Below are 111,600 nucleotides of genomic sequence, written 5' to 3' on the forward strand. Positions count from 1 at the left end.
CTCCACTAGGGCCTCGGGCGTGGCCTTGCCGTACTTCTGGAGCAGACGCCGGTCCAGCGAACCGGCGTTGACGCCGATACGGATCGGCGTGCCGTGGTCCCGGGCCGCCTTGGCGATCTCCTTGACCCGGTCGTCAAACTGTTTGATGTTGCCGGGATTGACGCGGACGGCGGCGCAGCCGGCTTCGATCGCGGCGAACACGTACTTCGGCTGGAAGTGGATGTCCGCGATCACCGGGATCCGCGACTTGCGGGCGATGGTGGCGAGCGCGTCCGCGTCGTCCTGCGTCGGGCAGGCGACCCGGACGATCTGGCAGCCGGAGGCGGTCAGTTCGGCGATCTGCTGGAGGGTGGCGCCGATGTCGGACGTGCGGGTCGTCGTCATCGACTGCACCGACACCGGGGCGCCGCCCCCGACCTCCACCGGCCCGACCTGAAGGCGCCGCGACGCGCGCCGCTCGGCGAGCGGCCGGGCCGGCACTTCGGGGACGCCCAGGGAAACGGTGGTCATGGCGCTACCCCTTGCTTCCGGCGACGGTCTCGCGCATGGCCCGCAGGGACTCCTTCAGGGAACCCATGGTGGCGAGGACGGCGGTGGGCTCGTAGCCGCAGTGCGCCATGCAGTTGGCGCAGCGCGGGTCCTTGCCGCGGCCGTACTTGTCCCAGTCGGTCCCCTCGATCAGCTCCCGGTACGTCGGGACGTATCCGTCGCTCATCAGGTAGCAGGGCCGCTGCCAGCCGAAGAGCGAGTAGTTGGGGATCGCCCACGCGGTGCAGGGGAAGTCGACCTTGCCCTCCAGGAAGTCCAGGAACAGCGGGGAGTGGTTGAGCCGCCAGCGGCGCCGGTTGCCGCCCGCGAACGCCTTCCTGAACAGCTCGCGGGTCTGCTCCACGCCCAGGAAGTGCTCCTGGTCCGGGGCCTTCTCGTAGGCGTAGGCGGGCGAGATCATCATCTCGTCGACCTGGAGGTCGTCGTTGAGGTAGTTGAGCACCTCGATGACGGTCTGAGGGGTGTCCGTGTTGAAGAAGGTCGAGTTGGTGGTGACCCGGAAACCGCGCCGCTTGGCCTCCTTGATGGCCTCCACCGCCTCGTCGAACACTCCCTCCTTCGCCACCGACTCGTCGTGCCGCTCGCGCAGCCCGTCGATGTGCACGGCGAAGGCGAAGTAGGGGGAGGGCCTGAACCGGTCCATCTTCTTGCGCAACAGCATGGCATTGGTGCACAGGAAGACGTACTTCTTCTTCGCCACCAACTGACGGACGATCTCGTCGATCTGCGGATGCATCAGAGGCTCGCCGCCGGCGATGGACACCATCGGCGCACCGGACTCCAGCACCGCCCCCACGGCCTGGGCCACCGGCATGCGCTGCTTGAGCACGCCCGCCGGGTGCTGGATCTTGCCGCACCCCTCGCACTTGAGGTTGCAGGCGAAGAGCGGTTCCAGCTCGACGATGAGCGGAAACTTGTCCCGCCTGCGGAGCTTCTGTTCAGCCAAGTACGTAGCGACCTTGATGGACTGGCGCAGCGGCATGGCCATCTGGCTCACCTCCTGGGGAGCAGCGAGGAACGGTGCCATTCGAAGAAAGCGGGCAAAACCGATCGAAGAACACGGAAAGCTGATATTCCACCGCGTACCGTGCCGATCCGGACGAGTTCGTGTTCTGGAGCGTCCACGACCACCCGGACGGCCGCAACCGGACGCTCGCCCACGCGCACGGCGCTCAGCAGCGTGGCGGCGGACTCCATGTCGGCCGCGATCGCGCCGGTCAGGAACAGATCGGACCGCTCGCTGCCGCGCACCACATGGTCGGAGCCGGTGAGCGGCCCGGTGTGGACGGTGCGCCCGGGCACGGTGCGCGCCAGCTCCCGGACGAGCAGGTCGGTTCCCACGCACGGCACGGTGCCGCGCGGGTCCCGGGTCTCCTCGGCGACGACGAGGTCGCCAGGGTGCATGCCGGGGGCGAGTCCCGCGCAGAAGCCCGTGGCCAGCACGGCCGCGGCGGTGAACGCCGGGTCGGCCAGCACCCGGGTGACGGAGCGCTCGGCCGCCGCCGGCCCCATGCCCGTGCGCAGCACGGTGACCGGCCCGCCGGCGCCGCCGCGGTCACCCGCCCGCAGGGCGAGCTGCTCGATGCCGAGCGCGCAGGCGACCAGCAGCGGAGCCGTGGCGGGCTGTGTGCTCATCAGCCCCCCTTGGCCTCGGCACCGGGCTGCCGGGCGGGCCGCTGCTGCGCGAAGGGCTCTCCGTGCACGTACCGGCCGAGGGCGGTGAGCGGAAAGACCTGGCGGTAGAGGTGGTAGTTGATGGAGAAGTCCCAGGGGAAGCCGGTGCCGGTGAAGTACGGCTCGTCCCAGGAGCCGTCCTCCCGCTGGGTGGCGGCGAGCCATTCGACGCCCCGCTCGACGGCTTTGGAGTCCCGCTCCCCCGCCGCCAGCAGCGCGAGCAGCGCCCACGCCGTCTGCGAGGCGGTGGAGGCGCCCCGGCCGCTCCACTCCTTGGCGTACTTGTAGGAGCGCAGGTCCTCGCCCCAGCCGCCGTCGTCGTTCTGCACGGACTCCAGCCAGGTCACGGCCCTCCGGATCGCCGGGTGGGCGCCGGGGAGCCCCGCCGCGACCAGCGCGGGGACGACGGAGCCGGTGCCGTAGACGTAGTTGACGCCCCAGCGCCCGAACCACGAGCCGTCCGGCTCCTGTTCGGCCAGCAACCACTCGATGCCGCGCCGGGTGCGCGGGTCGTGGGCCAGTCCCTCCACCGCGAGCATCTCCACGACGTGCGCGGTGACGTCGGCGGACGGCGGGTCGATGACCTCGCCGAAGTCGCAGAACGGCAGCCGGTTGGGGAGGGGACTGGTGTTGTCCACGTCGAAGGCGCCCCAGGCGCCGTTCCTGGACTGCATGCCGAGGTTCCAGCGCACCCCGCGCGCGATCGCGTTCTCCACCCGGTCCGGGTCGTGGTGCTTGACGCGGCGCAGCGCGAGGACCACCTCGGCGGTGTCGTCGATGTCCGGGTAGTTGTCGTTGTGGAACTCGAACGCCCAGCCGCCGGGCAGCAGGTGCGGCCGACGCACCGACCAGTCGCCGGGCCGCACGACCTGCTCGCCGAGCATCCAGTCGGCGGCCTTGACCAGTTGGGGGTGGTCGGCCGGGAGCCCGGCGTCGGCCAGCGCGATGGTGGTCAGGCAGGTGTCCCACACCGGCGACTGGCAGGCCTCGATCATCCGGGCCCCGTCCTCGCGCCACACGGCGAACCGGTCGAGGGACTCCAACCCGGCGCGCATCACGGGGTGTTCGAGGTCGTAGCCGAGCAGGTGCAGCGCGATGATCGAGTACACGGCCGGCGGCTGGATGCCGCCCCAGCAGCCGTCGTTCTCCTGGCGCTCGATGATCCAGCGGGCGGCGGTGTTCATGGCGGCCCGGCGCAGCCGGCGCGGCGCGAGCTTCCGGTAGGCGTGCAGCGCCTTGTCCAGCCGCTGGAAGGCGCCGTCCCAGCTGGCCGCCGGGGCCGGCTGCCTCGGCGGGTGGGGGTGGTCGGGGTCGGTGTGCAGCTCGTCGAGCGGGAAGGGCGCGGGCCTGACCGGCCGCTTCGCGGAGACGATCGTCAGCGGGACGATGGTCTGCCGGGCCCAGCACCCGAAGTCGTAGATGTTGAGCGGCACCCACTTCGGGAAGTAGATGAGCTCGGGCGGGAGTTCGGGCAGGTCCTCCCACTTCCACCAGCCGAACAGGGCCAGCCAGATCCGGGTGAAGACCCGGGCGGCGGCGATGCCGCCCTGCTCGCGGACCCAGGCGGAGGCCTTCGCCATGTGCGGTGCGTCGGGCGCGTCACCGGCCAGGCGCAGGGCGACGTACGCCTCGATGGTGGTGGAGAGTTCGCCGGGTCCGCCGTAGAAGGTGGCCCAGGTGCCGTCCTCGCGCTGTTCGCCACGGATGAAGAGTGCGGCGGCCTCGGTGGTCTGCTCGTCGCGGATGCCCAGGAACTGACGGAGCAGCAGATCCTCGGCGTCCATCGTGACGTTCGTCTCGAGGTCGCCCTTCCACCAGCCCTGGGGGTCCTGCTTGGCGAGCAGGAAGTCGGTGGCGCGCCGGACCGCGCGCGCGGCGGCTTCGTGGACCCCGGCCGCCACGGGGGTGTCGGTGTGGGTTTCGCTGGCCGCGGCAGCGCGGGACGGCAGAGTCGCCCCGGTGCTTCCGTCGGTCGTCGCTGTCATGGCTTCCCCTTCGTGCAGTGCTGCATGGAGTGCGTCTGCTGTGGGTCCGCCGTCGGCCGGTGTGCGCTGACGCGCCCCACCGGCCGGCGACTACGCGAGGGCTATTCGACCGATAGTGATCATCTCTTTTCGACCGGTGGTAATCATCTCTTTCGTACGACGACGAAGTCGGCGAGGGCCGTGAAGCGGTCCCGCACCTGGTCGGGCATGTCCACGGAGCCGAGCGCCTCGATGGCGACGCTGTGCTGACGGCGGGCCTCTTCGGCGGTCCACTCCCGGCCGCCCGCCTGCTCGATGAGGGCGGCGCGGGCCGCGAACTCCTCCTCCGAGAAATTCTCGGAGTCGCTGGCCTTGGCGTCGGCGGCGAGGATCTCACCGAGCTGCTCGGAGGCGGAACCCCCGGCCGCGAGCGCGGCGACGACCGGCAGCGACTTCTTGCGCTGGCGCAGGTCGCTCCAGGTCTGCTTGCCGGTGGCCTCCGGGTCGCCCCAGATGCCGAGGAGGTCGTCGACGGCCTGGAAGGCCAGGCCGAGGTGGTACCCGTACTTCTCCAGGGTGTCGGCGGTGCGGTCGTCCGCGCCGCCGAGGACCGCGCCGATGGAGCTGGCGCAGGCGAGCAGGGCGCCGGTCTTGTTGCCCTCCATCTCCAGGCACTCCTCGACGCTGACCCGGTCGCGGTGCTCGTAGGAGATGTCCTGCGCCTGACCGTCGATCAGGGCGCGGGTGGCGGTGGTCAGACGGCGGGTGGCGCGGCCGGCCTCGACGGTGCCGAGCTCCAGCAGCACCTCGTTGGCGAGGGCGAACAGGGCGTCGCCGACCAGGATGGCCTGGGCGGGCCCGTGCACCTTCCATACGGTGTCGCGGTGGCGGCGCTGTTCGTCGCCGTCCATCAGGTCGTCGTGCAGGAGAGAGAAGTTGTGGACGAGTTCGACGGCGACCGCGCCGGGGACACCGGTCTCGGGCGCGGCGCCGGTGACCTCGGCGGACAGCACCGCGAGGGCGGGGCGTACGGCCTTGCCGCCGTCGCCCGCCGCGGGCTTGCCCTGGGCGTCGATCCAGCCGAAGTGATAGGCGGCGACGGTGTCCATGGGAGGCGCCAGGCGGTCGACGGCCGCCCGCAGTACCGGTGTGGCCAGGGTCCTACCGCGCTCCAGGAGCGCGATCACGTCGACCGCGGTCTCTCGAGCGGCCTTCGAGGCCGGGGGCACAGTGGGCACAGTCTCTCCTCTTGTTGCGGTACCGGGGGTGCGGGGGCCGTCTGCCGCGCCTGTCTGATCCGGCATCACGCCGCCTCCTCGAACTCGAAGAGGTGACGTGGGCGGGGCCGGCCCAGCGCGCTCAGCGCGGCGTCCGCCGCGCTCACACCGCTGCGGACCGCACTCTCCATGGTCGCGGGCCACCCTGTGGCGGTCCACGCTCCGGCCAGGTACAGGCCGGGGGCCTTGGTGCGGGCGCCGGGCCGCAGACGCCCGACGCCGGGAGCGGGAGCGAAGGTCGCGGTGCGCTCCCTGGTCACGAAGAAGTCCTTCACCTCGGCGCCGCGTGTGAGGGGCAGCAGCCGCTCCAGCTCCCGCAGGTACCGCGCGCGCAGCACGGCCACCGGCTCGTCGATGCCGTCCCACGCGGCCGACTGGGACAGGGCGAGGTACTGGCCGCTCTTCAGCCCGGAGGCGCCGGTGCGGTCGAACACCCACTGCACCGGCGTGCCGAGCGCCGCGAAGAACGGCCTGCTCAGCACCTTCCGGTCGTAGACGACATGGACGTTGAGGATCGGCGCGGTGCCGATCTCCAGCAGCCGCCCGGGCGCGTCGAGCGCGCCGGCGGGCAGCAGGCCGTACGTCTCGCGCTGCGGTACGGCGAGCACGACCGCGTCGGCGTCGAGCGTTTCGCCGGGAACCTCGACCCTCCACCGTCCGTTCGTGTGGCGGGAGACGGAGGTGACGCGTGTACGGACCTCGGTACGGACGCCGGCGAAGTCGAGCGCCTTGCGGGCCAGCCGGTCGTGGAGTTCGCCCAGCGGGACGCGCGCCCAGCCGATGTCGGCCGCGCCCGGGTCGGAGAGCAGACCGGTCTTGAACACCATCGCCGCGAGCCCCAGCGAGGCGTCGCCCGCGACCGCGTTGAGGGTGGCGACTCCGACCAGGTCCCACAGGGCCTCGACGGCCCGCTTGGACTGGCCGTGCGCGGCCAGCCAGCCGCCGAAGTCCTGGCTGTCGAGGGCGGGATCAGCAGGGTCCAGCCCCTTGAGCGCGAGCGCGGCACGGCCCACCCTGGCGCGGTCGGCGAGCGACAGGTGCGGATAGGTGGCGAGACTGCGCCCCAGGTGCAGGGGCACGGGCAGCGCGTCACGCCGCAGCCGGCCCAGCCGCCGCCCCTCGGGCCGCGCGACGTCCAGGACTGGCACGTCGAGACGGTTCTGCAACGGCGCCAGCGCCGCCGCGTCGATGCGGTCCAGAAACCAGCGGTAGGCGGTGCAGCAGCGCAGGTACACATGCTGTCCGTTGTCGACGGTCAGGCCCCCGCGCTGGAAGGAGAAGGCGAGCCCGCCCAGGCGCGGCCGGCCTTCGAGCAGGGTGACGCGCACTCCGGCGTCGGCGAGCGCCAGCGCGGCGGTGATGCCGGCGAGCCCGCCGCCGGCCACGACGGCGTGCCGCCCGCCGTCGAGCGGTTCGTGGGACCGTGTGCCGTGGGTCATCGCGCACCCTCCCCTGCCCGGCCGCCGTGCCGCTCGAACGGTGCACGACCGGCCGTCTGAGCCAGGGACGCCGCCGCGCGCCGGAGGGTTGCCCACCGCTTCCGGCCGGTGGCAGCTCCTCGGAGCGCTGTGACCGGTGACTCCATCAGGCGCGCCTCCTGACGGTCCGCCGGGACACGTGCCGGGCGTCCAGTCCGGACAGCCCGCGCACGGCGACGTACGCCTTCTCGCGCCCGGGCAGCGAGACCCGGCCGCGCAGCACGGCCTCCGGGTCGCGCTCGATACGGTCCAGGAGGCGGCGGTAGATGCCGGCCATGGCGGCGACACAGGCGCCGCTGCGCCGGTCGAGCATGGGGAGCAGCCGGTAGCCCTCGGCGAAAAGGGCGCGGGCCCGACGCACTTCGAAGTGGACGAGGCCCGCGAAGTCGGAGCCTTCCGGCGGTGTCGGTCCGCTGAACCCCGCCGAGCAGCCGAACTTGGCGAGGTCGTCGGCGGGCAGGTAGGTACGCCCGCCCACGGCGTCCTCGCGGACGTCCCTGAGGATGTTGGTGAGCTGCAGCGCGAGACCGAGCGTGTCGGCGTACTCCGGCGCGCGCTCGGCGCCGCGCGCCTCCGGTTCCGTACCGAACACGCCGAGCGAGAGCCGGCCGATGGCGCCGGCCACACAGCGGCAGTAGACCTTCAGGTCGTCCCAGGTCTCGTAGGTCTCGCCGCGCACGTCCATCAGGACGCCGTCGATGAGCTCGTCCAGCCCGCCCAGCGGGATCGGGAAGTGCTGGACGGCATGAGCGAGGGCGACCCCGACCGGGTCGGTGTCGTCCTCCTCGACGTCGCCCGCGCGGATCCTGCCGAGCAGTGCGCGGGTGTCCTCGAGCCTGGCGACCTTGACGTCGTCGGCCAGTGTGCCGTCGCCGATGTCGTCGACCCGCCGCGCGAACGCGTACAGCGCCGACATCGCGCGGCGCTTGGACGCCGGCAGCAGCCTGATGCCGTAGGCGAAGTTACGGGCCTGCTGTCCGGTGACGGCCTCGCAGTAACGGTAGGCGGCGAGTACCGGTGCGGACGCGTGTGGTTCCGACTCCACGGTCCGGATCACCCCTCTCCTCGCAGAGTCACGCCCACCTCACGCAGCAACTGGATCCTGCCGGGCTTGGGCGGGCCGGGAAGTACGTCGTAGTCGGCGGCGGCGATCGCGCGGACGGCCGCCCTTCCCCCCGCCACGAACCCCGCGAGCAGCAGCTTGAGCCTGCCGTGGACGCTCCCCACGAGGGGAGCGCCTGCACTGAGGAGATCGCGGGCCCGGCGCGCCTCGTACGCGATCAGCGCACGAACCGGCGCGCCGGCGGTCCTCGCGGCGAGATCCGCCTCCTGGACGTGGAAGCGTCTCATGTCCGCGGCGGGCAGATAGACGCGGTCGCGGCCCAGGTCCTCGGCCACGTCCTGGAGGTGCTCGACGATCTGGAGGGCCGTGCAGACGGCGTCCGAGCGGCGGACCCGCTCCGGCGTGGAGCTGCCCGTGACGGCGAGGACGAGACGGCCGACGGGGTTGGCGGACAGCTCGCAGTAGGCGAGCAGGTCGTCGTAGCTCTCGTACCGCCTGACGAGCTGGTCCTGGCGGTTGGCGGCGATCAGGGCGAGGAAGGGCTCGGGGGTCAGCGAGCGGGCGCGGACGGTGCGCTGGAGGCGGCGCAGCAGCGGATGGCGTGGTCCGGCGCCCACCGGGTCGAAGACCCGGCGCAGGTCGGCCTCGAAGGCGTCCAGCAGCACCAGGCGGTCCTCGGCGTCCCGTGGGCCGACGCCGAGCAGACGGGCGTCGGCGCCGCCGGGGGCCAGGTCGCCGTCGCCGATGTCGTCCACGAGGCGGGCGAAGCCGTAGACGGCCATGAGATCGTCGCGCCAGGCCCGCGGCAGGAAGAAGGGGGCCACGGGGAAGTTCTCACCCGCGGCCTTGTCGAGCGTGCCGCGCTCCGGACCGACCACGCGCGCCGTGCCGGGTCCCGTCACCGCGGACTGCCCGGCGCGGGGACGGCACATGCTGCGTGGAGCCGGGGAGTTTCCGTAGCCATTGCCGTCACATCTCCCGTTCTACACTGCCGACCCAATACAGACTATTTCGGACACGCCGCTCGGCCGTCCGTGCAGCAGCCCTCAGGGAGGGTGTCGCGCATTATGGCCCTACTTGCCGCGTTTCGGGACCCGTACAGCTTACGTTGTACAAGCGGCGAGCCGCGCCTGGGTTTCCCCCGCATCACAACAACACACGGATCGGTCCCAAGATTCCTACGGATGACCGGAGTTGACGTTTTCTTTGCGGACGCGAGCCCCGCCGGGACAGTTCCGGCGGGGCCCTGGGCGAACCGGGTTACTTGCCCGTGAACTTCTCGTACTCCTTGAGTACCTCGTCGGTCGGTCCGTCCATACGCAGTTCACCGCGCTCCAGCCACAGGACGCGGTTGCAGGTGTCACGGATCGACTTGTTGTTGTGGCTGACCAGAAACACGGTGCCGGCCTCCTTGCGCAGCTCCCGGATGCGGTCCTCGGAGCGCTTCTGGAACTTGCGGTCACCCGTGGCCAGCGCCTCGTCGATCATCAGGACGTCGTGGTCCTTGGCCGCCGCGATGGAGAAACGCAGGCGCGCCGCCATGCCGGAGGAGTAGGTGCGCATCGGCAGCGTGATGAAGTCGCCCTTCTCGTTGATGCCGGAGAAGTCGACGATCTCCTGGTAGCGCTCCTTGATCTGCTCGCGGCTCATGCCCATGGCGAGTCCGCCCAATATGACGTTGCGCTCGCCGGTCAGGTCGTTCATCAGGGCCGCGTTGACGCCGAGCAGCGAGGGCTGGCCGTCGGTGTAGACCCTGCCCTTCTCGGCGGGCAGCAGGCCGGCGATGGCGCGCAGCAGGGTGGACTTGCCGGAGCCGTTGGAGCCGATCAGCCCGATGGCCTCGCCGCGGTAGGCGACGAAGGACACGCCGCGCACGGCGTGCACCTTGCGCACACCGCGCGCCGCGTCGTCGGAGCCTCGCTTGAGGATGCGGCTGAGGGCGGCCGTCGCGCTGCCCTTGCCGGTCTTCGCGCCGTTGACGCGGTAGACGATGTGCAGGTCGTCCGCGATGACGGTGGGGACCCGGTCCCGCTGCTGGTCAGCCACGGCCGTACCTCTCCTCCGCTGTCCAGAAGTACACGAAGCCGCCGATCATGACGAGCGCGGCCCAGCCGCCGGCGACCGCCCACACGTGCGGCGGGAGGTTCTCAGAACCGTACCCGTCGATCAGGGCGAACCGCATCAAATCCATGTAGATCGCGGCGGGGTTCCACTGGAGGGTGTCGGCGATCCAGGCGGGGTGTTCGGCGAGCATCACCGGGATGGAGAACATGACGCCCGAGGCGTACATCCACGTCCGCGTCACGAACGGCATCAGCTGGGCGAGGTCGGGGGTCTTGGCGCCGGCCCGGGCCATGATCAGCGCGAGGCCGGTGTTGAACAGGAACTGCAGCACCAGCACCGGCACGATCAGCAGCCAGGACAGATCGGGGTAGCTGCCGAACGCGACCGCCACGACGAACAGCACGATCATCGAGAACATCAGCTGCTGGAGCTGCTGGAGCGCGAAGGAGATGGGCAGCGAGGCGCGCGGGAAGTGCAGCGCGCGCACCAGGCCCAGGTTGCCCGAGATCGAGCGGACGCCCGCCATCACCGAGCTCTGGGTGAAGGTGAAGACGAAGACGCCCGTGACCAGGAACGGGATGTACACGTCCTTCGGCATTCCCCGGCCGGCGTCCAGGATCAGCCCGAAGATCAAGTAGTACACCAGCGCGTTGAGCAGCGGTGTCGCCACCTGCCACAGCTGGCCGAGCTTCGCCTGGCTGTACTGGGCGGTCAGCTTCGCCTGGGAGAAGGCGAGGATGAAGTGGCGCCGTCCCCACAGCTGCCGGACGTACTCGGACAGGGACGGCCGGGCACCGCTCACAGACAGCCCGTACTTGGCGGCGAGCTGTGCCGCCGTGAGGCCCTCGTCGGGCGACGCGGGCGCGCTCACCGCGACCGTGCCGTCGTGCGTTGTCTCACTCACCAGTTGGAAACTTTCGTCTTCGAGATGCGCAGCCAGTGCGGGTCCGGCGTGAGGCCGCCGGGCCGGGGACCGGTCCGGTTGCTCCCGGACACGAGCTTGTCAGATGACGGGAGGCCGGCCCAGTCGGGTCAGCCGCCACACCGTACGCCACTTCATGGGACGGCGGGGGCCGCACGGAGTGGTCCAGCCTTCCCGGAATCCGCCGAACCATGCCCTCAGCGCCGGGCGCGAGGGACGGCGGACGAGGGTGAGCAGCAGCCAGGCACCGAGGTAGACCGGGACGAGCGGCGCCGGGAGGTTGCGGCGGGCCAGCCAGACGCGGTTGCGGGCGACCATGCGGTGGTAGACCGCGTGCCGCGAGGGCGCGGTCGTCGGGTGGTACAGCACCATGTCGGACCGGTAGTCGATCATCCAGCCCGCGTCGAGGGCCCGCCACGCCAGGTCGGTTTCCTCGTGGGCGTAGAAGAATGCGTCCGGCAGGCCGCCGACGTCGGCGAAGACCTGGGTGCGGACGGCGTTGGCGCCGCCGAGGAAGGTGGTGACCCGGGAGGAGCGCATCGGGTCGGACGCCCGCAGCCGGGGCACGTGACGGCGCTGGGTGAGGCCGGTGTCCGGGTCGGCGATGCGGAAGCTGATGATGCCGAGCTTCGGGTCGGCCTCGAACGCCTTGCGGCACAGCTCGGCGGTGTCGTGGCTCGCCAGCAGGCCGTCGTCGTCCAGGAAGAGCAGGATGTCCACGTCGCGGCCGCCGGGGCCGAAGGCCTCTATGCCGACGTTGCGGCCGCCGGGGATGCCGAGGTTCTCGGGCAGCTCGATGGTACGGACGCCTTCGGGGACGTCCGGGACCGGCGACCCGTTGCCCACCACGACGACCTCGACCGGGTCGCCGTCCTGCTTGGCGATCGAGTCGAGCAGGGCGCGCAGCTCCTCCGGCCTGTTGCCCATGGTGATGATCACCGCGCCGACCTTCATGGCGCTCACCGCAGCCTGCTGGAGGCGAGGATGGACACCAGGTGCAGCAGGGTCTGCAGCAGGGCGATCGCGGCGAGTACGGCGGTGCCCAGCCGGGTGAAGAACAGGTCGCCCCGGCTCGCGTCCAGGATCGCGAGGACCAGGATGAGCAGGGACGCCTCGATGCCGAGGACGAGCCGGTGGAACTTGAGCGCGGCGGCGGCCTTGCGGGCCAGCGCCATGCCGGAGGAGCGCGGCTCGGAGGCGGACTCCTGCACCGGGGGCTTCCCGGCCTGGTGGCGGGCGACGCCGACGAGGTCGGTCTCGGCCTTGATCAGGATCGCGCCGAGCGCGGCGAGGGTGCCGAGGAAGGCCCAGAGCCAGTCGATGCGTCCGGTGCCCCACAGGTCGGCGGCGCGCAGGCCGAGTCCGACCAGGACGGCGGCGTCGGTCAGGTAGGCGCCGACCCGGTCCAGGTAGACGCCGCCGAGCGAGAACTGCTGCTTCCAGCGGGCGATCTCGCCGTCGACGCAGTCCAGCAGCAGGTACAGCTGGACCATGACCACGCCGAGGACGGCGCCCGGGATCCCCGGCACGAGGAGTGCCGGGGCCGCGAGCACACCGAAGACGGTCATCAGGTAGGTGAGCTGGTTGGGGGTGACCCTGGTGTTGACCAGGTAGCGGTCGACCCGCAGGGACACCTCGCGCATGTAGAGGCGTCCCGCCCAGTGCTCACCGCTGCGCCGGTCCTTCACCCCTGCGGGGTGAACGACGGGGCGGAGTTCAGCTACCGATGGCCTTGACATAGTCGGCGTAGGTGTCCTTGATCTTTTCGGTCGTCAGGTCGAGGTGTTCGAGGATGGTGTAGCGGCCGGGCCGGGTCTCCGGGGCGAACTCGACGACCTTGACGAACTCCTCGGTCGTGAAGCCGATCTCGTCCGGCAGCACCGGCAGGCCGTGCCGGCGCAGCACCTCGGCCATGTACGCCGACTCCTCGTGCGCCCCGCGCAGCCACATCGCGAAGGCCGCGCCCAGTCCGCACTGCTCGCCGTGGGCCGCGGCCCGCTTGGGGAACAGCAGGTCGAAGGCGTGGTTGATCTCGTGGCACGCCCCGGAGGACGGCCGCGAGTCGCCCGACACCGACATGGCGATCCCGCTGAGGACGAGCGCCTCGGCCAGCACCTGGAGGAAGTCGTTGTCCCCGATGCCGCCCGGGTGCCGCAGCACCGCCTCGCCGGCCTGCCGGGCCATCGCGGCGGCCAGGCCGTCGATCCGCTCGCCCTTGACGCGGTTGGCCAGTTCCCAGTCCGCGATCGCGGAGATGTTGGAGACGGCGTCGCCGATGCCGGCGCGTACGAAGCGGACCGGGGCTTCGCGGATGACGTCCAGGTCGATGACGACGGCGATCGGGTTCGGCACGCCGTACGAGCCGCGGCCCGCGTCGTTGTCGAGGGTGGCGACCGGGGAGCACAGGCCGTCGTGCGCGAGGTTCGTCGGCACGGCGACCAGGGGCAGGCCGACCCGTGCCGCGGCGAACTTGGCACAGTCGATGATCTTGCCGCCGCCGAGGCCGACGACCGCGTCGTAGTGGCCGGCCTTTATGTCGCTCGCCAGCCGGACCGCGTCGTCGAGGGTGCCGCCGCCGACCTCGTACCAGGTGGCGCCGGGCATGCCGGGCGCGATGCGCTCGCGCAGCTTGGCGCCGGAGCCGCCGCTGACGGCGACGGCGAGGCGGCCGGAGTGCGAGATGCGCTCGTCGGCGAGGACGCACGCCAGGTCGTCGAGGGCACCCGGGCGGATGTCCACGACAAGCGGCGAGGGGATGAGCCGGGTCAGTACTGGCACGCGATCTCCCGTCCGCGGGCGAGATCGTCGTGGTTGTCGATCTCCACCCACTTGACGTCGCCGATGGGCGCCACGTCGATGCGGAAGCCGCGGTTGACGAGCTCCTGGTAGCCGTGCTCGTAGAACTGCTGCGGGTCGGTCTCCCACACGGTCTTCAGCGCGTCGGCCAGCTCGGGGGCGGCGTCGCCCTCGATGAGGGTGACGCCGATGTACTCGCCGGTCGCCTCGGCGGGGTCCATCAGCTTGGTGATCCTCGTCATGCCCTTCTCGGGGTCGACGACGACCTTCATCTCCTCGTCGGCGAGGGACTTGACCGTGTCGAGGGCGAGGATGATCTTCTTGCCGTCGCCGCGCGCGGCGAGCAGGGTCTTCTCGACCGAGACCGGGTGCACGGTGTCGCCGTTGGCGAGGATCACGCCGTCTTTGAGGGCGTCACGGCCGCACCACAGGGAGTAGGCGTTGTTCCACTCCTCGGCCTTGTCGTTGTCGATGAGGGTGAGCTTGAGGCCGTACTTCCGCTCCAGGGCCTCCTTGCGCTCGTACACGGCCTCCTTGCGGTAGCCGACGATGACCGCCACCTCGGTCAGGCCGATCTCGGCGAAGTTGCCGAGGGTCAGGTCGAGAACCGTGGGTTCGCCCTCTATGCCCGCGGGCCCCACCGGCACCAGCGCCTTGGGAAGGCTGTCGGTGTAGGGGCGAAGACGCCGTCCGGCGCCGGCCGCCAGCACGAGGCCGATCATGCGGGTTCTCCTTCATCGTGTACGGCAGGTGCCCCGACCCGGTGGGCGGACACCCAGAAGCGGATGCTCTCGGCGAGCACCACCAGGGCCACGGCCACGGCGAGGGCCGTGAGCGCGACCGGGAACTGCGAGGCGGTGAGCACCGCGGCGAGGACGGTGACGAGCAGCGTCCGCCCTTCGTGCCCCCCGATGACACGCACCAGCCAGGCCGGGGGCGCCCCGGCGTCGCCGCGGATGCGGTACACCGTGTCGTAGTGATGGTAGGCGACCGCGGCCACCAGCCCGTAGGCCGCGGGAAGGGCTCCGTTCACGTCCGCCTTGGCCGCCAGGATCAGCACGGTGCCGTATTCGGCGGCCCGGAACAGCGGGGGGACGAGCCAGTCGAGGGCGCCCTTGAGGGGCAGGGCCACGGCTGCCGCCGAGGTGAGGGCGTACAGGGCGGCCGCCGCGATCGCGAGCGGGCTGCCGAACGGTTCGAGTGCCGCCGCGAGGACCAGCAGGGCCGCGCCGGGCAGGGCGACGAGGAAGCGGGCGCCGACCGGCGGCTTGGCGGGCAGCCTGCGCAGCGCCCGCGCGAGCGCCTCGGCCACCGGCCCGCTGTCCGCGAGGTCCGCCAGCGCCCGCGCCGCCCGGTCGGTGCGCCGGGCCTTGCGGGTCAGGGACCGCAGCACGCGGCCCGCCGTGGTGTACGTCGCCGCGAAGGCGCAGCCGACGAGCAGCGCGTAGAAGGTGATGCGCGGGGTGGTGACGGCGGTGAGGACCGCGATCATCGCCCAGCGTTCACCGATGGGCAGGACGATCATGCGGCGCACCCAGACCGTCCAGCCGACGCTGTCGAGCTTGTCGGAGAGTGCGGCGGTGGGGCTGGTGTTGGCGGTGGCGTCGTGGTTGGCCTCGTTGAAGGAGAAGTCCACGACGTGCCGGCAGGTCTGGAGGACCATCGCGCCGAGGGCGAGGGCCCATACGTCGTCGCCGCCGCGGGCCGCGCCGAGAGCGAGACCGGCGTAGTAGGCGTACTCCTTGGCCCGGTCGAAGGTGGCGTCCAGCCAGGCGCCGAGAGTGGAGTACTGCAGGGAGTAGCGGGCGAGCTGGCCGTCGGTGCAGTCCAGCACGAAGGACGCGATCAGCAGGACGCCGGCCGCGACGAACCCGACGCGGGTGCCGGTGGCCGCGCAGGCCGCCGCTATGAGGGCGGTGAGCAGGGAGGCGGTGGTGACCTGGTTGGGGGTCAGGCCGCGGCGGGCGCACCAACGGGCGATGTAGCGCGAGTACGGGCTGATGAGGAACGTGGTGAAGAAGCCGTCCCGGGCCTTCACCGCCGACTTCAGGCGCACGGCCTCGTCGTCGACGGCGGCGACGGCCTGCCGTGCCTCGTTGCGGGCCTGCGGGTCGGCGGGGACGGTGGCGACGAGGCTGCCGAGCTCGGGGCGGTGCACGGCGGCGCCGTCGGCGTCGAGCGCCGTGACGATGCGGTCGGCGAGGCTGTCGACCAGGGTGGTGGTGCCGCCGTCGGCGGAGTTCTCCCGGGCCATCGCGCGGGTCAGGGCCTGGCGGCCGGCCGGCTGGGCCGTGACGGCCCCGGGGATCCCGGCGAGCGGGAAGCGGGGGTCGGTCAGACCGAGGCGCAGGGCGTGCGGGTGGCCCACGAAGCGGGCGTCGACCACGGCGACCCGCTCCCCGGCCGGCACCGCGGCGAGCAGGGCTTCGGCCTCGGCGGCGTCGGACGCTACCCGGACCTCGAAGCCGAGGGACCGCAGATCGCCCTCGATCGACGAACCGGGGACCGGCTGACCGGTGAGGATGGCGGTCGACAACCGAACTCACTCCCTGCGTCCCGACGCGGTGGCGACGGTCGTGTACATGGTGGGGGCACCCGTGCCGGTGGCTCCCGGGCGGCATGTCGGCAGAGGCTATCGGATGCCGGGAAACCCGCGTTCACCGCCCGTTCGACGGCCCGATCGACGTGGTTCGCCCGGGCCCGTGCCGCGATCATCATCGGGGATCGGGGGGCCGGCCCACAAACCGCGCGTGACAGACCGGGCGCGACCGGACATGGGTGACATTGCGTACGGAGTCATGGTGGCGGCATAGGGTGGGCGACCATGACATGGCTGATCACAGGCGGGGCCGGCTACATCGGGGCACATGTGGCGCGGGCCATGACCGGGGCCGGGGAGCGTGTCGTCGCGTTGGACGACCTCTCGGCCGGGGTGCCCGCGCGACTGCCGGTGGACGTCCCGCTGGTCGAGGGCTCGTCGCACGACGCGGAGCTGCTCAAGCGGGTGTTCGCCGAGCACCGGGTCGCGGGTGTGGTGCACCTGGCCGCGCGGAAGCAGGTGGCTGAGTCCGTCGCGCAGCCGACGCGGTACTACCGGGAGAACGTCGGCGGCCTGGCCACGCTGCTGGACGCGGTCGCCGAGGCCGGTATCAGGCGCTTCCTGTTCTCCTCGTCGGCGGCGGTCTACGGCGACCCCGGCGTGGACCTCATCACGGAGGACACGCCCTGCGCGCCGGTGAACCCGTACGGCGAGACCAAGCTCGCCGGGGAGTGGCTGGTGCGGGCGGCGGGCCGGGCGCACGGCATCGCCACGGCGTGCCTGCGCTACTTCAACGTGGCCGGCGCCGCCGCGCCGGAGCTGGCCGACACGGGTGTCTTCAACGTCGTCCCCATGGTCTTCGACCGGCTGACCCGCGACGAGGCCCCGCGGATCTTCGGCGACGACTATCCGACGCCGGACGGCACGTGCGTACGGGACTACATCCATGTCGCCGACCTGGCCGAGGCACACCTGGCGGCGGCCCGGCGGCTGGCCCGCGAGGACGTCACGGGAGATCTGACGGTCAACATCGGGCGCGGTGAGGGCGTCTCGGTGCGCGAACTGATCACGGTCATCGGCGAGGTCACCGGCGACCGGCGGCCCCCGCTCGTCGAGGCCCGCCGTCCGGGCGACGCCCCGCGCGCGGTGGCCTCCGCCGCCCGGGCCGCCGAGGAGCTCGGCTGGACGGCGCGGCGCGGGGTGCGGGAGATGGTCGAGTCCGCGTGGCAGGGGTGGCTGCTGCACCGCGGCCGCTGAGCGTGATGGCTGCCGGCTCCGGAGTGCCCGGTGCCGGCAGCGTCCTGACCTGGACATCGTTTCCGCAGGTCAAGCGACATGACAACGGTGTTCAGTGCCGCGTTGCTCATACCCCCCTCCCGTAGTTCACTGTGTGTGCCACGTACATGATCCGGACCAACACGGGAGGGCGGCTTTTCATGGGGGCTGGGCACGATCACGGGCACGCGCACGGCGGCGCGGGCGGCGGTACGGCGACCTCGGCGTACCGCGGCCGGCTGCGCGTGGCGCTGGCGATCACGCTCGCCGTCATGGTCGTGGAAGTCGTCGGCGGTGTGCTCGCCGACTCGCTGGCGCTGGTCGCGGACGCGGCCCACATGGCGACCGACGCCCTGGGTCTGGGCATGGCGCTGCTGGCGATCCACTTCGCGAACCGCCCGCCGAGCGAGCGGCGCACCTTCGGGTACGCCCGCGCGGAGATACTCGCCGCCCTGGCCAACTGTCTGCTGCTGCTGGGGGTCGGCGGATACGTCCTGTACGAGGCGGTCCAGCGGTTCGTCACCCCGGCCGGCACGCAGGGCGGTCTGACCGTCGTCTTCGGCGCGGTCGGCCTGGTCGCGAACATGGTGTCGCTGACGCTGCTGATGCGCGGCCAGAAGGAGAGCCTGAACGTGCGCGGCGCGTTCCTGGAGGTGGCGGCGGACGCGCTCGGCTCGTTCGCGGTGATCGTCTCGGCGGTGGTGATCCTGACCACCGGCTGGCAGGCGGCCGACCCGATCGCCTCGCTGGTCATCGCGCTGATGATCGCGCCCCGGACGTGGAAGCTGCTGCGCGAGACCCTCGACGTGCTGCTGGAGGCGGCCCCGAAGGACGTCGACATGGCGGAGGTACGGGCGCACATCCTGGCGCTGGACGGGGTGGAGGACGTCCACGACCTGCACGCCTGGACGATCACCTCCGGCATGCCGGTGCTCTCCGCGCACGTGGTGGTCAGCTCCGACGTCCTGAACGCGATGGGCCACGAGAAGATGCTGCACGAGCTCCAGGGCTGCCTGGGCGACCACTTCGACGTGGAGCACTGCACCTTCCAGCTGGAGCCGGGCGGACACGCCGCCCACGAGGCACGGCTCTGCCACTGAGAGGCGGCGCAAGGGGCGTCCCAGGGCGCGACCGAAGCGCGGCACGGCCACCGCGTTCCGGCGCACGGGAGGCACCGAGGGGCGCGCTCGCGCGTCGACGCGCGGGGAACGCGAGCCTCCGCCGGGCGCCCCGGAGTCCACGGTCCGGGCCACCACCGGGACACGTAGGTGCCGATCCGCCACTCGTTCCGCGCCTGACCCACGCGCCCCCGACCCGACGATTCCCCGCCCGCGACACCGGGCACGATCATCTACCGGGCCCTCCATCCGGTATCCGGGGGTCGGCCGCGGACCGCGCTGCCGCGCGGGACATGCGGGCGCTCGCGAATGCCGGGTGTGCCGTTCCCGTGCGGCACACTGGGGGCGCGAAGACCGATGTGAAGGATGGGTATGCCGATCACACCTGCCACCGCGACGCACAGTCCGTCGAACGGCACCGCTGACGCGATTCTGCTGGAACTGGTCGACGAGAACGGCGTGACGATCGGCACCGCGGAGAAGCTCGCGGCCCACCAGCCACCGGGACAACTGCATCGCGCCTTCTCCGTGTTCCTCTTCGACGAGCGCGGGCGGCTGCTGCTCCAGCAGCGGGCGCTGGGCAAGTACCACTCCCCCGGCGTGTGGTCCAACACCTGCTGCGGCCACCCCTACCCGGGCGAGGCGCCGTTCGCGGCGGCGGCGCGGCGGACGTACGAGGAGCTGGGGGTCTCCCCCTCGCTGCTGGCCGAGGCGGGCACGGTCCGCTACAACCACCCCGACCCGGCCTCGGGCCTGGTGGAGCAGGAGTACAACCACCTCTTCGTCGGTCTCGTGCAGTCAACTCCGCGGCCGGATCCGGAGGAGGTGGCGTCGACGGCGTTCGTGACGCCCGGCGAACTCGCGGAGCGGCACGCGAAGGACACCTTCTCGTCCTGGTTCATGACCGTCCTGGACGCGGCCCGCCCGGCGATCAGGGAGCTGACAGGACCGTCCGCCGACTGGTGAGGACGCGACGACACGACGGCATGGCGGCGTGACGACGTGACGGAACGGCGTGCCAGCGGGACGGCGCGTCGGCGTGACGGCTAGAGCAGCTGTACGGGCTTGAGCGGCAGGGCGGCCCAGATCACCTTGCCGCCGCTCGCCGTGTGCTGGACGTCGCACGCCCCGCCCGCCTCCAGCGTGATCTCACGCACCAGGAGCAGGCCCCGCCCGCCGGTCTCGCTGTGGGCGGCCTCCAGCGCGGTGGGACGGTAGGGGTGATCGTCCTCCACGGACACCCGGATCCACTCGGCGCCGACGGCGACCTCGACGGCGAGCATCGGCGAGAGCACGGCCGCGTGTTTGACGGCGTTCGTGACCAGTTCGGAGACGATCAACAGCAGGCCGTGCACCAGGTCCTCCGAGACCGGCACGCCCTGGCGCAGCAGCAGGTCCCTCACGGCGTGCCGGGCCTGTGGGACGGAGGCGTCGACGGCGGGTGCGGTGAACCGCCACACCCCCTCGTACGGCAGCGGGCCCGCAGGCCCGGGCTCGTAGGGTCCTTCTCGGCCCTCGGGGCGTGGGCCGGGCCCGCGCCCGTGATTGTCCATCGTCCGGTCGCCACCCTCGCGCTCGATTGTCACCACACGTCGAGTGTTGGTAACGAACCGCCCCCTACCCCGGACCTGAACAGAAGTCAGCGACTATCGAGCGCTTCTGACTGTTGGCGTATGACACGGTCAGGTGTGGGACTGATCCTGCCCCTGTTGTGCCGTGTCGGCGAACTCTTCGGGTTGTACGGGTGCCCGCTAGTGGGCCAGCCGGTCGGAGACCATCCCTACGATCTTGCGTCCGCCGAAGCCGGTCGCGATCAGGCCGAGGCCGTCGAAGAGCAGGGCGAGCGAGAAGAACGTGCCGATGACGTACTGGCTGTCGCTCGGCCAGGAGACCAGGACGAGGATGCCGAGGAGCAGCCCGAAGGCACCCTGGACGAGCGTCCAGCCGAACTGCGGTCCGCGCACCACCAGGCTGCCGACCAGACGGAAGACCCCGCCGGTCAGGAAGAGCAGCGCGGCGAACATGGTCAACGCCTCGGCCGCCGCCTGCGGCCTGAGGATGACCACGACACCGGCGGCGATGTTGAGGGCCGCGACCACCACTCCGAGCCAGAAGAAGTTGCTGCCGCGCGCCTGGACGGCGTGCAGGAGCCCGACCCCGCCGCCGATCAGCAGCAGCCAGCCGAACAGGAGCATGGAGGTCAGGGTGGCGACGCCGGTGTAGACGAGACCGACGAGCCCCGCGAGGACCAGGACGACGCCGAGTGCGGCGACCCAGCTGAAGTCGCGGCGCAGCTGCGCCGCCTCGCCCCGGACCTTGGCGGAACGGGCCATGGCCACCTCCTCGTCGCTTCCCCACGAGTCCCCGCGTGCCGCGTGATGTAACGCCGCTCCCGGCTCCCCCTGACCGGCCGGGTGGCCTGGGCGGATAGCATCCGCCGCATGGAGCCGCAGTTGCTGCACGGCGTCACCGGCTCGGTGGCCACCGTCGTCATCAGCCATCCCGCCAAGCGCAACGCCATGACGGCGGCGATGTGGCGGGCCCTGCCGCCGCTGCTGGAGGGGCTGGCGGACGATCCGGCGGTACGGGCGCTGGTGCTCACCGGCGAGGGCGGGACCTTCTGTGCCGGTGCCGACATATCGACACTGCGGGGCTCGCCGGAGGAGGCGCAGGACCTCGCCGTGCGCGCCGAGGAGGCCCTGGCGGCGTTCCCGAAGCCGACGCTTGCGGCGGTCCGCGGGCACTGCGTGGGCGGCGGGGCGCAGCTGGCGGCGGCGTGCGACCTGCGGTTCGCCGAGGAGGGGGCACTGTTCGGGGTGACGCCGGCCAAGCTGGGGATCGTGTATCCGGCGTCCGCCACCCGTCGGCTGGTCTCGCTGGTGGGACCGGCGACCGCCAAGTACCTGCTGTTCTCGGGGGAGTTGATCGACACGGAGCGGGCGCTGCGCACCGGCCTCGTCGACGAGGTGCTGCGGGCGGGCGAACTGGGCAAGCGCGTCGCGGAGTTCGCGGCGATCCTGGTGTCCCGGTCGCAGCTGACGCAGGCCGCGGCGAAGGAGTTCGCGAACGGCCGCACGGACCGGGACGGACACTGGGCCGGGCAGGCGCGCGGCAGCGGCGACACCGCGGAGGGCGTCGCCGCGTTCCTGGAGCGCAGGCCGCCGCGCTTCACCTGGAGCGTGTCTACGTCAGGATGAAGCGGCTGCGGGCCCGGAGCCGGTCGACGATGTGGGTGGGCGCCTTCCCGGGCGAGCCGGCGTCGTAAGGCGGCTGCGGGTCGTACTCCGTGGCGAGCTGCACCGTCCGGGCGTAGTCGTCTCCGGCGATGCGGCCGAGCAGAGTCAGGCCCATGTCGATGCCGGAGGAGACGCCGGCGGCGGTGACGTACTTGCCGTCGAAGACGACCCGCTCCCCCGTCGGCTGCGCACCGAAGCGCTCGAGCTGGTCCAGGGCCAGCCAGTGGGAGGTCGCGCGGCGGCCCGTGAGCAGGCCGGCGGCGGCGAGCAGCAGGGAGCCGGTGCACACGGACGTCGTCCAGGTGCTGGTGGCGTCGGCGGTGCGCAGCCAGTCCAGCAGCGGGGCGTTGTCCATCTGCGTGCTCTGTCCGGGGCCGCCGGGGACGATCACGATGGCCGGGTCCGGGACCTCGGCCAGGGTCCGGTCGGCGGTGAGCGCGAGGGTCCCGGTGTCAGTGCGGAAGGGGCCGGTCCGTTCGGCGACGAAGACGGTCTCTGCGTCCGGCAGGCGCCCGAGCGTCTCGTACGGGCCGACGGCGTCCAGGGCGGTGAAGCGGTCGTAGAGGACGATCGCGATCTGCATGGGGTTCCCTTCAGTGGGTGGTCGCGGGACGGAACCTGCGGCGGTACTCGGCCGGGGCCGTCCCGAGCGCGGTGACGAAGGCGCGGCGCATCGCCTCCGGGGTGCCGTAGCCGCTGGCGCGGGAGATCTCCTCGATGCCGTCGGCGGTGTCCTCCAGCAGACGGCGGGCGTGTTCGAGGCGGACCCGGTCGACGTAGCGGCCCGGCGTCATGCCCGTCTCGGCGCGGAAGGCGCGGGCGAAATGGCGCGGCGAGAGGCGGGCGCGGGCGGCGAGGGACTGCACGGTCAGGTCGCCGTCGGGGTGTTCGGTGATCCACCGCTGGACCTCCCGCAGCGGCTCACGGCGCGCGGTCTGGGCGGCGAGCTGGGCACTGAACTGGGCCTGGTTCCCGGGGCGGCGCAGGAAGACCACCAGGTGGCGGGCGATGGTCAGGGCGACGTCGCGGCCCAGGTCCTCCTCGACCAGGGCGAGGGCGAGGTCGATGCCGGCGGTCACACCGGCCGAGGTGGCGACGGGTCCGTCGCGTACGTAGACGGGATCGGGGTCGACCTCGACGGCCGGATGGTTGCGGGCGAGTGTGTCGCAGTAGGCCCAGTGGGTGGTGGCCCGGCGGCCGTCCAGCAGACCGGCCCGCGCCAGCACGATCGCGCCGGTGCACACGGAGACCAGGCGTACGGCGCGCGGACCGCGCTCGCGCACCCAGTCGACCAGGCGTGGGTCGGGCCGGCGGGTGCCCTGTCCGCCCGGGACGAGGAGGGTGTGCGGGTGGGGTGCCTCGGCGAGGGGCCGGTCGGGGACGAGGGTCAGCCCGCTGGTCGTCCGGACGGGAGCGCCGTCCAGGGAGGCGGTGTGGATCCGGTACGTCCCCGGGGTGTGCTTCTCCGCTCCGGCGAACACCTCCACCGGCCCGCTGACATCGAGGCTCTGCACGCCGTCGAAGAGGACGACGAGAACGGTTCGCTGCGCCATGCCCACGATTGTTCGCTGGTACGAAGGCTGGCCGCAATGACGAGTTCCCCACCTTTTCTGCCATGCGTGACGCCCCCCTGGAGGACATACCAAGCGGTTGGTAATGTGCCGGGCATGACAACTGCCGCTCTTGAGCAGCGCGCCGGACGGCGCTGCCACAACGCCCTCAACTCACTGCACTCGGCGCACTACTTCTCGCCCGACCTGGGCCGGGAACTGGGTGCCGTCGGGGTCACGGACCCGCGCGCCGTCAACTTCGCCGTGCGGTCGGCGGCGCTCGGGCCGGCGGGGCCGGGGACGGTCGCCGCGGCGTTCTACAACTACAAGTACGAGCTCGTGGCCCGGCATGTGCCGGCGGTGTGGGCCGTGGCCTCGCCCGAGCAGGTCCTCGCCGCACGCGCGCGTGCCGTCGACGCGACGCTGCGCCGGTTGCTGGGCGACCAGGTGGTGGCCTCGGCGGAGATGGCCAAGGCCGCACGGCTCGCGCTGCGCGCCACCGAGGCGTGTTCACGCGGCGCCCGGCCGCTCTACGCCGCCCATGCCGACCTCCCCGTCCCCGACGAGCCGCACATGGCCTTCTGGCACGCGGCGACGCTGCTGCGCGAGCACCGCGGCGACGGGCACCTCGCCGTGCTGGTGTCCGCGGGGCTCGACGGCCTCGAGGCGCTGGTGACCCACACCGCGACCGGCAAGGGGATGACCCCCAAGTGGGTGTTCGGCACGCGCGGCTGGAGCCGTGAGGAGTGGGACGCGGCGGTGGAGCGGCTGAGGGAGCGCGGGCTGCTGGACGGCACGGGCGAGCTGACCGAGCGGGGCGTCGCACTACGCGAGGAGATCGAACACGAGACCGACCGGCTGGACCGGGCCCCCTACGAACACCTGGGCCCGGACGGCGTCGCACGGCTGACGGACCTCGGCACGACGTTCGCCCGCACGGCACTGGCGGCGGGCGCGTTCCCGGCGGACCTCCTCGGCAAGCGCTGAGGGCCCGGGCGACGGAGGAACTCGACACGACGTCCGGCCGTACGACGCCGGCACACCGTACGGCGTCGGCGGCGGTGTGTTCCCGGCGGATCGACCTGGACTCAGGGCCGGTGAGGAAGGGACGAGGCCGGCCCGGGCGGGCGGCTCACGGCGGGATGATCGGTCGTGCGCATGGCAGGCTGTCCTTGCGGTACTCGGGAGCTCCCGGTCTGAGCGGCCGGGAGAGGAAAGGGGATATCCGTGTTCCGAGCCATCGCAGATGTGCTGCGCCAGATCGGTGGCGCCATCGCCACCGTCGTGACGCTGCCGTTCCGGGCCCTGGCCCGGCTCTTCGGCGGGGCGTCGTCCACCGCGCGGAGCCGCAGGGTCTGACGTTCCGCCCGCCACGCGCCGCCGGTCGCCGCCCTGATCCACGGTTGTCGGTGTCACCTGCCACAATTGCCGCGCAACCCGATGTGGAGAAGGCGGTACCGGATCGTGACGACACCCGCGTCCCTCGAGGCAGGGTCCATCGAAGGCAGGATCGCCGAGGAGCTCGGCGTAACGGAGCGGCAGGTCAAGGCCGCCGTGGAGCTGCTCGACGGCGGTTCGACGGTGCCCTTCGTCGCCCGCTACCGCAAGGAAGTGACCGGGATGCTCGACGACGCGCAGCTGCGCGTGATCGAGGAGCGGTTGCGCTATCTGCGGGAGCTGGAGGAGCGGCGGACGGCGATCCTGGAGTCGGTGCGCGAGCAGGGCAAGCTCACCGAGGAGCTGGAGGCGCAGATCCGGGGCGCGCAGACCAAGGCGCGCCTGGAGGACATCTATCTGCCCTATAAGCCCAAGCGGCGCACCAAGGCACAGATCGCGCGTGAGGCGGGACTGGAGCCGCTGGCCGAGGGGCTGCTCGGCGACCCGACCATCGAGCCCCTCGCCGCGGCCGCCGCGTTCGTCGACGCCGACAAGGGCGTGGCCGACCCGCAGGCCGCCCTCGACGGTGCCCGGGCGATCCTGACCGAGCGGTTCTCGGAGGACGCCGACCTGATCGGCGAACTGCGCGAGCGCATGTGGGTGCGCGGGCGGCTGGCCGCGAAGGTCCGGGAGGGCAAGGAGGAGGCGGGCGCCAAGTTCGCCGACTACTTCGACTTCGCCGAGCCGTTCACCGAACTGCCCTCGCATCGGATCCTGGCGATGCTGCGCGGCGAGAAGGAGGAGGTCCTCGACCTCGTCCTGGAGCCCGAGGAGCCGACGGACGGGCCGTCGTCGTACGAGGGGATGATCGCCCACCGGTTCGGGATCGCCGACCGGGGCCGGCCCGCCGACAAGTGGCTGGTGGACACGGTCCGCTGGGCCTGGCGCACGCGCGTCCTGGTGCACCTGGGCATCGACATCCGGATGCGGCTGCGCACCGCCGCCGAGGACGAGGCCGTGAAGGTGTTCGCGGCCAATCTGCGCGATCTGCTGCTCGCCGCCCCGGCCGGCACCCGAGCGACGCTCGGCCTGGACCCCGGGTTCCGTACGGGTGTGAAGGTCGCCGTCGTCGACGCCACCGGCAAGGTCGTCGCCACGGATGTCGTCTACCCGCACGTCCCGGCCAACAAGTGGGACGAGGCGATCGCCAAGCTCGCCCGGCTGGCGAAGGAGCACGAGGTCGAGCTGATCGCGATCGGCAACGGCACGGCGTCCCGGGAGACCGACAAGCTCGCCGGGGAACTCATCGCCAAGCACCCGGAGTTGAAGCTCACGAAGGTGATGGTGTCCGAGGCGGGCGCCTCGGTCTACTCGGCCTCCGCCTTCGCCTCGCAGGAGCTGCCGAGCCTGGACGTGTCGCTGCGCGGCGCGGTGTCGATCGCGCGCCGGCTCCAGGACCCGCTGGCCGAGCTGGTGAAGATCGACCCGAAGTCGATCGGTGTCGGCCAGTACCAGCACGACCTGTCCGAGGTGAAGCTGTCGCGTTCGCTGGACGCGGTGGTCGAGGACTGTGTGAACGGCGTGGGCGTGGACGTCAACACGGCCTCCGCGCCGCTGCTGGCACGGGTCTCCGGCATCACCTCCGGGCTCGCCGAGAACATCGTGGCGCACCGGGACGCCAACGGCCCCTTCACGTCCCGCTCCGAGCTGAAAAAGGTCCCGCGGCTGGGCCCGAAGGCGTACGAGCAGTGCGCGGGCTTCCTGCGGATCCGCGGCGGCGACGACCCGCTGGACGCCTCCAGCGTGCACCCGGAGGCGTACCCGGTCGTGCGGCGGATGGTGCAGACCACCGGGCAGGAGGTCGCCGCGCTCATCGGCAACACGGCGGTGCTGCGGTCGCTGAAGCCGCAGCAGTTCGTCGACGAGACGTTCGGTCTGCCGACCGTCACGGACATTCTGAAGGAGCTGGAGAAGCCGGGCCGTGACCCGCGGCCGGCCTTCAAGACGGCCGCGTTCAAGGAGGGCGTCGAGAAGATCTCCGACCTGTCGGCGGGGATGATCCTGGAGGGCGTCGTGACGAACGTGGCGGCCTTCGGGGCGTTCGTCGACGTCGGTGTCCACCAGGACGGCCTGGTGCACGTCTCCGCGATGTCGAAGACCTTCGTCAAGGACCCGCGGGACGTCGTCAAGCCCGGGGACATCGTCAAGGTGAAGGTCCTCGACGTGGACACTCCGCGCAAGCGGATCTCGCTGACGCTGCGGCTGGACGACGAGGCGGCCGGGCAGGGGCAGGGCTCCGGTCCCGGTGAACGCCGTCAGCGCGGCGGGCGTCCGCCGCAGCAGCGCCAGGGCGGCCGGGGCGGCGGTGGCGGCTCCCGTCAGGCGCCCCCGCCGGCCAACAGCGCGATGGCCGACGCCCTGCGCCGCGCGGGCCTGCTCGACCCGAAGAACGGCAGGCGCTGACCCGTACGCACGCCACCCCCTGAGGCATCCGGGCCCGGGCCCGGGCCCCCGCACCGCAGCGGGGCCCGGGCCCGGTTCTGCTCGTAGGGTGGCGGTATGACCACTTCGCGGGTACTCACCTGGGACGTCACGGCGAGCCGGGGCTACGAGACCGCCTGGGTGGACTTCGACGGCGGCACGCTGCGGGCGCGTGGCCGGGCGGTGGGGACCACCCCCGAGCCGTACTGGATCTCGTACGAGCTGGACACGGCCGAGGGCCTGGTGACGCGCCGGCTGCTGGTGACGGCAGAGACGGCGGCCCGTACCCGCACGCTCGATCTGCGGCACGACGGCCGGGGCGGGTGGACGGCCGACGGGGAGCGGCTGCCGGGCATGGACGGCGCCCTCGACTGCGATCTGGGGCTGTGCCCGCTCACCAACACCATGCCGGTGCTGCGCCACGGGCTGCACCGGGCCCCCGGCGAGCAGGAGTTCCTGATGGCCTGGGTGTCGGTGCCGGGGCTGACGGTACGGCGGTCGCGGCAGACCTACACCCACCTCGCGCGGACCGGCGGCGGGGGCCGGGTCCGCTTCGCCTCGGGCACCTTCCGCAGCGACCTGGAGTTCGACGCGGACGGCCTCGTGGTCGAGTACCCCGGCCTGGCACGGCGGCTGACGCCCCGTTAGGCCCCTGCGGCCCACGGCCGCCGGGGCCTAGCGTTCGGTGACCTTGCCGTCCGCCACCTCCAGGCGGCGCGTGACGCGTACCGCGTCCAGCATCCGCCGGTCGTGGGTGACCAGCAGGAGGGTGCCCTCGTAGGCGTCGAGGGCCGACTCCAGTTGCTCGATGGCGGGCAGGTCGAGGTGGTTGGTCGGCTCGTCGAGGACGAGGAGGTTGACGCCCCGGCCCTGGAGCAGCGCGAGGGCGGCGCGGGTGCGTTCGCCCGGGGAGAGGCTCGCCGCCGGGCGCAGGACGTGGTCCGACTTGAGGCCGAACTTGGCCAGGAGGGTGCGGACTTCGGCCGGTTCCGCGTCGGGGACGGCCGCGTGGAAGGCGTCGAGCAGGCTCTCCGGGCCGTGGAAGAGGTGGCGGGCCTGGTCGACCTCGCCGAGCAGGACGCCCGAGCCCAGGGCGGCGTGGCCGGCGTCGAGCGGGACACGGCCCAGCAGGGCGCCCAGCAGGGTGGACTTGCCCGCGCCGTTCGCGCCCGTCACCGCCACCCGGTCCGCCCAGTCGATCTGCAGGGTGACCGGGCCGAGCACGAAGTCGCCGCGCCGCACCTCGGCGTCCCGGAGCGTGGCGACGACGGCGCCCGAGCGCGGGGCCGCCGCGATCTCCATGCGCAGCTCCCACTCCTTGCGCGGCTCCTCGACGACCTCCAGCCGTTCGATCATGCGCTGGGTCTGCCGGGCCTTGGCGGCCTGCTTCTCGCTGGCCTCGCTGCGGAACTTGCGGCCGATCTTGTCGTTGTCGTTGCCGGCCTTGCGGCGCGCGTTCTTCACGCCCTTGTCCATCCAGGAACGCTGCATCTGGGCGCGCTCCTGGAGAGTCGCCCTCTTGTCGGCGTACTCCTCGTACTCGTCGCGGGCGTGCCGGCGGGCCACCTCGCGTTCCTCCAGGTAGGCCTCGTAGCCGCCGCCGTAGAGGTTGATCCGCTGCTGCGTGAGGTCGAGTTCGAGCACCTTGGTGACGGTGCGGGCGAGGAACTCGCGGTCGTGGCTGACGACCACCGTTCCGGCGCGCAGGCCGCTCACGAAGCGTTCCAGCCGCTCCAGCCCGTCCAGGTCGAGGTCGTTGGTGGGCTCGTCGAGCAGGAAGACGTCGTAGCGGGACAGGAGCAGGGAGGCCAGGCCGGCGCGTGCCGCCTGGCCTCCGGACAGGGACGTCATCGGCTGGTCCAGGTCCACGGCCAGGCCGAGTGTGCCGGCGACCTCCTCGGCGCGCTCGTCGAGGTCGGCGCCGCCCAGCCCCAGCCAGCGCTCCAGGCTCGTCGCGTACGCGTCATCGGCGCCGGGGGCGCCGTCGACCAGGGCCTGGGTGGCCTCGTCCATCGCCCGCTGGGCGTCGGCGACGCCGGTGCGCCGGGCCAGGAACTCCCGTACGGTCTCGCCCGGGCGGCGCTCCGGCTCCTGCGGCAGGTGTCCGACGGTCGCGGTCGGCGGGGACAGCCGCCGCTCGCCCTGCTCGGGCGCGGTCAGCCCGGCGAGCATCCGGAGCAGCGTGGACTTGCCCGCGCCGTTGGCTCCGACCAGCCCGATGACGTCACCGGGGGCGACGACGAGGTCCAGTCCGGAGAAGAGCGAGCGGTCGCCGTGGCCGGCGGTGAGATTCTTCGCGACGAGGGTGGCAGTCATCAGACCGCAGATCCTAGTGGCCGGGCCCTGACCCGCGTCCCGGTGCTCAGCGCGCCACGGGCGCCGCCAGCACGCTCCCCGATGTCCGTGCCACGACGAACGCCTGCCCCTTCACCGCCTTCGCGTCCAGGGTGAGGCGATGGCGGCCCGCCTCCAGGACGCCGTCGAAGACCTCGTGGGTGTGGGAGCGGTACAGGCGGTCGAGGCGGTACGCGGTGAGCCGGACCCGGCAGGGAGAGGTGACCTCGACCTGCGCCGCGTCACCGTCGGCGGACAGGCCGGTGAGGCGGCGCTGCGCGAGCGGGCTGCGGTCCAGGGCGTGTTCGATCTGGGCGACCAGGAGGGGCACGATGGGGGCGAGACCGTCGACGTAGGCCACGTCCACTCCGGCACGGGCGAACGTGCGGCGGACAGCGGCACGTTCCTCCTCGCCGACGGCACGGCCGAAGGCGACGGCACCGTAGCCGCGCAGCTCGTCGGCGGGGACGTCCTGGGCGTCCTGGGTGATGTCGGCGCCGATGCCGATGGTGCGCAGGGCGGCCGCGAGCTTGGCCAGGACGGCGACGCGGGCGCCGATGAGCAGGACGCGGCGCCGTTCGCCCGTGGCCGTGCCGTCGAGCAGGGAGCCCAGTGCCGCACGGTACTCCGCGCCGCGGAAGCGGAACGGGCCGATGCCGTGGTAGCCGTTGAGCTCCAGGTCGGCGTTGTCGTCGGTCTGCCAGGCGAAGTCGCGCCAGACGAAGTCGTCGCCGTCGCGTTCGATGGCCGCGGTCACGGCGCCGCAGGCCAGGTCCTCGCACTCGGGGCAGCCGTAGATGACGTACCGGCCACCGGGCAGCGGGGCGTCCGACTCCAGTAACAGGCTGCGGACCTGCGCGGTGAAGATGGCGGGCGGGACGTCGGAGGCCAGCGGTGAGACGGCGTCCAGGTCGGAGAGCTGGAACAGCAGCGGACGCCCGTCGACGACGAAGTCCACGAAGTCCCGGTGGACCTGGTAGTCGCCGCCTGCGAGGACTCCACCGGCCCGCATCGCCGGGGCCAGGCCGAAGGTCGCGTACTCGGCACACATGCGGTGAGTATTCCCACACATCGGGTGATGTGAGCGCGGCATGACATATTCCGCTACCGTCCCGGCATGGCGGGCGAACGGAGTGACGAGATCCTCGTGGTCGGCGGCGGGGTCGTCGGGCTGACGACGGCCGTGGTCCTGGCCGAGCGGGGCGAGCGGGTACGGCTGTGGACGAGGGAACCTGCCGAGGAGACCACCTCGGCGGTTGCCGGGGCGTTGTGGTGGCCGTACCACATCGAGCCACTGGCGCTGGCGCGCGCGTGGGCGCTGCGCTCGCTGGACGTGTACGAGGAGTCGGCGGCGCGGCCCGAGGTGACCGGCGTACGGATGGTCGAAGGGGTGCTGGGCGAGGCCGACCTGGACGGGGCGGACTCGTGGCTGGCCGGCCGGGTGCCGGAGTTGCGGGCGGCGACGGCGGAGGAGTACGGCGGAGTGGGCATCCTGGCGTGCCTGCCGCTCATCGACATGCCCGCCCATCTGGCGTGGCTGCGGGAGCGGTTCGTGGCGGCGGGCGGCGTCGTCGAGACGCGTACGGTGTCGCGCGGGTTCCCGGAGGCCGACGCGCCGGTCGTCGTCAACTGCACGGGGCTCGGGGCGCGCGAGCTCGTGCCGGACCCGTCCGTACGGCCGGTGCGCGGGCAGCTGGTCGTCGTGGAGAACCCGGGGATCAGCACCTGGCTCGTGTCCGGCACGGCGGGCGGGGAGATGGCGTACTTCTTCCCGCAGCCCGGCCGGCTGGTGCTGGGCGGCACGGCGGAGGACGACGTGTGGTCTACCGAGCCGGATCCGGCGGTGGCCGAGGCGATCGTCGCACGGTGCGCGGCCCTGCGGCCGGAGATCGCCGGGGCACGCGTCCTGGCCCACCGGGTGGGCCTGCGGCCCGCGCGGGACAGGGTCCGGCTGGAGGCGGAACGACTGCCGGACGGCCGTCTGCTGGTCCACAACTACGGCCACGGCGGCGCAGGGGTGACGGTGGCCTGGGGGTGCGCGGAGGAGGCGGCGGGGCTGGTGCCGGGGTGAGGTCGCGGGCTGGAGGTGGGTGCGGCAGGCGCGGAGTGATGTCCTGCTGAGCATCCGGGTCCGCCTCGGTCCGGCAGCCGCCGAAGAAGCGGCGGACTGGCGTCGCACCGAGCCTCCGGCCCGGCCGCCTCGGCGTCGAGAGGAGGCAGCGCGGACTGACGTCGCACGAGCCCTCCGGCCCGGGCTCCTCAGCATCGGCTTCCGTCGGCTGGTCTGCTGCCGGTATCGGCCGACTCGGCACTCGGCGCAGCACCGGCGACCGGCGCACCCCACGGCGATCACCCCCAACGCGGCCGAGTGCGGACACCCGCCGAGCCACCGCCCACCACTGCTGCCCACCGACGGAGCGGCCCGCGCACGACTGGGCCAAGCCGCACCGGCAACCACTCGGCGACCGCCCGAAGGCACTCCCAACCCGACCGCTCAAGGCACTCCCAACCCGACCGCCGACCGCAGAAGGCACTCCCACCCCCCGGCCGCCGGCCACCGAAGGCGCTCCCGCCTCGGCCGGCGGCCGACGAAGGCGCTGCCACCTCCGGCGGCCGGCCGTCGGGCGGTCAGTGTTTGCCGATCGGGTCGCCCTCCACGTCCGGGCCGCGGCCCGGGCCCACGCGGAGTTCGAACTCGCCGTCGTACTTCTTGTGACCCTCGATCACGGCCAGTTCGACGGCCTCCGAGCCCATCTGCTCGCGGACGATGACCGGGTCCCGGCGCAGATCGCGCATCAGGGCGACACACATGAAGATCATCACGAGGACGAACGGTGCCGCCGCGAGGATCGTGAGGTTCTGCAGGCCCGTCAGCGCGTCGCCCTGGCCGCTGCCGACCAGGAGCATGACCGCGGCCACCGCGCCGGTGACCACGCCCCAGAACACCACCACCGGACGGCCCGGTTCGAGGGCGCCCCGCTGCGAGAGGGTGCCCATCACGATCGACGCCGCGTCCGCGCCCGAGACGAAGAAGATGCCGACGAGGATCATGACCAGCAGACTGGTGACCGTGGCGATGGGGAACTCCCGCAGCACGGCGAAGAGCTGGCCCTCGGGCGTCGACTCGTCACCGAGCCGCCCCTGTTCCCGCATCTTCATCGCCGAGCCGCCGAAGACCGCGAACCACACCAGGCTCACCGTGCTCGGCACCAGGATCACGCCACCGACGAACTGCCGGATCGTCCGGCCCCGGCTGATACGGGCGATGAACATGCCGACGAACGGCGTCCAGGAGATCCACCACGCCCAGTAGAAGACGGTCCAGCTGCCCAGCCAGTCCGCCACCCCTTCGCCGCCGCTGGCCTCCGTGCGGCCGGCGAGCTGCGGCAGGTCGCCGAGGTAGGAGAAGACGGAGGTGGGCAGCAGGTCGAGGACGATGATCGTCGGGCCTGCCACGAACACGAACAACGCCAGCACCAGCGCGAGCACCATGTTGGTGTTGGACAGCCACTGGATGCCCCGCTCGACGCCCGACACCGCGGACGCGACGAACGCCAGGGTCAGCACCGCGATGATCGTGACCAACAGCCCGGTGCTCACCTTGTCCATCCAGTCGAGTTCCTCCACGCCGGAGCCGATCTGGAGCGCGCCCAGCCCGAGCGAGGCCGCGGAGCCGAAGACGGTCGCGACGATGGCGAGGATGTCGATGACGCGTCCGCCGGCGCCATTGGCGTGCTTCTCGCCGAGCAGGGGCGTGAAGACGGCGCTGATGGTCTGGCGGCGGCGCTTGCGGAAGGTGCTGTACGCGATCGCGAGACCGACCACGGCGTAGATCCCCCACGGGTGCAGTGTCCAGTGGAAGAGCGTGGTGGCCATGGCCGTTTCCATACGGTCGCCGGAGTCGGCCGGGCTGGTGCCCGGCGGCGCCGTCGTGTAGTGCGCGAGCGGCTCGCTCACGCCGTAGAACATCAGGCCGATGCCCATGCCGGCGCTGAACATCATCGCCACCCACGACACCGTGCGGAACTCGGGCTCCTCGCCCTCGGCGCCGAGGTGGATCCGGCCGTAACGGCTGGCCGCGAGCCACAGCGCGAAGACGACGAAGCCCGAGGCCGCCAGCATGAACGCCCAGCCGCCGTTGTGTATCAGCCCGCTGAGCATGCTGCTGGAGACGTCCTCCAGCGAGTCGGTCGCGGCGGCACCCCATATCACGAACGCGAGGGTGAGCACGGCGGTGACGCCGAACACGACCCGGTCGGTCCGGGGCCGTACCTGACCGGGGAGGCCCGCTTCCGAGCCTGGAAGCGCGCCTCCCGCATGGCGTTCCTTGTCGGTCTGTCCGTCCTGTGTCACAGGCGCCACCTTTCCTTGGGACCACGGAGGTGGATGGTCCTCCTCCGGTACGCCCCTACCACGTGTGGCGCAAACTCATCCCTCAGCAGTCGGTGTCGGGTTCTCCCGCGGTCAGGTGGTACGCGGCGCGCTCGTCGAGCAGCAGCGGCACCAGGGCCCGCAGGGACTGGCGCAGCGGCACGAGCACGCCGTCGCCGTCCCGGTGCGCGCGCACGCCGTGCAGGGCCAGTTCGTCCTTCACCTCCGTGTACTGGCCGTCGGTCAGCCGATAGCCGCAGGGTGGGTTCTGGATGACCTCTGTGTCCTCGGGCGGGTCGTTGTCGGCACCGCCGACGTGGACCGGGCCCGTGTCGGCGTACCCCTGGTGCCGGGCGACGCCCGTCGCCGCCTCGATCCGTGCCCGGCGGTCGTCCGTGAACGCGAACAGGCCGTCCAGCGCGGCGAGTTGGGAGTGCACACGACGCCGGTTGTTGAGGGCCTCGTCCTGCCGTTCGGCGTCGGTGAGCGGGTCGACGCGGCTCTCGATGAGCAGCCCGACCGCGTGCTTGACGCCGGACATGTTCCGCAGGATGCGCTCCTGCCCGTCCCCGGCGACCTGCCGGATCGGTTCGCCGGTGGCGGGGTCGGTCCAGATGCCGTACGTGCCGGTGGAGTACCCGGCGGCTCGCGCGGTGGGGCGTACGTACCCCTGGGACAGGGTCCGGGCCTCGTCGTGGACGGCCGCGTCGGTGTTGAGGTTGCGGGGCCACAGGTCGAACAGGTCCCTGTCGTAGTACGGGGGTGTGGCGCCGTACTCGTGCAGGTCGTAGACCACGTCGGGCCGCTGGTCGCGAATGACTGCGGCCAGGGCCCGTGCCTCGGCGGTCTTCAGGGCGAGGTGGTCGCGGTTGATGTCGGTGCCGTCGCTGTTGCCGCGCGTGTCGGCGGCCCGGCCGTCGGGATTGGCGGTGGGCACGACGAGCACCGTGGTGCGGTCCAGGAAGCGGCGGGTGTCCGGGTCCCGGGCGTACGCCAGGTCGCGGACCGTGCTCAGGCAGGCCTCGCGGCCGGCGGGCTCGTCGCCGTGCTGACCGCACACGAGCAGCACCTTGTTCGGCGCCGGGTGGCTGCCGATGCGGACGAGCTGGAGCGGACGTCCCTGTCGCGTCGTACCGATGCGGGACAGGGAGACCCGGCCGCTCGCCCGGTCGACGGCCGCCAGAAGCTCCTGCTCCTCCGGCTGCGTGGTCCAGCGAGCGCCGTGGGACTCCTCGAAGCCCGTGCGGGGCGGTGAGTCGGCCGCGTGGGCGGGCGCCACGACGAGGGAGGCGGCGAGGGCCGCCGCGGTCAGGGTGAGCGCGCGGATCACCGGCCTCCCTCCGGGACGCGCTGGGTGGTGCGCGGTGCGCGTACGCCGTCCAGCTCGGTGGCCGGCGTGGTGCTCCACGCGCCGGCGGTGGCGCGGGCGAACGCGGCGGTGCCGCCGACGAACGGGACGCGGGCCGAGGTGCGGGCGAGGTCGAGGGTGAGGGTCGGTGTGTCGGCGGGAGGGTCGATCAGGCCCTTGTCGGTGCCCGCGACGATCAGCGCCAGGCGGTGGCCCCGGGGGACGACGTGGTCGGTGGCCGCCAGGTCGAGGGTGATCGTGTACTTCTTGCCCGGGGTGAGCGGGGCGCCCTTCAGGTCGGAGGCGTGGTTGCCGAGGTCGGCCCAGCCGCGGCTGACGATCGTGTAGTCGACGTCGGCGGTCTTGGCCTTGGTCTCCTTGAAGCAGGCGCTGTCGCCGGTGGTGCTCGCGCCCCAGCAGCTGCCCTCGGTGAGGGTGGTGATGCCCTCGGCGGCGTCGGCGTAGTCGCGGATGGTGTCGGGGCCGAGGTCGACCAGCACGGCGGACAGGTGGGCCGTCGGGGCGGAGGGGGTCGCGGTGACGGTGACCTGGGAGGAGCCGGACAGGCGCAGGTCACGGGTGAGCGGCCGGGTGGTGAAGCCGGCCTTGCCGGGTGTCGGCGTGTCGATGCGGGCGGCCCAGTCGGTCTCGCTCAGCTCAGGGTCGTCGGTGAAGGTCGCGGTGCCGGTGCCGCGGGTGAGACCGAGGGTGCCGACGCCGTTCTGCGTGCCCTCGCCGGGCCTGAGGACGGTCGTCGCGGTGCCTCGGGGCGGCCACACGGACGAGGTCACCCACTGGTCGGGCCGGCGCTCGATGTCGGCCATCGGTTCGCGGTCGATGCCGTTGTCGTAGCCGAGGAGTTCGTGGTCGAACCAGCGGTGCAGGGTGTCGACCCACTCGGCGCGGCGGAAGTCGAAGGGGTCGACGTGGCCGACCTGGGAGAGCCATATCTTGCGGTCGACGCCGTGCTCGGCGAGGGCGTCCCACCACTGACCGAAGTGCTTGGCGCGGACGTTGAGGTCCTGCATGCCGTGGATCACGAAGACGCTGGCCTTCACCTCGGCGGCGTCCTTGACGTAGTCCCGCTCGCCCCACAGCGGGGTCCAGTCGCCGGTGCGCGGCGCGCCGTCGACGAGCTTGCGCTGGACGGGGCCGCACTTGGCGCGGGCCTCGGGGCTCTCGACGTAGTTCGACAGCCAGTCGGGGCCGGAGTCGTACAGCGGGGCGCCCTTGGCGAAGTAGTAGTCGTACCAGGAGGAGATGGCACCGATCGGCACGATGGTCTCCAGACCCTCGACGCCCGTGGCGGCGACGCCGTTGGCGACCGTGCCGTCGTAGCTCTTGCCGATCATGCCGGTGCGGCCGTTGGTCCAGTCGGCCTCGGCGCGGACGCCGCCGGTGCGGGTCGTGTACGCCTTGCCCCGGCCGTTCAGCCAGTCGACGACGGCCTTCGCGGACTGGACGTCGGAGCGGCCGCCGACGTCGACGCAGCCGTCCGAGCGATTGGTTCCGGCCAGGTCGACGCCGACGAAGGCGTAGCCGCGCGGCACGAAGTAGTTGTCGTAGAACAGCGGCATCTGGACGACGTCGCCGTCGGCGTCGTACGTCTTCCTCTGGCTCTCGTTGCCGCGCCCGCAGCAGGAGTAGTACGGGCTGGCGTCCATGATGACGGGGACCTTCCGGCCCCGCTGGGCGGGTTCGCTGGGGCGGACGATGTCGACGGCGACGCGATCGGTCCTTCCGTCGCCGTCCTCGTCGAGTCCGGTGTCCACCCAGACGGCTTCGCGGATGGCGTTGTCGTAGGAGTAGACGGGCCGGCTCTCCCGCGGCGCGGCGTCGGCCGCGGCCGGGGTGAGCAGCGTGGCCGTCAGGGCGGCCGTGGCCACGGTCGCGAGCGGTCTCCAGGTCGTGAAGCGCGTGCGTTTCGGCATGCGGCGGACGGTACATCGGTCAACTCCCGTACAGAAGGGGGCATCTGATGGTGCAAAGAGTCCTCACGTGGCCGAGAAGCGCCCCTGGCGACGGGTGTGCCCCTGACGGACGAACGGCGGTCGTGTGACACCGGTGGCCATGGACACGCCCGGGGAACGGCAGTGACCGGGCGCTACCCGCCGTGGCGAGACGGGTGTTGCGCGCCCTCCCCAGCCCTGCGGAGTCCGGCTAGCCTTACGTCGTGGACTGGGGGACTCTGGCTGGCACCGCCCTAGGTGCGTTCGTCGGTGTGGCAACCACTTTGCTGGCAGAACGGGCGCGATGGCGTCGAGAACACTCTTCACGCGAGCAGGCCGTCAAGCGAGAGCTGTACGCCCAGTATCTGGGTGCTCTGTCACTCACCACTCACCAACTGCGCGACCTGCGCCGAGACCCCAGCCTCACCCAGGAATCCCGGGTGCGCCAAGCCGGCGAAGTACTGGGCGGCAGCACGGCGTACCACCTCCGCTACCAGGTGCTCATCACCGCCCCGGATGCCCTCGGTGAACTGGCTGACCGTGCCTTCGGCTGCATACGCACGCTGAGAGACCATCTTGACCACCCGGACGCCCACAGCAACCAGGAGTGGGACGTCGCTTTGGCCGACCTCACCGAGACTCTCCGCTCACTCCGCACTGCCATGCGGAACGATCTGATCACTTCCTGACTCAAGGCGGCTCATCTCACCTACAGCGCCGGCAAGCACGGGACAGCCACCCGTGACCTGCTCGTGACGCCCGGGACCGCCGTCGCCGAGCGGCGCCCGTCGTCGCGCCGCGCCTTCGGCGGCAGCAGCAGAGATACCAGCTGGTACGGACGGCCCGTGCCGACGGGCCCCGTCCCGTGCCGGGAGTTACGGTGTGCCCATGCGCGCCGGACGCGTGGGCCGGTCGGCGTCGTCGGGCTGGTGAGGGGGTCGGGTGTGCGGGACGTGGCGATCATCGAGGCTCCGTCCGTGCTGGGGCTGCGGCCGAGCGGCGTGCAGGGTCTGCCTGACGCGTTGCTCGGCGCCGGTCTGGCCACGGGGCTCGGGGCGGTGCGGGCGGGGCGTGTCGAGCCGCCCGTGTACGTGCCCGAGCGGGACCCGGGCACCGGGGTGCTCAATCCGGTCGGCATCGCCGCGTACGCGGGAGAGCTGGCCGACGCGGTGGGCGAGGTGCTGGACAGCGGGCGGTTCCCGGTGGTGCTGGGCGGCGACTGCAGCATCCTGCTCGGCAACCTGCTGGCGCTGCGCCGCCGGGGGCGGCCGGGGCTGCTCTTCCTCGACGGCCACACCGACTTCTACCAGCCGTCGGCGGAACCGGCCGGCGAGGTGGCCTCCATGGAGCTGGCCCTGGCCACCGGTCACGGGCCTCGCGTGCTGGCCGACCTGGAGGGGCGCGGCCCGCTGGTGCGGGAGGAGGACGTCGTCGCGCTCGGGTTCCGGGACGCGGAGGAGTCCGCGGAGGCCGGGATGCAGCCGTTGCCGCCCGGGCTGCACGCGATGGACCTGGGGACGGTGCGGGCCCTCGGGGCGGCGGAGGCCGCGCGCCGCGCGGTCGGCCTGCTGACCGGCGTCGGCCCGGGCGGCGGGTACTGGGTCCACCTGGATGCCGACGTCCTGGACGACGCGGTGATGCCCGCGGTCGACTACCGGCTGCCCGGCGGGCTGACCTGGCAGGAGCTGGAAACCGTGCTGCGCACGGCGCTGTCGGGCACGGGTGCCGTCGGCCTCGACGTGGCGATCTTCAATCCACGGCTGGATCCCGGCGGCAGGGCTGCGGCACGGCTCACCGAGTGTCTGCTGCGAGCGTTCGCGACGGAGCACTGATCGGCTCACTACTCACCCGACTCGCCAACTTCCCAAGGGGCAGCGGCAGCTCGACCACCGTCCCAGCACCGCTCACCGAGTATCCCGCCGCCGGAGTGCACGACCGGGGACCGATCGGCTCACCCGTCACCCGACTCGCCAACTCCCCTACCGGCAGGGGCAGTTCGACCACCGTCCCAGCACCGCTCACCGAGTATCCCGCCGCCGGAGTGCACGACCGAGGACCGATCGGCTCACCCGTCACCCGACTCGCCAGCTCCCCTACCGGCAGGGGCAGTTCGACCACCGTCCCAGCACCGCTCACCGAGTATCCCGCCGCCGGAGTGCACGACCGAGGACCGATCGGCTCACCCACCACCCGACTCGCCAGCTCCCCTACCGGCAGGGGCAGCTCGACCACCGTCCCAGCACCGCTCACCGAGTGTCCCCCGCCGGAGTGCGCGACGGAGGACCGATCGGCTCGCCCACCACCCGACTCGCCAGCTCCGCGGCCAGCTCCGCCACGTGCAGGCGCAGTTCCGTCTCCGCCGCCGCCCGTTCGGCCTTGATGCGGGCGTCGGCCTCGGCGAGCAGTCCGTCGCGCTCGCGGACGCCGTCGGCGCGGGCTGCGGCGATCAGGCCCGCGCCCTGTTCCTGGGCCCGTTGACGGATGCCGGCCGCCTCATGGCGGGCCTCCGCGAGCAGGGCGTGCGCCTCCTCGCGCGCGGCCTCCGCCTGCGCGCGGAGGTCGTCGGCCTGTCTGCCGACCCCGGCGGTGGCCCGCTCGCGGGCCTGCAGGACGCGGTTGATCCGCCGGAGCAGCCGGGTCATGACGAGGTGGCTGACGGCGAACAGGGCCACCGCGACCGCCAGGTCTGCGGGGCGGGGGTTCATGGGGCCGAGGTTCAGGGCGATGAGCTCCATGCCGTTGCCTTACCCGCTCGTCTGTGCGCGGTAGCGCACATCCGCGCCAATCCTGGCCAGGACGCACCGTTCCCGGGTGGGGAACACCGGGGCCGCGCCGGGTGGTCAGTCCCCGTGGTCGTACACCGTCACCGGTATCCCCCGCCGTGTCAGCCGGTCGGTGATCAGCGGCTCCACGCGGGACCACTTCCCACCGGCCAGGCCGCACCCTATGCGGGGCATGTGGACCGAGGCGCCAGCTCGGCCGCTCTGTCGGCGACGCGGCCGAGGGCCGTGTCGATGGCCTCGTAGCGGACCGGTACGCCCTTGCTGCCGGTCCTGATGCCGCGCTGGCCGATCATGTTGGCCACCCAGACGTACGGCTGGACCTGCACGAACTGGACCGCGCCCAGCCCGAAGTCGTTGGAGGCGCGGTCCCGGTGCCAGGCGCGGTAGGCCGCCTCGGGCTCCGGCCAGCGCCGCGACAGGGCCACGACGAAGCCCTTGCCCCAGCCGCCGATGTCGTTGCAGACATGGGCGACGATCTTGACGCCCTTGACCGACGGAACGGTGGCGTCACCCCGGACATATGCGATCCCCGACATGACGCCACCCTAGGCGACCCCACAGACAGTGGCCGTGGCCTGCTACTTCGTGAGCTCCGACAGTTCCTTGTCGGCGGTCCGCGCCACGCGGCGGCGGATGCCGAACCAGCCCGCCACCAGCATGGCCGCGATCAGCGGGATCAGCAGCAGCGTCTTGCGGCCGACCTCCGGGTCGTTCCACATCATGCCGAGGCAGGCCAGCAGGAAGGCGATCGTGGCGATCTCCGTGACGGGGCTGCCGGGCAGGCGGAAGTGCGGCCGGGCGACCAGGCCCGCCTTCGCACGGCGCACGAAGATCAGGTGGCAGACCATGATGATCACCCAGGTGCTGATGATGCCGAGGGAGGCGACGTTCAGCACGATCTCGAAGGCCTGGGCCGGCACCAGGAAGTTCAGGCCGACGCCGAGCACGCACACCGCGCAGGTCAGGAGGATGCCGCCGTAGGGCACCTGGCTGCCGTTCATGCGGGCGGTGAACTTCGGCGCCGAACCGGCCATCGCCATGGAGCGCAGGATGCGGCCCGTGGAGTACAGGCCGGAGTTCAGCGAGGACATGGCGGCCGTCAGGACCACGAGGTTCATCACGTCACCGGCCGCCGGTACGCCGATCTTCGACAGGACCGTGACGAAGGGGCTCTGGTCGGCCGAGTAGACCGAGCCGGGCAGCAGCAGGGCGAGCAGGACGACCGAGCCGACGTAGAACAGGCCCACCCGCCACATGATCGAGTTCACCGCGCGCGGGACGACCTTCTCCGGCTCGGCGGTCTCGCCCGCGGCGACGCCGACCAGCTCCAGCGCGGCGTAGGCGAAGATCACGCCCTGCATGACGAGGACGACGGGCATCAGCCCGTGCGGGAAGACACCGCCGTTGTCGGTGATGACGCTCATGCCGGGCGTCTGGCCGCCCACCTCGTGCTGGGTGGCGAGCAGGAAGATGCCGACGAACATGAAGGCGACCAGCGTGGCGACCTTGATGATCGCGAACCAGAACTCCATCTCACCGAAGATCTTCACCGAGATCAGGTTCACGGCGAGCACGACCGCGAGCGCGACCAGGGCGAGCACCCACTGCGGGATGTCGGTGAACAGGCTCCAGTAATGGGTGTACAGCGCGATCGCGGTGATGTCGGCGATCCCGGTCGTCGACCAGTTCAGGAAGTACATCCAGCCGGCGACGTACGCGCCCTTCTCGCCGAGGAACTCGCGCGCGTACGACACGAAGGAGCCCGACGACGGCCGGTACAGGACCAGCTCGCCGAGGGCACGGACGACGAAGAAGGCGAAGATGCCGCAGACCAGGTAGGCCAGCGCGAGCGCCGGGCCCGCGTTGTGGAGGCGGCCGCCGGCGCCCAGGAAGAGTCCGGTGCCGATGGCGCCGCCGATGGCGATCATGTTGACGTGGCGGGCCTTGAGGTCCTTGCTGTAGCCGGCGTCGCCCGCGTCCGCGGGCACGCGGCCCGCGTCGGTGCGCTGCTGTACGGCCGTTGCCGTGTTCACGGCGTCCTTGCTCACGGGTGGTTCCACTCTCTGGTGCGCCCGGCGGGTCTCGCACGGGTGTCCGGATGTGCCTGGTCGGCGCTCTCGGTGATGGGCACAGACCAAGGCGCCACCTTCCCCCATGAACGGCCGTGTACGCGGTGGCGCACGTCACAGAGCGTTACTTCTCACATGATCCACCACGGGTGTCCACGGCGGTCACCGGTCGTTCACGTCCTGGTCATGGCCGGGTGCCCGAGAGGTTTCACAGCACTGGTGAGACAGCGATACTGCTGCACATGACGACCGACACCGAGGAGCCGACCCTCACGATCGACGAACTGGCCGCCCGGGCCGGCATCACGGTGCGCACGGTCCGCTTCTACGGCACCAGGGGTCTGCTGCCGCCGCCGGTGATCGGCCCGCGGCGCGTCGGGCACTACGGGCGCGAGCACCTGGCCCGGCTGGCGCTCATCGAGGAGTTGCAGCACCAGGGCATGACGCTGGCGGCCATCGAGCGCTATCTGCGGCAGCTGCCGCCGGACCTGAGCGCCCGCGACCTCGCGATCCACCGGGCGGTGGTGGCGTCCTGGGCGCCGGACACGGTGGAGACCCTGACGCGGGAGGAACTCCAGCGGCGGGCCGGGCGGCCGCTGGACGACGACGAGGTGGAACGGCTGGCCGCCATGGACGTGGTCCGTCCCGGCACCGACAGCGGTACCAGCACCGGCACCGGCACGTACGACGTCGACCTCGGGCTGCTCCGCCTCGGCGTGCGGCTCCTGGACGTCCCGCTCTCCCAGGAGTCGATCCTCGCGGCGCGCACAGTCCTCATCGAACACTCGCGCGCCGCGGCCCACGAGCTCTCCCAGCTCCTGCGCGACGAGGTCGCGCAGCGCGACGCGCGGGACGTGAAGTCCCTGTCGGCGCACATGCACCCCTTGGTGGTGCAGGCTCTGCTGACGACGTTCCAGCGGTCGCTGAAGGAGGAGCTGGGCGAGTGGCTCACGGAGTCAGGAGCGGACTGAGTCGCTGAAGACCTCCCCCTTCTCCGCCTTCTCCACCAGCAGCGCGGGCGGCGTGAACCGCTCGCCGTAGCGCTCGGCGAGTTCCCGTGCGCGGGCCACGAATCCGGGCAGGCCGGCCCCTCCGCCGGCGCCGCCGTCGTAGCCGTTGATGTACTGCAGGACGCCACCGGTCCAGCCCGGGAATCCGATGCCCAGGATGGAGCCGATGTTGGCGTCGGCGACGGAGGTCAGCACGCCCTCCTCCAGGAGCCGGACGGTGTCCAGCGCCTCGGAGAACAGCATGCGCTCCTGCATGTCCCGGAAGGGGATCCGGTGGCCGGGCTTGGTGAAGTGCTCGCGCAGTCCCGGCCACAGACGGGTGCGCCTGCCGTCCTCGCCGTAGTCGTAGAAGCCCGCACCGCCGCTGCGGCCGGTGCGGCCGAACTCGTCGACCATGCGGTCGATGACGGCCTCGGCCGGATGCGGGGTCCAGGTGCCGCCCGCCTCCTCCACCGCCCGCTTCGTCTCGCTGCGGATCCTGCGCGGCAGCGTGAGCGTCAGTTCGTCCATCAGGGACAGCACCTTGGCCGGGTAGCCCGCCTGGGCCGCGGCCTGCTCGACGGAGGCGGGTTCGATGCCCTCGCCCACCATGGCCACGCCCTCGTTGATGAAGTGCCCGATGACGCGGGAGGTGAAGAAGCCGCGCGAGTCGTTGACGACGATCGGCGTCTTGTTGATCTGCCGGACCAGGTCGAAGGCGCGGGCCAGGGCCTCGTCACCCGTCCGCCGTCCCTTGATGATCTCGACGAGGGGCATCTTGTCGACGGGCGAGAAGAAGTGCAGGCCGATGAAGTCGGCCTGCCGCTCGACGCCTTCGGCGAGGGCGGTGATGGGCAGCGTGGAGGTGTTGGAGCACAGCAGCGCGTCGGGCGCGACGACCTCCTGCACCTCCTGGAACACCTTGTGCTTGAGGGCCGTGTCCTCGAAGACGGCCTCGATGACCGCGTCGCAGCCCGCCAGGTCCCGGACCTCGGCGGTCGGCGTGATCCGCGCGAGCAGGGCGTCGGCCTTCTCCTGGGTCGTACGGCCCTTGGCGACGGCCTTCGCGCACAGCTTCTCGGAGTAGCCCTTGCCCTTGACGGCGGCCTCCGGGGAGACGTCCTTCAGGACGACGTCGATGCCGGCGCGGGCGCAGGAGTAGGCGATGCCCGCTCCCATCATCCCGGCGCCGAGGACGGCGACCTTGCGGACGGGGCGCGGTTCGATGCCCTGGGGGCGGTTGGCGCCGGAGTTGACGGCCTGGAGGTCGAAGAAGAAGGCCTGGATCATGTTCTTGGACGTCTGCCCCGCGGCCAGTTCCACGAAGTAGCGGGCCTCGATGACCTGGGCGGTCTCGAAGTCGACCTGGGAGCCCTCCACGGCGGCGGCGAGGATGTTGCGCGGGGCCGGGTAGGGGGCGCCGTTGGTCTGCTTGCGCAGGGTGGCCGGGAAGGCGGGCAGGTTGGCGGCGAACTTCGGGTTCGACGGCGTACCGCCGGGGATCCGGTAGCCCGGCCGGTCCCAGGGCTGCCGCGACTCGGGGGTGGCGTCGATGAAGGCGCGGGCCTTGGCGATCAGTTCCTCGTGGGTGTCGGCGATGTCGTGGATCAGGCCGTTCTCCAGGGCGCGCCGCGGGCTGTACTGGGTGCCCTGGAGGAGCACCTTCAGCAGCGCGTCGGCGATGCCGAGCAGGCGGACCGTACGGACGACACCGCCGCCTCCCGGGAGCAGGCCGAGGGCGACCTCGGGGCAGCCGATCTTCGAGCCCGGCGTGTCGAGGGCGATGCGGTGGTGGCAGGCGAGGGCGATCTCGTATCCGCCGCCGAGGGCCGCGCCGTTGAGGGCGGCGACGACGGGCTTGCCCAGGGTCTCGATGCGGCGCAGGTCGCGCTTGATCGCCATGCCGCCGTCGAACAGCTCCTGCGCGGTCTCCGGGGTGACCCGGATGAGGTCGCGCAGGTCGCCGCCGGCGAAGAAGGTCTTCTTGGCGGAGGTGACGATGATGCCCCGGATGCCGTCCTGCTCGGCCTCCAGGCGGTCGGTGACCGCGGTGAGCGAGGCGCGGAACGCCTGGTTCATGGTGTTGGCGGACTGGTCGGGGTCGTCGAGGACGAGGGTGACGACACCGGTGTCGTCCTGTTCCCAGCGGATGGTCGTGCTCTCGGTCATGGGGTCTCCGTAGTGAGGAAGTCTCTTGGTCCGCCGGGGTATTCAGACGCGCTCGACGATGGTCGCGATGCCCATGCCGCCGCCCACGCACAGGGTGGCGAGGCCGTAGCGCTTGTCCTGGCGCTCCAGTTCGTCGACGAGCGTGCCGAGGATCATCGCGCCGGTCGCGCCGAGCGGGTGGCCGAGGGCGATGGCGCCGCCGTTGACGTTGACCTTCTCCAGCGGCAGGCCCATGTCCTTGACGAAGCGGAGCACGACGGCCGCGAACGCCTCGTTGATCTCGACGAGGTCGATGTCGTCGATGGTCAGCCCGGCCCGGGCGAGCGCCTTGCGGGTCGCGGGGGCGGGGCCGGTGAGCATGATGGTGGGCTCGGATCCGGACACGGCGGCGGAGACGATCCGCGCGCGCGGGGTGAGCCCGTAGCGCTCGCCGACCTCCTGGGAGCCGATGGCGACAAGCGCGGCGCCGTCGACGATGCCGGAGGAGTTGCCCGCGTGGTGGACGTGGTCGATCTTCTCGACCCAGTGGTACCGCTGCAGCGCCACCGCGTCGAAGCCGCCGAGCTCGCCGATGTCCGCGAAGGACGGCTTGAGCCTGGCCAGGGAGTCGGCGGTGGTGCCGGGCCGCATGTGCTCGTCGTGGTCGAGGACGACGAGGCCGTTGCGGTCCTTGACCGGTACGACGGACTTGTCGAACCGGCCCTCCTTCCAGGCGGTGGCGGCCCGCTCCTGCGACAGGGCGGCGTACTCGTCGACGTCCCGCCGGGTGAAGCCCTCGATGGTGGCGATCAGGTCGGCGCCGATGCCCTGCGGCACGAAGTTGACGGCGAGGTTGGTCATCGGGTCGTTGAACCAGGCACCGCCGTCCGAGGCCATCGGCACCCGGGACATCGACTCGACACCGCCCGCGAGAACCAGGTCCTCCCAGCCCGACCGCACCTTGGCGGCCGCCATGTTGACGGCCTCCAGGCCCGAGGCACAGAAGCGGTTCTCCTGCACGCCCGCCACCGTCTCGGGCAGTCCGGCGGCGATGGCGGCGATCCGGGCGATGTCGGAGCCCTGGTCGCCGACCGGTCCGACGACGCCGAGCACGATGTCGTCGACGGCGGCCGGGTCCAGTCCGGGGAAGCGGGCGCGGATCTCGTGGAGGAGTCCGACGACCAGGTCGATGGGCTTCGTGCCGTGCAGGGCGCCGCCTGCCTTGCCGCGCCCGCGCGGGGTGCGGATCGCGTCGTACACGTACGCTTCGGTGCTCACGTGGAGGCCTTTCACTGAGGGTTTCCGGGGCGAGGTCGCCGAGGGCTGCGGGACGAGGTCACTGAGAGTCTGCGGGCGGCAGCAGTCCGGGCACGTCCCAGTCGCGCGCCACGTCCCGCGTGTCGGCGCCCGGGAGCGCGGGGCCGGTACGGACCGCGGTGGGGGTCGCGGAGAAACGGGGGGCCGGGGCGGGCTGGGTGATGCCGCCGTGGTCGGTGAAGGTGCCGCGGGCGGCGAGGTGCGGGTGCCGTGGGGCCTCGCCCAGCGTCAGGACGGGCGCCACGCACGCGTCGGAGCCCTCGAAGACGGCCGTCCACTCGTCCCTCGTGCGGGTCCTGAAGCGTTCCGCGACCCGTGCGCGCAGTTCGCCCCACCGGGCGATGTCCTGACGGGCCGGCGCGTGGTCCGGGAGGCCGAGGAGACCGAGGAACTCGTCGTAGAACCGCTGCTCCAGGGCGCCCACCGCCATGTACCTGCCGTCGGCCGTCTCGTACGTCCCGTAGTAGGGGCAACCGCCGTCGAGGAGGTTGGCGGCGCGCCGGTCCTGCCAGCCGCCGGCGGCGAGCATGCCGTGGATCATCGCGGCCAGGTGGGAGGCGCCGTCGACGATGGCGGCGTCCACGACCTGGCCGGTGCCGGTCACGCGCGCGTGGTGGAGCGCGGCGAGGACGCCGACGACCAGGTAGAGGGAGCCGCCCGCGTAGTCGCCGACCAGGTTGGCCGGGGGCGGCGGCGGCTCGTCCGGTCGGCCGATCATGCCGAGAGTGCCGGTGAGGGCGATGTAGGCGATGTCGTGCCCGGCGCGATGGGCCAGCGGTCCCTCCTGGCCCCAGCCGGTCATCCGGCCGTAGACCAGTCGCGGGTTGCGGGCGTGGCAGGCCTCGGGGCCGACGCCGAGGCGCTCGGCGACGCCCGGGCGGTAGCCCTCGACGAGGACGTCGGCGCGTTCGGCGAGGTCGAGGACGCGCTCGGGCCCGTCGGGGGCCTTGAGGTCGACGAGCACCGAGCGTTTGTTGCGGTTGGTGACGTCGTACGCCGGGTCGATCGCGAGACCCTGCCCGCCGGGCCGGTCGACGCGGACGACGTCGGCACCGAGGTCGGCGAGGAGCATGGCGGCGAACGGACCGGGCCCGATGCCGGCCAGCTCGACCACGCGCACCCCGGAGAGCGGACCGTGCCCGGGCGTCCTCGCCTCTGCCATCGAGCCCCCAGCCTTGTGACACTCCTGATGTAACACCAGCGATGCTAAGAACGTGTTCCACCCGGCACAAGACCTTGGGCGAGCAAGCGCTTAGCCAAGGGTCGTCCGTCACGCGGCCGGGTCAGCGTCCGTCCAGCTCGGCGGTCAGCCGTTTCGGCGCGATCGTGCGGTAGGACTCCTCCACCCAGTCGCACAGCAGCTCCGCGGCCGGGGCTCCCCTGACCTCCAGCGGGACGCTCACCCAGCCGGACCTGCCCAGCCCGTATCCGGCGGGTTCCGCTCCCGGGCAGGCCAGGGCGTGGGCGTGGGCCGTCTGGTCCGTCAGCTTGACGGTCACGCCCAGCGGGTAGCTGCCGTCGTCGGTGCCGAGGAAGACGAACACCTTCTTGTTGACCTTCGCGACCGACTCGCCCCAGGGGAACTCCTCCACGGCGCCCGGCAGCCCGAGGGCGAACTCGCGTACTTTCTCCCACTTCTTCAGGGCGTTCCTGGGCACGGCCATGCGCCACCTCCGGGCTCGTCGTCGGGCTCCGTACCGCTCACGCTAGCCTCGGCCACCGACAGCGGCGCGGGCTGCACGACCGAGGGGTGTCATGAGCAGGCTGAACAGGACGGACCGTCCGTACGACATCGTGCTCTTCGGAGCCACCGGTTTCGTCGGACGGCTCACCGCGGAGTACCTCGCGGCTCACGCGCCCGATGGGCTGCGCTGGGCTGTCGCGGGCCGGAGTGTGGAGAAGTTGGAGCGGCTGCGCGAGCGGCTGCCCGGCGGCGCGGACATCGGCCTGCTCCGGGCCGACGTGTCCGACCTGCCGTCATTGCGGGAACTCGCCGGGCACGCGCGCGTGGTGGCCACGACGGTGGGCCCCTATGTGACGTACGGCGAGGAACTCGTCGCCGCCTGCGCGGACGCGGGCACGGACTGTCTCGACCTGACCGGTGAGCCGGAGTTCGTGGACCTGGTGTACGTCAGGCACGACGCACGCGCGCGGGAGACAGGTGCGCGGCTGGTGCACGCCTGCGGTTTCGACTCTGTCCCGCACGATCTGGGCGTGTACTTCACCGTGCGGCAGCTGCCGGAGGGCGTGCCGCTGACCGTGGACGGTTTCGTGAGCGTGGACGCCTCCTTCTCGGGCGGCACCTTCGCCTCCGCGCTCACCCAGGTCGCCCGGCAGCGCCGGATGCGGGCCGCCGCCCGGGACCGCAGGCGCCACGAGCCGCGGCTGGTGGGCCGCCGGGTCTCGGTGCCGACGGGCACTCCGCGGTTCGCGAAGGAGGTCGGTGCCTGGGCGCTGCCGATGCCGACCATCGATCCGCAGCTGGTACGGCGGTCGGCGCGGGCCCTGGAGCGGTACGGCCCCGATTTCCGGTACCGGCAGTACGCGGCGGTACGGCACCTGCCGGTCGCGGTGGGAGGGGTCGCCGCCGTCGGGGCGCTGGTGGCGGCGGCCCAACTGCCGCCCGCGCGGCGCTGGCTGTCCGGCCGGCTCAAGCCCGGGGAGGGGCCGAGCGCGGAGAAGCGCGCCAGGAGCTGGTTCTCCGTGCGCTTCGTGGGCGAGGGCGGCGGGCGGCGGGTGTGCACGGAGGTCGCCGGCGGCGATCCGGGGTACGACGAGACGGCGAAGATGTTCGCCGAGTCGGCCCTGTGCCTTGCCCTGGACGAGCTGCCGCCGACGGCCGGGCAGGTCACCACGGCGGTGGCCATGGGCGACGCGCTGATCGACCGGCTGCGCGCGGCGGGGATCCGCTTCCGCGTGGCCGCGACCCGGTGAGCGGCCGCCCCGCGGTGCGTCGGCGCTACAGCGGCCACTCGGCGAGGGTGTAGATCATCCCGGCGATCCAGGCGAGCCCCGCCAGCACGGCGAGGACCAGTCCGATGGTCACGGCCCGCTCGACGGGCCGGCTGGGGTCGGCGGCGGGCTTCGGGGCGCGGTGCGTCGTCATGCGGCCCAGCCTGCCGACGACGGCGGGGCCCGGCATCCGTACAGGTACTCAGAACGCGTACTCACCCGGAGGACAGGCCGGTCCCGTCAGGCCGGTCCTGTCAGGCCCGAGCTGTCAGGTCGCCTCCCGCAGGGCGGCCCGGCACAGCGCGTCCGCTCTGCGGGTGGTCTCCGGGAGACGGTACGCGGGGGTCAGGGCGAGGGTGTGGGCGCAGGCGTTGGCGAGGCTCACGCGGTGGCCGACGGAGACGAAGACCGGCTTGACGCCGTCGCGGGTGCGCAGGGCCCGGCCGACCTCCTCGGTGCCGGCGAGCAGCGGGGACGTACTGCCGCGTGGCGTCTCCGGGTCGTCGTAGGTGAAGGTGAACGGGTTCTTGGCGACGCCGATGGTGGGCAGGCCGGTGAGGACGCCGAGGTGACTGGCGAGGCCGAAGCGGCGGGGGTGGGCGAGGCCGTAGCCGTCGCAGACGATCAGGCCGGGCGGGCACGGCAGCGCGTCGAGGGCGGCGAGGACGGCGGGGATCTCGCGGAAGGCGAGCAGGCCGGGGACGTACGGGAAGGAGACCGGGCCCACCGCCGTGGCCTCGGCGACGACGTCGAGGGTCGCCGCGTCCAGGACGACGGCCGCCGCCGCGACGACGTCCCGTTCGTCGTCGTAGGCCACGTCGACTCCCGTCACACGGCCCGCCCCCGGCTGCGGTCCCGGCTCGTCCAGCACGACACGGGCCCGGAGTTCGTCCTGGAGGGCGCGGGCCTGCTGTTCGGTCGCGGGCCAGCCCGGGGGAACGCGTACGGTCGTCATGGCGGCCCCGAGCCTACGGGTCCGGGGACGGCCGTGTCGGCACCGGGGTAGCCTCGCGATCATGTCCGTCCTGGAGCTGACCTACACCGCCCCGCTCGACGCCGTCGACGCCGTGCTGGAGGAGCACGTGGCGTGGCTCGACGAGCAGTACGCGCAGGGCGTGTTCCTGGCCTCCGGGCGGAAGAACCCCCGCGACGGCGGGGTGATCATCGCCGTCGCGGAGGACCGCGCGCGGATCGAGGAGATCTCCGCCCGGGACCCGTTCGTCACCGCGGGCGTGTGCGCGTACCGCGTCGTGGAGTTCACGGCCACGAAGACGGCGCCCGAGCTGGAGCGGTACCGGGAGCGCCTCGGCTGAGACGGGCGCCGGCACCGTGGCCGTCGGGGCGGAAGCCTCACTTGCCGCCCAGCGCCCGCTGCAACTCGCTCTTGTTCATGTGCGAACGGCCCTGGACGCCACGCCGCTTGGCCTCCTCGTACAGCTGGTCGTAGGTGGGCCCCTGAGAGCCCTGCCCGGACCGCCGGCCGCCGCGCTCGCCGGAGGACATGTCCTGCTTGGAGGTGCGGCTCGCGGTCTTCGACTCGCCGGAGCGGGCGCGTTCCTTGTTCACCGTTCGCGCGGCGATCTCCTTGGCGCGCCCGGTGCTCTCGCCCCGGTCCTGCGCGCTCTTCTTGATGTGCTCGTACTGGCGCTCCCTCTTGGAGCTCGAACCGCGTGGCATCTCCGCTCACTTCCTTTCGGTCGCAGTGAACGGGTACCCACATTGCCAACATTCAGGGCGTACCGCGCGTTCAGTGCTCCAGGCGTGCCACCCTGCCTTGTTCGCCCGACGCCCAGCAGGCGAGGTCGGGGGTGCAGTCCACGGTGTCGAAGGAGCCGGTGTCGACCGTCCGCCAGGTGCGGCCGGCGTCGGTGGTGAGGTCCGTGCCGGTGGGGCCGACCGCGAGGGCGGCGGAGCGGCTGTGCGGGAGCCAGGTCACGCCGGAGCGGTAGCCGGGCGGGGGCGTGGCGGCGGGCCGCCAGGTGCGGCCGCCGTCGGGGGTGTGCGCGGCGGCCCGCGGGACGGTCTGGTCGGGGCGGTAGTCGCCGCCGACCGCGAGGCCGTGCGTGCGGTCGCGGAAGGCGAGCGCGAAGACGCCGCGGGCCGGATCGCCCGCCGGGAGCGGGGTGTCGGCGGCCGTCCAGGTCAGTCCGCGGTCGGCGGAGTGCAGCACGCGCGCGCGTGCGCCGCCGCCGGTGGCCAGCCACACGTCCTTCGCTCCGGAGGCCACCAGGCACTGGCCACTGGCCGCGAAACCCGCCTCGCCCTCCAGCGCGGCCGGCATCCCCTCGCTGGGGAGCACCCGCCAGGAGCGGCCGCCGTCACGGGTCGACAGGACGCGGAACCTCCCGTCCACCGGGTCGCTCATGGCCAGGCCGTGGCGGCGGTCGAAGAAGGTGAGGCAGTCGTAGAAGGCCCGCGGGTCGGTGTTGCGGAAGGACTCCGTCCAGGTCGCCCCGCCGTCGTCGGTGCGGTACAGGCGGGACGACTCGCCCTCGCCGATGGCCAGGACGACGGCCCGGCGCGCGTCGAACGCCTCGACGTCCCGGAACTGCAGGGCGGTGGCGCCCGGCGGTGAGACGTCCCGCCAGGTGCTCCCGGCGTCCGTCGTGCGCAGGACCGTGCCCTGGCTTCCGGCGACCCAGGCGGTGCTCCGGCTGACGGCCGCGAGGCCGCGGAAGCGTACGCCCGGGGTGCCGGTGTCCTTCAGCCGCCAGTGCGGCGCCCGGTGCCTCAGCTCGTGCGCTGCCTTCCGCGCCTGCTCTTGCGTCGCCTGCCCGTGGGCGTGCCTGTCCGGCTGCTCGTCAGCCTGCCCGTGCGCCGACTCCCGCGCCGGCCCCTGTGCCTGCCCGTGAGCCTGGACCGGTGCGGTCGTCAGCGTCGCCAGCGCCGCCGCGCAGACCGCCGCCGCGATCCCCCTGCGCCGGGTCCGCCCCGCCCCCTGTTGTGTCGCGGCCCCTCGCGTGCTCGTGCGTCGCGTGCTCCCCAAGCGCCTCATGGCGGGCGAAGCTAGCCCACCGCCCCGGTGCCGTCCAGAGGCCCTCGCGCGGCCGACCGGTGGGCCGCCGGGCGCCACAAGTGCCCTGCGCGTCACGGGAGGAGAGCCACGCCACTCGTGTGCATGAACGCGGTGATGGAGGTCACTCGCCTTTCGTGTGCACGGATTGGCTGATTCCGTCGTCTCTTCCAGTGCCCCGGCCCGATCCGCCCGGAAGTCCGTCCAGCCGTCACGAGGGAGCAAGGTGTTGTCCACCGTCATCGAGCAGCCCGTTGAGGCCCGCCTCGTCGCCGCCGCACCGCGTATGCCGAGCATTCCCGCCACGCTGCACTACGACCGGCGCGATCCGTTCGCCGTCCGCATGACCTTCCCCGCGCCGGCCACCCTGGAGGGCGTGGAGGTCTGCTGGACCTTCGCCCGTGAGCTGCTCGCCGCGGGACTGCGCGGAGCCGAGGGCCACGGCGACGTGCGCGTGCGGCCCTACGGATACGACCGCACCGTCCTGGAGTTCCACGCCCCCGAGGGCACCGCCGTCGTGCATGTCCGTTCCGGCGAGGTGCGCCGGTTCCTGGAGGCCACGAGCGAGCTGGTGCCGGTCGGCCTGGAGCACCTGCAGCTCGACCTGGACCACGACTTGGCGGAGCTGATGCGGGACGCCTGCTAACGGGTCCGGTCGAACAGGGTGTTGAGGGCCCCGTAGTCGAGCCCGCCCTCCAGCGACTCGTACGTCCCCGCGCCCAGCAGCTCCCGCGCGGCGCGGCGGACCAGGGCGTGCGCGGCCTGGGCGATGACGGATCCGACGCTCACCCGGGCGACCCCCAGCGAGGCCAGCTCGGCGACCGGCGGCGCGCCGGGCCCCGCCATCACGTTCAGCGGCCCGTCGACGCCGTCGGCGAGCTCCTTCACGGTCCCCGGGTCGACGGCCCCGGGGACGAAGATCCCGTCGGCGCCCGCGGCGCGGAAGGCGGCGGCCCGCTCCAGGGTGGGGTCCACTCCCCCGGCCCCGCGCAGGAACGTGTCGATCCGGGCGTTCACGAACAGCGGCACGCCCGCCGCGTCGGCCGCCTCCCGGGCGGCTGCGATGCGTTCGGCCTGCTCGGTGACGGGCCGCAGCGGCCCGTTCGCGCCGTCGTGCGCGGCGTCCTCGATGTTCACCCCGACGGCGCCCGCGGCGAGTACCGCGCGCACGGTGTCGGCGAGCCCCGCCGGGTCCTCGGCGTAGCCGCTCTCGATGTCCGCGCTGACGGGCACCCGGACCGCGTCCGCGATGCGGGCGACGGCGGCCAGGGCCCGGTCGCGGTCCAGCCGGTCGCCGTCCGCCGCGCCCAGCGCCCAGGCGAGCCCGGCGCTGGTGGTGGCCACGGCCGTGGCGCCCGCGTCCTCGACCAGACGGGCGCTGGCGGTGTCCCAGGCGTTCGGCAGGACGAGCGGGTTGCCCGGCACGTGCAGGGCGCGGAAGACCAGGGCGTGGTCGCGGAGGGTGGTGGGGTTCGTCATGCGGGCCACTCAACCAGCCGGGCGGGGGCGGTGGCTGGCAGGAATCCGACATGAACGCCCCTCAGCCGCCGGCCGTCGGGGAGGCCGCAAGGACTGCCGCGGCCAGGGCCGCGCGCACCTCGGGCACGGCCGTCCGCAGCGTGGCCGTCGCCGTCCCGCTCCGTTCGGCCAGCCGCTCCAGACGCTCGTGGTAGGGGGCGCGCTCCTTGGCGGGCAGCAGCGTGTGCAGCTCCGCGGCGGCGGCCAGCACGACGACGGCCGCGTCCCCGCGGGACACGCCAGTCACCGGTTCGGGCCCCTGGAGGACCTGCCGTGCCTCGGTGCGCAGCGCCTCCACGGCACCGACGCGTTCCAGGACGTGCTCCACGGACGGGAACACCCCGAGGACCCGCTTCTTCTCCGCCCGCAGATACCCCTCGGCCACCAGCTGCTCCCGGACGGCGTCGAGCGTGACCTGCGCCCGCAGGGTCACCCAGGTGTGCCAGCGGTGCGGCAGGGACTCGTGGACGAGTTCCAGCAGCCCGTCCAGGACCGCGTCCCCGGTGCGGGAGTCCAGGTCGAGCGGCGTGACGATGCCGTCGTCGTCGGTGAGCAGCCCGCGCTGGGCCAGTTCGATGAGCGCCCCGGCCCTGACCAGGGCGGGGAGCTGGGCGGCCCGGGTGACCTCCAGCCTCGCGGTGTCCCAGGCCAGCAGGTACAGACGGGCCGGCAGCGAGAGCGAGCCGTTGGGCACAGGGGCCTCCTCGGGGCGGTGAGGAAAGGGACGACGGTAATGCGTTGACAGCCTTCCGCCCTCCTCGTACGGTGTACGACGGTTCTGTTGCCGTCGATTGGAGAAGGACGTTGCTCGTCTGAGGTCCTGAGACACCGCGTCACACCGGTGAGGTGTGTGCGTCGCGTGCGACCTCGGCGTTCGAGCCGTCCTTGCGGAGCAGGGCCTTTCTCGTGCCCGGCATGCCCAGGGCTACTCCTTCCGGTCGTCGGTCGCCGTCCCGCGGTGTCTCGATACGCGTGTGCCCCTGACCGCATCAAGCAACCGCGAGGCCCGCATGTCTCCTTCCATCAGCTGTACCTCCCTCTCCTTCGCCTGGCCCGACGGCACCCCCGTCTTCGACGGTCTCGACGTCTCCTTCGGCCCCGGCCGGACCGGGCTCGTCGGGGTCAACGGGTCGGGGAAATCCACCCTGTTGAAGCTCATCGCCGGAGAGCTCGCCCCGGCCGACGGCACCGTCCGCGTCACCGGCGAGGTCGGCTGCCTCCCGCAGAACGTCACCCTCGACACCGCCCTCCGGGTCGACGAGGCCCTCGGCATCGCCGCACAGCGCGCCGCGCTGCACGCCATCGAGGCGGGCGATGCGGCCGAGGAGCACTTCGAGACCCTCGGCGACGACTGGGACGTCGAGGAGCGCGCCCTGGCGACCCTAGGGGAACTGGGCCTGGGACACGTCGCGCTGGACCGCACCGTCGGCGAAATCTCGGGCGGCGAGTCGGTGCTGCTCCGGCTGGCCGCGCTGCTGCTGCGCCGCCCGGACGTCCTGCTGCTCGACGAGCCCACCAACAACCTCGACCTGTACGCCCGCGGGCGGCTGTACGCGGCCGTCGAGTCCTGGCCGGGCGTGATGGTCGTGGTCAGCCACGACCGCGAACTGCTCGAACGGGTCGACCAGATCGCCGATCTGCGTTCCGGGGAGATCGCCTGGTACGGCGGCAACTACTCGGCCTACGAGGAGGCGCTCGCCGTCGAGCAGGAGGCGGCCGAGCGCATGGTGCGGGTCGCCGAGGCGGACTTGCGCAAGCAGAAGCGCGAACTGGCCGACGCCCAGGTCAAGCTGGCCCGCCGCAAGCGGTACGGGCAAAAGATGTGGGACCAGAAGCGCGAACCGAAGATCGTCATGGGGGCGCGCAAGCGCGCGGCGCAGGAGTCTGCGGGCAAGCACCGGATCATGCACGAGGAGAAGCTCGCCGAGGCCAGGGAGCGTCTCGACGAGGCGGTGGAGGCCGTCCGGGACGAGGACGAGATCCGGGTCGACCTGCCGTACACGGCGGTACCGGCGGGCCGCGCCGTGCTCACCCTGCGGGACCTCCACCTGGCGTACGGCGCACGCGTCGAGGGCGGCTTCGACGTGCACGGCCCGGAGCGCATCGCGCTGATCGGGCGCAACGGCGCGGGCAAGACGACGCTGCTGCGCACGATCGCCGGGGAGCTCCGGGCGGTGTCGGGCGAGGCGACGGCGCACGTGCCGATGCGGTTCCTGCCGCAGCGGCTCGACGTCCTCGACGGCGAGCTGAGCGTCGCCGAGAACGTGGCCCGGTTCGCGCCGGACGCCACCAACAACCGGATCAGGGCCCGGCTCGCCCGCTTCCTGTTCCGGGGCGCCCGCGCCGACCAGAAGGCGGCGACGCTGTCCGGCGGCGAACGCTTCCGGGCCGCGCTGGCCGCGTTGATGCTGGCGGAGCCGGCACCGCAGCTGCTCATGCTGGACGAGCCGACCAACAACCTCGACATGGCCAGCGTCCGTCAGCTCACCACGGCCCTGGACTCCTACGAGGGCGCGCTGCTCGTGGCCAGCCACGACCTGCCGTTCCTGGAGTCGGTCGGCATCACCCGCTGGCTGCTGCTGGAGGACGGAGAACTGAAGGAAATCACGCCAGAGGCTGTCGGGTTTCCCGCCTAGCGTCGGCGGCATGACCGCGTACACGACCGAGCACGCCCACGACATCGCGCGCACGCACGATGTCATCACCCTGACCGGAGCCAGGGAGAACAACCTCAGGGACGTCACCCTCCGCATCCCGAAAGGCCGGCTGACCGTGTTCACCGGCCTTTCGGGATCGGGGAAGTCATCGATCGTCCTCGACACGATCGCGGTGGAGTCGCAGCGCCAGCTCAACGAGACGTTCACCTGGTTCGTCCGCAACCGGCTGCCCAAGTACGAACGGCCGCACGCGGACGCCATCGAGGACCTCTCCCCCGCGATCGTCGTCGACCAGCGGCCGATCGGCGGCCACTCGCGGTCGACGGTCGGCACGATGACCGACGTCTACTCGGTGATCAGGGTGCTGTTCTCCCGGCACGGCACCCCGAGCGCCGGGCCGGCGACCGCGTACTCGTTCAACGACCCGTCGGGCATGTGCCCCGAGTGCGACGGGCTCGGGCGGACGGTGCGGCCCGACTGGGACCGCATCCTGGACCCGGAGCGTTCCCTGGCCGACGGGGCGGTCCGGTTCCCGCCGTTCGCCGCGGGGACCTGGCAGGGGCAGGCGTACACCAACAACGACGAACTGGACCCGCACAAGCCGGTGGGGCGGTTCACCGCGGCCGAGCGGGAGTTCCTGATGCGTGGCAGGCCCGGCAGCCAGGTCACCGTCAACGGCAGCGGCGGCACCTGGACCACCGAGTACGAGGGCCTCGCCGACCGCTTCGAGCGGCTGTACCTGAAGCGGGACCTGTCGGCGATGAGCCAGAAGACCCGCGACCTCGTACGGCAGTTCCTGGCCGAGGGCACCTGCCCGGCCTGCCACGGGGCGCGGCTCAACGCGGCGGCCCTCGCCACCCGCGTCAACGGCCTGTCGATCGCCGACTGCGTCCGCATGCAGGTCACCGACCTGATCACCGTGCTCAAGGAGATCGACGACCCGGTCGCCCGCCCGATCGCCTCGGCCGCCATCGCCGCACTCGAACGCATCGAGGCGATCGGCCTCGGCTACCTCAGCCTCGACCGGGAGACCTCCACCCTGTCCGGCGGCGAGGGGCAGCGGCTGAAGACGGTGCGGCATCTCGGCTCCAGCCTGACCGGGATGACGTACATCTTCGACGAGCCCAGCGTCGGGCTGCACCCGCGCGATGTGGGCCGCCTCGGCGACCTGCTGCTGCGGCTGCGCGACAAGGGCAACACCGTGCTGGTCGTCGAGCACGACCCGGACGTGATCGCGCTGGCCGACCACGTCGTCGACATGGGGCCGGGCGCCGGCGCCGAGGGCGGGCGGGTGGTGTTCGAGGGGACGCCTGCGGAGCTGGCGGCGTCGGGCACCGCGACCGGGCGGTGCCTGGGCCGCCGTACCGCCGTAAAGGAGGAGGTGCGCGAGGCGGCAGGCGAGCTGTGGGTGAGGGACGCCGGCCGGCACAACCTGCGGGACGTGACCGTGCGGTTCCCGACCGGGGTGCTCACCGCGGTCACCGGGGTCGCCGGGTCGGGGAAGAGCTCCCTGGTCCGGGAGTTCACCGCGGCGCACCCCGAGGCCGTGGTCGTCGACCAGTCGTCGATCGGGATCTCCGCCAGGTCCACCCCGGCGACGTACCTCGGGATCATGGACACGGTACGGAGGATCTTCGCCCGGCGGACGGGAAGGGAGCCGGGCCTGTTCAGCTTCAACTCCGGCGGTGCCTGCGCCACCTGTGAGGGGCGCGGCATCATATACACCGACCTCGCCTTCATGGACCCGGTGACCACGACCTGCCACGACTGCGAGGGGCGGCGCTTCAGGGACGAGGTGCTGCGCCTGACCGTGCGCGGCCGGTCCATCGCCGAAATTCTGAAGATGACGGCCGAGCAGGCCCTGGACTTCTTCGACGACCCGGGCGTACGCCGCCGACTGCGCGCCCTGCGGGACGTGGGCCTGACGTATCTCACGCTGGGTCAGCCGTTGTCGACGCTCTCCGGCGGTGAGCGCCAGCGCATCAAGCTGGCGACCCGGCTGCACCGTACCGGCGCGGTGTACGTCCTGGACGAACCGACGACCGGGCTGCACATGGCGGACGTGGACGGACTCGTCGCGCTGCTGGACCGGCTGGTGGACGCGGGCAACACCGTCATCGTCGTCGAACACCACCTGGAGGTCGTCGCCCGGGCCGACTGGGTGATCGACCTCGGCCCGGACGGCGGCAAGGACGGCGGGCGGGTCGTCTTCGAGGGCACACCCCGCGCCCTCCTGGCAGCCGACGGCTCCATCACGGGCGAGCACCTGCGCCGGGCGGTGACCGGGGCCGGGCCCGCGCCGCGCCGGTGAGCCGCTGCCCGACGCGCTCCGCGCCGGGCTCGGCTCCAAGCCCCGGCCGCGAACCTCCCACGTTTGCGCCCTGAGGGGCACGAAGGGCTCCCCCTGGGGTGACTTCGCCCGGAATGGCCTTGCATGATGGTCGGCCGACGCCCGGCGGGTTCCGGACGATCCCGGAAGCCCCGTCGGCACGGTCCCGACACGTCCCATCCGATACGGAGTCACGCTCGTGCCCAGCAAGAAGGCCCTCGTCCGCCGTCCCAGCCCCCGCCTGGCCGAAGGCCTGGTGACGCACATCGAGCGGGAGAAGGTCGACGTCGACCTCGCGGTCGAGCAGTGGGAGGCCTATGTGAAGGCCCTGCGCACGCACGGCTGGGAGACGGTCGAGGTGGAACCGGCCGACGACTGCCCCGACTCGGTGTTCGTCGAGGACACGGTGGTGCTCTACAAGAACGTGGCGTTGATCACGCGCCCGGGCGCCGAGTCCCGGCGGGACGAGACCGCCGGGGTCGAGGAGGCGGTGGCCGGCCTGGGCTGCTCGGTCAACTGGATATGGGAGCCGGGCACCCTGGAGGGCGGCGACGTTCTGAAGATCGGCGACACGGTGTACGTCGGCCGGGGCGGGCGCACCAACGCGGCCGGGGTGCAGCAGCTGCGGGCCGCCTTCGAGCCGCTCGGCGCGCGGGTGGTCGCCGTGCCGGTGAGCAAGGTGCTGCACCTGAAGTCGGCGGTGACGGCGCTGCCGGACGGGACGGTCATCGGGCGCATCCCGAAGATGGACGTGCCGTCGTTGTTCGCCCGCTTCCTGCCGGTGCCCGAGGAGTCCGGCTCGCACGTGGTGCTGCTGGGCGGTGACAAGCTGCTGCTCGCGGCGAGCGCCCCGAAGACCGCCGAGCTGTTCGCGGACCTCGGGTACGAACCGGTCGTCGTGGACATCAGTGAGTTCGAGAAGCTCGAAGGCTGTGTGACATGTCTCTCGGTGCGGCTGCGGGAGCTGTACGCCTGAGGGGGTGGTCCGATCCCCGTTCGACCCTGGGACCTGCGACTCCCGGGCGGTTCGGCGCGCCCAGGACCGGCTGGGGGAACACCGGCTGATCAGCAATCTTTACAGCACCCTTAACCTACGGCTTCGTAACCTACGGATTCGTAGCCTACGATTCCGTAGGCTGCCGGCCCCGCTCGCCGGCCCGTGCCCGTTTGTCTGCAGTCCCCTGGAGTTCCCGTGACGATTACTTCCCCGCACCCCGGCAGCCCCTCCGTCTGGACCGATGCCCGGCTGCTGTACGCCTTGGAGGAAGTGGTCGAGAAGGAACTCAACCGGCATCTGCAGGTGGCCAAGGACTGGATGCCGCACGAGTACGTGCCGTGGAGCGACGGCCGTAACTTCCCCGGCCTCTTCGAGGACGGCGAGGCCTGGGAGAAGGAGCAGTCGAAGGTCACCGAGATCGGCCGGATCGCGCTGGTGGTGAACCTGCTCACCGAGGACAACCTGCCCAGCTACCACCACGAGATCGCCTCCCTGTTCGGCCGGGACGGCGCCTGGGGCACCTGGGTGCACCGCTGGACGGCGGAGGAGGGTCGGCACGGCATCGTGATGCGGGACTACCTGCTCACCTCGCGCGCCGTGGACCCTGACAAGCTGGAGCAGTTCCGCATGGCGCACATGAGCGAGGGATTCGAGCACGACCACCGGCACTCGATGCTGCACTCGGTCGCCTACGTCGCCTTCCAGGAGCTGGCCACCCGCATCTCGCACCGCAACACCGGCCACCAGTCCGGCGACCCGGTCTGCGACCGCATGCTGGCCCGCATCGCGACCGACGAGAACCTCCACATGGTCTTCTACCGCAACCTGCTCAAGGCGGCCTTCGAACTGGCGCCGGACCTGACCATGCAGGCCGTGCGGGACGTCGTGGTGAACTTCCGGATGCCCGGCCACGGCATCCCCGGCTTCGAGCGGGCCGCCGCGCAGATGGCGATCGGCGAGGTCTACAACCTGCGCATCCACCACGACGACGTGCTCCAGCCGGTGCTGCGCTTCCTGAAGGTCATGGAGATCGACGGCCTGGGCCCGGACGGCCGTAAGGCGCAGGAGGAGCTCGGCCTGTTCATGGGCGGACTGGACGCCGAGGCGAGCAAGTTCGACGAGAAGCTGGCCGCCCGCAAGGCCCGGATGGCGGCCCGCGCGGGGGCCTGACCACCTCGCGAACGGGGCGGGGCAGGGCGGCCCCGGGCGCACCCGGCGGGGCGGCCGTACCGGCCTACGAGCCGTGCGACCAGCGAGACGTGCGGCGCAGTTCCAGCCGTTCCTTCTCCGACAGGCCGCCCCAGACGCCGAAGCGCTCGTCGTTGTCGAGCGCGTACTCCAGGCAGGCCGAGCGGATGGGGCACATGCCGCAGATCCGCTTGGCCTCCCGCACTGAGCTGCCCGGCTCGGGGAAGAAGAAGTCCGCGCCGGTCTGCGCGCACAGCGCCTCGCCCTGCCAGGCGAGATCGGGCGACGTGATCGTTTCGATGTGCATGGCCAGCAGCGTGCCGTGCTGCGAAAAACGTTCACTCAACGCGGGATCAACGCCTCGGCGGTGCGAGCGCCCAGGCAGCGCCTCACCGGGGCGTGGCAGGACCGTACGATCATGTGCCCGCCGGTCGGGGGAACGCACGGCGGCGCGCCGGGCATCGTCCACCGACGGCACGCGGCGGCCTTCCGGCGCCGCCGCCCGCCGTCGGCGGCGCGCCCGCACGGGCCTGTGCCCGCCAAGGCCCTTGTCCGCACCGGCCGGGGCCGTCGGCCGAGCGTCAGTCCTGCTCCTGATCGCACATGAGTACCGCGAAGCGCGCGCCGTACGGGTCCTGGAGCTTGGCGACGCGGCCCACTCCGGGCACGGACGTGGCGGGCATGCGCACCGTGCCGCCGAGTTCCCCGGCCCGGGCGACCACGGCGTCCGTGTCCTCGACCGCGAAGTAGGGCAGCCAGTACGGCCTCGACTCGGCTTCCGTGGGGTCGTCGGCGAGGGGCACCAGGCCGCCGAACACGGCGTCCTCGTCCGTGCCCGCGGGGTTCACGCAGGTGTAGACGCCGCCGGGGAACGGGACGCCGAAGGTCTCCCAGCCGAGCACGGAGTGGTAGAAGGCGGCGGCGCGGGCGACGTCCAGGGTGTACAGCTCCACCCAGCACAGCGAGCCCGGCTCGCCGGCCATCTCGACGCCGGGGAGCCGAGCCGGCTGCCAGATCCCGAAGGGCACGCCCGTCTGGTCGGCGAGGATCGCCATCCGGCCCTGGCCCAGCACGTCCATGGGCGCCAGGGGCACGGCGCCCCGGGCCTGTGCGGCCGCCTCGACCGTGGCGTCCGCGTCGCGGCTGTGGAAGTACACGGTCCACGAGGGCGGACCCTGCTCCGGCGTGGTCTGCATGCCACCCGCGACGGTCCTGCCGCCGAGCTGGAAGAAGCCGTAGCCGCCGGCGTCGGGGCCCGCGGACCGGAACCGCCAGCCGAACAGGTCTCCGTAGAAGGACGAGGCACCCTCGATGTCGGCCGTGCCGACATCGACCCAGTTCGGAGCGCCGTTGACGAATCGGGTGGTGAGCATGGTGCCCTCCTGCGCGAGGTCCCGTGTGCCTGCTCTGCCGAGTCTCGCACCGCCCACCGACAGGCGCCGTCGGAGCGGGTGCCGTGCCACGCCGCGCTGTTCCGATCGCCTCCGCGCGCTCCCTGACGGCTGAGAGGCGCGCCGGGCGTGCCGGCCGGGGGCGTCAGGCCGTGGCCCGCCGCACGAGTGTCGTCGGCAGGACCACACTGGACGGGGTGCCTCCCACTCCCTCCTCCTGCGTGGCGTGCCGGTCCAGGCCGCGCAGCAGCAGGCGGGCCATCAGGCGGCCCATCGTCTCGATGTCCTGCCGGACCGTCGTCAGCGGCGGATCGGTCTGTTCGGCGACGGGCAGCATGTCGTCGAAGCCGACCACCGCGACGTCGTCCGGCACCCGCCGCCCGTGCTGGCGCAGCACCCGCAGCGCGCCCGCGGCCATCAGGTCGTTCGCGGCGAACACCGCGTCCAGGTCGGGACAGCGGTCGAGGAGCTCCCGCATCGCGCGTTCGCCGCCGCCCGGGGTGAAGTCGCCCTCCGCCACGAGCCGCGGGTCGGCGTCGACCATGACGTCCCGGTAGCCGTCGAGCCGGTCCGCCGCCGAGGTCTGGTCGAGGGCGCCGGTGATGTGCGCGATCCGGGTACGGCCGAGACCGGCCAGGTGCCGTACGGCCTCACGGGCGCCGCCACGGTTGTCGCTGTCCACGTACACCGGGGTGGGAGTCGCGCCTGCTCGCCCGGGGCCGCAGCCGTGCGGGAGCAGGCCGTCGCTCCAGCCCGGCCGGCCGCCGAACACGGTCGGCACCCCGGCGCGGTGGATCAGCTCGGGGAGCGGGTCGTCCAGATGCAGCGAGAACACCAGCGCGCCGTCGACATGGCCGCCCGCGAGATAGCGGCCCACGCGCGCGTGGTCGTCGCGGCCCTCGGTGAGCAGCAGCACGAGCTGGTTGTCGTGGGCCGTCAGCTCCTTGCTGATCCCCCGGAGCTGCTGGGCGAAGAAGGGGTCGGAGAAGACACGGGTCTCGGGTTCGGCGATGACGACGGCGACGGCGTCGTGCCGCTTCGTCACCAGGCTGCGGGCGGCCTGGTTGGGGACGTAGCCGAGTTCCTCCACCGCCTGCCGCACCCGCTCGACGAGGGGTTCGCGCACGCCGTCCGCGCCGTTGACGACACGGGACACGGTGGCCCGCGACACGCCGGCCCGCGCGGCCACGGCCTCCAGCGTGGGGCGGGGCGCTGTCTCGGTCACTTCGGGCTCCTCCAGGCGGTTGTGGATCAGGATAGCCCTGGCCGGCCCGGCGGGTGAGAGCGCTCTCCTCAAGGGAAACGCCTTGCGAGACCCGCCGAGGTCTGGGGCGACGATCCCGCCTGAGACGAGAAGGGCTCGTGCCGAGCAAGCCCCCGCGGACATCGCCCGGCAAGCCCCTGCGGACACCGCACCCCACGCCCAACTGCCCTTCGGACCCCGGGACCGGCCCATCGCCCACAGCACGGTCGGCGCGTACGGCCGTGCGCACTGGGTGCTCACGGAGGGGGGCCGGACTCAGGCCGGACGGAGTCGTACGACGCGCCGGCGGTCACCGTCGGACACGGCCGCGTCGACGAGACGCACCTCGGCGCGGTGCGGGGGCGATTTCCCCGGGCGGAGGCCCTGCCGGACGGGGGTTTCGTGATCGCGGACGGCGGCTTCACGATCGCTGGCGTCGGCTACCGCAGGCACGGACAGCAGCGGGACGAGCACCAAGTTCACGTCTTCGACGCTCTGGGCCGGTGCACAAGGGCGTTCCGCGTCGGGGAGACCGTCGACCACCTCGTGGCCGACGAGGCGGGCGCTCTGTGGGGCGGCCACCGCACCGGGGCCGCCCTCGACGGCGGGGGCGGCCCCGGCGACGCCCCCGTGGAGCCGACCGGGCCTGCGCCGTTGGAGCAGCACCGGGGAACCGCTGTGGGCGTACGGCCCGGTGCCGGGCGGACCGGCTCACCGCCTGCTCACGTCCGCTCCTGAGCGAGCCCGCCCCTCAGCCGGCAGGTCGGTCCGCTGCCCCCTGCCGCAGCGCCCCGTCCCGCTACGCCCACCAGTACCGCCGCACATCGATGTGCTCGGGGCACTCCGCGCGCCACGGCAGCACGTCACACCCAGCAGGTCACAACTAGGACGTCACACCCAGCAGGTCACGCCCAGCAGGTCACACCCAGCACGTCACAGCAACACGTCACCGAGCGCGGTGGCCACGGCCCCGGCAGGCCGACCGTCCAAGGAGCCACTGTCCACGCGGGTCGGCCAGGGGCACCCGCCTACGCCCGTCAGTGGTCGTGGCCGGGACCGTGCGGGTCGTGGCCGGGGATCGTCCCGTCCTGCTTCTTCACCAGGAACAGTCCGACCATGCCCATGTCGGAGTGGCTCTGGACATGGCAGTGGTACATCCAGGCCCCCGCGCCGACCCCCTCCCCCGCGATGACCTGGAAGCCGAAGGAGTCCGCCGGACCCACGATCTTGTTGTCGACGACCTGGCTGGGGTCGTCGGGGCCGGTCAGCATGCCGGTGCGGTTGTCGGCCCAGCGGTGCCCGTGCATGTGGAACGTGTGGTAGTACTCGCCGTGCGTGATCACCACGAACTCGACGCGGTCGCCCACGGTGGCCTCGAAGTCCGGGCCGCTGTGCGCCGGCTTGTTGTTGATCAGCATGTCGTTGAAGACGATCGTGTGCGTCCGGTCCGGCAGCACGTCGCCCTTGCGGCGGACGATCACCGGACCGTACAGGCCCTTGCGGATGCCGCCCGTGCCGTGTTCCGTTCCGACGACGTGGTCGTGGTAGTGCCAGTAACCCGCGCTGCCCGCCCGCCAGGTGCCGTCCTTGCGGCGTCCCGGGGCGTGGGTGCGCCACGTGTAGGTGCGGGTGCCGCCGGGTTCGACGTCGCTCTTGTTGAGCCTGGTGCCGTCGCTGGAGATCTCGTAATCCAGGCCGTGGACGTGCAGACTCACGGGGATGTCCATCGTGTTCTCGAACTCGATGTGCAGCGTGTCGCCCTCGTTGAGCTCGATCAGCGGACCGGGCACGGTCGCCCGGCCCTTCTCCAGGCCGTAGCCCATCTGCCCGCCGGGGAGCTTCTCGGCGTACAGCTTGATGCGTCTGACCTCGCCGCCGGCCGGTGCCGTCCTGGCCGGCCCGCCCTCACCGGCGGCCTCGGGGGCCAGCGACAACGATGTCGCGACGGCCGCACCGCCGAGCAGTACGCGCCGGTTGAAGCTGCGTCTGTCCATGCGAACTCCCCACCCTGGTACGGACCTTGCGGGCTGCGCGAGACGTGGCTGTCATGAACCTGTGAGACAGTACCGGCCAGTTGGCGGTTTATCCACAGTCAGGACAAAGTTCGTTCCATTGCGGTCATACCTATTGGCGAGTGACGCAAAGAGGTCTAGCTTCCTTGGCGCCGTTGCTGTGACCGAGGAGGTGCCCATGCACTTACGAGGGTTGAGCACAACACGACGGGCCTGGGCGGCCACCGTGACCGCCACCGTCGTCGCCGGACTGCTGACGGCTCCGGCCGCGAGCGCACGCCCGGCCCCCGACCCACCCCTGACAACGATGTCGATCAAGTCGCCGCCGGGCGGCGCGAACGTACGTGTCCTCGTGTTCCACGGCTCGGCCGCGGCCGGGGAGGAGTCGCCGGTCGTCAACGCCGGGATCGAGGCGATCGAGCGGATCGGGCTCTCCGGACCGGCGAACCAGCGGTTCAAGGTCGAAGCCACCGACGACGCCTCGGTGTTCACCGACGACAGGAAGCTCGGCCGCTACAACGCCGTCGTCTTCCTGACGGGCGGCGGCGACGTGCTGGACCCCGAGCAGGAGGCGGGTCTCGAGGCCTACATGGAGGCCGGCGGCGGTTTCGTCGGCATCCATGACGCGGCACGCGCGGAGCCCTACTCGGAGTGGTTCACCGGGCTCGTCGGTGCCCGGCCGGCCGCCTCCGGCCCGGCTGACGTGCAGCGCGCCACCGTCGAGGTCGGCGACCGTCAGCATCCGGCCACCAAGGAGCTGCCGCTCCAGTGGAAGCGTGCCGACCGGTGGCTGAACTGGGTGAAGAACCCCTCGGGTCAGGTGCACACGGTCGCCCGGGTCCGGGAGTCGACCTACCGGCCGGGGGCGAGCGCCAACGGCTGGGACCATCCGGTCAGCTGGTGCCGTGACTACGACGGCGGCCGCTCCTTCTACACCGGCATGGGCGGCACGGTGTCGTCGTACGACGAGACGGACTTCCGCGCCCATCTGCGCGGCGCCCTGCTGTGGACGACGCGCCTGGTGCGGGCCGACTGCAAGGCGACCATCACCGGCCACTACAAGGCGGAGCGGCTCACCCCGCCCAACCAGCCGGGGCACAACGACCAGATCGGTGAGCCGCACGGCCTGGTCACCGCGCCGGACGGCCGGGTGTTCTACATCGGCCGGGGCGGGGCCGACTCCTCCCAGCCGGTGGTCACCGACTGGAACAACCCCGACATCGGCAAGGGCAGGGGTCAGATCCACGTCTACGACCCGAAGACGAAGAAGGTGACACTCGCCGGGGAGTTGACGGTCTTCGGCAACAAGGGCGGCGGCGACGAGTTGGTCAAGGTCGAGGAGGGCCTGCTCGGCATCGAGCTGGACCCGCGGTTCCAGGAGAACGGCTGGGTGTACCTGCACTACACCCCCCACTCCCGGATCGACCGCGACACGCGCATGGCCGAGCGCCGCGTCTCCCGCTTCACGCTCGACCTCGCCACCAACAAACTCGATCTGGGCAGCGAGAAGGTGCTGCTGAAGTGGCCGGTCCAGATCCACAGTTGCTGCCACGCGGGCGGCGGGCTGGCCTGGGACTCGCGGGGCAACCTGTACATCGCCACCGGCGACAACAACTCCAGTGGTTTCAGCGGAGGTTACTCCGGCAACAACCCCGAGCCGAACTACAAGGGCGTCTCCTTCGCGGACGCGCGCCGCACCGCCGGCAACACCAACAACCTCAACGGCAAGATCCTGCGCATCCACCCGGAGCCGGACGGCACGTACACCCTCCCCGAGGGCAACCTGTTCACCGGCGAGGAGACCGACGAGGGCGGCGGCAAGACGCGCGGCGAGATCTACGTGATGGGCGTACGGAACCCGGCGCGCATCTTCGTCGACCGGACCACCGACGTGCTGTACGCGGGCTGGGTCGGCCCGGACGCCTCGGCGCCGTCCCCCGTCTGGGGTCCGGCGAAGTACGACACGTTCGCCGTCGTCACCGAGGCGGGCAACCGGGGCTGGCCGTACTGCATGGGCAACAAGCAGCCCTACCGGGACCGCAACCTGCCCGATCCGTCCCGGCCGCTGGGCTGGTACGACTGCGACCACCCGAAGAACGAGTCGCCGAACAACGACGGCCTGGTCAACCTGCCGCCGGTCACCGGCAACAACATCTGGTACTCCCCGCAGGGCGGTGCCCCGGACTACCCGCGCGACGCGAACGGCGTCCCCTCCTACAAGCCGGAGGAGGCCGCCTATCGGCTGCCCTGGCTCAAGGGCGGCGGGCAGGCCGCGATGAACGGGCCGGTCTACCGCCACGACCAGGTCGCGGCCACCAGTGACGTCAAGTGGCCGGCGTACTGGGACGGCAAGTGGTTCGTCGGCGACTTCTACGACGGCGACCAGCCGCGCAACGCGGTGCTGATGGATCCGAGGACCCAGGGCGACGGCGGACTGCCCGTCCACGCGGAGTCGCTGAAGAAGATCGTGCCGGTCGGCAACGACGGCATCAGGAACCTCATGGACTGGAGGTTCGGTCCGGACGGCGCCCTGTACGTGCTCGACTACGGCCGTGGCTTCTTCACCTCCGACTCCCGGTCGGCGCTGTGGCGGGTGACCTACACGGGCGGCGGGCCGACCCCGGCCGCCGATCATCTGGCGAGGGAGACACAGCAGTGACGCCGCAGCGAAGAGTGTGGACGGCCCTGGTGGCCGTGGTGCTGGTGATGTTCGGCCTGCCGCCGACCGTGGCCGCCGGACAGGACCGGCAACCGGCCGCCGCGGCCGCCCAGGTCCTCACCTGGACCGCCGGCGACGACATCACCAAGTACACGTCGGCACCGGCGACGGCGGTCGCCGGTCCGGCCACGATCGTGTTCGAGAACAGCGTGGCGACCGGCAACACCACGGGCATGCCGCACACGCTGACGTTCGTCACGAGCGACCCCGAGTTCAACGACGACGTCTCGCTCAACATCCTGGCCAACCCCAGTGACGACCAGGGCGGCCGGCACACCGCCGAGGTCACGCTCACCCCCGGCCGGTACTTCTACCACTGCACCATCCCCGGCCACGGGCAGATGCAGGGCATCCTCGTGGTGTCCGAGGGCGGCGGCCAGGACACGACGCCGCCCGCGGCCTCCGCGCACGTGAGCGGCACACAGAACACCCAGGGGCAGTACGTCGGTTCGGCGAGCGTGACGATCCACGCCACCGACGAGGGCGGCTCCGGTCTCGACCGCGTCGAGTACGCGATCGGCGACACGGGGGCCTGGCAGCCGTACACCACCGCGGTCGTCGTCGACCGGGTCGGCGGTCACAAGGTCCGCTACCGCGCCTTCGACAAGGCGGGCAACGTCTCCGCCGAGAAGAGCGTGGAGTTCACCGTCGTCGCCCCGCCGTCGGACGACACCACCGCGCCGGAGACCTCGGCGACGGTCAGCGGTGAACGCGACGCCGACGGGGCGTACATCGACATGGCGACGGTCACCGTCTCCGCCTCCGACACCGGGTCCGGTGTCAACACGATCGAGTACGCGGTCGGCTCCGGTGCCTGGCAGCCGTACACCGCGCCCGTGATGGTGCACGAGGCCGGCACACACACCGTGCGCTACCGCGCCACCGACAAGGCGGGGAACGTCTCGGCCGAGAAGGACGTGCGGTTCACGGTCGTCGCGGCGCCCCCGCAGGACACCACGCCCCCGGTGACGGGGGTGACCGTCGAGGGCACCAGGAACTCCGACGGGGCGTACGTCGGGAACGCCAAGGTCACCGTCAGCGCGACCGACGAGGGCGGCTCGGGCGTGGCGGGCATCGAGTACTCGCTCGACGGCGGGCCCTACCTGTCGTACACCTCGCCCGTGGTGGTCGACCGCGCTGGGACGCACACCCTGGCGTACCGGGCGAGCGACAAGGCGGGCAACACCTCCGCGGCCCGCACGGTGACCTTCACGGTGGTCGCGGGCCAGGTCCCGGCGCCGAACTGCCCCGAGTACGACGAGCGGCTGACGGTGATCGTCGGCACGGTCGACTCGGGCGTGCCCAACCGGCTGACCGACGACCGGTGCCGGATCAACGAACTGATCGAGGACGAGAAGGAGTGGACGTCCCACGCGCTGTTCCTCAAGCACGTGAAGACCGTCCTCGACAGGCTGCTGAAGGAAGGGGTCGTCGACCAGCGCGAGTACAACGCGATCCAGAAGGCCGCCCGTCAGTCCGGGATCGGCAAGCCCGGCCGGACCGAGGGCTACCGCAAGATCTTCGACGGCAGCGCGGAGTCCTTCGCGCAGTGGCAGCAGGTGGGCGGGGGTTCGTTCGCCCTGAACGCCGACGGGTCGGTCACCTCCGGCACCACGAAGCCCGGCCTGGGCATGCTGTGGTTCCCGCAGCGCAAGTACGGCGACTTCTCGCTGCGCCTGCAGTGGCGTGACGACGCGCCGGGCACGGGCAACGCCAACTCCGGTGTGTTCGTCCGCTTCCCGTGGGTCCACGACCACCCGGAGGAGCCGCGGCCGGAGTGGGTCGCCATCAAGTACGGGCACGAGGTGCAGGTGCTCGACCGGCCCGACGGCGACATGTACAAGACGGGCTCGGTCTACGGCTTCGACCGCGTGGGCCTGGCCGGCGCGGGGGTGACGCCGAAGGGCACCTGGAACGACTACGAGATCCGTGTGGTCGACCAGCACTACTCGGTATACCGCAACGGCGTGTTGATCAACGAGTTCGACAACATCGGCGGTCTGGACTTCTCCCCGCCCCGCTCGGACGACCCGGGCACGGACGGGCGCAGGTTCGCCTCCGGTTACATTGGGCTCCAGGTGCACGGCACGACGGATGTGATCTCGTACCGGGACATCCGGATCAGGGAGCTGTAGGAGGCCGCTCCTTGCGGGCCCGGCTCGGCTGCACCCGCTTGGGTTCCCCCGGCATCTTCGGATACTCGGGCGGGTACGGCAGATCGCCGAGCCCGTGGTCGTGTTCGTCGCGGCGCGCGAGGTCGAGCAGGGCCTCGAGCGAGTAGCGCCGGTCGTCCATGTCCGCGTGCACGTCGCCGAGTTCGGCGAAGCGCGCGGGCATGGTCGCCAGGTCGAAGTCCCGGGGATGCGCGACGCCGACCTCCTCCCAGCGCAGGGGAGCGGAGACGGGGGCGTGCGAGCGGGGCCGTACGGAGTACGCGGAGGCGATGGTGCGGTCCCGGGCCGTCTGGTTGTAGTCGACGAAAATGCGCTTGCCGCGTTCCTCCTTCCACCACTTGATGGTCACGTGCTCCGGCATCCGTCGCTCCATCTCGCGTCCGACGGCGATGGCGGCGCGCCGCACCTGGGTGAAGGTCCAGCGCGGCTCGATCGGCACGAAGACGTGCAGGCCCCGGCCGCCGGAGGTCTTGGGCCAGCCGCGCAGGCCGCCGAACTCGTCGAGGACGGCGCGCAGTTCGTGGGCGGCGCGGACGGCGTCCTCGTAGTCCGTGCCGGGCTGCGGGTCGAGGTCGATGCGCAGTTCGTCGGGGCGGTCGACGTCGTGGCGGCGCACCGGCCACGGGTGGAAGGTGAGGGTGCCGAACTGGGCGGCCCACACCACCGCGCCGACCTCGGTGGGGCACATCTCGTCGGCGCTGCGGCCGCTGGGGAAGGTGATGTGCGCGGTCGGGATCCAGTCGGGCATGTTCTTGGGCGCCCGCTTCTGGAAGAACCACTCGCCGGTCACGCCCTCGGGGTAGCGCTCCAGGGTGGTGGGCCGGTCGCGCAGCGCGCGCAGGATGCCGGGGCCGACGGCGATGTAGTACCGGGCGAGGTCCAGCTTGGTGAAACCGCGCTCCGGGAAGAAGACCTTGTCCGGACTGGACAGCCGTACGGTCCGGCCGCCCACGTCGAGTTCCACCGCGTCACCCATGCGAGCCACGGTAGGCGTACCGCACAAAGGTCGCACATCGGGCGGTACGCCCAGGGGGGCGGGTGGCCTAGGACTCCTCTCCGGCCGCCGCGCCCGTGGGTTGCATGACGGCCTGAAGGGTCGCCATACAGGGGAAGCAGTGCTTGTCCGTCGGTTCCCGCCGGCGGGAGTCCTCCTGCTTCCCCACCCCGCACAGCGTGCCGGTCCTGTCAGCGGTCAGCAGATGCCAGACGGGCTGTCCCGAGGCATCCGGACCGCACCACATCTCATGCATGGTCGGCTCCTTCCTTCCAGGAACGGAGGACGTTGCCATTCGAGCACGGCGCGGGCCGGACGGCCCGTCGCGGCGGCCGTGTGGGTGACCGTCACCGGACGGCGGGCGTCGCGGGAGGTCCCGCGTGCGTGCGGTGGGCGCAGACCGCACTCTGGTGCCATGGCCCACGCGCAGCCCATCGTGATCTATCCGCCCGCCGAGGACGGCGGCCGGCGCGTCCGGGTCGACGGCCGGTTCGTGGGGATGGCGTACGGGCTGCTGGACATCGTCGAGTTCCTGCGGCTCGCGGGCCTGGACGACGTGGACGACGACTGGGTGCGGCAGTCGGAGCTGATCGAGTGGCGGGGTGGCGGCCCGGACGTGTGGGAGCACTGATCCGCGCGGGCCGGGGGCCCGAACGGCGGATGCCGGAGCTGTGCGGCACCGCGTGGGTCGGGGGCCGGGCTCGCGACAGGCGGACACCGGGGACCGCTCGTAGAGTCGGAGCATGGATCTGCCGGTGATGCCGCCCGTGAAGCCGATGCTCGCCAAGTCGGTGGCGACGATCCCGCCGGACATGCACTACGAGGCGAAGTGGGACGGCTTCCGCGCGATCGTGTTCCGCGACGGTTGGGAGGTCGAGCTCGGCAGCCGTACGGGCAAGCCGCTGACCCGGTACTTCCCGGAGCTGGTGACGGCCGTGCGGGAGCGGTTGCCGGAGCGCTGCGTGATGGACGGGGAGATCGTGATCGCGCGGGAGGGGCGGCTGGACTTCGACGCCCTCACCGAGCGGATCCATCCGGCGGACTCGCGGGTGCGGATGCTGGCGCAGAAGACCCCGGCCTCGTTCGTGGCCTTCGATCTGCTGGCACTGGCGGACGAGTCGCTGATGGACGTCCCGCTGGCCGAGCGGCGCCACCTCCTCACCCTGGCGCTGTCCGGCGTGACGGCGCCCGTGCACCTGGCGCCGTCGACGACGGACATCGAGGTGGCGCGGCAGTGGTTCGAGCGGTACGAGGGGGCCGGCCTGGACGGTGTCGTCGCCAAGCCGCTGAACCTGCGTTATCTGCCGGACGAGCGCGTGATGTACAAGGTCAAGCACGAGCGGACGGCGGACGTCGTCGTCGCCGGCTACCGCTTCCACAAGAGCGGCCCCGTGGTGGGGTCCTTGCTGCTCGGCCTGTACGACGACCGGGGCGCCCTCCAGCACGTGGGCGTGTGCGCCGCGTTCTCCATGCGGCGGCGGGCGGACCTCGTGGAGGAGTTGGAGCCGCTGCGCATGGACGACGTCCATGGACATCCCTGGGCGGCCTGGTCGGACGAGGCCGCGCACGAGACGGCTCGGCTGCCCGGTGCGCCCAGCCGCTGGTCGGGGCGGAAGGACCTGTCCTGGGTGCCGCTCAGACCGGAGCGGGTGGCCGAGGTGGCCTACGACCACATGGAGAACGGGCAGCGTTTCCGCCACACGGCCCAGTTCCGCCGCTGGCGCCCCGACCGGACCCCCGAGAGCTGCACGTACGAGCAGCTGGAGGAGCCGGTCCGCTACGACCTCGCGGAGATCTTCGCTCCGCCGGCGTGACCTACGCGCTGTCACCGGGGCCTGTGGCGCACGTCCGTGGCCTACGGCTGCATCAGCACCTTGACCGCGCCGTCCTGCTTGCGCTGGAACATCGCGTACGCGTGCGGCGCCTCGGTCAGCGGCACCCGGTGGGTCGCGAAGTCCTCGACGCCCAGCGGGTCCTCGTCGGTCAGGTACGGCAGGATGTCGTCGGTCCAGCGGCGCACGTTGGCCTGGCCCATCCGGATCTGGATCTGCTTGTCGAACAGGGTGAGCATCGGCAGCGGGTCGGCCATCCCGCCGTACACCCCGGACAGGGATATCGTGCCGCCGCGCCGGACCAGGTCGATGGCGGTGTACAGGGCGGCGAGCCGGTCGACGCTGAAGCGTTCGGCGAGCGGGCCGCTCAGCTTGCGGGGCAGCATCGCGGATGCCTGCTGGGCGAGCTTGGCCGCCGCGCTGCCGTGGGCCTCGGTGCCCACCGCGTCGATCACGGCGTCCGGGCCGCGTCCGTCGGTCTCGTCGCGGATCGCGGAGACGAGCTCCTTTTCGTTGTCGAAGGACCTGAGGTCGTACGTCTCCACGCCCCGCTCGCCGGCCCGCCGCAGCCGCTCCGGCACCAGATCGACGCCGAACACGCGCCCGGCGCCCCGCACCTGGGCGATCCGGCAGGCCATGTCGCCGATGGGTCCGAGGCCGAGCACGGCGATGCTGCCGCCCTGGGGGACGCCGGCGTAGGAGACCGCCTGCCAGGCGGTGGGCAGGACGTCGGAGAGGTAGACGAAGCGGTCGTCGGGCGGGCCCTCGGGAACCTTGATCGGGCCGTACTGCGCCTGCGGGACACGCAGGTACTCGGCCTGGGCGCCCGGCACCGATCCGTACAGGCGGGTGTAGCCGAACAGGGCGGCGCCCATGCCCTCGCCGTGGACCTGCGTCGTCTCGCACTGGGTCTGCAGCCCGGTCAGGCACATCCAGCAGTTGCCGCAGGCGATCTGGAACGGCACCACGACCCGGTCGCCGACCTGGAGGTCCGGCACCCCGGCGCCGACCTCCTCGACGATGCCCATGGGCTCGTGACCGAGGATGTCCCCCGGCGTCATGAACGGGGTGAGCACCTCGTACAGGTGCAGGTCGGAGCCGCACAGTCCGCTCGAGGTCACGCGGATGACCGCGTCCGTCGGCTCCTGGATCTGCGGATCGGGCACGTTCTCCACCCGCACGTCCCGCTTGCCCTGCCAGGTCACAGCCCTCATCGCCTCGCGCTCCCTCCGTGACACGTGCGCCTCGGTCGTACGGCGGTGTCCGGGTACCCCGGGCGCCATCGCGGTGAACCGCGCCGCAGGAGCCGACCCCAGGCCGACCCCAGGGGCGATCGTCACGGGCGGCAGAATCCGATCGGCTATGGCCATCAATAACCCCATAAGTGCACAATCAAGACACACCATGATCTGAGACGCGGTGGCGACGATGGGCATGGGACGACGGGCGCGCACGCGGCGCGCCGCAAGGACGGCGGCGCTGCTGGCCGCGACGGTGACGGCCTCCCTGGTGGCGGGCTGTACGGGCGCGGGCGACGACGGCCGGGGGCCGACGAAGGAGCCACGGCACTCCCCCCAGGGATCGCCGCGCGAACCGGTGCCGAGCGAGAGAGGCGAGCACCCCGCGGTGCTCGCCGTAAAGCTCGACAACGCGCGCGCCGCCCGCCCCCACACGGGCCTGGACGCCGCGGACGTGGTGTACGTGGAGCAGGTCGAGGGCGGGCTGAGCCGGCTGATGGCGGTGTACGCGACCAGGCTGCCGCAGACCGTCGGGCCGGTCCGCAGCGCGCGCGAGTCCGACCTGGAGCTGCTGCGCCAGTTCGACCGGCCGGTCCTCGCCTTCTCCGGGGCTCAGAGCAGGCTCCTGCCGCTGATCGACAAGGCGCCGCTGGAGGCCAAGTCCCCCGCCGACGCCTCCGGCGCCTACTTCCGCGGCACCGACAAGCCCTCCCCGCACAACCTCTACCTGCGGCCCGACCGGCTGCTGCCCTCCGCACCGGGCGCCAAGGCGCTGACCACCGGCTTCCGCTACGGCGCCGCCCCTGCCGGCGGAACGGCCGAGACCTCCCGCACGGTGCGCTACCCGGCGGCCCGTTTCACGTTCACCTGGTCGGACGCCCGCGACCGCTGGCTGGTCACCATGGACGGCAGGCCCGCGGTGACGGACGGGAATCGGCTGGCACCCGCGACGGTCGTCGTGCAGTACGTGACCGTGCGCGCGTCCGAGTTCCGGGACTTCCTGGGCAACAACACGCCGTACACCGAGACCGTGGGCTCGGGGAGGGCGACGGTGCTGCGCGACGGGCGGGCCCACGACGTGACCTGGGAGCGGGAGAGGGCGCAGGACGGCACCGCGTTCACCACCGACGACGGCACACCGGTGAACTTCGCCCGGGGGCAGGTGTGGGTGGTGTACGCGAAGGCGCCCTGATCAGCGCGGGGCCGCCAGGGACTCGGCCGGGTTGCGCAGCCCCTCGGCCGCGTCCGCGACGCGGCGGATGAGGTCGAAGAAGACGGTCTGCTCCTCGGCGGTCAGCGGGGCGAGGAAGATCTGGTTCATCCGCGCGGTGCGCACGGTCAGCTTGCGGTGGGTGCGCACTCCCTCCTCGGTGAGGCGCAGCAGGAACCGGCGGCCGTCCTGGGGGTCGCGGACCTTGTCGAGCAGCCCGCGGCGGCTGAGCCGGCTGATCACCTCGGCGATGGTCGACCGGTCCAGCCCCACGCGTTCCCCGACGGTGCGCTGGTCCAGGCGGTCCGGCTCGTCGACGAGCGTGTTGAGGACCGCGAACTGCGGCGAGGTGATCTCCTCGGAGACCATCGTGTTCCACAGCAGGTAGTGCGCCTGCTGGAGCCGCCGGGCCAGGTGCCCGGGATGGGTGGTGAGGTCCACCGCGGCCATGTGCGCTCCCACGGTCGTTTTTCGTCGGTGCACTGAACGATACCCGTCCGCAGCCACCCTGTCTGCGGCCTGCCCGCCCCATACCCAGGCGCGTCACGCGAGGTCTTGACGCTCCTGCCTTCCGGTGGCAGCGTGAGGGCCAATCTCGCGGAAATGCTCAGTGCCCTGATTACCTCTGGTCGGGACGCTTGGAAGAGAGGGGGCTTCTCGGATGGACAAGGTGGTCGCCTCGGCCCTTGAGGCGGTGGCCGACGTGCCGGACGGCGCATCGCTGGCGGTCGGCGGTTTCGGATTGTCCGGTGTGCCGAACGTGCTGATCCGGGCGCTGTACGAGCGCGGGGTGGGCGGCCTGTCGGTGGTCTCCAACAACTGCGGGGCGATGGAGTCCGGGCTGGCGGTGCTGCTGGCGTCCGGGCGGATCGCGCGGGTGACCGGCTCGTACATCGGGGCGAACAAGGAGTTCGCGCGGCAGTACCTGGCCGGTGAGCTGGAGGTCGAGCTGATCCCGCAGGGCACGCTGGCCGAGCGGCTGCGCGCGGGCGGGGCCGGTATCCCCGCCTTCTACACCCCCGCCGGGATGGGCACCCAGGTCGCCGAGGGGGGACTGCCGTGGCGCTACGACGGGCAGGGCGGGGTCGCGCTGGCCTCGCCTCCCAAGGAGGTCCGCGAGTTCGACGGGGTGGAGTACGTGCTGGAGCGTGGCATCCGCACCGACTTCGCGCTGGTCCGGGCAGCCAGGGGCGACCGGCACGGGAACCTGGTGTTCAACAAGTCCGCCCGCAACTTCAACCCTCTCGCGGCGATGGCCGGCCGGGTGACGGTCGCCGAGGTGGAGGAGCTCGTCGAGCCCGGCGGGATCGACCCGGACGCGGTGCACCTGCCCGGCATCTTCGTGCAGCGGGTCGTCGCCCTCACCCCGGAGCAGGCGGCGGACAAGAGGATCGAGCAGCGGACGGTGAGCAGCTGATGGCCTGGACACGCGAGGAGATGGCCGCACGGGCGGCGCGGGAGCTGCGGGACGGCCAGTACGTCAACCTCGGCATCGGTCTGCCGACGCTCATCCCCAACTACCTCCCACCGGGAGTGGAGGTCGTCCTGGAGTCGGAGAACGGCATCCTGGGCACCGGCCCCTACCCCACCGAAGACCGGGTCGACCCCGACCTGATCAACGCGGGCAAGGAGACCGTCACCGTCCTGCCGGGGGCGTCCTTCTTCGACTCGGCGCTGTCGTTCTCGATGATCCGGGGCGGGCACATCGACGTCGCGGTGCTCGGGGCCATGCAGGTTTCCGAGCGGGGCGACCTGGCCAACTGGGCGGTCCCCGGGAAGCTGGTCACCGGCATCGGCGGCGCGATGGACCTGGTGCACGGCGCCCGTACGGTCATCGTGGTGATGACGCACACCGCCAAGGACGGCTCCCCCAAGATCCTCCGGCAGTGCGCGCTGCCGCTGACGGGCCGGGCGTGCGTGAACCGGATCATCACCGACCTCGGCGTCCTCGACGTCACGGACGACGGGCTGGTGCTGGTGGAGTGCGCGCCCGGGGTGAGCGCCGACGAGATCGCCGCCCGCACCGATGCGGAACTGACCGTCCCGGAGGCCGTGCGATGAAGGGCGGCGGCATCGGCGTCGCCACCCTGTGCATCGGCGTCGGCCAGGGCCTCGCCCTCGTCCTCGAACGCTAGGGCCCGCAGACAGGCCCTGGGAAAAGCCCCGTCCGCCGGAGAACGCTAGGACCCCCATGACGCTCACCCAGCACGACATCGACCAGGAGATCGCGGCCGAGCGCGCCGCGTACGACAAGCGCGTCGCCGACGGCGCGCCCGTCGAGCACCACCCGCGCCGCGACTACGCCCCGTACCGCTCCTCGGTGCTGCGTCACCCGAAGCAGCCGCCGATCACCATCGACGTCACCCAGGACCCGGAGCTGGTGGAGCTGTCGTCCCCCGCCTTCGGGGAACGGGACGTCACCGAGACCGACAACGACCTCACACGGCAGCACCACGGCGAGCCGATCGGTGAGCGGATCACGGTCTCCGGCCGGCTGCTGGACCGCGACGGCCGTCCGGTGCGCGGCCAGCTCGTGGAGATCTGGCAGGCCAACTCGGCCGGCCGCTACGCCCACCAGCGCGAGCAGCATGACGCCCCGCTCGACCCGAACTTCACCGGCGTCGGCCGCACGCTCACGGACGACGACGGCTTCTACCGGTTCACCACGATCCAGCCGGGCCCCTACCCGTGGCGCAACCACGTCAACGCCTGGCGCCCGGCGCACATCCACTTCTCGGTCTTCGGCACGGCGTTCACCCAGCGGCTGGTGACGCAGATGTACTTCCCGAACGACCCGCTGTTCCCGTACGACCCGATCCTGCAGTCCGTCACGGACGACGCCGCCCGGCAGCGGCTGGTCGCGACGTACGACCACAGCCTGTCGGTGCCCGAGTTCTCGCTCGGCTACCACTGGGACATCGTGCTCGACGGCCCGAACGCCACCTGGACGGAAGAAGGACGCTGACCCGCCATGACGAAGATCGACACGAGCAGGCCGGAGAGCGTGCCACCCACCCCCTCGCACACCGTCGGCCCGTTCTACGGGTACGCGCTGCCGTTCCGCGGCGGCGAGGACATCGCCCCGCTCGGGCATCCGGACACGGTCACCGTGCACGGGTACGTGTACGACGGCGCGGGCAGGCCGCTGCCGGACGCCCTGGTCGAGCTGTGGGGCCCGGACCCGCAGGGAAACGTGCCCACGGCCGACGGCTCGATGCGGCGGGACCCGGCTTCCGGCGGTTTCCTCGGGCGCAACGGCGTGGAGTTCACCGGCTTCGGACGGATCCAGACCGACGCGAACGGCCACTGGTACGCGCGGACGCTGCGGCCCGGCCCGCGCGGGCGCAGCGCCCCGTACATCAGTGTGTGCGTCTTCGCGCGCGGCCTGCTGGTGCACCTGTTCACCCGGATCTACCTGCCGGGGGACCGGGCCGCGCTGGCCGCCGACCCCCTGCTGTCCCGGGTTCCCGGGGAGCGCCGCGCCACGCTGATCGCCCAGGACGAGGGCGACGCCACGTACCGTTTCGACATCCGCCTTCAGGGCGAAGGCGAGACGGTCTTCCTGGAGTACCAGTGACATCAGCCGACGCCGAGAGCCTGCTCGCCCCGGGCTGGGCGGGCTCCCCCGCCGCGTCCACGACCGGTGACGGCGCCTGGCTGCGGGCGCTGCTCGACGCGGAGGCCGCGCTGACCCGCGCCCAGGCCGCGCTGGGGCTCGCCCCCGCCGAGGCGGCGACCGCGGTCACCGAGGCGGCCTCGGACCCGGGCCGTTTCGACGTGCGCTCCCTCGCGGAGCGCGCCCGGGGCGGCGGAAACCCGGTCATCCCGTTGATCGCGGACCTCACCGAGGCCGTCGGCGCGGAGTACGGCCCGTACGTCCACCGGGGCGCGACGAGCCAGGACATCATGGACACGGCGACGATGCTGGTCGCCGTCCGCACCGTGGACCCGGTCCTCGCCGACCTCGCGCGGACGGAGCGGGCGCTGGCCCGGCTGGCCGCCGAGCACCGCGACACCGCGATGCCGGGCCGCACCCTCACCCAGCACGCCGTCCCGACGACGTTCGGGCTGAAGGCGGCCGGCTGGCGGTCGCTGGTCCTCGACGCGCGGGACCGGATGACGGCCGTACGGGACTCCCTGCCCGCCCAACTCGGGGGCGCAGCCGGGACGTTGGCCGCCTTCACGGCGTACGGCGCGCGGGAGGCGACCGCGCTGCCCGCGGCCTACGCCCGGGAACTCGGCCTTCAGGCCCCGCCGCTGCCCTGGCACACCCTGCGTACGCCGATCGCCGATCTCGCCGGGTGCCTGGCCTTCACGGCGGGGGCGCTGGGCAAGCTCGCGGCGGACGTGCTGGTGCTGTCCCGCACCGAGATCGCCGAGGTGGCGGAGGGCAGCGGCGGCGGTTCCTCGGCCATGCCGCACAAGGCGAACCCGGTGCGCGCGACGCTGATCGCCGCGGCGGCGCGGCGGGCACCGCAGCTCGCGGCCACGCTGTACGGCGCGCTGGCGGCGGAGGACGAGCGGCCCGCCGGGGCCTGGCACGCCGAGTGGGAACCGCTGCGGGACCTGCTGCGGCTCACCGGCGGAGCCGCCCGGGACGCCGCCGAACTCGCCGAGCGGCTCCGGGTGCGGCCGGACGCCATGCGCGAGCATCTCCACGCCACGCGCGGGCTGATCGTGTCGGAACGGTTGTCGGCCGAGCTGACGCCCGTGCTCGGGCGGGCCCGCGCCAAGGCCCTGCTCACGGACCTGGCCCGGCGGACGTGCGCCGAGGGCCGCCCACTGGGTGAACTGCTCTCCGAAGAGCCCGAGTTGAAGGACGTCGGCCTCGACACCGATCCGGCCCGCTACACCGGCTCCGCCGGAGCCCTCACCGACCGTGCTCTGGAGCGACCTTGACCCGTGAGCTGCTCGACCACCGCGCCGAAGGGCCCGCTTCCGCTCCCCCGCTGCTGCTCGGCCCGTCGCTGGGCACTTCCCACGCCCTGTGGGACGAGGTGGCGCCCGAGCTGTCGATCACGCACCGGGTGGTCCGCTGGAATCTGCCGGGGCACGGCGGTTCCGCGCCCGGTCTGCTCCGTGCGGGCGCGACCGTCGGCGACCTCGCCGCTCTCGTGCTGGAGCTCGCCGACGCCCTCGGCATCGAGCGGTTCGGGTACGCGGGGGTGTCGCTGGGCGGGGCGGCGGGGCTGCATCTGGCCGTGCACCACCCGCAGCGGGTGTCGTCCCTCGCCGTGCTCTGTTCGTCCGCGCACTTCAACGGGGCGGGGCCGTGGCGGGAGCGCGCCGCGCTGGTGCGGCGCGAGGGCCTGGCCTCGCTCGCCGAGAGCGCGGACGCCCGCTGGTTCACGCCCGGGTTCACCGTGCCGCGGCTCGTCCGGGACCACCGGGACGCCGACCCGGAGGCGTACGCCGCCTGCTGTGACGCGCTGGCCGCCTTCGACCTGCGGGACCGGCTCGCGGACATCGCCGTGCCGACTCTGCTGGTCGCCGGCCGCGAGGACCCGGCGACGCCGCCCGCGCACCTGCGGGAGATCGCCGACGCGGTGCCCGGCGCCGCCCTCGTGGAGATCCCGGGCGCCTCGCATCTGGCGCCCGCCCAGTGCCCCGGGGCCGTGCTGAGCGCGCTGCGGGCCCACTTCGGCGCATCGGCCGGTCCCGCCGGGCGCGGCATGGCCGTGCGGCGCGAGGTGCTGGGCGACGCGCACGTGGACCGGGCCCAGGCCCGCCAGACCCCCTTCACCGCACGCTTCCAGGACTTCATCTCGCGCTACGCCTGGGGCGAGATCTGGACCGACCCGACGCTCAGCCGCCGCGAACGCAGCATGATCACGCTGACGGCGCTGGTCGCGCACGGCCATCTCGACGAGCTGGCCCTGCACGTACGGGCCGCCCGGCGCAACGGGCTCACGCCCGAGGAGATCGGCGCGGTGCTGCTCCAGACGGCCGTGTACTGCGGGGTGCCGGCGGCGAACTCGGCGTTCGCGACGGCACAGCGGGTGCTCGCCGAGGAGGACGGCCGGGGAGGGTGATCCTGCCGGCCGTAGCCTCAGCGGCACCTCGCGCGGGCCCGCGCCGCGTGCCTACCGTGGTGACATGTCCACCTTCCTGATCACCGGCGCCACCTCGGGCCTCGGCCGGTACGTCGCCTTCGAGCTGGTCCGTTCCGGACACGTGGTCCTCGCCCACGGCCGCGACGCGGACCGCACGCGGCGGCTCGTGGAGGAGTTGCGCGCCGAGGGCGACGCCGAGGGGTTCGTCGCCGACCTGGCCTCGTCGGTGCAGGTGCGCGAGTTGGGCGCGCACGTCGCCGACGCGCACCCCGACCTCGACGTCCTGATCAACAACGCGGGGGTGGGCGCCGGTCCGTCCGGTGCGCGGCGCGAGCTGGGCGCGGACGGCCACGAGCTGCGGCTGGCGGTCAACTACCTGGCGCCCGTCGTGCTGACCCGCGCCCTGCTGCCGGTGCTGCGGGCGAACGCGCCCGCGCGCGTCGTCAACGTCGGCTCGGCCGGACAGGAGCCCCTCGACTTCGACGACCCCGAACTCGCCCGCGGCTACAGCGGCGTGTCGGCGTACTGCCGCAGCAAGTTCGCGCTCGCCGCCCACACCTTCGCCCTCGCCGGGGAACTGGCGGGCACCGGTGTCTCGGTGAACGTGCTCCACCCCGCGACCTACATGGACACCGCGATGGTCCGCGAGGCGGGCATCACGCCCTTGAACACGGTCGCCGACGGCGCGGCGGCCGTCCTGGCGCTGGCCACGCGGGACATGGGCACGGGCCGGTACTTCGACGGCACGCGCCCGGCCCGGGCCCACGAGGCGGCGTACCACCCGGAGGTGCAACGGCGGCTGGCCGCGGTGACCGAGCAGCTGCTGTCGGTGTGACCACGCGGCCGCGTGACCGGGAGTCGTGTGACCAGGGCCCGCATGACCGGGGCCCCCATGACCGGGGCCCCATGACCAGAGCCCGGGTGAGCAGGCCCCGGGTGAGCAGGCCCCGCGTGAGCGGGTGGGCTACCGAAGGCCCACTCCCGTCGCCAGTTCCGCCCGGGCCCTGGCCACCAGTCCGTCCGCGCCGCACGAACGGGCCAGGTCCAGGCCCCGGTTGAGCTCGGACACCGAGCGGGAGACGATGCCGTACTCGACGCGCGCGGCGGCGTGTTCGTACTGGCAGGGCGAGGACTCCAGGTAGGCGACCGCCTGGGCGGCGAGCCGGACCGCGCGCTGGCCGTTCTCCAGGGCGGCGGCGCAGCGCAGGGCCTCGCCGATGGCGCTGTCCGTGCCGAACCGCTCGGCCTGCCGGCGGACGTCGAGGGCGAGCCGGGCGGCGCGGGCCGGGTCCTCGGCGGCGAGGGCGCGGGCGAGGTCGGCCGCCCAGGGCACGAGGACGGGGTTGTGGTGGCCGCGGACGGCCGCGGCCTTCTCGGCGGCCTCCAGTTCGTTGACGCCGTCCTTGACGCGGCCGACGGCCAGCAGGAGACGACCGCGTACGGAGCGTGGGTCCGGCAGCACTATCGTCGACGGGTAGGGCGGGGCGAAGCCGTACCGCTCGGCGACCTCCCAGGCCTCCGCCACATGGCCGCGGGCGAGGAGCGTGTCCACGAGGTTGCAGGTCACCGTCCAGTGCAGGGGCAGTCCGCGGCCCACGCGCTCGGCCAGGGGCAGCGCCTCGCGCAAGGACGTCTCCGCGTCCCGGAGGCGTCCGCGCCTGCGCTGGGCGACGCCGACGTAGGCGCGTGCGAGGGCCAGGTGCCCGCCGCTCCAGCCGGCGATCTGGTAGGCGCGCACCGCGTCGTTGTAGAGGTTCTCGGCGCGGTCCAGGCGGTCGCAGTAGGCGTAGGAGCTGGCGAGCATCAGCAGCAGTTCGATGCCCCACTCGTTGTCGGTCCAGCCGAGCCCGGGGGCGAGGCGGCCGTTGACGAGGGTGCGGTCGCACAGCTCGACGATCTCCTCGGCGTTCTCGCCGTGCGTCACGGCGTCGAAGGCGCGCAGGATCAGCAGCACCCGCTCGGAGTTGTCCCGGCCCGTGCAGTTGCGGGCGAGGTCGGCCAGGCGCTGGGAGCGGTCCGGTGCGCCGGATTCGCCGGCGTGGATGCCCTCCCACATGATGTGCACGGCCTCCAGCCGCCTCCGGGCGGGCCCGGGTTCCAGCCGCGCCGCCTCCGCCTCGATCGTGCGGAGGGCCTCCTCCAGCTGGTCGTTGTGGACCAGCGCCTGGGAGAGGCGGACGACCGCGTCCGCCCGGTCGTCCTCGGCGAGGCCGGGCATGCCGAGCGCGGTCCGCAGGTGGTCGATCGTCCTGTCGGGAACCGTCAGGAGGGTGGCACAGCCCAGTTCGTACAGGACGTACGGGTGGACCTCGGGCGTGGGCGGTTCCTCCAGGGCGCGCTCCAGGCAGCGACGGGCGGCGTCGGGGGCGCCGACGGCGAGGTGCTCGCGGGCGGCCTCGCGCAGTTGCCCGACGAGTTCCTCGTCGGCGTCCGGGTGGACCTCCAGCAGGTGCCGTGCGGCGGCGGCCGCGCCGCGGCCGGAGTCGGTGACGACACGGGCGGCTATGCCGTGCATGGCGGTGCGCAGGGCCTCGGGGATGGAGTTGTAGACGGCGGTGGCGATCAGCGGGTGGACGAACTCCAGGTCGCCGTCGCCGGCTCCGCCGGTCTCGGGGCCGGGGTGGGTGAGGATGCGGGCGCTGCCCAGCAGTTCGGCGCAGCGGACGGCCTCCTCGCGTTTCATGGTGGCGAGTTCGGCGACCAGGTCGATGGAGATGCCGGTGCCGAGGATGGCCGCCGCCCAGGCGAACCGGGTGGCGTCGATGCCGAGTTGCTCCAGGCGGGCGACGAGACCGCCGCCGCGCGCGGAGCGGTTCAGCTCGCGCAGGTCCCCGGCCCGGGCCTCGACCGGTTCGAGTTCGCTGTCGCGCACTTTGGCGAGGAGTTCGACGGTCTCGTACGGGTTGCCCGCGGTGACGGCCCACACCTCGCGGCAGAACGCGGCGTCGGCGTGCTCGCCGAGGGTGGCGCGGGTGAGGCCGGCCGTCGCGTCGGGCGTGAGGGCGCTCAGGGTGGCGACGGGACGGTCGGAGGCGGCGGCGACCGCGTCGAGGTGACGGGCGCCGGGGCCGCCGATGTCGCAGGGCCGGCGGGCCACCACGACCAGGACGGGCAGGTCGTCGAGGCGTTCGGTGAACGCGGCGAGCCAGTGCAGGGTCTCCTGGTCGGCCCAGTGCGCGTCGTCGATCATGAGCACCAGCGGCCATTCGCGCCGCGCGAGGCGGCGTACGGCGGCGACGAGTCCGTCGCACACGCCCTGCGGGTCGGCGGGCCGCTCCCCGGGGTCCGCGATACCGAGGGCGGGTCCGGCGATGTCGTACCAGTCGCCGAGGTACTCGCGGGCCTCCTCCGGGTGCATCGACACGAGCGCGGGCTGCAGCAACTGCCGTACGACGTTGAAGGGGACGGAGCGCAGGGTCTCGCCGCCGCGGGCCGCCCACACGGTGCAGCCGCGGGCCTCGGCGATGCGGCGTGTCTCGGCCAGCAGGGCGGTCTTGCCGAGGCCGGCCTCGCCGCGGAAGACCAGTAAGCCGCCGGACGACTCGCGGTCGCCGCACAATGTGTCGACCGCCTGTGCGACGGCGCTGACTTCCTCGTCGCGCTCCCACAGGGAAGCCGAGGCGGCGGCCGTGGGCCGTACCTCCGTCATCCCGCTACCTCCCCAAGTCGCCCGAACGACGTACGGACCTCGAGCGTAGTGGTCCGGCGGTCCCGGCGGAGGGGGGTCGGGGCAGCTGTTGCCGTGACGGGTGACACGGGGTACGGCAGGCGACGCGTCAGGCCCGTGACCAGTCGTCGCCCACGTCAATGGCGGCCGGAAGGGCCACCGTATCGGGGTTGTCGTCCGGTTTCGACCGGGACGTGCCGCCGCTCGTGGCCGACGACGACCGGGCTCTCTCATCCCTCTTTCACCGACGCCTCATACGGTGGGGGCATGACGCAGGTGACTCCTCCCGGGTGGTACCCCGACCCTGGGCAGACAAGTGACGGGCCCGCCACCGAACGCTGGTGGGACGGCGGGGCGTGGACGGACCGGACACGCCTGGCGGCGTCGGCCGCCGCGTGGGGTCCCCCGGCCCAGCAGCCGGACGCCGGGGCCGGCCCGGCGTACCCGGCCTACCCGGCGTATCCCGCCGCTGCCCCGGGCGGTCGGAAGCGCGGGGTGCGGACGGGGCTGGCCGTGGCGCTGGCCGCCGTGGTCCTGGCGAGCATCGGTGTCGGCGTGTACGCGCTCACCGACGCCGGCGGGGGCGGCCCGGCCGCCGCCTCTCAGCAGCCGGACGGGCGGGGCGGTCAGTTCGGCGACTCGGGCGGGTCCGGCGGCTCGGGCGGGTCCGGGGAGTCCGGCGGGTCCGGCGGCTCGGGCGGGTCCGACGGGCGCGGTCCCGCGCCGGACGGGTCCGAGCCGCCGAGGATCGAGAGCGGGTCGGTGACCGACGCGGTCAACGGGATCAGCCTGCCCGTCCCGCGCGGCTGGTACGGGCAGGAGATCACCGCGGGCGCGCAGGTGACGTCCGACGACTCCTACAAGTGCCCGGGCGACACCTCCGCCACCTGCACCAAGGGCGGGGCGTACTCGGCTCCCGCGCTGCTGCTCGGCAGCAAGGGCGGCACCCCCGAGGAGGTCGCCAAGGCGGACATCGCCGCCAACGCCGAGGAGTCCTACGGCGGCAAGAGCTACGGGAGGATCACCTCCCACGACGTGCTGGCGTCCAAGGCGGTGACCGTGGCCGGGCAGAAGGGCTATCTCGTCCGCTGGAAGGCCGTCACCAGCAAGGGCGCCGACGGCTACGTCCAGTCGCTGGCCTTCCCCTCCCCCAAGAATCCCCGGCAGATGGTGGTCGTCCGCTTCGGTGTCGACACCGACCAGCCGCAGTCCGTCATCGACGAGATCACGCGGGGCATCAAGGTGTCGACCGGCAGCGGCGACGGACAGGACGTCTGACGGGTCCGGTGCCGCAGGCCCGGGAGAGGAGTCGGCCGGGTGGGGCGCCCCTCCGCTCAAGAGGAACCCCACCCGGCCGGTGGTGCGCGCCGCCCCCGTCCCCACGGTGCGGCGCGGGCAGGCCGCCGTCCCGTCATCCCGAGGACGGCGGCCTGAGTCTCATGCGATGCCGAGGGCCGGCAGTACCGCGGCGTCCACGAAGCGGACCAGGTAGTCGGGATCGGCGTCCTCGCCGTCCAGGACGGGACGCGCCCTGAGGACGCCGAACATCTGCGCCGGGATGTACTCCAGCGCCGGGTGGTCGGCGCGGACCTCCCCGCGTTCCACGCCCCGACCGAGGATCTCCCGCAGCGCGGCGATCTCCGGGGCGACGAGCGCCTCGCGCAGCGCGCGTGCGAGCTCCGGATCCTGGGTGAGGGCGTGCCCCAGGGCCTGGAGCAGCTTGGTGTCCTCGCCCGACCGCTCGCCCGCGGCCCGTGCGGCCTGGCGCAGGTCCTCGGCGAGCGAGCCGGTGTCGATGCCGGCGAAGCGCACCCGCCGGTGGGAGCGCAGCGCCGCCGCCACGAACTGGGGCTTGGTCTTCCACTGCCGGTAGAGCGTGGACTTGCTGCAGCGGGTGCTGGCGGCGATCCCCTCCATGGTGACGGCGTCGTAGCCGCACTCGCGGACCTGCTCCAGCACGGCGTCGAAGAACTCCTGCTCACGCTCGCGCGTGATCTTGGAGCGGCGCGAGGCGGCGACCGTCTCCGGTCCGTCCGCGGCCTGCGACGTCATGGGCTGCGCTCCTCGCTCGGGTCGGGCGGTCAAGGGTCTGCCACCAGTGTGTCGTACGTCTATCGATACGCCACTGTACCGGTACGAGACCGTATCGGTACAGTGGCGTATCGATACACTCACGTTTCGATACGTGTTCGTCTCGATCGCGCACCACCGTCACCGAAGGGGCCGGGGATGAATGCCCGCACCGAGCCTGAACCGGCGGGGTCCGACGCCCCGGCGCGGCCACCGCTCGTCCGTGAACTCCTGCTCGTCGCAGGACTCTTCGTCGTCTACAAGGCGGGCCGGCAGCTGGCGACGGGCCACACCGGCGAGGCCTTCCGCAACGCGCACCGCGTGTGGGACCTGGAACGAGCGGTCCATCTGCCCGGCGAGGGCGCGGTGCAGTCCCTGCTGCTGCACGGCGACACCCTGGTCCGCCTGGCGAACACCTACTACGCCACCGTCCACTTCCCCGTCACCGCGGCCTTCCTGGTCTGGCTCTGGCTGCGGCGCCCGGCGCACTACGTGTGGGCGCGCGGGGCGCTGGCCGCGGTGACCGCCGCCGCGCTGGTGCTGCACCTGGCGTTCCCGCTCGCCCCGCCGCGCATGCCGGCGGCGACCGGTCTGGTGGACACGGCGCGGGTGTACGGGCCCTCGGTGTACGGACCGCCCGCGACCGACGAGCTGTCGAACCAGTTCGCGGCGATGCCGTCGCTGCACTTCGGGTGGGCGCTGATGGTGGCGATCGGCCTGATCGTGGCGACGCGATGGCGGTGGCGGTGGCTGTGGCTGCTGCATCCGCTGCTGACGCTGCTGGTGGTCGTCGGCACTGCGAACCACTACTGGCTCGACGCGGTCGTGGCGACAGCCCTGGTGGGCCTCGCGCTCGCGGTGGTCCACCGGCCGCACCGGGCGGCGACCACGGCGGGACGGGGCCCGGAGCCGCTCGTACCGGCCCGGGCGGAGGACATGAGGCCGGCGGGAGCGGTCCGATGAACGCGGTGCTCGTCGCCGTCGTCCTGTCACTGGTGTCCGCCGTGGCGTACGCGGCCGCGGCCGTCGCTCAGGAGCGGCTGGCCTCCCGCGGCCCCGGCACGGGCGCGCTGCGGCTGCTGGGCAGCGGCGCGTGGTGGTGGTCGGTGGTGCTGAACGCGTCGGCCGCGCTGCTGCACGTCGTGGCGCTGACGTACGGCCCGCTCACGCTGGTGCAGCCGCTCGGGGCGCTGACGCTGGTCGCGGCCGTGCCGCTGGGGGCGCGGATCGCGGGGCGGCGGGTGAGCACGGTCGAGTGGCGGGGCACCGCCCTGACGCTGCTGGGCCTCGCCGCCGTCCTGGTCACGGCCTCCGGGCCCGCGCCGGACGACGTACTCACCGTGCCGGAGGCGCTGGCGGTCGCGGGCGCCACGACGGCCCTGATCGGCGTGCTGTCCCGGCCGGGTGCCCGGCCCGGGCTGCGGCACGCGACCGCGTCGGGGGTCGCCTCAGGCGTCGCCTCGGCCCTCACGCAGACCGTGACGGTCGCCGCCACGGAGCGGTCCGGGCCACTGCTGAGCGTCCAGGTGATCGGCGTCGCGCTGCTCGTGGCGGCCTTCGCGACCGGCGGGCTGCTGCTGGCCCAGACGGCCTACCTCGGCGGCCTCGGCGCCCCGCTCGCGGTGGTGACCCTGGCCAACCCGGTGGCCGCCTCGGTGATCGGCCTGTCCCTGCTCGGCGAACGCCTCCAGGGCGGCCCGGCGGGCGTCCTCCTCGCCCTCGCCGGGGCGGGACTGGCGTCCTGGGGCGTGCTGCTGCTGAGCCGAGCGACCCATGCACAGCACCCGGACGACGACCACCCCGTGGCCGCGGTCCTGGGCCTGGAGCCGGGATCGGCGGCCACCGAACCGGCCCTGGTCCCCCGGCCGTCCCCGCCCGAGCACGTCACGCCCTTCACCCGATGCTGACCGACCGCACCGCACACTGCCGCCGGCCGCACGGCCCGGACGGCGTGACGGTCAGGTCGTACCGGCGGCGGCTCGCCGTGAGGCGGACGGTGCGCCGCAGCGGCCGCCACCGGCACCGGCCCTACTCGGTGATGATCGCCGGATCACTCACCCCGGGCCGCCCGTTCTCCACGTGCCCCGCGAACCGGCGCAGGAAGACCGGGTCGGACGCGGACGTCACGGTCAGGTCGTACCAACGGTGGCTCGACGTGAGGCGGACGGTGCGCCGCAGCGTGGCGCCGGGCCGCACCGTGACCGTCGAGGCCGGTCCGCCGTAGCCGTTCGTCAGTGCCAGGCGGGCCGTCGCGGAACCCTTGTTGGTGAAGGTCAGTTCGACGTCGTCGCCGGTGTGCCGGGCGGTGACCTCGGGTCCGGTGGCCGTGTTCGGGCCCTTGAAGACCCGCACGAAGCCGTTCGGGCCGTGCACGGTCAGGTCGTAGGCGCCGTCGGAGTGCGCCGGGTTCCAGATGTCGGCGATCTTCTTGCCGGCCTCGGTGGTGTACATCCATGGGCCGTCGGCGCGGTTGCCGGACGTGACGTGGAAGGCGGCACCGGCCCGGGCGCCGGAGGCGAAGGTCAGCGTGAGCGTTCCGGCCTCCGCGTCCACCGAACCGTCCACGTAGGGCGCGTACTTCAACGGCCGGGCGCGTCGCAGTCCGCGTTCCTGCCGGGGCATGCGCGGGTCCGTCGGCGGCGTCGGACGGTAGTCGGGGTGGCGCTCGCGGTCCGGCGGCTCGTACGCGTCGGTGTCCGGCAGGTCGGCCGGCCGCGCGTCCTTGCGGGAGAAGTCGAACGCTGACGTCAGGTCACCGCAGACCGCCCGGCGCCACGGCGAGATGTTCGGCTCGCGCACCCCGAAGCGGCGCTCCATGAACCTCAGGATCGAGGTGTGGTCGAAGGTCTCGGAGCAGACGTACCCGCCCTTGCTCCACGGTGAGACGACCAGCATCGGCACTCGGGGGCCGAGACCGTACGGTCCGGCCGGGCGCTTGGCGTCGCCCGGGTAGAGGTCGAGGGAGACGTCGGCCGTCGACCTGCCCCGCGCGTCGGACGCCGGCGGCAGCGGCGGCACCACGTGGTCGAAGAAGCCGTCGTTCTCGTCGTAGGTGACGAACAGGGCCGTCTTCGCCCAGACCGCCGGGTTGGAGGTGAGGGCGTCCAGGACCTGTGCGATGTACCAGGCGCCGTAGTTCGAGGGCCAGTTGGAGTGCTCGGAGAACGCCTCGGGGGCGGCGATCCAGGAGATCTGCGGCAGCCGGCCGGCCTTCACGTCCGCTCTGAGCCGGTCGAAGTAGCCGTCGCCCGCCTTGGCGTCCGTACCCGTGCGGGCCTTGTCGTACAGCGGGTCGCCCGGCCGGGCGTTCCGGTAGCTGTTGAAGTACAGCAGCGAGTTGTCGCCGTAGTTGCCGCGGTAGGCGTCCTCGATCCAGCCCCAGGAGCCCTCGGCGTCGAGGCCGTCGCCGACGTCCTGGTAGATCTTCCAGGAGACGCCGGCCCTCTCCAGACGCTCGGGGTAGGTCGTCCAGCCGTAGCCGAGCTCGTCGTTGCCGAGGACCGGGCCGCCGCCCGTGCCGTCGTTGCCGGTGTACCCCGTCCACAGGTAGTAGCGGTTCGGGTCGGTGGAGCCGATGAACGAACAGTGGTAGGCGTCGCAGACGGTGAAGGCGTCGGCGAGCGCGTAGTGGAAGGGGATGTCCTCGCGGGTCAGATACGCCATGGTCGTGGTGCCCTTGGCGGGCAGCCACCTGTCGTACGCGCCCCCGTTGTACGCGGCCTGTCCGTCGGGCCAGCCGTGCGGCAGGCCCTCCAGGAACCGCATGCCGAGGTCGTCCGCGTCCGGGTGGAAGGGCAGCACCTCCGTGCCGTCCTGCTCCTGGTGCCACACCGGCTTGCCGCTCGGCAGCGTCACGGGCCGCGGGTCGCCGAATCCGCGCACGCCTCTCAGCGTGCCGAAGTAGTGGTCGAAGGAACGGTTCTCCTGCATCAGGACGACGATGTGCTCGACGTCCTCGATCGATCCGGTGCGGTGGTTGGCCGGGAGCGCTGCGGCACGCTCGATACTGGCGGACAGCGCGCTGAACGCCGCTGTGGCGCCCGCCAGTTGAAGGAAGCGGCGCCGGTTGACTTCGGGCATGGCTGAGGGACCTCTCGTCTGTCGGCGGCAACGGACCGAACCCTGACGGATTGTGCGCGCAGCGAGTGTTCCAAGAGCACCGAACGTCAGGGAAGGGTCGGGTGGCCCTCGTGTGAAACTCGTCGGTACGCGCGGTGTGCCGGGGCCGCCGACAGGTGAGAGACCGCGATCACGTCACATACCCTCGTCGCTTGTCGACGACGTTGAGCAGGGGGCGGCCCTCGATGTGGCGGGTGAGGTTGTCGAGGAACACCTCGATGAGTGCCTCCCGCTCACCGGTGGTCTCACCCGCCGTGTGCGGGGAGATCATCACCCCGGGCATGTCCCACAGGGGCGATTCGGCGGGGAGCGGCTCCTGGTCGAAGACGTCCAGGGCGGCCCCGGCGAGTCGGCCGTCGGCGAGGTGGTCGACGAGCGCCTGCTCGTCGACGAGGGCACCTCGGCCGACGTTGATCAGCCGGGCTCCGGGCTTCATCGCCGCCAGCGCGGACGCGTCGACCATGCCCCGGGTGTGCTGGGTGAGAGGGGCGGCGAGTACGACGTAGTCCGCGTCGGCCAGTGCGCTGCCGAGAGTGGTGGGGCCGTGCACCGTACCGAAGTCGGGGTCGTGGGTGCGGGCCGAGCGCCCGGCTCCGCACACCCGCATGCCGACGGCGCGCAGCAGCCGGGCGATGGCGCGGCCGATGGGGCCCGTGCCCCAGACCAGGGCGGTGCGTCCGGTGATGCTGTCACTGGGACGCGGACGCCATTCGCGGCGCTGCTGGTGTTCCCAGGTGCCGGGGAAGTCCTTGGCGAGGGCGAGGATCAGGCCCAGGACGTATTCGGCGGTCGGCTGCTCGTACACGCCGCGCGCGTTCGTCAGGGTGACGCCCGGATCGTCGACGAGGGCGGGGAAGAGGAAGGAGTCCACGCCGGCGGAGGACGCGTGGACCCAGCGGGGCGCCTTCTCCGGGTTGTCGGGCCACGACTCGCGGATGGCCGGGGTGATCGTGACCCAGGCCAGCAGGACGTCCGCGCCGGGGAGGAGCAGGGGCAGCTCCTCCTCGGTCGCGTACACCGTGTCCGCGAGCCGCTCGATGAGCCCTGTGGCGGGGGGCAGGTTGCCGCGGTACAGGACGACGAGTCGGTCGGGCATGGCTCAGGCTCCGGTGGGGATGGCGAGGTACTTGTACTCGAGGAATTCGCCGATGCCGACGCGTCCGCCTTCGCGGCCGAGGCCGGACTGCTTGACGCCGCCGAAGGGGGCGGCGGGGTTGGAGACGAGTCCGGTGTTGAGGCCGATCATGCCGCTTTCCAGGCGTTCGGCCACGCGCAGGGCGCGGTCGAGGTTCTGGGTGAACAGGTAGGCGGCCAGGCCGAATTCGGTGGCGTTGGCGGCGGTGACGGCCTCGTCCTCGGTCTCGAAGGTGAGGATGGCGGCGACGGGGCCGAAGACCTCGGTGTCCATGATGGCGGCGTCGGTGGTGACGCCGGTGAGGACGGTGGGCGGGTAGAAGCAGCCGGGGCCGGCGGGGAGTTCACCGCCGGTGAGGAGGGTGGCGCCGTGTTTGACGGCGTCCTGGACCACGTCGTGGGCCTTGCTCTGGCCGGCGGTGTCGATGAGGGGGCCGACGTCGGTGCCGGGTTCGGTGCCGGGGCCGACCTTCAGTGCGGCCATGCGGGCGGCGAGGCGGGAGGCGAACTCCTCGGCGACGGAGGTGTGGACGAAGATGCGGTTGGCGGCGCAGCAGGACTCGCCCATGTTGCGCATCTTGGCGACCATGGTGCCTTCGACGGCCACGTCGAGGTCGGCGTCGTCGAAGACGATCAGGGGGGCGTTGCCGCCCAGTTCCATCGAGGTGCGGATGACGGTGTCGGCGCACTGCGCGAGCAGGATGCGGCCGACCTGGGTGGAGCCGGTGAAGGAGAGTTTGCGGATCTGCCCGCCGCGCAGCAGGGGTTCGACGACGCCGGCGGCGTCGGTGGTGGTGACGACGTTCAGGACGCCGTCGGGCAGGCCGGCTTCGGCGAGGATGGCGGCCAGGGCCAGGGTGGTCAGCGGAGTCTGGGGGGCGGGTTTGAGGACCATGGTGCAGCCGGCCGCGACGGCGGGGCCGATCTTGCGGGTGCCCATGGCGAGGGGGAAGTTCCAGGGGGTGATCAGCAGACAGGGGCCGACGGGCTGGCGGGTGACCAGGATGCGGTTCCTGCCGTCGGGGGCGGTCATCATGCCGCCGTCGACGCGGACGGCTTCCTCGGAGAACCAGCGGAAGAACTCGGCGCCGTAGGCGACTTCGGCACGCGCCTCGGCCAGGGGCTTGCCCATCTCCAGGGTCATCAGCAGGGCGAGGTCTTCGGTGCGGGCGATGATGAGGTCGTAGGCGCGGCGCAGGATTTCGCTGCGGACACGGGGCGGTGTGGCGGCCCACGCCGCCTGCGCGGCGACGGCCGCCTCGGCGGCGCGGCGGCCGTCGGCGGGTGAGGCGTCGGCGACCTGGCACAGTTCCTCGCCGGTTGCCGGGTCGTCGACGGACAGGGTGCGGCCGGACTCCGCTTCCTGCCAACTGCCGCCGATGAACAGCTGCTTGGGAACGTCACGGACGACGGTCGTGGTCATGTCTGGTTTCTCCTTGCATGGGTTCGTGGTGTTGGGCGACGGCCGCCGCAGTCGTCCCGCGGCGCGGCCGACCGCACGGTGCGGCAGGGGGCGCTCCGGCCAGAGGTGCCGGTCGCCGACGGCTGCGGGCCCGGGCGCTCCGGTCGTGTGGCGCCACGGGCGCGCCCCTAAGTCACCGGCGCGAAGACGCCGGGAGAGGCCGGTCTCGAGGGCCGTGCGCGTCAGCGGATACGGTCCAGCGTCTTGTAGTAGGCGCCCGCGAAGGGCAGGAACCAGGCGGTGCCGTTGTAGAGGGGGATGCGGGGCGGGGCGAGGTCGCGGACCGGGCTGACCTCGGGGTGCCCGTCCATCACCTCGGCCATGACCTGCCCCATGTGCGTGGCCATCTGCACGCCGTGGCCCGCGTAGCCCAGGGAGTAGTAGACGCCGTCCTCGGTCTGCCCGGCGTGCACGATGCGGTCCATGGCGAAGCCGACGGAACCGCCCCACACGTACTCGACCTTGGTCCGGGAGAGTTGGGGGAAGAGTTCGCACATCTCACGGAACAGGATCTGTCCGCTCTTCTTGTCCGAGGTGGGGTCGGACGGCGCGAAGCGGGCGCGGCCGCCGAACAGCAGCCGGTTGTCCGGGGTGAGCCTGAAGTAGTGGCAGAGGTTGTTGGAGTCGACGATGAGGCGGCTCTTCGGGATGACGTCCCGGGCGAGCTCCTCGCCGAGCGGCTCGGTGACGATGATGAAGCTGCCCAGGCAGACCTGCTGGCGGCGCAGCCACGGGAAGTTCTTGTCGGTGTAGGCGTCGGTGGCCATCATGACCTGCCCGGCACGGATGACACCGCGCTCGGTGCTGACCTCGAACCGGCCGGCGGCGGTACGCCGCACTCCGATGGCCGCGTTGCGTTCGTGGATCTCGACACCGGTGCGCTCGCACGCCTCGGCCATGCCGCGCACGAAGCGGCCGACGTGCAGTGCCGCGCTGAACGGGTCGAGCAGGCCGCCGTGGTAGGCGTCGGATCCGATCTCGGAACGCAGCTCGGACTTGCCGATCAGAGTGGTCTCGTGCCCGAAGTACTGGGCCAGGTCACGCTGTTGGGCCTTCTTGCTCTCGAAGTGCGCGGGGCGGGACGCGACGCCCAGGCGTCCGACGCGACGGAACTGGCAGTCGATGGACTCCTCGTTCACGAGCCGCTCGACGGTGTCCACCGCCTCGCCGTAGGAGTTGTAGATCTCGCGGGCCCGCTCCAGTCCGTACCTGCGGATGGCCTGGCGTACGCCGATGGTGAAGCCCAGGTTGGCCATGCCGCCGTTGCGCGCGGAGGCGCCGGAGCCGATCTGGCCCTTCTCGACGAGGGTGACGCGGGCACCCTTGCGGGCGGCGTGCAGGGCGGTGGACAGGCCGGTCAGTCCGCCGCCGACGACCACCAGGTCGGCGTCCTCGGGGAGCGGTTTGCCGGAGCGGTCGGGAAACGACCCGGCGGTCTCTATCCAGTACGGGATCGTCTTCATTATCGGTCTCCTGCGGGGAGGAAGGTAGGGGGATCCGGCCGGGCACACGCTGGGGTGCCCGGCCGGCACGGAAGGGGAGAGGTCAGGAGAGGGGTTCGACCGGCAGGACGCCTTGGCCGTTACGGTTCCCGCCGAGTTTGCGGACGAGGGCGACCAGGGCGAGGGCGAGGATCGCGAGGGCGATGAGGACCGCGCTGACGGCGGTGACGGTGGGGTCGACGTCGAACTGCAGGGCGTTGAAGACGAGGACCGGCAGGGTGCGGGTGTCGGGTGTGGACATGAACTGGGCGATGAAGAACTCGTCGAAGCTGGTGATGAACGAGAACACCGCGGCGGCGATCAGGCCGGGGGTGGCCAGGGGAAAGGTGATACGCCGGGCGATGGTCATGCGGCTGGCGCCCATGCTGGCGGCGGCGTCTTCGAGGCGTTCGTCGATGCCGCGCAGGGTGGAGATCATGATGAGAACGGCGACGGGCGCGGCGAGCACGGTGTGGCCGAGGGCGATGGCCAGGGGGCTGCCGAGCATGCCGGCCGGTTCGAAGAACAGGAACAGGCCGAGCGCGATGACCACTTGCGGGATGAGCAGCGGGGCCAGGACCAGTCCGTAGACGGCTGCGTGCAGGGGGAGGCGGCCGCGGGCCAGGGCGGTGGCGGCGGTGACGCCCAGGATGAGGGAGAACACCGTGGTCAGGGCCGCGATCAGGCTGGACAGGGCGATGGAGGTGGCCCAGTTCCCGCCGGGGGCGGCCATCTGCTCGTACCAGCGGGTGCTGTACTCCTTCGGCGGGAAGGTGCCGATGCCGTCGGCGCCGAAGGACGTCACCAGGATGATGACGATGGGCATGGCCAGGAAGAGCAGGATCGCGGTGGCGCTCAGAGCGCGGCCGATGTGTCCGGCCCGGGTGGCGGGCAGTTCCATCATGATCTGCCTCCTCGTGCGGCCGTCCTGGCGCGGCGCAGCTTGGCCAGGCCCAGGACGCCCAGGCCGGCGAAGGTCAGCAGGAGCAGGATGACGCCGAAGGCGGCGGCGGAGTTCCACTGGTCCTGCTTCATCACCTGCTGGTCGATCAGCGCCGCCACGACGGTCTGCTTGTCGCCGCCCATCAGGGCGGGGGTGATGTAGTAGCCCAGGCACAGGATGAAGCTGAGCAGGCCCGCGGTGCCGACACCCGGTGCGACCAGGGGCAGGTACACGCGGCGGAAGATGGTGAAGCGCCCAGCGCCGAAGCCCGCGGCGGCGGCGAGGAGCCGGCGGTCGACACCGCGCATCACGCCCTGCAGGACGAGAACGGTGTAGGGGAGCATCACCGAGGTGGTGCCGATCACGACGCCGGTCTCGTTGTAGAGCAGGTCGTACGGAGCGCCCGGCGCGTGCAGCGAGGTGGCCAACGTGTTGATCAGGCCGTGCTCGCCAAGCATGATGATCCAGCCGTAGGTGCGCACCAGGGCGCTGATGAAGTGCGGGACCACCACGATCAGCATGGCCAGCGCCGCGAAGACGGGCCGCATCCGGGCGATGGCGTGCGCCAGGACGAACCCCACCAGCAGGCTGAGCACCGCCGTCTCCGCGGAGATGCGCAGGGTCGACATCAAGACGGACAGGTTCGCGCCGCTGAGGGCGTCGGTGTACCAGTGCAGCGTGAACCCGCCGGAGTCTCCCTCCAGGCTGAGGGAGAGGACGCCGATGATCGGGTAGACGAACAGCACCAGCAGGAACACCGTGACGGGGACGGCGTTGACCAGCGCGATACGGGAACGGTGTCCGCGCATCGCGGACGTTCTCACACGCACCTTGGCAGGCGCGAGAGCGGTGCCGGCCACGGGTTCACCCCCCGTCCGTCTCGTCGAAGACACTGACGTCCTCACGGTCGGCGGTGACGCAGACCCGCTCACCAGGGCGCGGAGGGGTGGCGGCCGTCTCGATCCGCAGCGGCGGCGTACCGGGCGCCGCACCGTCCAGACGGACGGTCAGACGGGTCAGCGAACCCACGTAGACGGCCGTCTCCACGGTGCCGGTGCAACAGCTCTCCTCAGCACCGACCAGGCGGAGCTTGCCCGGCCGGACCGCGGCACGGACCCGCTGCCCCGGCGCACAGGCGTGGGCACGGGCCTTCAGGACACCGCCGGTGTCCAGCCGTACCGGGGTGCATCCGTCCTCGGTCGTCTCCTCGACCTTGCCGGTCAGGAAGTTCGCGGCGCCGAGGAAGTCGGCCACGAACGCCGTGCGCGGCCGCTCGAACAGGCCACGGGGCGTGTCGAACTGCTCGATCCGGCCGTCCTTCATGATGGCGATCCGGTCCGACAGGACCAGAGCTTCCTCCTGGTCGTGCGTCACATAGATGACCGTCAGGCCGAGTTCGCGCTGGATGGACTTGATCTCGGTCTGCATCTGGTCGCGCAGCTTCTTGTCCAGGGCTCCCAGCGGTTCGTCCATCAGGACGATCGGCGGGCGGTAGACCAGCACCCGGCACAGGGCGACGCGCTGCTGCTGACCGCCGGAGAGTTCACGGGGCTTGCGGTCGGCGAACTTCGACAGTCCGGCCGCTTCCAGGGTCTCGCCGACGCGGCGGCGGATCTCCGCCTTGGGCACTCCGCGCAGTTGCAGGGGGAAGGCGACGTTCTCCGTCACCGTCATGTGCGGGAAGAGCAGGTACTGCTGGAAGACGAAGCCGAAGTCGCGTTTGCCGGGGTTGAGGCCGGTGATGTCACGGCCGTCCACGCTGACGGTGCCGGAGTCCGGCTCGGTGAACCCGGCCAGCATCATCAGCGTCGTCGTCTTGCCCGACCCCGACGAGCCCAGGAAGGTGACGAACTCACCCGCCGCGATCTCCATGTCCACACCGTCGACCACCGTCGTCCCGCCGTAGGACTTCCGCAGGCCCGCCACCGACAGGGACTTCCCCGTCAGTGAGGATTTCGGCGCAACGGCAGAGGCGATTTGTGCGGCCCGCTCAGGCATCGGCCCACTCCTGCCAGCGCTTGGCGACGACGTCACGGTTCTTGTCCCACCACGCGACATCGGCGTCGAACCCGGTCTTCAGGTTCTGCGGCGAGGTCGGCAGTGTGGCCAGGACGTCGTCCGAGAGCAGCTTGGTGGCGGCGGGCACGACCGGGCCGCTCGGGTACAGCTTGGCGAAGGCCGCCTGGACGTCGGGACGCAGCGAGAAGTCGATCAGCTGGTAGGCCGCGTCCGTGTTGCCCGCGCCCTTGGGGATGCCCCAGCCGTTGGTGAGCCGGCGGGCACCGTTCCACTGGTAGGCGACCGGCATGCCCTGCTTGATCAGCTCGTCCGCACGGCCGCCCCACAGGCTCGTCGCGACGACCTCCTTGCGGCCGAGCAGGACGGCCGGCAGCGCGCCCGTGTTCCAGAACTTCTTCACGTCTCCGCGGATGCGGGACAGCGAGGCGAAGGCACGGTCGAGGTCGAGCGGGTACAGCCTGTCCAGCGGCACACCGTCGGCCAGCAGCGCGAACTCCAGCTCCGGGATGTCCACGTCCGCGCTCTGCAGGGAGCGCGGACCGGCGAAGGAGTGCGTGTTCCAGAAGTCGGCCCAGTTCTTGGGGGCACGCTGCAGACTGTCCGTGCGGTACGCCATCACGCTCGCCCACACATTCTTGCCGACCGCGTGCTCCGGCAGCTGATGCTGCGGGATGCCCGCGCCCTTCACACTCTTCAGACGGTCGTGGTCCACGGCCTCCAGACAGTCCATGCGCGCCATCTTCTGGAAGACCAGCAGCGAGTTGTCCATCAGGTCCACCTGCGGACGGCCCTGCTGCACCTGGGCGATGACCTGCGCCGACTGGTAGTTGACCGTGGTGACCGTGATGCCGGTCTCCTTGGCGAACGGCTCGTAGACCGCCTTGGTCAGCGCGTCGTTGTAGGCACCGCCGCTGTTGCTGACGACGAGCCGCTTCTTGCCGCCGCCGCCCGACGAGGTGCGGCTCTCGCCACTGCCCATGAGTGAGCCGCATCCGGTCACTGCCGTGGCAGCGGCCAGAGCGCCTGCGGTGCGGAGTACGGTTCTGCGTCCTATCCGGTTGCCTTCCATGGCAGAGCCTCCTGGAGATCGGTGGGGATACGGGGATCCGTGATGCGGGGACGTACGGGTCCCGGACCGTGTAGAAGGGGAGGTGCGGTCCGGTCAGATGCCGAGCATGGTGTTGAGGTCGTCCAGGGACTTCACCGTCACGTAGTCGTAGCCGTGGGTGACCGGGTCGTAGCCGCGGTCCAGGAGGATGAGGTTGCGGAAGCCCATGTCGTGCATCGGCATCAGGTCGTAGCGGGTGTGCGAGGAGACGTGCACGAAGTCCTCGGGGGACGCGTCGAGCTGGTCGAGCATGTACTCGAACGCGGCGTACCGGGGCTTGTAGTAGCCGGCCTGCTCGGCGGTGAAGACCGCGTGGAAGTCCGCCCCGAGCCGGGGCACGCTCTCGGCGAGGAAGGAGTCGTCGGCGTTGGAGAGGATCACCAGCTTGTAGTGCTCGCCCATCTTCTTCAGGGGTTCCGGCACGTCGGCGTGGGGTCCCCAGCTGCGGACGCCGTCGGCGAATCGCTTGCCCGCGTCCGGGACGGCCTTCACGCCCCACTTGCGGCAGACCCGCTCGAAGGCGTCCTGCAGCGTCTGCTCGTAGGGGTAGTACTCGCCGCGGACCTGGTCGTAGCGGTAGCCGCGGAACTCCCGGACGAACTGGTCCCACTTCTCGGCGGGGATCTGGTCGCCGACCAGCTCGTACGTGATGGGGGTGATCGGGAATTCGATCAGCGTGCCGTAGCAGTCGAACGAGACGTACTTCGGCCGGAACTGCAGCGAGGGAATGGCCATGAACCTGCTCCTTCTTTCCTTCAGGGAAACTGAAATATGATCGTTTGGGATTTTCCGGACACGCCTGTGGCAGGCGTCCCGGCCAGGGGCACGCCGGGGCCGAAAGGGCCGTGGGTCAGACGGCGCCGACCGCGGCCGGCGCGAGGAAGTCGACGGGATGTTCCGTGACGCCGTCGAGCGCGAAGTCGGCGGCGATCTCTCCCATCGCGGGCGAGAGCTTGAAGCCGCTGCCGGAGAACCCGGCCATCACGACGATGTCGTCCTCTCCGGGGAGATGACCGACGAGCGGGTTCCCGTTCTCGGTGTAGCCCTCCATGTAGACCGACAGCCGGATGGGGTCGGGGTTCAGGTCGGGCATCAGTTCAGCGATGAGCTCGCGGAAGAGATCGAGTTCCTCCGGGCGGACCGTGCGGTCGAGTCGTTCGGGGTCGGGAACCGGCAGATAGCGCGCGAGGGACAGGCCGAGCTTGACGGAGATGCCGTCGGGCGACGGAAGTCCGTAGCAGTCGTGAGGTGTGCTGCGTACGAAGGCGGGGGCCCCGCCGGCGAACCAGTCGTGGCGGGTGGGGATGTGCCAGGAGCTGATCAGCCGGCGGACGTCGACCGTCCGCGGAAGGTCCGGGAGCAGTGTGTTGATCCAGGGGCCCACGGTCACCACCGCGGCGTCCACATGGTCGGTGCCGTGGTCGGTGACGATGTCCACGCCGCCGCCCGCGGCGGGCGCGACGTCGCGGACCGTGGTGTAACGGTGCAGACGAGCGCCCAGCTGTTCGGCGCGCCCGGCGGCGGCCTGGATCGACGCCTCGGGCCTGATGATGGCTCCCATCCGGTCGAGTACGGCGGTGTGCCCCTCGGGGAGGCGGTGCTGCGGGTAGCGGCGGGCCAGGTCCTCACGGTCCAGCACCTCGTGATCAAGCCGGTGGGTGGCGCTGGAGGAGAGCAGGAGGCGCATGGACGGTGCGGTGGCCTCTCCCATCACCAGGCATCCGCTGCGGCGTCGCAGTGGACAGCCCGTTTCCCGCTGGAGCCGGTCCCACAGCCGGTCAGCGAGCCGCAGCAGGGGGATGTAGCCGGGCTCGCCGAGGTGGGCCGCGCGGAAGATGCGGGTCTCGCCTCCTGCCGCGCCGCGGTCGTGCCCAGGCGCGTACCGGTCGTAACCGATGACCTCGGCCCCGCGGGCGGCCAGCCGCCACATCGTCTGGCTGCCCATGGTGCCGACACCGATCACGGCGACCCGCTTCGGGGTGCTCATGGGGCGCTCCTTTGCCGGGAAAGACCGGGCGACGGTCGTGGAACGAGCACCGCCGGCCGCCCCGATTTCGGTTGCTGCTGGGATGACGTTCACTCTCGCGGCGGCCGACTTCGCAGGTCAACCCACACTCTGTTCCACAATGAGGCCTCCTTGAGACGGTCTGTCACGGCGGAGCGGACGACTCCGGGAATGAGCGGGCAAGCCCTTGTCAGGGGGGCGGACCAGGTGCGAGGGTGTGCCTCACCCCTTGGACGAAAGCGCCACCGATGCTGATGAAACACCCCTCGACCGGGCGATTCCTCACAGTTCGGGAAGTCCTGGAGCTCCCCGTTCTCGTCGAAGGGCTGCCGCGCGTCCTCGCCGGCGAGTCACAGCTGGACCGCGCGGTGCGGTGGGTGCATGTCACCGAACTGCTCAATCCGGCGGATTTCCTGGAGGGCGGCGAGCTGGTGCTGACGACCGGCATGCCGTATCCCGAGGACGCCTCGAAGCTGCGGGGCTACGTCGATCAACTCGCCGACGTCGACGCGGCCGGCCTGATCCTGGAGCTCGGTCACCGGTACCGGAAGGTGCCCGACGAACTGGTCGCGGCCTGCCGCGCACGCGAGGTGCCGCTGGTCGAGCTCGCCCGCGGCGTCCGGTTCATCGACGTGACACAGACGGTGCACGCCCTCGTCCTCGACGCCCAGGGGGCACTGCTGCGCCGCGGCAGGGAGATCCAGGACATCTTCACCGCCCTGACCCTGCGAGGCGCCGGTCCCGAGGAACTGGTGCACACCACCGCGGAGCTCACCGGAGCCCCCGTGGTGCTGGAGGACCTCACCCACCGGGTCCTGATGTGTGAACTGCTCGGCCGGCCCTACGAGCCGGTGGTGTCGGCCTGGTCCCGGCGTTCCCGGGCCGCACCGACCCTGGAGAAGATCGCGCCGAGCGGCCCGGAGGGATGGCTGATAGCCCCGGTGCGGGACCACCACGGACCGTGGGGGCGGCTGATCCTGCTGGACAGCCGGCGGAGCCCGGAGCCCGACCCGGAACGCGTCCTGGTACTGGAACGTGCGGCGGTCGCCCTGACCATGGCCCGCCTGGCCGGACCGGCCTGGTGGGAGCGCCGGGCCCACCGCTCCGTGCTGCGGGACCTGTGCGAACGGCGCTTCCGCTCCCCCGCGGACGCCCGCGCCCGCGCCGAGGCGCTGGGGCTGCCGGCCTTCGGGCACCGTCTCTTCGCCGTGCTGATCCGCCACACACGTACCGGCGGCGAGGGCGAGCAGCTCGACGAACGGATCGCCAAGGAACTGGCGCAGAGCGGGACACGCGCACTGGTCGGCGAGATGGCCCCGGGCCGGATCGGCATACTCCTGGCGCTGGCGCAGGCCAGCGCCTGGCAGCCGGTCGCCGAGCGGATCGGCCGTCTGGCACGCGAGGAGCTCGGCCCGGACTCCGTCGTCGCCGTCGGCCCCGGCGTGACCGACCTGTCCGGGATCGCCCGGTCATGGCAGGAGGCCGAGCAGACCGCCGAGGCCATCACGCCGGCGTCCCCCGACCGCTGGTTCTACGTCCCCGCAGACGTCGGGCTGCCGGAACTCCTCGGTGTGCTGCGGGACGACACCCGCCTCCAGCGGTACGCGGAACGGCAGCTGCACCGCCTCATCGAGCACGACGACCGCAACGGCGGCGACCTGCTGCCCGCGCTGCGCGCCTATCTGACGGCAGCCGGAAACAAGTCGGTCGCAGCGAAACGGGCCGGCATGTCCCGGCAGGCGTTCTACCAGCGTCTGCACACCATCGAACGGCTCCTGGGCTGCGACCTGGAATCGGGGCTGCAGTGCACGTCCCTGCACGTCGCGGTGCTGGTCCTGGACTCGCGAGCAGCCGCTCCCGGCGCGTGACAGCGGCTGCCCGAGCAGGTCTTCGCATCGGTCCTTCCACGAGACGGAAGCCGTATTGCGCCCCGTGCGGGCCCTCCCGACGATGTCGTCACCACGAGAGATACGGGAGCCAGCCCCATGCCTCATATGACCGCCTTCGCCAGGAACCAGTGGTACGTCGCCGCCTACAGCCACGAGGTCGGACGGGAGTTGCTCGGCCGGACGGTCCTCGGGGAGCCGCTCGTGCTGTACCGGAGCGAGGAGGACGGGACGCCGGTCGTCCTGCACGACCGCTGTGTGCACCGCCGATACCCGCTGTCCGAGGCCCCGACCCGCCTCGACGGCGACCGGATCGTGTGCGGGTACCACGGGTTCACGTACGACACGACCGGTACGTGCGTGTACGTGCCGGGGCAGAAACGCATACCGCGCACCGCGCGCGTCGCCTCCTACCCCGTCGTCGAGCAGGACTCCCTGATCTGGGTGTGGATCGGCGACCCGGCCCTCGCCGACCCGCGGAGCATCCCGCGGGCGCGGCACCTGGACTCCCCCGGCTGGGTCACGGTCCGCGGCATGGAACCCATCGACTGCGACTACGGCCTGCTCGTCGACAATCTCCTCGACCTGTCCCACGAGACGTATCTGCACGGCGGTTACATCGGCACCCCCGAGGTCGCCGAGACGCCGATCACGACCGAGGTCGACGAGGGCGCGGGCATCGTACGGGTCAGCCGGCACATGGACGACGCCGAGTGCCCGCCGTTCTACGCCAGGTCGACCGGTATCGAGGGCCGGATCACCCGCTGGCAGGACATCGAGTACCACGCGCCCTGTCTGTACCTGCTGCACAGCCGTATCGCCCCCGTCGGCGTGCTTCCCGAGCCCGACGGCAGCGACCCGCACGGCTTCCACACCGAGATCACGTACTGCATCACGCCGTCCGGCGACGGCACGGTGTACGACTTCTGGGCGGTCTCACGGGACTGGGCGACGGACGACGACGAGGTCACCGAGTTCCTGCGTGGCAACAACCACACGGTCGTCATGCAGGACGTCACGGCCCTCGACCTGCTCCAGAAGACCCTCGGCACCGAGCGGCACGGGTACCAGGAGCTGAGCATCAACATCGACACCGGGGGCCTGGCCGCCCGCCGCATCCTCGCCCGGCTGGTCGAGGAGGGCGCCAAGCCCGTGGAGAAGGTCCAGTGAGCGCGCCGTCCCACCCCTTCGCCACCCGCGAGATCTACCGCATCGACTGGCTGCCGGGCACCGACGTCCTGCACGGCACCTGCCACTGCGGCCGCGAGCACACCTGTCAGGATCCGGTCGAGATGTGGGAGTGGATGCTGGCCCACCCGCGAGGACACCAGACGCAGGGAAACGCCTCATGAGCCCGTACGAAGCCGAACTCGTGGTGGCTCAAAAGGAGTTGGTGGCCGACGGAGTTCTCGCCCTCACGCTGCGCCATCCGCTGGGCGAGGAGCTGCCGGCCTGGGAGCCGGGCGCCCACATCGACGTGGTGCTCGGCCCGGAGCTGGAGCGGCAGTACTCGCTGTGCGGCGATCCGGCGGACCGGTCCGCCTGGCGGATCGCCGTCCTGCGGGAGCCGGCCGGACGCGGTGGCTCGGCCTACGTGCACGACCAGTTGGGCGAGGGCGACAAGGTGCGGGTGCGCGGTCCGCGCAACCACTTCCCGCTGGAGCCCGCCGCCCGCTACCGCTTCGTCGCGGGCGGCATCGGTATCACCCCGATCCTGCCGATGCTGGCGGCGGCCGAGGCGGCGGACGCCGAGTGGACGCTGCTGTACGGCGGGCGCACCCGCCGGTCGATGGCGTTCACCGGGGAACTGGCCCGGTACGCAGGCCGCGTGACGATCGCGCCCGAGGACGAGACCGGGCTGCTGGATCTGGGGCCGGTCCTGGACGACGTCCCCGACGGCACGCTCGTCTACTGCTGCGGCCCCGGGCCGCTGCTCGACGCCGTCGAGGAGCGCTGCCCGTCCGGGGCGCTGCGCGTGGAGCGGTTCCAGCCCAAGGGGCAACCGGCGGGCCTGGAGGCGGAGTTCGAGGTCGAGCTGGCGCAAAGCGGCAGGACCGTCACCGTGCCGCCCGGGGTCTCGGTGCTCGACGCCGTGCGCGCCGCCGGCGTCGAGGTGCTCTACTCCTGCACCGAGGGCACCTGCGGCACCTGCGAGACCGACGTCCTTCAGGGTGACCCGGACCACCGGGACTCGGTGCTCACGCAGGAGGAACGGGACTCCGGGGAGACGATGATGATCTGCGTGTCCCGGTGCCTGGGAAGGCGGCTCGTCTTGGACCTGTGATCCTCAGGTCCGCCTCGATCCGCGCCACGGTCGCCAGCAGATGCGGCAGCAGGTCGCGGCGGACGGCCTCCACCGAGGTGCGCCCGGCGTGCACGGCGAGGTTCACGCCGGCCACCACCTCGCCGTCCCGGTCCCGCACCGGGGCGGCGACCGAGCGCAGCCCCTCCTCCAGCTCTTGGTCGACCAGGGCGTGGCCCTGACGGCGGACCCGGCGCAGTTCGGCCCGCAGGGCGGACTGCGAGGTGATCGTGCGCGGGGTCAGCGGGCGCAGCTCGGTGCGGGCGAGCCGGACGTCGAGCTCCTCCCCCGGCAGATGCGCGAGCAGCACCCGGCCGACGGAGGTCAGGTGCGCCGGGAAGCGGGTGCCGACCGTGACGGACACCGTCATGATGCGGCGGGTGGGGACGCGGGCGAGGTACACGATGTCGTCGCCGTCCAGGACGCACAGCGACGACGACTCCCCCACCTGCGCCACGAGATGCTGCAGATGCGGCTCGGCGATCTGCGCCAGGGTGAGGCCGGCGAGGTAGGAGTAGCCGAGCTCCAGCACGCGCGGCGTGAGGCGGAAGAACCGGCCGTCGGTGTGCACGTAACCCAGGTCGGCGAGCGTGAGCAGGAAGCGCCGGGCGGCGGCCCTGGTCAGGTCGCAGGCGCGGGCGACCTCGCTGAGCGTCAGCGCCGGACGGTCGGCGTCGAAGGCGCGGATGACCGCCAGGCCGCGCTCGAAGGACCGGACGAAGTGCGGTGCGCGAGCGGCGTCGGTCATCGGCGGCCTCCGGGAGGACGTACGAACGTACGCGGAGCGCACGCTACGAGCGCGCCTGCGGTGCTGTCAACGATGCGAATGTTCAACTTCCCTGTGTGGTAAGGGCATTGACCATGTGAGGGGCCGGGCTCTACGTTCCCGCTGAGCACGAGTGTGCTGTGCGCGCACAGCTGTCGGAGTCCCGGGAACAGTCCCTCTAGGGAGTCGGAGTCATGCGTCGTCGTCTGCTCGTCGGCCTCACGGCCGTGTCCGTCCTGGCCGCCACGACGGCGTGCGGCTCGTCCGACGGCGGTGGCGCCCGGGGAGCGGACGCCTCGTCCGGCGGCACCACCACCGTCAAGGTGGGCATCGTCCCCATCCTGGACGTCGCCCCCGTGTATCTGGGCCGGCACAAGGGCTTCTACGCCGAACGCGGCATCAAGCTGGAGCTGCTGCCCGCGCAGGGCGGCGCGGCGATCGTGCCGGGTGTCGTCTCCGGCCAGTTCCAGTTCGGCTTCAGCAACACGACCTCCCTGCTGGTCGCCCAGTCCAAGAACGTGCCCGTCAAGGCCGTGGCGAACGGTGTGGCGTCCACCGGCGAGGACGGCGCGGACTTCGCCGCCGTCACCGTCGGGAAGGGCTCGCCGATCAAGTCGGCCAAGCAGTTGGAGGGCAGGAAGGCCGCGGTCAACACGCTCAACAACATCTGCGACACCTCCATCAAGGAGTCGGTCCGCAAGGACGGCGGCGACCCCTCCGAGGTGGAGTTCGTCGAGATGCCCTTCGACCAGATGCCGGCCGCGCTGGCCGGCGGACAGGTCGACGCGGCGTGCACCCCCGAACCGGCGCTCGCCACCGTGGAGGCCGCGGGCGGCAGGGAGATCGCCTCCAACTTCTACGACGTGTCGCCCGACCTCACCGTCGCCCTGTACTTCACGTCCCAGCAGTACGCGCAGCAGAACCCGGACCTGGTGAAGCGGTTCCGGGAGGCGACCGTCGAGTCGCTGGCGTACGCCGACCGCCACCCGGACGAGGTCCGCCGGATCCTCACCACCTACACCAAGATCCCCGGCACCCTGCTGGAGAAGCTGACGCTGCCCCGCTGGCCCGCCGAACCGGACCGCGCCTCCATCGAGCGGCTGGCCGAACTGGGCCTGCGGGACGGCCTGTTCGACCAGCGGCCCGACCTGGACAAGCTGCTGCCGTGAGGGGCGAGAACGCGGCGCTCGGCGCGGCCGGGCTCGCGGCGTTCCTCGCCCTGGTCGAGGCGGTGCCGCGCGCCGGGCTGGTCGAGGAGGACTACTTCCCGCCGCCCAGCCGCATCGCCGGCGCGCTGGCCGGGGAGGTGTCCGACACCGCGTTCTGGACGGCGCTCGGTGACACCCTCACCGGCTGGGCGCTGGGCCTGGCGATCGCGGTGGCCGCGGGCATCGCCGCCGGTGTGCTGATCTCCGTCGTGCCGTATCTGCGGCAGGTGACGGCCTCGACGATCGAGTTCCTGCGCCCCATCCCGTCGGTCGCGCTGATCCCGCTGGCCGTCCTGCTGTACGGCACACAGCTGCGGTCGGTGCTGCTGCTGGTGGTGTACGCCTCGTTCTGGCAGGTGCTGATCCAGGTCCTGCACGGCGTGCGGGACGTCGACCCGGTCGCGGAGGAGACGGCACGCTCGTACGGCCTGGGCCCCTGGGCGCGGGTCCGGCACGTGCTGTGGCCGACGGCGCTGCCGTACGTCATGACCGGGGTGCGGCTGGCCGCGGCCGTGGCGCTGATCCTCGCCGTGACCGCCGAACTCGTCATCGGCGCCCCCGGCCTGGGCGCGCGGATCGCGGTGGCACAGACCTCGCAGGCGGTGCCGGAGATGTACGCGCTGATCGTGGTCACCGGTCTGCTGGGGCTGCTGATCAACATGGGCGCCCGGGCGGTGGAGCGGCGGGCGCTGGCCTGGCACCAGTCGGTGCGCGGGGAGGTGGCGGTGTGAGGGGCGTGCTGCTGCGGCTGTGCTGCGCGCTCGCCCTGCCCGCGGTGCTGCTGGCCCTGTGGTGGGCCGCGTCCGACGGGAGCACGAACGTGTACTGGCCACCGCTGCGGACGATCCTCGGGGCGTTCCCGGACGTGTGGACGGGTGAACGGCTGCGCGGGGACGTGGTGCCGAGCGTGCTGCGTCTCGCCGCGGGCTACGCCCTCGCGTCCGCAGTGGGGGTCGCGCTGGGCACGGTCGTCGGCTCCTCCCGGCGGGTGCGGGCCGTGTGCGAGCCGGTCCTGGAGTTCTGGCGGGCGGTGCCGCCGCCGGTGCTGGTGCCGGTCATCATGCTGTTCGCGGGCATCGGCGACACGATGAAGATCGTGGTGATCGCCGCCGGCTGTGTGTGGCCGATCCTGCTCAACACGGTGGAGGGCGTGCGCGCGGTCGACCCGGTGCTGGCGGAGACGGCCCGCTCCTACGGCATCACGGGCGCCGCGCGCCTGAAGGACGTGGTGCTGCGCTCGGCGAGCCCGCAGATCTTCGCGGGGCTGCGGCAGGCCCTGTCGATCGGCATCATCCTCATGGTCATCAGCGAGATGTTCGCGGCCAGCAACGGACTGGGTTTCACCATCGTCCAATTCCAGCGCTCCTTCGCCCTGCCGGAGATGTGGACCGGCATCCTCGTCCTGGGCCTGCTCGGCTTCGTCCTGTCGGTCCTCTTCCAACTGGTCGAACGGCGCGTGCTGGGCTGGTACCACGGGCTGCGCGCCGCCACCCGCCGGTCCCGGTGAAGCTCGTGAAAGGGCGGTCCATGCACGCGTTGCTCGCGGTCTCCGGCCTGCGGAAGGTGTACGAGGGGTCCGGCCGCCGGACGGAGGCGGTCCGCGACCTGACCTTCACCGTCGCGGCCGGTGAACTCGTCTGCCTGGTCGGCCCGTCGGGCTGCGGCAAGACGACCCTCCTGAAGTGCGTCGGCGGGCTGCTCGCACCGACAGCGGGCGAGATCACGCTGGCGGGACGGCGGGTGGACGGGCCGCCGCCCGGGATGGCGTTCGTCTTCCAGGAGTACGGGCGCAGCCTGTTCCCGTGGATGCGGGTCGGCGACAACGTCGAACTCCCCCTGAGGCAGAAAGGGTTGTCGAGGACGCGGCGCCGGGAGCTGGTCGCCGACGCGCTGGACTCGGTGGGGCTCGCGGACGCGGCCGGAGCGTATCCGTGGCAGCTGTCGGGCGGCATGCAGCAGCGGGTGGCCATCGCCCGGGCGCTGGCGTACGAGCCCGAGGTGCTGCTGATGGACGAGCCGTTCGCGGCGGTGGACGCGCAGACGCGGGCGGATCTGGAGGACCTGGTACGGCGGCTGTGGCGCGAGCGCGCCATGACGATCCTGTTCGTCACCCACGACATCGACGAGGCCGTGTACCTGGGCGAGCGGGTGATCGTGCTGTCCGCCTCCCCCACCGTCGTCCAGGAGCAGCTGAAGATCGATCTCCCGGACGAGCGGGACCAGTTGCACACGCGGGTGGCGCCCCGCTTCGCCGAACTGCGGAGCCATGTGTACGAGCAGATCCAGACGGCGAAGCGTGGGCCTCTCGGCAGGTCGTCAAGGACACGCCTCCACCTCGCTGAACCGGGCCGCCACGCACTTCGGGCCGTCCGCGCCGAGAACACGCTCAGGGAGCGGCCCACAGTCCGCGGACGTGCCCGAGGTGCCGGGTCATCACGGTCCGTACGGCCTCCGCCTCCCGGGCGAGCAGCGCGTCGAGGAGTTCGAGGTGCTCCTCAGCGGAGGCCTCCAGCCGGCCCGCCTCGGCCAGCGCCGTCAGCCCGTACAGCCGGGAGCGGCGTCTGAGGTCCCGTACGACCTCCACCAGGTGGTCGTTTCCGGCCAGGGTCAGCAGGCCCAGGTGGAAGCGCAGGTCGGCCTCCACGTACGCGATGAGGTCGCCCGACGCGGCCGAGGTGACGATCTCCTGGGCGATGGGGCGCAGCTCCTCCAGGGCGACCGGGTCGGCGGTGGCCGCGAGGCGCACGGTCGTCGGGATCTCGATCAGTGACCGGATGTGGGTGTACTCGTCGAGCTGTTTGTCGGACACGGCGGTGACGCGGAAGCCCTTGTTGGGCACGGTGTCGACCAGGCCCTCGCGGACCAGGTCGAGCATGGCCTCGCGCACCGGCGTGGCGGAGACACCGAAGCGGGCGGCGAGGCCGGGCGCCGAGTACACCTCGCCGGGCCGCAGTTCACCGGCGATCAGCGCCGCCCGCAGCGCGTCCGCGACCCGCTCCCGGTAGCTGGGCTTCCTGCCGCCCAGCGAGGGCAGGGCGGGACTGTGCTGCGGGGTCATGGCGGTCGTCCTCCTTCGGTCACGGGACATTATCGGCGGGCCCTAGAGCACGAACCCGGCCGGGAACGGGTCTTCGGGGTCCAGCAGGTACTGGGCGGTGCCGGTGATCCAGGCGCGGCCGGTGAAGCTGGGCAGCACGGCCGGGAGGCCCGCCACCTCCGTGGTGCCGAGGAGACGTCCG

102 protein-coding genes and 2 pseudogenes (1 of these 104 only partly in view) are annotated in these 111,600 nt (G+C 72.1%); 43 read left to right on the forward strand and 61 right to left on the reverse strand.

Going from position 1 to position 111,600, the window contains the following annotated elements:
- The 16 genes from ACFPZJ_RS17520 to ACFPZJ_RS17595 form a co-directional block, all read right to left on the reverse strand.
- On the reverse strand, positions 1 to 510 hold a 510-nt coding region (locus ACFPZJ_RS17520), incomplete at its 3' end, for a flavodoxin-dependent (E)-4-hydroxy-3-methylbut-2-enyl-diphosphate synthase (protein ID WP_381022167.1).
- Positions 511 to 514: 4 nt separating this feature from the next.
- Positions 515 to 1,537, reverse strand: coding sequence for an adenosyl-hopene transferase HpnH (gene hpnH / locus ACFPZJ_RS17525; protein WP_381022169.1), 1,023 nt, complete (start codon positions 1,535 to 1,537; stop codon positions 515 to 517).
- A 5-nt stretch (positions 1,538 to 1,542) separates the two neighbouring features.
- Positions 1,543 to 2,184 carry a 5'-methylthioadenosine/S-adenosylhomocysteine nucleosidase family protein gene (locus ACFPZJ_RS17530; RefSeq protein ID WP_381022170.1) on the reverse strand — a complete coding sequence of 214 codons (642 nt, stop codon included), beginning with the start codon at positions 2,182 to 2,184 and terminating at the stop codon, positions 1,543 to 1,545.
- Entirely contained in the window at positions 2,184 to 4,208 is a 2,025-nt protein-coding gene (gene shc / locus ACFPZJ_RS17535; RefSeq protein WP_381022172.1) for a squalene--hopene cyclase, read from the reverse strand. The genes ACFPZJ_RS17530 and shc overlap by 1 nt, the downstream gene beginning before the upstream one ends.
- Positions 4,209 to 4,351: 143 nt before the next feature.
- Positions 4,352 to 5,491: a polyprenyl synthetase family protein gene (locus ACFPZJ_RS17540; RefSeq protein WP_381022174.1), complete on the reverse strand. Its 1,140-nt coding sequence runs from the start codon at positions 5,489 to 5,491 to the stop codon at positions 4,352 to 4,354.
- On the reverse strand, positions 5,491 to 6,903 hold the full coding sequence (gene hpnE, locus ACFPZJ_RS17545; RefSeq protein WP_381022175.1) for a hydroxysqualene dehydroxylase HpnE: 1,413 nt from the start codon (positions 6,901 to 6,903) through the stop codon (positions 5,491 to 5,493). The genes ACFPZJ_RS17540 and hpnE overlap by 1 nt, the downstream gene beginning before the upstream one ends.
- Positions 6,900 to 7,049, reverse strand: coding sequence for a DUF6380 family protein (locus tag ACFPZJ_RS17550; protein WP_381022177.1), 150 nt, complete (start codon positions 7,047 to 7,049; stop codon positions 6,900 to 6,902). Before ACFPZJ_RS17550 ends, hpnE begins: the two co-directional genes overlap by 4 nt.
- Complete coding sequence (hpnD, locus tag ACFPZJ_RS17555) at positions 7,049 to 7,999, reverse strand: presqualene diphosphate synthase HpnD (RefSeq protein WP_381022179.1); 951 nt, start codon at positions 7,997 to 7,999, stop codon at positions 7,049 to 7,051. Before hpnD ends, ACFPZJ_RS17550 begins: the two co-directional genes overlap by 1 nt.
- Positions 7,996 to 8,907, reverse strand: a complete 912-nt coding sequence (gene hpnC / locus ACFPZJ_RS17560) for a squalene synthase HpnC (protein WP_381022180.1) — start codon at positions 8,905 to 8,907, stop codon at positions 7,996 to 7,998. The genes hpnD and hpnC overlap by 4 nt, the downstream gene beginning before the upstream one ends.
- Positions 8,908 to 9,265: 358 nt before the next feature.
- Entirely contained in the window at positions 9,266 to 10,051 is a 786-nt protein-coding gene (locus tag ACFPZJ_RS17565) for an ABC transporter ATP-binding protein (protein ID WP_381022182.1), read from the reverse strand.
- Entirely contained in the window at positions 10,044 to 10,973 is a 930-nt protein-coding gene (locus ACFPZJ_RS17570; protein WP_381022183.1) for an ABC transporter permease, read from the reverse strand. The genes ACFPZJ_RS17565 and ACFPZJ_RS17570 overlap by 8 nt, the downstream gene beginning before the upstream one ends.
- Positions 10,974 to 11,072: 99 nt before the next feature.
- Positions 11,073 to 11,945 (reverse strand): glycosyltransferase family 2 protein, encoded by an 873-nt coding sequence (locus tag ACFPZJ_RS17575; protein WP_381023405.1) that lies wholly within the window; start codon positions 11,943 to 11,945, stop codon positions 11,073 to 11,075.
- 5 nt (positions 11,946 to 11,950) lie between these two features.
- On the reverse strand, positions 11,951 to 12,730 hold the full coding sequence (locus ACFPZJ_RS17580) for a CDP-alcohol phosphatidyltransferase family protein (protein WP_381022185.1): 780 nt from the start codon (positions 12,728 to 12,730) through the stop codon (positions 11,951 to 11,953).
- The gene (locus ACFPZJ_RS17585; protein ID WP_381022187.1) at positions 12,708 to 13,769 is read right to left on the reverse strand and encodes an iron-containing alcohol dehydrogenase family protein; all 1,062 of its coding nucleotides are present in this window, start codon (positions 13,767 to 13,769) and stop codon (positions 12,708 to 12,710) included. Before ACFPZJ_RS17585 ends, ACFPZJ_RS17580 begins: the two co-directional genes overlap by 23 nt.
- The gene (locus ACFPZJ_RS17590; RefSeq protein WP_381022189.1) at positions 13,757 to 14,509 is read right to left on the reverse strand and encodes a phosphocholine cytidylyltransferase family protein; all 753 of its coding nucleotides are present in this window, start codon (positions 14,507 to 14,509) and stop codon (positions 13,757 to 13,759) included. Before ACFPZJ_RS17590 ends, ACFPZJ_RS17585 begins: the two co-directional genes overlap by 13 nt.
- On the reverse strand, positions 14,506 to 16,323 hold the full coding sequence (locus ACFPZJ_RS17595) for a DUF5941 domain-containing protein (RefSeq protein WP_381022191.1): 1,818 nt from the start codon (positions 16,321 to 16,323) through the stop codon (positions 14,506 to 14,508). Before ACFPZJ_RS17595 ends, ACFPZJ_RS17590 begins: the two co-directional genes overlap by 4 nt.
- A 288-nt stretch (positions 16,324 to 16,611) precedes the next feature.
- On the opposite strand from ACFPZJ_RS17595, the gene galE reads away from it, so the two are divergent.
- The 3 genes from galE to idi all read left to right on the forward strand — a co-directional run bounded on the left by galE (position 16,612) and on the right by idi (position 19,685).
- Positions 16,612 to 17,583, forward strand: coding sequence for a UDP-glucose 4-epimerase GalE (galE, locus tag ACFPZJ_RS17600; RefSeq protein ID WP_381022193.1), 972 nt, complete (start codon positions 16,612 to 16,614; stop codon positions 17,581 to 17,583).
- A gap of 179 nt (positions 17,584 to 17,762) precedes the next feature.
- Positions 17,763 to 18,701: a cation diffusion facilitator family transporter gene (locus tag ACFPZJ_RS17605; RefSeq protein ID WP_381022194.1), complete on the forward strand. Its 939-nt coding sequence runs from the start codon at positions 17,763 to 17,765 to the stop codon at positions 18,699 to 18,701.
- Between the two features lie 390 nt (positions 18,702 to 19,091).
- Positions 19,092 to 19,685 carry an isopentenyl-diphosphate Delta-isomerase gene (idi, locus tag ACFPZJ_RS17610; protein WP_381022196.1) on the forward strand — a complete coding sequence of 198 codons (594 nt, stop codon included), beginning with the start codon at positions 19,092 to 19,094 and terminating at the stop codon, positions 19,683 to 19,685.
- 80 nt (positions 19,686 to 19,765) lie between these two features.
- On the opposite strand, the gene ACFPZJ_RS17615 is transcribed toward idi, so the two are convergent.
- Positions 19,766 to 20,272, reverse strand: a complete 507-nt coding sequence (locus ACFPZJ_RS17615; protein ID WP_381023407.1) for an ATP-binding protein — start codon at positions 20,270 to 20,272, stop codon at positions 19,766 to 19,768.
- A gap of 198 nt (positions 20,273 to 20,470) precedes the next feature.
- The gene (locus ACFPZJ_RS17620) at positions 20,471 to 21,052 is read right to left on the reverse strand and encodes an HdeD family acid-resistance protein (protein ID WP_381022197.1); all 582 of its coding nucleotides are present in this window, start codon (positions 21,050 to 21,052) and stop codon (positions 20,471 to 20,473) included.
- 108 nt (positions 21,053 to 21,160) lie between these two features.
- Between ACFPZJ_RS17620 and ACFPZJ_RS17625 the strand changes: the two genes are divergently transcribed.
- Positions 21,161 to 21,916: an enoyl-CoA hydratase/isomerase family protein gene (locus ACFPZJ_RS17625; protein ID WP_381022199.1), complete on the forward strand. Its 756-nt coding sequence runs from the start codon at positions 21,161 to 21,163 to the stop codon at positions 21,914 to 21,916.
- On the opposite strand, the gene ACFPZJ_RS17630 is transcribed toward ACFPZJ_RS17625, so the two are convergent.
- The gene (locus tag ACFPZJ_RS17630; RefSeq protein ID WP_381022200.1) at positions 21,903 to 22,538 is read right to left on the reverse strand and encodes a DJ-1/PfpI family protein; all 636 of its coding nucleotides are present in this window, start codon (positions 22,536 to 22,538) and stop codon (positions 21,903 to 21,905) included. The two genes, ACFPZJ_RS17625 and ACFPZJ_RS17630, sit on opposite strands and share 14 nt — an antisense overlap.
- Before the next feature lie 10 nt (positions 22,539 to 22,548).
- The gene (locus ACFPZJ_RS17635; RefSeq protein WP_381022201.1) at positions 22,549 to 23,508 is read right to left on the reverse strand and encodes a GlxA family transcriptional regulator; all 960 of its coding nucleotides are present in this window, start codon (positions 23,506 to 23,508) and stop codon (positions 22,549 to 22,551) included.
- A 114-nt stretch (positions 23,509 to 23,622) separates the two neighbouring features.
- On the opposite strand from ACFPZJ_RS17635, the gene ACFPZJ_RS17640 reads away from it, so the two are divergent.
- From ACFPZJ_RS17640 to ACFPZJ_RS17655, 4 genes are all read left to right on the forward strand, one after another.
- Complete coding sequence (locus tag ACFPZJ_RS17640; protein ID WP_381022202.1) at positions 23,623 to 24,492, forward strand: SCO6745 family protein; 870 nt, start codon at positions 23,623 to 23,625, stop codon at positions 24,490 to 24,492.
- Positions 24,493 to 24,732: 240 nt separating this feature from the next.
- Entirely contained in the window at positions 24,733 to 24,864 is a 132-nt protein-coding gene (locus ACFPZJ_RS17645; RefSeq protein WP_381022204.1) for an LPFR motif small protein, read from the forward strand.
- A gap of 105 nt (positions 24,865 to 24,969) precedes the next feature.
- The gene (locus ACFPZJ_RS17650) at positions 24,970 to 27,345 is read left to right on the forward strand and encodes a Tex family protein (protein WP_381022206.1); all 2,376 of its coding nucleotides are present in this window, start codon (positions 24,970 to 24,972) and stop codon (positions 27,343 to 27,345) included.
- Between the two features lie 96 nt (positions 27,346 to 27,441).
- Positions 27,442 to 28,011, forward strand: a complete 570-nt coding sequence (locus ACFPZJ_RS17655) for a putative glycolipid-binding domain-containing protein (RefSeq protein WP_381022208.1) — start codon at positions 27,442 to 27,444, stop codon at positions 28,009 to 28,011.
- Between the two features lie 27 nt (positions 28,012 to 28,038).
- On the opposite strand, the gene ACFPZJ_RS17660 is transcribed toward ACFPZJ_RS17655, so the two are convergent.
- Together ACFPZJ_RS17660 and ACFPZJ_RS17665 are read right to left on the reverse strand one after the other, a co-directional pair.
- Positions 28,039 to 29,679, reverse strand: a complete 1,641-nt coding sequence (locus tag ACFPZJ_RS17660) for an ABC-F family ATP-binding cassette domain-containing protein (protein ID WP_381022210.1) — start codon at positions 29,677 to 29,679, stop codon at positions 28,039 to 28,041.
- 46 nt (positions 29,680 to 29,725) lie between these two features.
- Complete coding sequence (locus ACFPZJ_RS17665; RefSeq protein ID WP_381022211.1) at positions 29,726 to 30,748, reverse strand: oxidoreductase; 1,023 nt, start codon at positions 30,746 to 30,748, stop codon at positions 29,726 to 29,728.
- A 66-nt stretch (positions 30,749 to 30,814) separates the two neighbouring features.
- Between ACFPZJ_RS17665 and ACFPZJ_RS17670 the strand changes: the two genes are divergently transcribed.
- A complete protein-coding gene (locus tag ACFPZJ_RS17670) occupies positions 30,815 to 31,768 on the forward strand; it encodes an FAD-dependent oxidoreductase (RefSeq protein WP_381022212.1) in 954 nt (317 codons plus the stop codon).
- A 557-nt stretch (positions 31,769 to 32,325) separates the two neighbouring features.
- On the opposite strand, the gene ACFPZJ_RS17675 is transcribed toward ACFPZJ_RS17670, so the two are convergent.
- From ACFPZJ_RS17675 to ACFPZJ_RS17685, 3 genes are all read right to left on the reverse strand, one after another.
- The gene (locus ACFPZJ_RS17675) at positions 32,326 to 34,050 is read right to left on the reverse strand and encodes a BCCT family transporter (RefSeq protein WP_381022214.1); all 1,725 of its coding nucleotides are present in this window, start codon (positions 34,048 to 34,050) and stop codon (positions 32,326 to 32,328) included.
- An 82-nt stretch (positions 34,051 to 34,132) separates the two neighbouring features.
- Positions 34,133 to 35,398 carry a M14 family metallopeptidase gene (locus ACFPZJ_RS17680; RefSeq protein ID WP_381022215.1) on the reverse strand — a complete coding sequence of 422 codons (1,266 nt, stop codon included), beginning with the start codon at positions 35,396 to 35,398 and terminating at the stop codon, positions 34,133 to 34,135.
- A complete protein-coding gene (locus ACFPZJ_RS17685) occupies positions 35,395 to 37,347 on the reverse strand; it encodes a Xaa-Pro dipeptidyl-peptidase (RefSeq protein WP_381022216.1) in 1,953 nt (650 codons plus the stop codon). Before ACFPZJ_RS17685 ends, ACFPZJ_RS17680 begins: the two co-directional genes overlap by 4 nt.
- A gap of 242 nt (positions 37,348 to 37,589) precedes the next feature.
- Between ACFPZJ_RS17685 and ACFPZJ_RS17690 the strand changes: the two genes are divergently transcribed.
- Both ACFPZJ_RS17690 and ACFPZJ_RS17695 read left to right on the forward strand, forming a co-directional pair.
- Positions 37,590 to 38,054 (forward strand): hypothetical protein, encoded by a 465-nt coding sequence (locus tag ACFPZJ_RS17690; protein ID WP_381022217.1) that lies wholly within the window; start codon positions 37,590 to 37,592, stop codon positions 38,052 to 38,054.
- A gap of 264 nt (positions 38,055 to 38,318) precedes the next feature.
- Positions 38,319 to 39,197: an arginase family protein gene (locus tag ACFPZJ_RS17695; RefSeq protein ID WP_381022218.1), complete on the forward strand. Its 879-nt coding sequence runs from the start codon at positions 38,319 to 38,321 to the stop codon at positions 39,195 to 39,197.
- A gap of 414 nt (positions 39,198 to 39,611) precedes the next feature.
- Here ACFPZJ_RS17695 and ACFPZJ_RS17700 read toward each other — a convergent pair whose 3' ends face one another.
- The 3 genes and pseudogenes from ACFPZJ_RS17700 to ACFPZJ_RS17710 all read right to left on the reverse strand — a co-directional run bounded on the left by ACFPZJ_RS17700 (position 39,612) and on the right by ACFPZJ_RS17710 (position 42,196).
- Positions 39,612 to 40,100, reverse strand: a complete 489-nt coding sequence (locus ACFPZJ_RS17700) for a F0F1 ATP synthase subunit B family protein (RefSeq protein ID WP_381022219.1) — start codon at positions 40,098 to 40,100, stop codon at positions 39,612 to 39,614.
- A gap of 105 nt (positions 40,101 to 40,205) precedes the next feature.
- A pseudogene (locus tag ACFPZJ_RS17705) lies at positions 40,206 to 40,684 on the reverse strand (macro domain-containing protein).
- 42 nt (positions 40,685 to 40,726) lie between these two features.
- Positions 40,727 to 42,196 (reverse strand): amino acid permease, encoded by a 1,470-nt coding sequence (locus ACFPZJ_RS17710; RefSeq protein ID WP_381022221.1) that lies wholly within the window; start codon positions 42,194 to 42,196, stop codon positions 40,727 to 40,729.
- Between the two features lie 263 nt (positions 42,197 to 42,459).
- On the opposite strand from ACFPZJ_RS17710, the gene ACFPZJ_RS17715 reads away from it, so the two are divergent.
- Positions 42,460 to 43,188, forward strand: a complete 729-nt coding sequence (locus ACFPZJ_RS17715; RefSeq protein WP_381022222.1) for a MerR family transcriptional regulator — start codon at positions 42,460 to 42,462, stop codon at positions 43,186 to 43,188.
- Here ACFPZJ_RS17715 and ACFPZJ_RS17720 read toward each other — a convergent pair.
- The 4 genes from ACFPZJ_RS17720 to ACFPZJ_RS17735 form a co-directional block, all read right to left on the reverse strand.
- Positions 43,174 to 45,375 carry a 3-hydroxyacyl-CoA dehydrogenase NAD-binding domain-containing protein gene (locus ACFPZJ_RS17720; RefSeq protein ID WP_381022223.1) on the reverse strand — a complete coding sequence of 734 codons (2,202 nt, stop codon included), beginning with the start codon at positions 45,373 to 45,375 and terminating at the stop codon, positions 43,174 to 43,176. The two genes, ACFPZJ_RS17715 and ACFPZJ_RS17720, sit on opposite strands and share 15 nt — an antisense overlap.
- 42 nt (positions 45,376 to 45,417) lie before the next feature.
- On the reverse strand, positions 45,418 to 46,632 hold the full coding sequence (locus ACFPZJ_RS17725; RefSeq protein WP_381022225.1) for an acetyl-CoA C-acetyltransferase: 1,215 nt from the start codon (positions 46,630 to 46,632) through the stop codon (positions 45,418 to 45,420).
- Between the two features lie 58 nt (positions 46,633 to 46,690).
- Positions 46,691 to 47,833 carry a CaiB/BaiF CoA transferase family protein gene (locus ACFPZJ_RS17730; protein ID WP_381022227.1) on the reverse strand — a complete coding sequence of 381 codons (1,143 nt, stop codon included), beginning with the start codon at positions 47,831 to 47,833 and terminating at the stop codon, positions 46,691 to 46,693.
- Positions 47,834 to 47,954: 121 nt separating this feature from the next.
- Positions 47,955 to 48,335: an MmcQ/YjbR family DNA-binding protein gene (locus tag ACFPZJ_RS17735; protein WP_381022229.1), complete on the reverse strand. Its 381-nt coding sequence runs from the start codon at positions 48,333 to 48,335 to the stop codon at positions 47,955 to 47,957.
- 91 nt (positions 48,336 to 48,426) lie between these two features.
- On the opposite strand from ACFPZJ_RS17735, the gene ACFPZJ_RS17740 reads away from it, so the two are divergent.
- The gene (locus ACFPZJ_RS17740; protein ID WP_381022230.1) at positions 48,427 to 49,605 is read left to right on the forward strand and encodes a saccharopine dehydrogenase family protein; all 1,179 of its coding nucleotides are present in this window, start codon (positions 48,427 to 48,429) and stop codon (positions 49,603 to 49,605) included.
- Between the two features lie 25 nt (positions 49,606 to 49,630).
- On the opposite strand, the gene mmpA is transcribed toward ACFPZJ_RS17740, so the two are convergent.
- Positions 49,631 to 49,777: a morphogenic membrane protein MmpA gene (gene mmpA, locus ACFPZJ_RS17745; RefSeq protein WP_381022232.1), complete on the reverse strand. Its 147-nt coding sequence runs from the start codon at positions 49,775 to 49,777 to the stop codon at positions 49,631 to 49,633.
- Positions 49,778 to 49,891: 114 nt separating this feature from the next.
- The gene (locus ACFPZJ_RS17750; protein ID WP_381022234.1) at positions 49,892 to 50,578 is read right to left on the reverse strand and encodes an endonuclease V; all 687 of its coding nucleotides are present in this window, start codon (positions 50,576 to 50,578) and stop codon (positions 49,892 to 49,894) included.
- Between the two features lie 61 nt (positions 50,579 to 50,639).
- Here ACFPZJ_RS17750 and ACFPZJ_RS17755 point away from each other — a divergent pair, with 61 nt between their 5' ends.
- Positions 50,640 to 50,936 (forward strand): YciI family protein, encoded by a 297-nt coding sequence (locus tag ACFPZJ_RS17755; protein WP_381022236.1) that lies wholly within the window; start codon positions 50,640 to 50,642, stop codon positions 50,934 to 50,936.
- A 37-nt stretch (positions 50,937 to 50,973) separates the two neighbouring features.
- Here the strand turns inward: ACFPZJ_RS17755 and ACFPZJ_RS17760 are convergent, their stop codons facing one another.
- The gene (locus tag ACFPZJ_RS17760) at positions 50,974 to 51,300 is read right to left on the reverse strand and encodes a plasmid stabilization protein (protein ID WP_381022238.1); all 327 of its coding nucleotides are present in this window, start codon (positions 51,298 to 51,300) and stop codon (positions 50,974 to 50,976) included.
- A 70-nt stretch (positions 51,301 to 51,370) separates the two neighbouring features.
- Complete coding sequence (locus tag ACFPZJ_RS17765; protein ID WP_381023410.1) at positions 51,371 to 52,357, reverse strand: WD40/YVTN/BNR-like repeat-containing protein; 987 nt, start codon at positions 52,355 to 52,357, stop codon at positions 51,371 to 51,373.
- Positions 52,358 to 52,865: 508 nt separating this feature from the next.
- Here ACFPZJ_RS17765 and ssgD point away from each other — a divergent pair.
- Complete coding sequence (ssgD, locus tag ACFPZJ_RS17770) at positions 52,866 to 53,282, forward strand: spore wall synthesis regulator SsgD (RefSeq protein WP_381022240.1); 417 nt, start codon at positions 52,866 to 52,868, stop codon at positions 53,280 to 53,282.
- On the opposite strand, the gene ACFPZJ_RS17775 is transcribed toward ssgD, so the two are convergent.
- Both ACFPZJ_RS17775 and ACFPZJ_RS17780 read right to left on the reverse strand, forming a co-directional pair.
- On the reverse strand, positions 53,279 to 54,115 hold the full coding sequence (locus ACFPZJ_RS17775) for an isocitrate lyase/PEP mutase family protein (protein WP_381022242.1): 837 nt from the start codon (positions 54,113 to 54,115) through the stop codon (positions 53,279 to 53,281). The two genes, ssgD and ACFPZJ_RS17775, sit on opposite strands and share 4 nt — an antisense overlap.
- 61 nt (positions 54,116 to 54,176) lie before the next feature.
- Positions 54,177 to 54,848, reverse strand: coding sequence for a GOLPH3/VPS74 family protein (locus tag ACFPZJ_RS17780; protein ID WP_381022243.1), 672 nt, complete (start codon positions 54,846 to 54,848; stop codon positions 54,177 to 54,179).
- A 316-nt stretch (positions 54,849 to 55,164) separates the two neighbouring features.
- On the opposite strand from ACFPZJ_RS17780, the gene ACFPZJ_RS17785 reads away from it, so the two are divergent.
- From ACFPZJ_RS17785 to ACFPZJ_RS17800, 4 genes are all read left to right on the forward strand, one after another.
- Positions 55,165 to 56,790: an ABC-F family ATP-binding cassette domain-containing protein gene (locus tag ACFPZJ_RS17785; RefSeq protein WP_381022244.1), complete on the forward strand. Its 1,626-nt coding sequence runs from the start codon at positions 55,165 to 55,167 to the stop codon at positions 56,788 to 56,790.
- Between the two features lie 10 nt (positions 56,791 to 56,800).
- A complete protein-coding gene (locus ACFPZJ_RS17790) occupies positions 56,801 to 59,122 on the forward strand; it encodes an ATP-binding cassette domain-containing protein (protein ID WP_381022246.1) in 2,322 nt (773 codons plus the stop codon).
- A 217-nt stretch (positions 59,123 to 59,339) separates the two neighbouring features.
- Positions 59,340 to 60,116, forward strand: a complete 777-nt coding sequence (gene ddaH, locus ACFPZJ_RS17795) for a dimethylargininase (RefSeq protein ID WP_381022247.1) — start codon at positions 59,340 to 59,342, stop codon at positions 60,114 to 60,116.
- Between the two features lie 216 nt (positions 60,117 to 60,332).
- Positions 60,333 to 61,307: an acyl-ACP desaturase gene (locus ACFPZJ_RS17800; protein ID WP_381022248.1), complete on the forward strand. Its 975-nt coding sequence runs from the start codon at positions 60,333 to 60,335 to the stop codon at positions 61,305 to 61,307.
- A gap of 64 nt (positions 61,308 to 61,371) precedes the next feature.
- Here the strand turns inward: ACFPZJ_RS17800 and ACFPZJ_RS17805 are convergent, their stop codons facing one another.
- From ACFPZJ_RS17805 to ACFPZJ_RS17815, 3 genes are all read right to left on the reverse strand, one after another.
- Positions 61,372 to 61,671 carry a WhiB family transcriptional regulator gene (locus ACFPZJ_RS17805; protein WP_381022249.1) on the reverse strand — a complete coding sequence of 100 codons (300 nt, stop codon included), beginning with the start codon at positions 61,669 to 61,671 and terminating at the stop codon, positions 61,372 to 61,374.
- Positions 61,672 to 61,906: 235 nt separating this feature from the next.
- Entirely contained in the window at positions 61,907 to 62,698 is a 792-nt protein-coding gene (locus tag ACFPZJ_RS17810) for a VOC family protein (protein ID WP_381022250.1), read from the reverse strand.
- Positions 62,699 to 62,861: 163 nt separating this feature from the next.
- Positions 62,862 to 63,941, reverse strand: a complete 1,080-nt coding sequence (locus ACFPZJ_RS17815; protein WP_381022252.1) for a LacI family DNA-binding transcriptional regulator — start codon at positions 63,939 to 63,941, stop codon at positions 62,862 to 62,864.
- 420 nt (positions 63,942 to 64,361) lie between these two features.
- Between ACFPZJ_RS17815 and ACFPZJ_RS17820 the strand changes: the two genes are divergently transcribed.
- On the forward strand, positions 64,362 to 64,697 hold the full coding sequence (locus tag ACFPZJ_RS17820; RefSeq protein WP_381022253.1) for a hypothetical protein: 336 nt from the start codon (positions 64,362 to 64,364) through the stop codon (positions 64,695 to 64,697).
- A 299-nt stretch (positions 64,698 to 64,996) separates the two neighbouring features.
- Here the strand turns inward: ACFPZJ_RS17820 and ACFPZJ_RS17825 are convergent, their stop codons facing one another.
- Complete coding sequence (locus ACFPZJ_RS17825; RefSeq protein WP_381022254.1) at positions 64,997 to 65,953, reverse strand: multicopper oxidase domain-containing protein; 957 nt, start codon at positions 65,951 to 65,953, stop codon at positions 64,997 to 64,999.
- A 196-nt stretch (positions 65,954 to 66,149) separates the two neighbouring features.
- Here ACFPZJ_RS17825 and ACFPZJ_RS17830 point away from each other — a divergent pair, with 196 nt between their 5' ends.
- Together ACFPZJ_RS17830 and ACFPZJ_RS17835 are read left to right on the forward strand one after the other, a co-directional pair.
- Positions 66,150 to 68,630 carry a ThuA domain-containing protein gene (locus ACFPZJ_RS17830; protein WP_381022256.1) on the forward strand — a complete coding sequence of 827 codons (2,481 nt, stop codon included), beginning with the start codon at positions 66,150 to 66,152 and terminating at the stop codon, positions 68,628 to 68,630.
- A 47-nt stretch (positions 68,631 to 68,677) separates the two neighbouring features.
- Positions 68,678 to 70,825, forward strand: a complete 2,148-nt coding sequence (locus ACFPZJ_RS17835; RefSeq protein WP_381023412.1) for an OmpL47-type beta-barrel domain-containing protein — start codon at positions 68,678 to 68,680, stop codon at positions 70,823 to 70,825.
- Here the strand turns inward: ACFPZJ_RS17835 and ligD are convergent.
- Together ligD and ACFPZJ_RS17845 are read right to left on the reverse strand one after the other, a co-directional pair.
- Positions 70,812 to 71,840, reverse strand: a complete 1,029-nt coding sequence (gene ligD, locus ACFPZJ_RS17840; protein WP_381022259.1) for a non-homologous end-joining DNA ligase — start codon at positions 71,838 to 71,840, stop codon at positions 70,812 to 70,814. The genes ACFPZJ_RS17835 and ligD overlap by 14 nt on opposite strands.
- Before the next feature lie 67 nt (positions 71,841 to 71,907).
- Positions 71,908 to 72,114, reverse strand: coding sequence for a hypothetical protein (locus ACFPZJ_RS17845; RefSeq protein ID WP_381022261.1), 207 nt, complete (start codon positions 72,112 to 72,114; stop codon positions 71,908 to 71,910).
- A 159-nt stretch (positions 72,115 to 72,273) separates the two neighbouring features.
- Here ACFPZJ_RS17845 and ACFPZJ_RS17850 point away from each other — a divergent pair, with 159 nt between their 5' ends.
- Positions 72,274 to 72,489: a hypothetical protein gene (locus ACFPZJ_RS17850; RefSeq protein ID WP_381022263.1), complete on the forward strand. Its 216-nt coding sequence runs from the start codon at positions 72,274 to 72,276 to the stop codon at positions 72,487 to 72,489.
- Positions 72,490 to 72,601: 112 nt separating this feature from the next.
- A complete protein-coding gene (locus ACFPZJ_RS17855; RefSeq protein WP_381022264.1) occupies positions 72,602 to 73,672 on the forward strand; it encodes an ATP-dependent DNA ligase in 1,071 nt (356 codons plus the stop codon).
- A 41-nt stretch (positions 73,673 to 73,713) separates the two neighbouring features.
- Here the strand turns inward: ACFPZJ_RS17855 and ACFPZJ_RS17860 are convergent, their stop codons facing one another.
- Complete coding sequence (locus ACFPZJ_RS17860; RefSeq protein ID WP_381022266.1) at positions 73,714 to 74,904, reverse strand: zinc-dependent alcohol dehydrogenase; 1,191 nt, start codon at positions 74,902 to 74,904, stop codon at positions 73,714 to 73,716.
- Positions 74,905 to 75,124: 220 nt separating this feature from the next.
- Between ACFPZJ_RS17860 and ACFPZJ_RS17865 the strand changes: the two genes are divergently transcribed.
- Positions 75,125 to 76,120: a DUF3048 domain-containing protein gene (locus ACFPZJ_RS17865; RefSeq protein WP_381023414.1), complete on the forward strand. Its 996-nt coding sequence runs from the start codon at positions 75,125 to 75,127 to the stop codon at positions 76,118 to 76,120.
- Here the strand turns inward: ACFPZJ_RS17865 and ACFPZJ_RS17870 are convergent, their stop codons facing one another.
- Positions 76,121 to 76,588 carry a MarR family winged helix-turn-helix transcriptional regulator gene (locus ACFPZJ_RS17870; RefSeq protein ID WP_381022268.1) on the reverse strand — a complete coding sequence of 156 codons (468 nt, stop codon included), beginning with the start codon at positions 76,586 to 76,588 and terminating at the stop codon, positions 76,121 to 76,123. It lies immediately after the preceding gene.
- Between the two features lie 211 nt (positions 76,589 to 76,799).
- Here ACFPZJ_RS17870 and ACFPZJ_RS17875 point away from each other — a divergent pair, with 211 nt between their 5' ends.
- The 7 genes from ACFPZJ_RS17875 to ACFPZJ_RS17905 all read left to right on the forward strand — a co-directional run bounded on the left by ACFPZJ_RS17875 (position 76,800) and on the right by ACFPZJ_RS17905 (position 83,026).
- The gene (locus tag ACFPZJ_RS17875) at positions 76,800 to 77,555 is read left to right on the forward strand and encodes a CoA transferase subunit A (RefSeq protein WP_381022270.1); all 756 of its coding nucleotides are present in this window, start codon (positions 76,800 to 76,802) and stop codon (positions 77,553 to 77,555) included.
- The gene (locus tag ACFPZJ_RS17880; RefSeq protein ID WP_381022273.1) at positions 77,555 to 78,199 is read left to right on the forward strand and encodes a CoA transferase subunit B; all 645 of its coding nucleotides are present in this window, start codon (positions 77,555 to 77,557) and stop codon (positions 78,197 to 78,199) included. Before ACFPZJ_RS17875 ends, ACFPZJ_RS17880 begins: the two co-directional genes overlap by 1 nt.
- 130 nt (positions 78,200 to 78,329) lie before the next feature.
- The gene (gene pcaH, locus ACFPZJ_RS17885) at positions 78,330 to 79,103 is read left to right on the forward strand and encodes a protocatechuate 3,4-dioxygenase subunit beta (RefSeq protein WP_381022276.1); all 774 of its coding nucleotides are present in this window, start codon (positions 78,330 to 78,332) and stop codon (positions 79,101 to 79,103) included.
- Positions 79,104 to 79,109: 6 nt separating this feature from the next.
- Positions 79,110 to 79,715, forward strand: coding sequence for a protocatechuate 3,4-dioxygenase subunit alpha (pcaG, locus tag ACFPZJ_RS17890; RefSeq protein WP_381022279.1), 606 nt, complete (start codon positions 79,110 to 79,112; stop codon positions 79,713 to 79,715).
- The gene (gene pcaB / locus ACFPZJ_RS17895; protein WP_381022282.1) at positions 79,712 to 81,037 is read left to right on the forward strand and encodes a 3-carboxy-cis,cis-muconate cycloisomerase; all 1,326 of its coding nucleotides are present in this window, start codon (positions 79,712 to 79,714) and stop codon (positions 81,035 to 81,037) included. The genes pcaG and pcaB overlap by 4 nt, the downstream gene beginning before the upstream one ends.
- Positions 81,034 to 82,170 carry a bifunctional 3-oxoadipate enol-lactonase/4-carboxymuconolactone decarboxylase PcaDC gene (pcaDC, locus tag ACFPZJ_RS17900; protein WP_381022285.1) on the forward strand — a complete coding sequence of 379 codons (1,137 nt, stop codon included), beginning with the start codon at positions 81,034 to 81,036 and terminating at the stop codon, positions 82,168 to 82,170. The genes pcaB and pcaDC overlap by 4 nt, the downstream gene beginning before the upstream one ends.
- A gap of 64 nt (positions 82,171 to 82,234) precedes the next feature.
- The gene (locus ACFPZJ_RS17905; RefSeq protein WP_381022288.1) at positions 82,235 to 83,026 is read left to right on the forward strand and encodes an SDR family NAD(P)-dependent oxidoreductase; all 792 of its coding nucleotides are present in this window, start codon (positions 82,235 to 82,237) and stop codon (positions 83,024 to 83,026) included.
- A 129-nt stretch (positions 83,027 to 83,155) separates the two neighbouring features.
- Here the strand turns inward: ACFPZJ_RS17905 and ACFPZJ_RS17910 are convergent, their stop codons facing one another.
- Entirely contained in the window at positions 83,156 to 85,840 is a 2,685-nt protein-coding gene (locus ACFPZJ_RS17910; RefSeq protein WP_381022291.1) for an ATP-binding protein, read from the reverse strand.
- A 285-nt stretch (positions 85,841 to 86,125) separates the two neighbouring features.
- Between ACFPZJ_RS17910 and ACFPZJ_RS17915 the strand changes: the two genes are divergently transcribed.
- A complete protein-coding gene (locus ACFPZJ_RS17915) occupies positions 86,126 to 87,136 on the forward strand; it encodes a DUF2510 domain-containing protein (protein ID WP_381022294.1) in 1,011 nt (336 codons plus the stop codon).
- A gap of 159 nt (positions 87,137 to 87,295) precedes the next feature.
- Here the strand turns inward: ACFPZJ_RS17915 and ACFPZJ_RS17920 are convergent, their stop codons facing one another.
- The gene (locus ACFPZJ_RS17920) at positions 87,296 to 87,910 is read right to left on the reverse strand and encodes a TetR/AcrR family transcriptional regulator (protein ID WP_381022297.1); all 615 of its coding nucleotides are present in this window, start codon (positions 87,908 to 87,910) and stop codon (positions 87,296 to 87,298) included.
- Between the two features lie 177 nt (positions 87,911 to 88,087).
- On the opposite strand from ACFPZJ_RS17920, the gene ACFPZJ_RS17925 reads away from it, so the two are divergent.
- Together ACFPZJ_RS17925 and ACFPZJ_RS17930 are read left to right on the forward strand one after the other, a co-directional pair.
- A complete protein-coding gene (locus tag ACFPZJ_RS17925) occupies positions 88,088 to 88,891 on the forward strand; it encodes a phosphatase PAP2 family protein (protein WP_381022300.1) in 804 nt (267 codons plus the stop codon).
- Positions 88,888 to 89,835: a DMT family protein gene (locus tag ACFPZJ_RS17930; RefSeq protein ID WP_381022303.1), complete on the forward strand. Its 948-nt coding sequence runs from the start codon at positions 88,888 to 88,890 to the stop codon at positions 89,833 to 89,835. The genes ACFPZJ_RS17925 and ACFPZJ_RS17930 overlap by 4 nt, the downstream gene beginning before the upstream one ends.
- Positions 89,836 to 89,956: 121 nt before the next feature.
- Here ACFPZJ_RS17930 and ACFPZJ_RS17935 read toward each other — a convergent pair whose 3' ends face one another.
- The 10 genes from ACFPZJ_RS17935 to solA all read right to left on the reverse strand — a co-directional run bounded on the left by ACFPZJ_RS17935 (position 89,957) and on the right by solA (position 102,181).
- Positions 89,957 to 92,008, reverse strand: coding sequence for a phosphocholine-specific phospholipase C (locus ACFPZJ_RS17935; RefSeq protein WP_381022306.1), 2,052 nt, complete (start codon positions 92,006 to 92,008; stop codon positions 89,957 to 89,959).
- A gap of 169 nt (positions 92,009 to 92,177) precedes the next feature.
- Positions 92,178 to 93,143, reverse strand: coding sequence for a D-2-hydroxyacid dehydrogenase (locus ACFPZJ_RS17940; protein ID WP_381022309.1), 966 nt, complete (start codon positions 93,141 to 93,143; stop codon positions 92,178 to 92,180).
- Positions 93,144 to 93,146: 3 nt separating this feature from the next.
- On the reverse strand, positions 93,147 to 94,604 hold the full coding sequence (locus ACFPZJ_RS17945; protein WP_381022312.1) for an NAD-dependent succinate-semialdehyde dehydrogenase: 1,458 nt from the start codon (positions 94,602 to 94,604) through the stop codon (positions 93,147 to 93,149).
- A 221-nt stretch (positions 94,605 to 94,825) separates the two neighbouring features.
- Positions 94,826 to 96,106, reverse strand: coding sequence for an NAD(P)/FAD-dependent oxidoreductase (locus tag ACFPZJ_RS17950; RefSeq protein ID WP_381022315.1), 1,281 nt, complete (start codon positions 96,104 to 96,106; stop codon positions 94,826 to 94,828).
- 82 nt (positions 96,107 to 96,188) lie between these two features.
- Positions 96,189 to 97,028 carry an ABC transporter permease gene (locus tag ACFPZJ_RS17955; RefSeq protein WP_381022318.1) on the reverse strand — a complete coding sequence of 280 codons (840 nt, stop codon included), beginning with the start codon at positions 97,026 to 97,028 and terminating at the stop codon, positions 96,189 to 96,191.
- On the reverse strand, positions 97,025 to 97,876 hold the full coding sequence (locus ACFPZJ_RS17960) for an ABC transporter permease (RefSeq protein ID WP_381022321.1): 852 nt from the start codon (positions 97,874 to 97,876) through the stop codon (positions 97,025 to 97,027). The genes ACFPZJ_RS17955 and ACFPZJ_RS17960 overlap by 4 nt, the downstream gene beginning before the upstream one ends.
- 55 nt (positions 97,877 to 97,931) lie before the next feature.
- A complete protein-coding gene (locus ACFPZJ_RS17965) occupies positions 97,932 to 98,993 on the reverse strand; it encodes an ABC transporter ATP-binding protein (RefSeq protein WP_381022324.1) in 1,062 nt (353 codons plus the stop codon).
- A gap of 64 nt (positions 98,994 to 99,057) precedes the next feature.
- Positions 99,058 to 100,155, reverse strand: coding sequence for an ABC transporter substrate-binding protein (locus ACFPZJ_RS17970; protein ID WP_381022326.1), 1,098 nt, complete (start codon positions 100,153 to 100,155; stop codon positions 99,058 to 99,060).
- A 93-nt stretch (positions 100,156 to 100,248) separates the two neighbouring features.
- Entirely contained in the window at positions 100,249 to 100,929 is a 681-nt protein-coding gene (locus tag ACFPZJ_RS17975) for a haloacid dehalogenase type II (protein WP_381022328.1), read from the reverse strand.
- 115 nt (positions 100,930 to 101,044) lie between these two features.
- On the reverse strand, positions 101,045 to 102,181 hold the full coding sequence (gene solA / locus ACFPZJ_RS17980; RefSeq protein WP_381022330.1) for an N-methyl-L-tryptophan oxidase: 1,137 nt from the start codon (positions 102,179 to 102,181) through the stop codon (positions 101,045 to 101,047).
- A gap of 266 nt (positions 102,182 to 102,447) precedes the next feature.
- Here solA and ACFPZJ_RS17985 point away from each other — a divergent pair, with 266 nt between their 5' ends.
- The 4 genes from ACFPZJ_RS17985 to ACFPZJ_RS18000 all read left to right on the forward strand — a co-directional run bounded on the left by ACFPZJ_RS17985 (position 102,448) and on the right by ACFPZJ_RS18000 (position 106,369).
- Positions 102,448 to 104,067, forward strand: a complete 1,620-nt coding sequence (locus ACFPZJ_RS17985; protein ID WP_461095457.1) for a PucR family transcriptional regulator — start codon at positions 102,448 to 102,450, stop codon at positions 104,065 to 104,067.
- A 117-nt stretch (positions 104,068 to 104,184) separates the two neighbouring features.
- Entirely contained in the window at positions 104,185 to 105,255 is a 1,071-nt protein-coding gene (locus ACFPZJ_RS17990) for a Rieske 2Fe-2S domain-containing protein (protein ID WP_381022332.1), read from the forward strand.
- Positions 105,252 to 105,437 carry a hypothetical protein gene (locus ACFPZJ_RS17995; protein ID WP_381022334.1) on the forward strand — a complete coding sequence of 62 codons (186 nt, stop codon included), beginning with the start codon at positions 105,252 to 105,254 and terminating at the stop codon, positions 105,435 to 105,437. The genes ACFPZJ_RS17990 and ACFPZJ_RS17995 overlap by 4 nt, the downstream gene beginning before the upstream one ends.
- A complete protein-coding gene (locus tag ACFPZJ_RS18000; RefSeq protein ID WP_381022337.1) occupies positions 105,434 to 106,369 on the forward strand; it encodes a PDR/VanB family oxidoreductase in 936 nt (311 codons plus the stop codon). Before ACFPZJ_RS17995 ends, ACFPZJ_RS18000 begins: the two co-directional genes overlap by 4 nt.
- On the opposite strand, the gene ACFPZJ_RS18005 is transcribed toward ACFPZJ_RS18000, so the two are convergent.
- A complete protein-coding gene (locus ACFPZJ_RS18005) occupies positions 106,284 to 107,135 on the reverse strand; it encodes an IclR family transcriptional regulator domain-containing protein (protein WP_381022339.1) in 852 nt (283 codons plus the stop codon). The two genes, ACFPZJ_RS18000 and ACFPZJ_RS18005, sit on opposite strands and share 86 nt — an antisense overlap.
- 212 nt (positions 107,136 to 107,347) lie before the next feature.
- Between ACFPZJ_RS18005 and ACFPZJ_RS18010 the strand changes: the two genes are divergently transcribed.
- From ACFPZJ_RS18010 to ACFPZJ_RS18025, 4 genes and pseudogenes are all read left to right on the forward strand, one after another.
- Positions 107,348 to 108,322: an ABC transporter substrate-binding protein gene (locus tag ACFPZJ_RS18010; RefSeq protein WP_381022342.1), complete on the forward strand. Its 975-nt coding sequence runs from the start codon at positions 107,348 to 107,350 to the stop codon at positions 108,320 to 108,322.
- Positions 108,319 to 109,092: an ABC transporter permease gene (locus ACFPZJ_RS18015; protein ID WP_381022344.1), complete on the forward strand. Its 774-nt coding sequence runs from the start codon at positions 108,319 to 108,321 to the stop codon at positions 109,090 to 109,092. Before ACFPZJ_RS18010 ends, ACFPZJ_RS18015 begins: the two co-directional genes overlap by 4 nt.
- Positions 109,089 to 109,868 carry an ABC transporter permease gene (locus ACFPZJ_RS18020; protein WP_381022347.1) on the forward strand — a complete coding sequence of 260 codons (780 nt, stop codon included), beginning with the start codon at positions 109,089 to 109,091 and terminating at the stop codon, positions 109,866 to 109,868. Before ACFPZJ_RS18015 ends, ACFPZJ_RS18020 begins: the two co-directional genes overlap by 4 nt.
- A 20-nt stretch (positions 109,869 to 109,888) precedes the next feature.
- Positions 109,889 to 110,668 (forward strand): annotated as a pseudogene (locus tag ACFPZJ_RS18025) (ABC transporter ATP-binding protein); the annotation flags it as partial.
- 79 nt (positions 110,669 to 110,747) lie between these two features.
- On the opposite strand, the gene ACFPZJ_RS18030 reads toward ACFPZJ_RS18025, so the two are convergent.
- Entirely contained in the window at positions 110,748 to 111,419 is a 672-nt protein-coding gene (locus tag ACFPZJ_RS18030) for a GntR family transcriptional regulator (RefSeq protein ID WP_381022350.1), read from the reverse strand.
- A 42-nt stretch (positions 111,420 to 111,461) separates the two neighbouring features.
- Positions 111,462 to 111,600: the 3' portion of a proline racemase family protein gene (locus ACFPZJ_RS18035; RefSeq protein ID WP_381022352.1), read on the reverse strand. 863 nt of this gene lie beyond the right edge of the window; 139 of the gene's 1,002 nt are visible here — the last part of the coding sequence; its start codon lies off the right edge, out of view; it ends in the stop codon at positions 111,462 to 111,464.

Origin of the sequence: Streptomyces bullii, assembly GCF_042657145.1 — a bacterium.
GTDB classification, from domain to species: domain Bacteria; phylum Actinomycetota; class Actinomycetes; order Streptomycetales; family Streptomycetaceae; genus Streptomyces; species Streptomyces bullii.

Excerpts from the sequence above, each read along its gene's own strand:
- ACFPZJ_RS17970 (WP_381022326.1), bottom strand. The coding sequence starts at position 100,155 with ATGGAAGGCAACCGGATAGGACGCAGAACCGTACTCCGCACCGCAGGC.
- mmpA (WP_381022232.1), bottom strand. The coding sequence starts at position 49,777 with ATGACGACGCACCGCGCCCCGAAGCCCGCCGCCGACCCCAGCCGGCCC.
- ligD (WP_381022259.1), bottom strand. The coding sequence starts at position 71,840 with ATGGGTGACGCGGTGGAACTCGACGTGGGCGGCCGGACCGTACGGCTG.
- pcaH (WP_381022276.1), top strand. The coding sequence starts at position 78,330 with ATGACGCTCACCCAGCACGACATCGACCAGGAGATCGCGGCCGAGCGC.
- ACFPZJ_RS17620 (WP_381022197.1), bottom strand. The coding sequence starts at position 21,052 with ATGGCCCGTTCCGCCAAGGTCCGGGGCGAGGCGGCGCAGCTGCGCCGC.
- ACFPZJ_RS17665 (WP_381022211.1), bottom strand. The coding sequence starts at position 30,748 with ATGTGTGCCGAGTACGCGACCTTCGGCCTGGCCCCGGCGATGCGGGCC.
- shc (WP_381022172.1), bottom strand. The coding sequence starts at position 4,208 with ATGACAGCGACGACCGACGGAAGCACCGGGGCGACTCTGCCGTCCCGC.
- ACFPZJ_RS17635 (WP_381022201.1), bottom strand. The coding sequence starts at position 23,508 with ATGGCGCAGCGAACCGTTCTCGTCGTCCTCTTCGACGGCGTGCAGAGC.
- ACFPZJ_RS17590 (WP_381022189.1), bottom strand. The coding sequence starts at position 14,509 with ATGATCGGCCTCGTGCTGGCGGCCGGCGCCGGACGGCGTCTTCGCCCC.
- ACFPZJ_RS17670 (WP_381022212.1), top strand. The coding sequence starts at position 30,815 with ATGGCGGGCGAACGGAGTGACGAGATCCTCGTGGTCGGCGGCGGGGTC.
- ACFPZJ_RS17540 (WP_381022174.1), bottom strand. The coding sequence starts at position 5,491 with ATGCCGGATCAGACAGGCGCGGCAGACGGCCCCCGCACCCCCGGTACC.
- ACFPZJ_RS17785 (WP_381022244.1), top strand. The coding sequence starts at position 55,165 with ATGTCTCCTTCCATCAGCTGTACCTCCCTCTCCTTCGCCTGGCCCGAC.
- ACFPZJ_RS17975 (WP_381022328.1), bottom strand. The coding sequence starts at position 100,929 with ATGGCCATTCCCTCGCTGCAGTTCCGGCCGAAGTACGTCTCGTTCGAC.
- ACFPZJ_RS17860 (WP_381022266.1), bottom strand. The coding sequence starts at position 74,904 with ATGAGGGCTGTGACCTGGCAGGGCAAGCGGGACGTGCGGGTGGAGAAC.
- ACFPZJ_RS17615 (WP_381023407.1), bottom strand. The coding sequence starts at position 20,272 with ATGGACAATCACGGGCGCGGGCCCGGCCCACGCCCCGAGGGCCGAGAA.
- ACFPZJ_RS18010 (WP_381022342.1), top strand. The coding sequence starts at position 107,348 with ATGCGTCGTCGTCTGCTCGTCGGCCTCACGGCCGTGTCCGTCCTGGCC.
- ACFPZJ_RS17790 (WP_381022246.1), top strand. The coding sequence starts at position 56,801 with ATGACCGCGTACACGACCGAGCACGCCCACGACATCGCGCGCACGCAC.
- ACFPZJ_RS17640 (WP_381022202.1), top strand. The coding sequence starts at position 23,623 with ATGACAACTGCCGCTCTTGAGCAGCGCGCCGGACGGCGCTGCCACAAC.
- ACFPZJ_RS17915 (WP_381022294.1), top strand. The coding sequence starts at position 86,126 with ATGACGCAGGTGACTCCTCCCGGGTGGTACCCCGACCCTGGGCAGACA.
- ACFPZJ_RS17835 (WP_381023412.1), top strand. The coding sequence starts at position 68,678 with ATGTTCGGCCTGCCGCCGACCGTGGCCGCCGGACAGGACCGGCAACCG.
- ACFPZJ_RS17990 (WP_381022332.1), top strand. The coding sequence starts at position 104,185 with ATGCCTCATATGACCGCCTTCGCCAGGAACCAGTGGTACGTCGCCGCC.
- ACFPZJ_RS18030 (WP_381022350.1), bottom strand. The coding sequence starts at position 111,419 with ATGACCCCGCAGCACAGTCCCGCCCTGCCCTCGCTGGGCGGCAGGAAG.
- ACFPZJ_RS17910 (WP_381022291.1), bottom strand. The coding sequence starts at position 85,840 with ATGACGGAGGTACGGCCCACGGCCGCCGCCTCGGCTTCCCTGTGGGAG.
- ACFPZJ_RS18000 (WP_381022337.1), top strand. The coding sequence starts at position 105,434 with ATGAGCCCGTACGAAGCCGAACTCGTGGTGGCTCAAAAGGAGTTGGTG.
- ACFPZJ_RS17580 (WP_381022185.1), bottom strand. The coding sequence starts at position 12,730 with ATGTCAAGGCCATCGGTAGCTGAACTCCGCCCCGTCGTTCACCCCGCA.
- ACFPZJ_RS17700 (WP_381022219.1), bottom strand. The coding sequence starts at position 40,100 with ATGGAGCTCATCGCCCTGAACCTCGGCCCCATGAACCCCCGCCCCGCA.
- ACFPZJ_RS17575 (WP_381023405.1), bottom strand. The coding sequence starts at position 11,945 with ATGAAGGTCGGCGCGGTGATCATCACCATGGGCAACAGGCCGGAGGAG.
- ACFPZJ_RS18005 (WP_381022339.1), bottom strand. The coding sequence starts at position 107,135 with ATGACCGACGCCGCTCGCGCACCGCACTTCGTCCGGTCCTTCGAGCGC.
- ACFPZJ_RS17730 (WP_381022227.1), bottom strand. The coding sequence starts at position 47,833 with ATGGCAGAGGCGAGGACGCCCGGGCACGGTCCGCTCTCCGGGGTGCGC.
- ACFPZJ_RS17985 (WP_461095457.1), top strand. The coding sequence starts at position 102,448 with ATGCTGATGAAACACCCCTCGACCGGGCGATTCCTCACAGTTCGGGAA.
- ACFPZJ_RS17875 (WP_381022270.1), top strand. The coding sequence starts at position 76,800 with ATGGACAAGGTGGTCGCCTCGGCCCTTGAGGCGGTGGCCGACGTGCCG.
- ACFPZJ_RS17775 (WP_381022242.1), bottom strand. The coding sequence starts at position 54,115 with ATGACGAACCCCACCACCCTCCGCGACCACGCCCTGGTCTTCCGCGCC.
- idi (WP_381022196.1), top strand. The coding sequence starts at position 19,092 with ATGCCGATCACACCTGCCACCGCGACGCACAGTCCGTCGAACGGCACC.
- ACFPZJ_RS17850 (WP_381022263.1), top strand. The coding sequence starts at position 72,274 with ATGGCCCACGCGCAGCCCATCGTGATCTATCCGCCCGCCGAGGACGGC.
- ACFPZJ_RS17960 (WP_381022321.1), bottom strand. The coding sequence starts at position 97,876 with ATGCGCGGACACCGTTCCCGTATCGCGCTGGTCAACGCCGTCCCCGTC.
- ACFPZJ_RS17660 (WP_381022210.1), bottom strand. The coding sequence starts at position 29,679 with ATGACTGCCACCCTCGTCGCGAAGAATCTCACCGCCGGCCACGGCGAC.
- ACFPZJ_RS17715 (WP_381022222.1), top strand. The coding sequence starts at position 42,460 with ATGACGACCGACACCGAGGAGCCGACCCTCACGATCGACGAACTGGCC.
- hpnE (WP_381022175.1), bottom strand. The coding sequence starts at position 6,903 with ATGACCCACGGCACACGGTCCCACGAACCGCTCGACGGCGGGCGGCAC.
- ACFPZJ_RS17755 (WP_381022236.1), top strand. The coding sequence starts at position 50,640 with ATGTCCGTCCTGGAGCTGACCTACACCGCCCCGCTCGACGCCGTCGAC.
- ACFPZJ_RS17865 (WP_381023414.1), top strand. The coding sequence starts at position 75,125 with ATGGGACGACGGGCGCGCACGCGGCGCGCCGCAAGGACGGCGGCGCTG.
- ACFPZJ_RS17720 (WP_381022223.1), bottom strand. The coding sequence starts at position 45,375 with ATGACCGAGAGCACGACCATCCGCTGGGAACAGGACGACACCGGTGTC.
- ACFPZJ_RS17740 (WP_381022230.1), top strand. The coding sequence starts at position 48,427 with ATGAGCAGGCTGAACAGGACGGACCGTCCGTACGACATCGTGCTCTTC.
- ACFPZJ_RS17810 (WP_381022250.1), bottom strand. The coding sequence starts at position 62,698 with ATGCTCACCACCCGATTCGTCAACGGCGCTCCGAACTGGGTCGATGTC.
- ACFPZJ_RS17685 (WP_381022216.1), bottom strand. The coding sequence starts at position 37,347 with ATGCCGAAACGCACGCGCTTCACGACCTGGAGACCGCTCGCGACCGTG.
- ACFPZJ_RS17855 (WP_381022264.1), top strand. The coding sequence starts at position 72,602 with ATGGATCTGCCGGTGATGCCGCCCGTGAAGCCGATGCTCGCCAAGTCG.
- hpnH (WP_381022169.1), bottom strand. The coding sequence starts at position 1,537 with ATGGCCATGCCGCTGCGCCAGTCCATCAAGGTCGCTACGTACTTGGCT.
- galE (WP_381022193.1), top strand. The coding sequence starts at position 16,612 with ATGACATGGCTGATCACAGGCGGGGCCGGCTACATCGGGGCACATGTG.
- ACFPZJ_RS17655 (WP_381022208.1), top strand. The coding sequence starts at position 27,442 with ATGACCACTTCGCGGGTACTCACCTGGGACGTCACGGCGAGCCGGGGC.
- ACFPZJ_RS17955 (WP_381022318.1), bottom strand. The coding sequence starts at position 97,028 with ATGATGGAACTGCCCGCCACCCGGGCCGGACACATCGGCCGCGCTCTG.
- ACFPZJ_RS17830 (WP_381022256.1), top strand. The coding sequence starts at position 66,150 with ATGCACTTACGAGGGTTGAGCACAACACGACGGGCCTGGGCGGCCACC.
- ACFPZJ_RS17880 (WP_381022273.1), top strand. The coding sequence starts at position 77,555 with ATGGCCTGGACACGCGAGGAGATGGCCGCACGGGCGGCGCGGGAGCTG.
- ACFPZJ_RS17845 (WP_381022261.1), bottom strand. The coding sequence starts at position 72,114 with ATGCATGAGATGTGGTGCGGTCCGGATGCCTCGGGACAGCCCGTCTGG.
- ACFPZJ_RS17945 (WP_381022312.1), bottom strand. The coding sequence starts at position 94,604 with ATGACCACGACCGTCGTCCGTGACGTTCCCAAGCAGCTGTTCATCGGC.
- ACFPZJ_RS17750 (WP_381022234.1), bottom strand. The coding sequence starts at position 50,578 with ATGACGACCGTACGCGTTCCCCCGGGCTGGCCCGCGACCGAACAGCAG.
- ACFPZJ_RS17760 (WP_381022238.1), bottom strand. The coding sequence starts at position 51,300 with ATGCCACGCGGTTCGAGCTCCAAGAGGGAGCGCCAGTACGAGCACATC.
- ACFPZJ_RS17550 (WP_381022177.1), bottom strand. The coding sequence starts at position 7,049 with ATGGAGTCACCGGTCACAGCGCTCCGAGGAGCTGCCACCGGCCGGAAG.
- ACFPZJ_RS17950 (WP_381022315.1), bottom strand. The coding sequence starts at position 96,106 with ATGAAGACGATCCCGTACTGGATAGAGACCGCCGGGTCGTTTCCCGAC.
- solA (WP_381022330.1), bottom strand. The coding sequence starts at position 102,181 with ATGAGCACCCCGAAGCGGGTCGCCGTGATCGGTGTCGGCACCATGGGC.
- ACFPZJ_RS17625 (WP_381022199.1), top strand. The coding sequence starts at position 21,161 with ATGGAGCCGCAGTTGCTGCACGGCGTCACCGGCTCGGTGGCCACCGTC.
- ACFPZJ_RS17605 (WP_381022194.1), top strand. The coding sequence starts at position 17,763 with ATGGGGGCTGGGCACGATCACGGGCACGCGCACGGCGGCGCGGGCGGC.
- ACFPZJ_RS17940 (WP_381022309.1), bottom strand. The coding sequence starts at position 93,143 with ATGCCCGACCGACTCGTCGTCCTGTACCGCGGCAACCTGCCCCCCGCC.
- ACFPZJ_RS17630 (WP_381022200.1), bottom strand. The coding sequence starts at position 22,538 with ATGCAGATCGCGATCGTCCTCTACGACCGCTTCACCGCCCTGGACGCC.
- ACFPZJ_RS17870 (WP_381022268.1), bottom strand. The coding sequence starts at position 76,588 with ATGGCCGCGGTGGACCTCACCACCCATCCCGGGCACCTGGCCCGGCGG.
- ACFPZJ_RS17930 (WP_381022303.1), top strand. The coding sequence starts at position 88,888 with ATGAACGCGGTGCTCGTCGCCGTCGTCCTGTCACTGGTGTCCGCCGTG.
- ACFPZJ_RS17935 (WP_381022306.1), bottom strand. The coding sequence starts at position 92,008 with ATGCCCGAAGTCAACCGGCGCCGCTTCCTTCAACTGGCGGGCGCCACA.
- ACFPZJ_RS17925 (WP_381022300.1), top strand. The coding sequence starts at position 88,088 with ATGAATGCCCGCACCGAGCCTGAACCGGCGGGGTCCGACGCCCCGGCG.
- ACFPZJ_RS17905 (WP_381022288.1), top strand. The coding sequence starts at position 82,235 with ATGTCCACCTTCCTGATCACCGGCGCCACCTCGGGCCTCGGCCGGTAC.
- ACFPZJ_RS17920 (WP_381022297.1), bottom strand. The coding sequence starts at position 87,910 with ATGACGTCGCAGGCCGCGGACGGACCGGAGACGGTCGCCGCCTCGCGC.
- pcaG (WP_381022279.1), top strand. The coding sequence starts at position 79,110 with ATGACGAAGATCGACACGAGCAGGCCGGAGAGCGTGCCACCCACCCCC.
- ACFPZJ_RS17735 (WP_381022229.1), bottom strand. The coding sequence starts at position 48,335 with ATGGCCGTGCCCAGGAACGCCCTGAAGAAGTGGGAGAAAGTACGCGAG.
- ACFPZJ_RS17825 (WP_381022254.1), bottom strand. The coding sequence starts at position 65,953 with ATGGACAGACGCAGCTTCAACCGGCGCGTACTGCTCGGCGGTGCGGCC.
- ACFPZJ_RS17530 (WP_381022170.1), bottom strand. The coding sequence starts at position 2,184 with ATGAGCACACAGCCCGCCACGGCTCCGCTGCTGGTCGCCTGCGCGCTC.